This window comes from Erwinia sp. AK-PDG3-5 (genome assembly GCF_056821705.1).
On record NZ_CM165967.1, the window covers coordinates 4,525,929 to 4,641,271 of the forward strand.

Annotated in this window: 95 protein-coding genes, 9 tRNA genes, 3 rRNA genes, 1 pseudogene and 1 riboswitch (2 of these 109 cut by a window edge); of the genes and pseudogenes, 37 read left to right on the forward strand and 71 right to left on the reverse strand. The window is 55.1% G+C overall.

From position 1 onward, the window contains the following. From ubiB to udp, 5 genes are all read right to left on the reverse strand, one after another. On the reverse strand, positions 1-956 hold the 5' portion of the coding sequence (gene ubiB, locus AC1UKS_RS21130) for a ubiquinone biosynthesis regulatory protein kinase UbiB (RefSeq protein WP_265908460.1). The gene continues 682 nt to the left of window position 1, outside the view; only the first 956 of its 1,638 coding nucleotides appear in the window; its start codon is at positions 954-956; its stop codon lies off the left edge, out of view. Next, positions 953-1,558 carry a ubiquinone biosynthesis protein UbiJ gene (gene ubiJ, locus AC1UKS_RS21135; RefSeq protein WP_013200272.1) on the reverse strand — a complete coding sequence of 202 codons (606 nt, stop codon included), beginning with the start codon at positions 1,556-1,558 and terminating at the stop codon, positions 953-955. The genes ubiB and ubiJ overlap by 4 nt, the downstream gene beginning before the upstream one ends. Before the next feature lie 12 nt (positions 1,559-1,570). Then, on the reverse strand, positions 1,571-2,326 hold the full coding sequence (ubiE, locus tag AC1UKS_RS21140; RefSeq protein WP_013200271.1) for a bifunctional demethylmenaquinone methyltransferase/2-methoxy-6-polyprenyl-1,4-benzoquinol methylase UbiE: 756 nt from the start codon (positions 2,324-2,326) through the stop codon (positions 1,571-1,573). Between the two features lie 76 nt (positions 2,327-2,402). After that, entirely contained in the window at positions 2,403-3,938 is a 1,536-nt protein-coding gene (rmuC, locus tag AC1UKS_RS21145; RefSeq protein ID WP_482435134.1) for a DNA recombination protein RmuC, read from the reverse strand. A gap of 73 nt (positions 3,939-4,011) precedes the next feature. Continuing rightward, complete coding sequence (udp, locus tag AC1UKS_RS21150; protein ID WP_053142076.1) at positions 4,012-4,773, reverse strand: uridine phosphorylase; 762 nt, start codon at positions 4,771-4,773, stop codon at positions 4,012-4,014. A 288-nt stretch (positions 4,774-5,061) separates the two neighbouring features. Here udp and AC1UKS_RS21155 point away from each other — a divergent pair, with 288 nt between their 5' ends. Then, entirely contained in the window at positions 5,062-5,889 is an 828-nt protein-coding gene (locus tag AC1UKS_RS21155) for a dienelactone hydrolase family protein (RefSeq protein WP_053142074.1), read from the forward strand. A 50-nt stretch (positions 5,890-5,939) separates the two neighbouring features. On the opposite strand, the gene metE is transcribed toward AC1UKS_RS21155, so the two are convergent. After that, positions 5,940-8,216 (reverse strand): 5-methyltetrahydropteroyltriglutamate--homocysteine S-methyltransferase, encoded by a 2,277-nt coding sequence (gene metE / locus AC1UKS_RS21160; protein WP_482435135.1) that lies wholly within the window; start codon positions 8,214-8,216, stop codon positions 5,940-5,942. Positions 8,217-8,357: 141 nt separating this feature from the next. On the opposite strand from metE, the gene metR reads away from it, so the two are divergent. Then, positions 8,358-9,299, forward strand: a complete 942-nt coding sequence (gene metR / locus AC1UKS_RS21165; RefSeq protein ID WP_013200266.1) for an HTH-type transcriptional regulator MetR — start codon at positions 8,358-8,360, stop codon at positions 9,297-9,299. Between the two features lie 98 nt (positions 9,300-9,397). Continuing rightward, positions 9,398-9,880 (forward strand): YehS family protein, encoded by a 483-nt coding sequence (locus tag AC1UKS_RS21170; protein WP_013200265.1) that lies wholly within the window; start codon positions 9,398-9,400, stop codon positions 9,878-9,880. Positions 9,881-9,943: 63 nt separating this feature from the next. Here AC1UKS_RS21170 and AC1UKS_RS21175 read toward each other — a convergent pair whose 3' ends face one another. Further along, a complete protein-coding gene (locus AC1UKS_RS21175) occupies positions 9,944-10,798 on the reverse strand; it encodes a carboxylate/amino acid/amine transporter (RefSeq protein WP_013200264.1) in 855 nt (284 codons plus the stop codon). Positions 10,799-11,065: 267 nt separating this feature from the next. Here AC1UKS_RS21175 and glpT point away from each other — a divergent pair, with 267 nt between their 5' ends. Continuing rightward, positions 11,066-12,415: a glycerol-3-phosphate transporter gene (gene glpT, locus AC1UKS_RS21180; RefSeq protein ID WP_482435136.1), complete on the forward strand. Its 1,350-nt coding sequence runs from the start codon at positions 11,066-11,068 to the stop codon at positions 12,413-12,415. A gap of 37 nt (positions 12,416-12,452) precedes the next feature. Here the strand turns inward: glpT and yigL are convergent, their stop codons facing one another. Together yigL and pldB are read right to left on the reverse strand one after the other, a co-directional pair. Beyond that, positions 12,453-13,253: a sugar/pyridoxal phosphate phosphatase YigL gene (gene yigL, locus AC1UKS_RS21185; RefSeq protein ID WP_053142069.1), complete on the reverse strand. Its 801-nt coding sequence runs from the start codon at positions 13,251-13,253 to the stop codon at positions 12,453-12,455. Between the two features lie 74 nt (positions 13,254-13,327). After that, on the reverse strand, positions 13,328-14,320 hold the full coding sequence (gene pldB, locus AC1UKS_RS21190) for a lysophospholipase L2 (RefSeq protein ID WP_265908452.1): 993 nt from the start codon (positions 14,318-14,320) through the stop codon (positions 13,328-13,330). Positions 14,321-14,435: 115 nt separating this feature from the next. Here pldB and rhtB point away from each other — a divergent pair, with 115 nt between their 5' ends. Then, positions 14,436-15,059: a homoserine/homoserine lactone efflux protein gene (gene rhtB / locus AC1UKS_RS21195; RefSeq protein WP_482435137.1), complete on the forward strand. Its 624-nt coding sequence runs from the start codon at positions 14,436-14,438 to the stop codon at positions 15,057-15,059. Positions 15,060-15,105: 46 nt separating this feature from the next. On the opposite strand, the gene recQ is transcribed toward rhtB, so the two are convergent. Next, the gene (gene recQ, locus AC1UKS_RS21200) at positions 15,106-16,932 is read right to left on the reverse strand and encodes an ATP-dependent DNA helicase RecQ (protein ID WP_482435138.1); all 1,827 of its coding nucleotides are present in this window, start codon (positions 16,930-16,932) and stop codon (positions 15,106-15,108) included. Between the two features lie 54 nt (positions 16,933-16,986). Then, the gene (pldA, locus tag AC1UKS_RS21205) at positions 16,987-17,865 is read right to left on the reverse strand and encodes a phospholipase A (RefSeq protein WP_041691856.1); all 879 of its coding nucleotides are present in this window, start codon (positions 17,863-17,865) and stop codon (positions 16,987-16,989) included. Between the two features lie 171 nt (positions 17,866-18,036). Here pldA and AC1UKS_RS21210 point away from each other — a divergent pair, with 171 nt between their 5' ends. After that, the gene (locus AC1UKS_RS21210; protein ID WP_041692183.1) at positions 18,037-18,507 is read left to right on the forward strand and encodes a thioesterase family protein; all 471 of its coding nucleotides are present in this window, start codon (positions 18,037-18,039) and stop codon (positions 18,505-18,507) included. A gap of 65 nt (positions 18,508-18,572) precedes the next feature. Then, positions 18,573-19,475 (forward strand): EamA family transporter RarD, encoded by a 903-nt coding sequence (rarD, locus tag AC1UKS_RS21215; protein ID WP_106382070.1) that lies wholly within the window; start codon positions 18,573-18,575, stop codon positions 19,473-19,475. A 54-nt stretch (positions 19,476-19,529) separates the two neighbouring features. On the opposite strand, the gene corA is transcribed toward rarD, so the two are convergent. From corA to AC1UKS_RS21260, 9 genes and pseudogenes are all read right to left on the reverse strand, one after another. After that, entirely contained in the window at positions 19,530-20,483 is a 954-nt protein-coding gene (gene corA / locus AC1UKS_RS21220; RefSeq protein ID WP_106382071.1) for a magnesium/cobalt transporter CorA, read from the reverse strand. Positions 20,484-20,634: 151 nt separating this feature from the next. Further along, positions 20,635-20,691: a YsgD/CorL family protein gene (gene ysgD, locus AC1UKS_RS21225; RefSeq protein ID WP_371732180.1), complete on the reverse strand. Its 57-nt coding sequence runs from the start codon at positions 20,689-20,691 to the stop codon at positions 20,635-20,637. 157 nt (positions 20,692-20,848) lie between these two features. Further along, positions 20,849-23,011, reverse strand: coding sequence for a DNA helicase II (gene uvrD, locus AC1UKS_RS21230; protein WP_013200254.1), 2,163 nt, complete (start codon positions 23,009-23,011; stop codon positions 20,849-20,851). A 57-nt stretch (positions 23,012-23,068) separates the two neighbouring features. After that, complete coding sequence (gene yigB, locus AC1UKS_RS21235; RefSeq protein WP_482435139.1) at positions 23,069-23,785, reverse strand: 5-amino-6-(5-phospho-D-ribitylamino)uracil phosphatase YigB; 717 nt, start codon at positions 23,783-23,785, stop codon at positions 23,069-23,071. Then, complete coding sequence (gene xerC, locus AC1UKS_RS21240) at positions 23,785-24,693, reverse strand: tyrosine recombinase XerC (RefSeq protein ID WP_053142063.1); 909 nt, start codon at positions 24,691-24,693, stop codon at positions 23,785-23,787. Before xerC ends, yigB begins: the two co-directional genes overlap by 1 nt. Then, complete coding sequence (locus AC1UKS_RS21245; protein ID WP_265908446.1) at positions 24,690-25,397, reverse strand: DUF484 domain-containing protein; 708 nt, start codon at positions 25,395-25,397, stop codon at positions 24,690-24,692. The genes xerC and AC1UKS_RS21245 overlap by 4 nt, the downstream gene beginning before the upstream one ends. Then, entirely contained in the window at positions 25,394-26,218 is an 825-nt protein-coding gene (gene dapF, locus AC1UKS_RS21250) for a diaminopimelate epimerase (protein ID WP_482435140.1), read from the reverse strand. The genes AC1UKS_RS21245 and dapF overlap by 4 nt, the downstream gene beginning before the upstream one ends. Before the next feature lie 204 nt (positions 26,219-26,422). Next, positions 26,423-26,590: pseudogene (locus tag AC1UKS_RS21255) on the reverse strand (hypothetical protein); the annotation flags it as partial. Positions 26,591-26,602: 12 nt separating this feature from the next. Then, positions 26,603-29,158, reverse strand: coding sequence for a class I adenylate cyclase (locus AC1UKS_RS21260; protein WP_265908444.1), 2,556 nt, complete (start codon positions 29,156-29,158; stop codon positions 26,603-26,605). A gap of 286 nt (positions 29,159-29,444) precedes the next feature. Between AC1UKS_RS21260 and hemC the strand changes: the two genes are divergently transcribed. Genes hemC through hemY form a run of 4 tightly spaced genes read left to right on the forward strand, consistent with a single transcriptional unit; the run spans position 29,445 to position 33,470 of the window. Then, positions 29,445-30,386 carry a hydroxymethylbilane synthase gene (gene hemC / locus AC1UKS_RS21265; protein ID WP_482435141.1) on the forward strand — a complete coding sequence of 314 codons (942 nt, stop codon included), beginning with the start codon at positions 29,445-29,447 and terminating at the stop codon, positions 30,384-30,386. Then, the gene (hemD, locus tag AC1UKS_RS21270; protein WP_482435142.1) at positions 30,383-31,129 is read left to right on the forward strand and encodes a uroporphyrinogen-III synthase; all 747 of its coding nucleotides are present in this window, start codon (positions 30,383-30,385) and stop codon (positions 31,127-31,129) included. Before hemC ends, hemD begins: the two co-directional genes overlap by 4 nt. Positions 31,130-31,146: 17 nt before the next feature. After that, positions 31,147-32,277, forward strand: a complete 1,131-nt coding sequence (gene hemX / locus AC1UKS_RS21275) for a uroporphyrinogen-III C-methyltransferase (RefSeq protein ID WP_482435143.1) — start codon at positions 31,147-31,149, stop codon at positions 32,275-32,277. Between the two features lie 2 nt (positions 32,278-32,279). Next, positions 32,280-33,470 carry a protoheme IX biogenesis protein HemY gene (hemY, locus tag AC1UKS_RS21280; RefSeq protein ID WP_482435144.1) on the forward strand — a complete coding sequence of 397 codons (1,191 nt, stop codon included), beginning with the start codon at positions 32,280-32,282 and terminating at the stop codon, positions 33,468-33,470. Between the two features lie 578 nt (positions 33,471-34,048). On the opposite strand, the gene AC1UKS_RS21285 is transcribed toward hemY, so the two are convergent. The 17 genes from AC1UKS_RS21285 to trxA all read right to left on the reverse strand — a co-directional run bounded on the left by AC1UKS_RS21285 (position 34,049) and on the right by trxA (position 48,046). Then, positions 34,049-34,125, reverse strand: a tRNA-Pro gene (locus AC1UKS_RS21285). A gap of 90 nt (positions 34,126-34,215) precedes the next feature. Further along, positions 34,216-34,292, reverse strand: a tRNA-Pro gene (locus AC1UKS_RS21290). A 37-nt stretch (positions 34,293-34,329) separates the two neighbouring features. Beyond that, positions 34,330-34,416: transfer RNA gene (locus AC1UKS_RS21295), tRNA-Leu, on the reverse strand. 15 nt (positions 34,417-34,431) lie between these two features. Next, positions 34,432-34,507 (reverse strand) — tRNA-His (locus AC1UKS_RS21300). Positions 34,508-34,604: 97 nt separating this feature from the next. Next, positions 34,605-34,681, reverse strand: a tRNA-Arg gene (locus tag AC1UKS_RS21305). 180 nt (positions 34,682-34,861) lie between these two features. Next, positions 34,862-35,536, reverse strand: coding sequence for a lipopolysaccharide N-acetylmannosaminouronosyltransferase (gene wecG / locus AC1UKS_RS21310; protein ID WP_482437070.1), 675 nt, complete (start codon positions 35,534-35,536; stop codon positions 34,862-34,864). Between the two features lie 110 nt (positions 35,537-35,646). Next, on the reverse strand, positions 35,647-36,987 hold the full coding sequence (gene wzyE, locus AC1UKS_RS21315) for an ECA oligosaccharide polymerase (RefSeq protein WP_482435145.1): 1,341 nt from the start codon (positions 36,985-36,987) through the stop codon (positions 35,647-35,649). Beyond that, positions 36,984-38,054, reverse strand: coding sequence for a TDP-N-acetylfucosamine:lipid II N-acetylfucosaminyltransferase (locus AC1UKS_RS21320; protein WP_482435146.1), 1,071 nt, complete (start codon positions 38,052-38,054; stop codon positions 36,984-36,986). The genes wzyE and AC1UKS_RS21320 overlap by 4 nt, the downstream gene beginning before the upstream one ends. Continuing rightward, positions 38,051-39,301 (reverse strand): lipid III flippase WzxE, encoded by a 1,251-nt coding sequence (gene wzxE / locus AC1UKS_RS21325; protein WP_482435147.1) that lies wholly within the window; start codon positions 39,299-39,301, stop codon positions 38,051-38,053. Before wzxE ends, AC1UKS_RS21320 begins: the two co-directional genes overlap by 4 nt. A gap of 1 nt (position 39,302) precedes the next feature. Then, positions 39,303-40,433, reverse strand: a complete 1,131-nt coding sequence (gene rffA, locus AC1UKS_RS21330) for a dTDP-4-amino-4,6-dideoxygalactose transaminase (protein ID WP_053142042.1) — start codon at positions 40,431-40,433, stop codon at positions 39,303-39,305. A gap of 4 nt (positions 40,434-40,437) precedes the next feature. Continuing rightward, positions 40,438-41,157, reverse strand: coding sequence for a dTDP-4-amino-4,6-dideoxy-D-galactose acyltransferase (gene rffC / locus AC1UKS_RS21335; protein WP_482435148.1), 720 nt, complete (start codon positions 41,155-41,157; stop codon positions 40,438-40,440). Next, positions 41,154-42,416 (reverse strand): UDP-N-acetyl-D-mannosamine dehydrogenase, encoded by a 1,263-nt coding sequence (wecC, locus tag AC1UKS_RS21340; RefSeq protein WP_482435149.1) that lies wholly within the window; start codon positions 42,414-42,416, stop codon positions 41,154-41,156. The genes rffC and wecC overlap by 4 nt, the downstream gene beginning before the upstream one ends. Further along, positions 42,413-43,543: a non-hydrolyzing UDP-N-acetylglucosamine 2-epimerase gene (gene wecB, locus AC1UKS_RS21345; RefSeq protein WP_482435150.1), complete on the reverse strand. Its 1,131-nt coding sequence runs from the start codon at positions 43,541-43,543 to the stop codon at positions 42,413-42,415. Before wecB ends, wecC begins: the two co-directional genes overlap by 4 nt. A 48-nt stretch (positions 43,544-43,591) precedes the next feature. Beyond that, positions 43,592-44,617 (reverse strand): ECA polysaccharide chain length modulation protein, encoded by a 1,026-nt coding sequence (gene wzzE / locus AC1UKS_RS21350; RefSeq protein ID WP_053142031.1) that lies wholly within the window; start codon positions 44,615-44,617, stop codon positions 43,592-43,594. Positions 44,618-44,667: 50 nt separating this feature from the next. Next, positions 44,668-45,747, reverse strand: a complete 1,080-nt coding sequence (gene wecA / locus AC1UKS_RS21355; protein ID WP_106382082.1) for a UDP-N-acetylglucosamine--undecaprenyl-phosphate N-acetylglucosaminephosphotransferase — start codon at positions 45,745-45,747, stop codon at positions 44,668-44,670. A gap of 320 nt (positions 45,748-46,067) precedes the next feature. Continuing rightward, on the reverse strand, positions 46,068-47,327 hold the full coding sequence (gene rho, locus AC1UKS_RS21360; protein ID WP_013200233.1) for a transcription termination factor Rho: 1,260 nt from the start codon (positions 47,325-47,327) through the stop codon (positions 46,068-46,070). 386 nt (positions 47,328-47,713) lie between these two features. Continuing rightward, the gene (gene trxA, locus AC1UKS_RS21365) at positions 47,714-48,046 is read right to left on the reverse strand and encodes a thioredoxin TrxA (RefSeq protein ID WP_013200232.1); all 333 of its coding nucleotides are present in this window, start codon (positions 48,044-48,046) and stop codon (positions 47,714-47,716) included. Between the two features lie 117 nt (positions 48,047-48,163). Between trxA and rhlB the strand changes: the two genes are divergently transcribed. Both rhlB and gppA read left to right on the forward strand, forming a co-directional pair. Beyond that, positions 48,164-49,456, forward strand: coding sequence for an ATP-dependent RNA helicase RhlB (gene rhlB / locus AC1UKS_RS21370; RefSeq protein ID WP_265908427.1), 1,293 nt, complete (start codon positions 48,164-48,166; stop codon positions 49,454-49,456). A gap of 7 nt (positions 49,457-49,463) precedes the next feature. After that, complete coding sequence (gene gppA / locus AC1UKS_RS21375; RefSeq protein ID WP_482435151.1) at positions 49,464-50,948, forward strand: guanosine-5'-triphosphate,3'-diphosphate diphosphatase; 1,485 nt, start codon at positions 49,464-49,466, stop codon at positions 50,946-50,948. Between the two features lie 62 nt (positions 50,949-51,010). Here gppA and rep read toward each other — a convergent pair whose 3' ends face one another. Then, positions 51,011-53,032: a DNA helicase Rep gene (gene rep / locus AC1UKS_RS21380; RefSeq protein ID WP_482435153.1), complete on the reverse strand. Its 2,022-nt coding sequence runs from the start codon at positions 53,030-53,032 to the stop codon at positions 51,011-51,013. A gap of 89 nt (positions 53,033-53,121) precedes the next feature. On the opposite strand from rep, the gene ppiC reads away from it, so the two are divergent. Further along, on the forward strand, positions 53,122-53,403 hold the full coding sequence (gene ppiC, locus AC1UKS_RS21385; RefSeq protein WP_013200228.1) for a peptidylprolyl isomerase PpiC: 282 nt from the start codon (positions 53,122-53,124) through the stop codon (positions 53,401-53,403). Positions 53,404-53,487: 84 nt separating this feature from the next. Here the strand turns inward: ppiC and ilvC are convergent, their stop codons facing one another. Further along, positions 53,488-54,966, reverse strand: a complete 1,479-nt coding sequence (gene ilvC, locus AC1UKS_RS21390) for a ketol-acid reductoisomerase (protein WP_013200227.1) — start codon at positions 54,964-54,966, stop codon at positions 53,488-53,490. Positions 54,967-55,130: 164 nt separating this feature from the next. Between ilvC and ilvY the strand changes: the two genes are divergently transcribed. Then, complete coding sequence (gene ilvY, locus AC1UKS_RS21395; RefSeq protein ID WP_013200226.1) at positions 55,131-56,012, forward strand: HTH-type transcriptional activator IlvY; 882 nt, start codon at positions 55,131-55,133, stop codon at positions 56,010-56,012. Here the strand turns inward: ilvY and ilvA are convergent, their stop codons facing one another. From ilvA to ilvL, 6 genes are all read right to left on the reverse strand, one after another. Beyond that, complete coding sequence (ilvA, locus tag AC1UKS_RS21400) at positions 56,013-57,557, reverse strand: threonine ammonia-lyase, biosynthetic (RefSeq protein WP_482435154.1); 1,545 nt, start codon at positions 57,555-57,557, stop codon at positions 56,013-56,015. It abuts the gene before it with no gap. A 5-nt stretch (positions 57,558-57,562) separates the two neighbouring features. Continuing rightward, positions 57,563-59,413 carry a dihydroxy-acid dehydratase gene (gene ilvD, locus AC1UKS_RS21405; RefSeq protein WP_482435155.1) on the reverse strand — a complete coding sequence of 617 codons (1,851 nt, stop codon included), beginning with the start codon at positions 59,411-59,413 and terminating at the stop codon, positions 57,563-57,565. 63 nt (positions 59,414-59,476) lie between these two features. Next, the gene (locus AC1UKS_RS21410; protein WP_013200223.1) at positions 59,477-60,403 is read right to left on the reverse strand and encodes a branched-chain amino acid transaminase; all 927 of its coding nucleotides are present in this window, start codon (positions 60,401-60,403) and stop codon (positions 59,477-59,479) included. 19 nt (positions 60,404-60,422) lie between these two features. Further along, the gene (gene ilvM / locus AC1UKS_RS21415) at positions 60,423-60,680 is read right to left on the reverse strand and encodes an acetolactate synthase 2 small subunit (RefSeq protein WP_041691853.1); all 258 of its coding nucleotides are present in this window, start codon (positions 60,678-60,680) and stop codon (positions 60,423-60,425) included. Then, complete coding sequence (gene ilvG, locus AC1UKS_RS21420; protein ID WP_482435156.1) at positions 60,677-62,323, reverse strand: acetolactate synthase 2 catalytic subunit; 1,647 nt, start codon at positions 62,321-62,323, stop codon at positions 60,677-60,679. Before ilvG ends, ilvM begins: the two co-directional genes overlap by 4 nt. A gap of 140 nt (positions 62,324-62,463) precedes the next feature. Continuing rightward, entirely contained in the window at positions 62,464-62,562 is a 99-nt protein-coding gene (gene ilvL, locus AC1UKS_RS21425) for an ilv operon leader peptide (protein ID WP_071822090.1), read from the reverse strand. Positions 62,563-62,907: 345 nt separating this feature from the next. Here ilvL and AC1UKS_RS21430 point away from each other — a divergent pair, with 345 nt between their 5' ends. Beyond that, complete coding sequence (locus tag AC1UKS_RS21430) at positions 62,908-64,428, forward strand: YifB family Mg chelatase-like AAA ATPase (protein WP_482435157.1); 1,521 nt, start codon at positions 62,908-62,910, stop codon at positions 64,426-64,428. A gap of 25 nt (positions 64,429-64,453) precedes the next feature. Here AC1UKS_RS21430 and AC1UKS_RS21435 read toward each other — a convergent pair whose 3' ends face one another. Next, positions 64,454-64,792 carry a MaoP family protein gene (locus AC1UKS_RS21435; protein WP_013200220.1) on the reverse strand — a complete coding sequence of 113 codons (339 nt, stop codon included), beginning with the start codon at positions 64,790-64,792 and terminating at the stop codon, positions 64,454-64,456. Positions 64,793-64,913: 121 nt separating this feature from the next. Between AC1UKS_RS21435 and hdfR the strand changes: the two genes are divergently transcribed. After that, on the forward strand, positions 64,914-65,738 hold the full coding sequence (gene hdfR, locus AC1UKS_RS21440; protein ID WP_482435159.1) for an HTH-type transcriptional regulator HdfR: 825 nt from the start codon (positions 64,914-64,916) through the stop codon (positions 65,736-65,738). 142 nt (positions 65,739-65,880) lie between these two features. Here the strand turns inward: hdfR and AC1UKS_RS21445 are convergent. The 9 genes from AC1UKS_RS21445 to btuB form a co-directional block, all read right to left on the reverse strand. Further along, positions 65,881-65,956 (reverse strand) — tRNA-Trp (locus tag AC1UKS_RS21445). A gap of 7 nt (positions 65,957-65,963) precedes the next feature. Beyond that, positions 65,964-66,040, reverse strand: a tRNA-Asp gene (locus AC1UKS_RS21450). Between the two features lie 101 nt (positions 66,041-66,141). Further along, positions 66,142-66,257: ribosomal RNA gene (gene rrf, locus AC1UKS_RS21455) — 5S ribosomal RNA — on the reverse strand. Positions 66,258-66,485: 228 nt separating this feature from the next. Continuing rightward, positions 66,486-69,393 (reverse strand): 23S ribosomal RNA (locus AC1UKS_RS21460). A 200-nt stretch (positions 69,394-69,593) separates the two neighbouring features. Then, positions 69,594-69,669: transfer RNA gene (locus AC1UKS_RS21465), tRNA-Ala, on the reverse strand. Between the two features lie 171 nt (positions 69,670-69,840). Beyond that, positions 69,841-69,917, reverse strand: a tRNA-Ile gene (locus tag AC1UKS_RS21470). Between the two features lie 75 nt (positions 69,918-69,992). After that, positions 69,993-71,533, reverse strand: a 16S ribosomal RNA gene (locus AC1UKS_RS21475). Together the 16S, 23S and 5S rRNA genes with 4 tRNA genes alongside form the textbook arrangement of a ribosomal RNA operon. 374 nt (positions 71,534-71,907) lie before the next feature. After that, positions 71,908-72,759 (reverse strand): glutamate racemase, encoded by an 852-nt coding sequence (murI, locus tag AC1UKS_RS21480; RefSeq protein ID WP_265909345.1) that lies wholly within the window; start codon positions 72,757-72,759, stop codon positions 71,908-71,910. Next, positions 72,704-74,578: a TonB-dependent vitamin B12 receptor BtuB gene (gene btuB / locus AC1UKS_RS21485; RefSeq protein ID WP_482435161.1), complete on the reverse strand. Its 1,875-nt coding sequence runs from the start codon at positions 74,576-74,578 to the stop codon at positions 72,704-72,706. The genes murI and btuB overlap by 56 nt, the downstream gene beginning before the upstream one ends. Positions 74,579-74,650: 72 nt before the next feature. Next, positions 74,651-74,830, reverse strand: a riboswitch (cobalamin riboswitch). Positions 74,831-74,954: 124 nt separating this feature from the next. Between btuB and trmA the strand changes: the two genes are divergently transcribed. Next, positions 74,955-76,055 (forward strand): tRNA (uridine(54)-C5)-methyltransferase TrmA, encoded by a 1,101-nt coding sequence (gene trmA, locus AC1UKS_RS21490; protein WP_053145340.1) that lies wholly within the window; start codon positions 74,955-74,957, stop codon positions 76,053-76,055. A 27-nt stretch (positions 76,056-76,082) separates the two neighbouring features. Here the strand turns inward: trmA and AC1UKS_RS21495 are convergent, their stop codons facing one another. Further along, positions 76,083-76,439 carry a YijD family membrane protein gene (locus AC1UKS_RS21495; RefSeq protein ID WP_013200215.1) on the reverse strand — a complete coding sequence of 119 codons (357 nt, stop codon included), beginning with the start codon at positions 76,437-76,439 and terminating at the stop codon, positions 76,083-76,085. Between the two features lie 11 nt (positions 76,440-76,450). Further along, positions 76,451-77,092 (reverse strand): HTH-type transcriptional repressor FabR, encoded by a 642-nt coding sequence (fabR, locus tag AC1UKS_RS21500; protein WP_041692180.1) that lies wholly within the window; start codon positions 77,090-77,092, stop codon positions 76,451-76,453. 201 nt (positions 77,093-77,293) lie between these two features. Here fabR and sthA point away from each other — a divergent pair, with 201 nt between their 5' ends. Beyond that, on the forward strand, positions 77,294-78,694 hold the full coding sequence (gene sthA, locus AC1UKS_RS21505; protein ID WP_013200213.1) for a Si-specific NAD(P)(+) transhydrogenase: 1,401 nt from the start codon (positions 77,294-77,296) through the stop codon (positions 78,692-78,694). Here the strand turns inward: sthA and oxyR are convergent. Then, the gene (gene oxyR / locus AC1UKS_RS21510; protein ID WP_013200212.1) at positions 78,677-79,594 is read right to left on the reverse strand and encodes a DNA-binding transcriptional regulator OxyR; all 918 of its coding nucleotides are present in this window, start codon (positions 79,592-79,594) and stop codon (positions 78,677-78,679) included. The genes sthA and oxyR overlap by 18 nt on opposite strands. 135 nt (positions 79,595-79,729) lie before the next feature. Here oxyR and AC1UKS_RS21515 point away from each other — a divergent pair, with 135 nt between their 5' ends. Further along, complete coding sequence (locus AC1UKS_RS21515; protein ID WP_482435162.1) at positions 79,730-80,461, forward strand: redoxin family protein; 732 nt, start codon at positions 79,730-79,732, stop codon at positions 80,459-80,461. Positions 80,462-80,601: 140 nt separating this feature from the next. On the opposite strand, the gene argH is transcribed toward AC1UKS_RS21515, so the two are convergent. The 4 genes from argH to argC form a co-directional block, all read right to left on the reverse strand. Beyond that, positions 80,602-81,975 (reverse strand): argininosuccinate lyase, encoded by a 1,374-nt coding sequence (argH, locus tag AC1UKS_RS21520; RefSeq protein WP_482435163.1) that lies wholly within the window; start codon positions 81,973-81,975, stop codon positions 80,602-80,604. Positions 81,976-82,058: 83 nt separating this feature from the next. Next, positions 82,059-83,279, reverse strand: coding sequence for an argininosuccinate synthase (locus tag AC1UKS_RS21525; protein WP_482435164.1), 1,221 nt, complete (start codon positions 83,277-83,279; stop codon positions 82,059-82,061). Positions 83,280-83,305: 26 nt separating this feature from the next. Then, positions 83,306-84,082 carry an acetylglutamate kinase gene (gene argB, locus AC1UKS_RS21530; RefSeq protein WP_482435165.1) on the reverse strand — a complete coding sequence of 259 codons (777 nt, stop codon included), beginning with the start codon at positions 84,080-84,082 and terminating at the stop codon, positions 83,306-83,308. A gap of 15 nt (positions 84,083-84,097) precedes the next feature. After that, complete coding sequence (gene argC, locus AC1UKS_RS21535) at positions 84,098-85,102, reverse strand: N-acetyl-gamma-glutamyl-phosphate reductase (protein ID WP_482435166.1); 1,005 nt, start codon at positions 85,100-85,102, stop codon at positions 84,098-84,100. 180 nt (positions 85,103-85,282) lie between these two features. On the opposite strand from argC, the gene argE reads away from it, so the two are divergent. Next, positions 85,283-86,434: an acetylornithine deacetylase gene (argE, locus tag AC1UKS_RS21540; protein WP_053145335.1), complete on the forward strand. Its 1,152-nt coding sequence runs from the start codon at positions 85,283-85,285 to the stop codon at positions 86,432-86,434. A gap of 245 nt (positions 86,435-86,679) precedes the next feature. After that, positions 86,680-89,331: a phosphoenolpyruvate carboxylase gene (gene ppc / locus AC1UKS_RS21545; protein WP_482435167.1), complete on the forward strand. Its 2,652-nt coding sequence runs from the start codon at positions 86,680-86,682 to the stop codon at positions 89,329-89,331. Between the two features lie 100 nt (positions 89,332-89,431). On the opposite strand, the gene metF is transcribed toward ppc, so the two are convergent. The 3 genes from metF to metB all read right to left on the reverse strand — a co-directional run bounded on the left by metF (position 89,432) and on the right by metB (position 94,147). Beyond that, the gene (gene metF / locus AC1UKS_RS21550; RefSeq protein WP_482435168.1) at positions 89,432-90,331 is read right to left on the reverse strand and encodes a methylenetetrahydrofolate reductase; all 900 of its coding nucleotides are present in this window, start codon (positions 90,329-90,331) and stop codon (positions 89,432-89,434) included. A gap of 223 nt (positions 90,332-90,554) precedes the next feature. Next, positions 90,555-92,984 (reverse strand): bifunctional aspartate kinase/homoserine dehydrogenase II, encoded by a 2,430-nt coding sequence (locus tag AC1UKS_RS21555; RefSeq protein WP_482435169.1) that lies wholly within the window; start codon positions 92,982-92,984, stop codon positions 90,555-90,557. A gap of 2 nt (positions 92,985-92,986) precedes the next feature. Then, positions 92,987-94,147 carry a cystathionine gamma-synthase gene (metB, locus tag AC1UKS_RS21560; protein ID WP_265909353.1) on the reverse strand — a complete coding sequence of 387 codons (1,161 nt, stop codon included), beginning with the start codon at positions 94,145-94,147 and terminating at the stop codon, positions 92,987-92,989. 285 nt (positions 94,148-94,432) lie between these two features. Between metB and metJ the strand changes: the two genes are divergently transcribed. Further along, positions 94,433-94,750: a met regulon transcriptional regulator MetJ gene (metJ, locus tag AC1UKS_RS21565; RefSeq protein ID WP_013200201.1), complete on the forward strand. Its 318-nt coding sequence runs from the start codon at positions 94,433-94,435 to the stop codon at positions 94,748-94,750. A gap of 104 nt (positions 94,751-94,854) precedes the next feature. Here metJ and AC1UKS_RS21570 read toward each other — a convergent pair whose 3' ends face one another. Next, positions 94,855-95,856 carry an aldo/keto reductase gene (locus AC1UKS_RS21570; protein WP_482435170.1) on the reverse strand — a complete coding sequence of 334 codons (1,002 nt, stop codon included), beginning with the start codon at positions 95,854-95,856 and terminating at the stop codon, positions 94,855-94,857. A 99-nt stretch (positions 95,857-95,955) separates the two neighbouring features. On the opposite strand from AC1UKS_RS21570, the gene AC1UKS_RS21575 reads away from it, so the two are divergent. Beyond that, on the forward strand, positions 95,956-96,858 hold the full coding sequence (locus tag AC1UKS_RS21575; RefSeq protein ID WP_482435171.1) for a LysR family transcriptional regulator: 903 nt from the start codon (positions 95,956-95,958) through the stop codon (positions 96,856-96,858). Between the two features lie 81 nt (positions 96,859-96,939). On the opposite strand, the gene rpmE is transcribed toward AC1UKS_RS21575, so the two are convergent. Next, positions 96,940-97,155 carry a 50S ribosomal protein L31 gene (rpmE, locus tag AC1UKS_RS21580; protein WP_013200198.1) on the reverse strand — a complete coding sequence of 72 codons (216 nt, stop codon included), beginning with the start codon at positions 97,153-97,155 and terminating at the stop codon, positions 96,940-96,942. Between the two features lie 217 nt (positions 97,156-97,372). Here rpmE and priA point away from each other — a divergent pair, with 217 nt between their 5' ends. The 7 genes from priA (at position 97,373) to rraA (ending at position 105,521) form a co-directional block, all read left to right on the forward strand. Beyond that, positions 97,373-99,571: a primosomal protein N' gene (priA, locus tag AC1UKS_RS21585; protein ID WP_265909355.1), complete on the forward strand. Its 2,199-nt coding sequence runs from the start codon at positions 97,373-97,375 to the stop codon at positions 99,569-99,571. A gap of 225 nt (positions 99,572-99,796) precedes the next feature. Next, positions 99,797-100,801 (forward strand): DNA-binding transcriptional regulator CytR, encoded by a 1,005-nt coding sequence (gene cytR, locus AC1UKS_RS21590; protein WP_482435172.1) that lies wholly within the window; start codon positions 99,797-99,799, stop codon positions 100,799-100,801. Between the two features lie 168 nt (positions 100,802-100,969). Continuing rightward, a complete protein-coding gene (ftsN, locus tag AC1UKS_RS21595) occupies positions 100,970-101,878 on the forward strand; it encodes a cell division protein FtsN (protein ID WP_482435173.1) in 909 nt (302 codons plus the stop codon). A gap of 90 nt (positions 101,879-101,968) precedes the next feature. Next, the gene (gene hslV, locus AC1UKS_RS21600; protein WP_013200194.1) at positions 101,969-102,499 is read left to right on the forward strand and encodes an ATP-dependent protease subunit HslV; all 531 of its coding nucleotides are present in this window, start codon (positions 101,969-101,971) and stop codon (positions 102,497-102,499) included. An 11-nt stretch (positions 102,500-102,510) separates the two neighbouring features. Next, positions 102,511-103,842: an HslU--HslV peptidase ATPase subunit gene (gene hslU / locus AC1UKS_RS21605; protein WP_013200193.1), complete on the forward strand. Its 1,332-nt coding sequence runs from the start codon at positions 102,511-102,513 to the stop codon at positions 103,840-103,842. 157 nt (positions 103,843-103,999) lie between these two features. After that, positions 104,000-104,929, forward strand: coding sequence for a 1,4-dihydroxy-2-naphthoate polyprenyltransferase (locus AC1UKS_RS21610; RefSeq protein WP_265909358.1), 930 nt, complete (start codon positions 104,000-104,002; stop codon positions 104,927-104,929). Between the two features lie 106 nt (positions 104,930-105,035). Beyond that, a complete protein-coding gene (gene rraA, locus AC1UKS_RS21615; protein WP_013200191.1) occupies positions 105,036-105,521 on the forward strand; it encodes a ribonuclease E activity regulator RraA in 486 nt (161 codons plus the stop codon). A gap of 45 nt (positions 105,522-105,566) precedes the next feature. On the opposite strand, the gene zapB is transcribed toward rraA, so the two are convergent. Beyond that, positions 105,567-105,806 carry a cell division protein ZapB gene (gene zapB, locus AC1UKS_RS21620; RefSeq protein WP_013200190.1) on the reverse strand — a complete coding sequence of 80 codons (240 nt, stop codon included), beginning with the start codon at positions 105,804-105,806 and terminating at the stop codon, positions 105,567-105,569. A gap of 448 nt (positions 105,807-106,254) precedes the next feature. Between zapB and AC1UKS_RS21625 the strand changes: the two genes are divergently transcribed. The 3 genes from AC1UKS_RS21625 to glpX all read left to right on the forward strand — a co-directional run bounded on the left by AC1UKS_RS21625 (position 106,255) and on the right by glpX (position 109,761). After that, positions 106,255-107,103 (forward strand): MIP/aquaporin family protein, encoded by an 849-nt coding sequence (locus tag AC1UKS_RS21625; protein WP_482435174.1) that lies wholly within the window; start codon positions 106,255-106,257, stop codon positions 107,101-107,103. Between the two features lie 32 nt (positions 107,104-107,135). Then, on the forward strand, positions 107,136-108,650 hold the full coding sequence (gene glpK, locus AC1UKS_RS21630) for a glycerol kinase GlpK (protein ID WP_482435175.1): 1,515 nt from the start codon (positions 107,136-107,138) through the stop codon (positions 108,648-108,650). A 100-nt stretch (positions 108,651-108,750) separates the two neighbouring features. Beyond that, entirely contained in the window at positions 108,751-109,761 is a 1,011-nt protein-coding gene (glpX, locus tag AC1UKS_RS21635) for a class II fructose-bisphosphatase (protein WP_346600753.1), read from the forward strand. A gap of 90 nt (positions 109,762-109,851) precedes the next feature. Here the strand turns inward: glpX and emrD are convergent, their stop codons facing one another. Then, the gene (gene emrD, locus AC1UKS_RS21640) at positions 109,852-111,030 is read right to left on the reverse strand and encodes a multidrug efflux MFS transporter EmrD (protein WP_265909360.1); all 1,179 of its coding nucleotides are present in this window, start codon (positions 111,028-111,030) and stop codon (positions 109,852-109,854) included. A 305-nt stretch (positions 111,031-111,335) separates the two neighbouring features. Between emrD and fpr the strand changes: the two genes are divergently transcribed. Next, positions 111,336-112,082: a ferredoxin--NADP(+) reductase gene (gene fpr, locus AC1UKS_RS21645; protein WP_013200185.1), complete on the forward strand. Its 747-nt coding sequence runs from the start codon at positions 111,336-111,338 to the stop codon at positions 112,080-112,082. On the opposite strand, the gene AC1UKS_RS21650 is transcribed toward fpr, so the two are convergent. Further along, the gene (locus tag AC1UKS_RS21650) at positions 112,073-112,516 is read right to left on the reverse strand and encodes a DUF805 domain-containing protein (RefSeq protein WP_265909361.1); all 444 of its coding nucleotides are present in this window, start codon (positions 112,514-112,516) and stop codon (positions 112,073-112,075) included. The two genes, fpr and AC1UKS_RS21650, sit on opposite strands and share 10 nt — an antisense overlap. 90 nt (positions 112,517-112,606) lie before the next feature. Between AC1UKS_RS21650 and AC1UKS_RS21655 the strand changes: the two genes are divergently transcribed. Both AC1UKS_RS21655 and tpiA read left to right on the forward strand, forming a co-directional pair. After that, positions 112,607-113,200 carry a DUF1454 family protein gene (locus tag AC1UKS_RS21655; protein ID WP_013200183.1) on the forward strand — a complete coding sequence of 198 codons (594 nt, stop codon included), beginning with the start codon at positions 112,607-112,609 and terminating at the stop codon, positions 113,198-113,200. A 119-nt stretch (positions 113,201-113,319) separates the two neighbouring features. Then, on the forward strand, positions 113,320-114,087 hold the full coding sequence (gene tpiA / locus AC1UKS_RS21660) for a triose-phosphate isomerase (protein WP_482435176.1): 768 nt from the start codon (positions 113,320-113,322) through the stop codon (positions 114,085-114,087). Positions 114,088-114,130: 43 nt separating this feature from the next. Here the strand turns inward: tpiA and pdxR are convergent, their stop codons facing one another. Next, positions 114,131-115,343, reverse strand: the 3' portion of a protein-coding gene (pdxR, locus tag AC1UKS_RS21665; protein ID WP_482435177.1) for a MocR-like pyridoxine biosynthesis transcription factor PdxR. Its footprint extends 218 nt past the window's final position; the window shows 1,213 of its 1,431 coding nt (coding positions 219-1,431); the start codon falls outside the window, past its right edge; it ends in the stop codon at positions 114,131-114,133.

Here is a 115,343-nt window from a genome sequence, read left to right on the forward strand (position 1 = left end):
TCTTTATTTAGCGAGCCGACAATCCCGCAGTCGATGGCGATATATTGCGGGTCTTCAGGATGATCGTAGCTGACAAAAATATTGCCCGGATGCATATCCGCATGGAAGAAGCTGTCGCGGAACACCTGAGTAAAGAACACCTGCACGCCGCGCTCTGCCAGCAACTTCATGTTCACGCCATGCTTCTCCAGCGTCACCACGTCGGAAATCGGAATACCGTAGATTCGCTCCATTACCAGCATGGTTTCGCTGCCGTAGTCGGAGAAAATTTCCGGGACGTACAGCATTTTGCTTTTATCGAAGTTACGGCGAAGCTGGATGGCGTTAGCCCCTTCGCGCAACAGGTTCAGCTCATCAATCAGCGTTTTTTCGTAATCTGCGACCACTTCCTGCGGACGCAAGCGGCGGCCGTCGGGTAACAGGCGTGGAACCCAGCGCGCCATGCGGTTGATCAGCTTCATATCGGCTCTGATCACCGGCAGGATGTCCGGGCGAATCACTTTGATCACCACTTTCTGGCCGTTTTCTTTCAGCGTTGCCGTATGCACCTGGGCAATCGACGCTGACGCCAGAGGTTTGATCATAAAATCATCAAAGCGGGATTCAACCGGGCAGCCAAGAGACAGTTCGATCTGCTGCTTAGCCAGCACGCCGTCAAACGGCGCCACGCGGTCCTGCAGCATCGCCAGCTGATCGGCAATCTGCGGCGGAAACAGGTCGCGTCGCGTCGACATCATCTGACCAAACTTGATCCATACCGGACCCAGTTGCTCCAGTGCCAGGCGAATACGGTCGCCAAGCGGCAGGTTTTTATGCTTGTTGGGCAGCCAGAAAAAGCATTTACGCCACATGCGGATCGGCAATGCCAGACGGGTTTTGGGGATCAGTTCATCCAGACCGTAGGTGAGGAAAACCCGGATAATCAAATAGAGTCGGCGCAATTCTCCTGGCGTCATTTGCCCTCCAGCGTTGCAAGGCGGCTTTCAAGCGCGGAAAGATCACGCGATAGCGCATCAACTTCTTCAGCAAACCAGGCCGCTTCTAATCCGCCGGGTGCCAGCCGCCACTCTTCGGTCAGCGCCTGACCGAGATAGGCCTGCTTGCGTTCAGCATCACCACGTAACAGCTGGAAACCGCGACGGGCAAACTGGCTGATACCCTGCGCCACCACGTCCCCGGTCCAGGGCGCGAGGTATTCAGCGGGGTCCAGTTCGGCGAGATCGATAAGCGCAGAAAAGTGCTGCACAACCTGCAGGTCGCCGTCGACTTCCAGCTCGCCACTGCGGATCACGCTGGTGAGCTGCTGGCGATCGCGCAGCTTGCGCAAGGTGGCAATCTGCGTTTTTACCGTGCAGTCGGGCGTGTCATTCCACTCGCCCAACACATCAACCTGGTGCTCGCTGAAGATAAAGATCAGCGGCTGCTTCAGTTCAGCCAGCACGATGGCCAGGCTTTTGCCATTCAGGCGCTGACGTGCTGCTTTCAGGCCGCGATCGCGATAGAGGATCTGGTTAAGTGCCGTTTCCAGGCCCGCGGTTAACAGCGGCGTTAAAGTCATTCGCTTTCCTGTTTAGAACTTGAACCCACGGTGCAGTGCAACGATGCCACCGGTGAGATTGTGATACGTGGTGTTTTCAAAGCCCACGTCTTCCATCATCTGCTTGAGAGTGTCCTGATCCGGATGCATACGGATGGATTCGGCCAGATAGCGATAACTCCCGGAATCCTTCGCCACCAGCTCGCCGATGCGCGGCAGAATATGGAAAGAGTAAGCGTCATAGGCTTTGCTTAACGGTTCCAGCACCGGCTTGGAGAACTCCAGCACCAGTAAACGGCCACCCGGCTTCAGTACGCGGAACATGGACGCCAGCGCTTTCTCTTTCTCGGTGACGTTACGCAAGCCAAAGGCGATGGTAATGCAGTCGAAATAGTTATCCGGGAAAGGCAGTGCTTCAGCATTGGCCTGCACGTAGTTAACGTTGCCGATGATGCCGTTGTTGCGTAATTTCTCACGGCCCACTTTCAGCATCGAGCTGTTGATATCAGCCAGCACCACTTCGCCCGTCTCGCCCACCAGGCGTGAGAACTTCGCGGTCAGATCGCCGGTGCCGCCCGCCAGATCCAGCACGCGCTGCCCACGGCGGACGCCGCTGCAATCGATAGTGAAACGCTTCCAGACGCGGTGGATGCCGAACGACATTAAATCGTTCATCAGGTCATATTTGGCCGCAACGGAATGGAAAACATCTGCCACCATTTCTTCCTTGTCGCTTTTCGCTACGGTACGGAAGCCGAAATGAGTGGTGTCCTTTGATTCATCTGCCATTTGTTTTGCCTGCTCTGCAATCAATTATCTGCCAAGTGTACCAGAGTCCAGCAGGTCAGGCACGCAGCCTGGCGGCTTATTCATTGACTCTTAATGCGCCGTTATCCTGCCCGGAATCGCCATCTGGCTGGGCTTCATCGTCCTCCAGCTCAGCGAAATTTTCGGCCGTTTCCGGCATGGCCTGTTCAACAAGCCGCGGATTTATCGGCCGTTTCACCTCGATACCCAGCTGACGAAAGCTTTCGGTCTGGGCGATCATATTGCCCCGCCCTTCCGACAGTTTTTTCATTGCCTGACGGTAACTGTCCTGCGCTTTGTCCAGACTTTGGCCCATTGAGGACATATCATCGACAAACAGGCGCATTTTATCGTAGAGCTTCGCGGCACGATCGGCGATGCGTTGGGCATGGCGGCTCTGATGCTCGTAGCGCCAGAGATTGTTAATCGTCCGCAACGCCACCAGCAGGGTGGTTGGACTGACTAACATGATGTTCAGGTTGAGCGCTTCGTTGATCAGCTCCGGCTGGCGATCGATCGCCAGTAAAAAGGCCGGTTCAACCGGGATAAACATCAACACATAATCCAGGGAGCGTAAACCGGGCAATTGTTGGTAATCTTTTCGGCTCAGCTGACGTAAATGCCCACGAATGGCGGCAATATGCTCGCTGATTGCCGCTTCGCGCTGCGCCTCATCGTCACCGTTGAAGTAACGTTCGTAGGCCACCAGCGTCATTTTGGCATCGATAACCACATCTTTGCCCTGCGGCAGACGCACGATCACATCCGGCTGCATCCGTCCGTTCTGTTCTAACTGAATGGTGACCTGGGTTTCATACTCATGGCCTTCCCGCAGCCCGGAGGCTTCAAGCACGCGGCTCAAGACCACTTCACCCCAGTTACCCTGAGTCTTATTGTCGCCTTTTAGCGCTTTGGTCAGGTTGATCGCTTCCTGCGCCATTTGCGCGTTCAGCTGCTGCAGGTTGCGGATTTCATGCGAGAGAGTGTGACGTTCACGGGCTTCCTGGCCAAAGCCGTCCTGAACCTGGCGACGGAAGCCTTCCAGCTGTTCACGCAGGGGCGAAATCAGGCTGTTGAGGCTTTGCTTGTTTTGCTCATCGACGCGGCGTCCACTGTTTTCGAAAATCCGGTTGGCCAGGTTTTCAAATTGCGCGTTTAGCCGCTGCTCGCTGTTGACCAGCAGGCGCTGTTTCTCTTCAGCAGCCATGCGGGTTTCTTCAAGACGGATGGTGACTTCGCGCAGTTCGGCTTCCTGAGAACTGTTGATTTCCAGCTGGTTGCGTAATTCCCGCGTCAGCTGTTCAGTTTCATTGCGCCAGTGATCGAGGTGGTGAAGCTTTTCCTGGGCCGCAGACAGCGTCCCGTGTAGCTGGCGCAACTCAAGCTCATTCTGCCGTTGCGCCTGCTGACAGGTTTCGACCTGCTGCTGCAGCCGTTCACGCTCTTCGCGCAGCTGTTCAGCTGACTGCAGCAGCAATTGCCGTTCGGTTTCCTGCCGGGCTGAGACCTGCTGCCCGCGAAACCAGGCGATTGTCCAGCCTGCCAGCACACCGGCCAGCGCCAGACAAACGCCATAACTGATTGTTGCATCCACCTTTATTCTCCCGCATGGACTTATCTACGGGAAAAGGTAGAGGCCTACTGTATGAATGTCCAGATAAAAAGCGTCAGATTAGACGGCGCGCCGCATCTACCACAATACGTACCGCATCACTCTCGGTTCTTTTCATCGTTTCCGCATCAGGAATTTCCTGCTGAGTGCGGTTAACGATTACCCCAGCAACCATACCTGCACGTAGTCCCTGGCTGGCACACATGGTTAACAGCGTTGCCGACTCCATCTCATAGTTCAGCACGCCCATATCCTGCCATTCCTTCATCGAATTCTGGAAACGGCTGACGACGCGGCCGGAATAGGTGTCGTAACGCTCCTGGCCAGGATAGAAGGTATCGGAAGATGCGGTGATACCGATGTGGGTGGTTGCCCCTGCCGCTTTCGCCGCGTCAACCAGCGCCGTGGTGCAGGTAAAGTCAGCAACCGCCGGGAATTCCAGCGGGGCGAAGTGCAGGCTGGCGCCATCAAGACGCACTGAACCGGTGGTGACCAGCACATCGCCGACGTTAATCTCTGGCTGAATAGCGCCCGTGGTGCCGACGCGCAGGAAGGTGCGCACGCCCAATTGAGCCAGTTCTTCCACTGCAATAGACGTTGAAGGACCGCCGATGCCGGTGGAACAGACGATCACCGCCTTGCCATCCAGCTCTGCACGCCAGCTGGTAAATTCACGGTGTGAGGCCAGATGGACCGGGTTTTCCATCAATGCCGCAATTTTTTTCACCCGCTCAGGATCGCCCGGCACAATCGCCAAGGTCGCGCCCTGCAAATCCGCTTTTGTTAAACCCAAATGAAAAACGTCTGAGTGTGCCATTTCAAACTCCTGTAACGGGAAAGGGGGATAAGGATCAGGCGGTCACAATAATGCAAAGCTGCCGAAAATTATGTGAATCGCATCACTTCGTCCAATGAAAGTTACATTAAATCAACAACAAGAAGTGACATACATCACATTTAAACACTCTTGGCTTTCGGATTGCCACAACTTGCCCTCCCGGTCAGGTAATGGCAGTGTTAATGATGGGTAGTGAGCAACCCCCTGACCCAAACGTAATCCTGGCTATAGTTAGCTGATTGCGCTAATGCATGCATGGAGAGGACAATGAAAACCGACGAGAATACGACTCAAAAAATGAGCAATAATGGGTTCACTCCTGCGGTATCGCCTACCGCATCGACCACGATTATTACTGACAGTGACGCCATCCAGTCAGGTGAAACATCCATTCCTACTCAGGGCGAGAACATGCCCGCTTTTCACGCCAAACCGCGTCATGTTAGCGGCCCACTGCCGGTGATTCTGGTGGTTCAGGAGATTTTTGGCGTGCATGAACACATTCGCGATATCTGCCGTCGCCTGGCTGCCGAAGGCTATCTGGCGGTTGCGCCAGAGCTTTACTTCCGCCAGGGCGATCCTGCTGAATACGACGATATCCCGACGCTGTTTAAAGAATTAGTCAGCACCGTTCCGGATAATCAGGTGTTGGCCGATTTGGATCACGTTGCCAACTGGGCCTCCCGTCACGGCGGCGATATGCGCAATATGGGCATCACCGGCTTCTGCTGGGGCGGACGCATTACCTGGCTGTATGCCGCACACAATCCACAGCTGAAAGCCGCCGTGGCCTGGTATGGCAAAATGGTCGGTGAGAAGACGCTAAAGCAGCAGAAGCAGCCGGTTGATATCGCGGTGGATTTAACTGCGCCGGTGTTAGGCCTTTATGGCGGCAAAGACGACAGCATTCCGCAGGAGAGCGTGGAGACCATGCGCCAGGCGCTGCGTGCAGCGAACGCCAAATCGGAAATTATTGTTTATCCGGATGCAGGCCATGCGTTTAATGCCGATTACCGCCCAAGCTATCATGAAGAGTCGGCCAAAGATGGCTGGCAGCGCATGCTCGCCTGGTTCCGGCAGAATGGCGTGAAGTAATAACAAAAAGGGGCGCCAGGCGCCCCACATCACTTCCTTTTAAGCAGAAATCAGGCCGGTTTTTTGGTCTTGCGCAGGTTCTGGGCGGCTTGCACCATGTTCGCTAACGCCTGACGCGTTTCTGTCCAGCCGCGCGTTTTCAGACCACAATCCGGATTCACCCACAGACGCTCTGTCGGGATGCGCTTCGCCGCCTTCAGCAACAGTTCTTCCATCCATTCCACGCCTGGCACGTTTGGCGAATGAATGTCGTACACGCCAGGGCCGATCTCATTCGGGTAATCAAACTCTTCAAACGACTCCAGCAGTTCCATATCCGACCGTGAGGTTTCGATGGTGATCACATCCGCATCCAGCGCCGCAATTGAACCCATGATGTCGTTGAACTCGCAGTAACACATATGGGTATGGATCTGCGTATCATCCTTCGCCACGGCGGCGTTCAGGCGGAAGGCATCGACTGCCCATGCCAGGTAGGCCGCCCAATCGGACTGACGAAGCGGCAGACCTTCACGCAGGGCAGGCTCATCAATCTGAATGATCCCGATGCCGGCTTTTTCCAGGTCCTCCACCTCATCGCGCAGCGCCAGGGCAATCTGCTTAGCGATGGTTTCACGGCTCACGTCTTCACGCGGAAATGACCAGCAAAGGATGGTAACCGGCCCGGTCAGCATGCCTTTTACCGGTTTCTCCGTCAGGGACTGGGCGTATTTAGCCCACTCAACGGTGATCGCCGCCGGGCGGCTGACGTCGCCAATAATGACCGGTGGCTTGACGCAGCGTGAACCGTAGCTCTGCACCCAGCCATTTTGCGTGAAGGCAAAACCGTCGAGGTTCTCGCCAAAATACTCAACCATGTCGTTACGTTCGGCTTCGCCGTGCACCAGCACGTCCAGACCCAGACGTTCCTGCTCCGCAATGGCCTGTTTGATATGTTCGGCAATGCCGGTACGGTAGTGATTACTGTCCAGGCGGCCCTGTTTGAAGTCCAGGCGCAGGCCACGGATTTCGGTAGTTTGTGGGAACGAACCAATGGTGGTGGTGGGCCAGGCCGGCAGGTTAAAGCGCTTGCGCTGCGCGTCAGCACGTACGCTATAGCCATGATCGCGCTGGCTGTCTTTCGTGGTGATCGCCGCAAGACGTTTGCTGACTGCCGCATTATGCACCCGACCCGAATCACGACGGGCACGGATCGGCGCGCTCCAGGCTTCCAGTGACTGCGGGTTGTTGTTGTTCAGCGCGTTGCTCAGCAGTGACAGCTCAGCACACTTTTGCAGGGCGAAGGCGAACCAGCTTTTCACTTCGTCGTCCAGGCGGGTTTCGGTACTCAGGTCGATAGGGCTGTGCAGCAGCGAACAGGACGAACCGATCCACAGCTGTTTGCGCTGGGAAACCAGCGGTTGCAGGCGTTCGAACCAGCTGCTCAAGTCGGCTCGCCAGACGTTACGGCCATTGATAACGCCAACAGAGAGCAGCCAGTCGGCCGGGACTTTCGCGTTCAGCTCAGCGATATCGTCTTTCCCATGCACCAAATCAACATGCAGCCCCTGCACCGGCAGCGCACGGAGGGTATTGATGTTGGTGCCTGCGCTGTCAAAATAGGTGGTCAGCAGCAGTTTGGTGTTGCCCTGCAAGGCATCGTAAGCCGGTTTGAAGGCGTTCAGCCATTCCTGCGGCAGTTCCAGCACCAGCGCGGGTTCATCAATCTGTACCCATTCAATTCCGCGGGTAGCCAGCTCGCCCAGCACCTGCTGGTAGACCGGCAGAATATCTTTCAGCAGGCTCAGTCGGTCAAACTGTTCGCCTTTCACTTTACCCAACCACAGATAGGTTACCGGGCCAAGCAGCACCGGTTTAACGTTGTGGCCAAGAGCCAGCGCTTCATCGACTTCTTCCAGAATTTGTGTCCAGCTCAGTTTGAACTGCTGGCCCCGGGTGAACTCCGGCACCATGTAGTGGTAGTTGGTGTTGAACCACTTGGTCATTTCGGCAGCGGCAGCGGGCTCACCCGTGGGTGCCCGGCCACGACCAAGACGGAACAACGTATCCAGATCGACAGAGCCGTCTTTATTTTGGTGGCGGGCCGGCACGTTGCCCAACATCAGGCTGGTGGTCAGAACGTGATCGTACCAGGCGAAGTCACCCACCGGCACCCGATCAACGCCCGCCTGCTTCTGCTGCTGCCAGTGGCGGGCACGCAGTTCGCGGCCTACGGCCAGTAAATCTTCCTGAGTGCTGTTACCCGCCCAGTAGCTTTCCAGCGTTTTTTTCAGTTCGCGACGCAGACCGACGCGAGGGAATCCAAGTGTGTGGTTCAGAATGGTCATCAGTTCTTTCCTCAGTTGTTGCCCGCTGTCCTTGCAGATGCAATCAGGCTTTTAGACGTCCAGATGTTTACACATCTATAATCCGCAGGTACTGTAGTCACCACAAGCGCAAATTGTTCACTGTCGATGTGAAGGACTCTCATGATCGAACTCAAACACCTGCGGACGCTGCAGGCGCTGCGGACAACTGGTTCGCTGGCGGCCGCGGCGGCCCAGCTTCACCAAACGCAGTCGGCGTTATCTCATCAGTTCAGCGACCTGGAACAGCGTCTGGGCTTTCGGTTATTCGTGCGTAAAAGCCAGCCGCTGCGCTTTACGCCACAGGGCGAAATCCTGCTGCAGCTGGCGGAACAGGTGTTGCCGCAGATCCAGCAGGCGCTTCAGGCCTGTCACGAGCCTCATCAGACCACGTTGCGCATCGCCATTGAATGCCATAGCTGTATCCAGTGGCTGACGCCGGCGTTAAGTAATTTCCGCCAGAGCTGGCCTCAGGTGGTGATGGATTTCAAATCCGGCGTCACCTTCGACCCTCAGCCTGCCTTGCAGCAGGGCGAGCTGGATATCGTGCTGACCTCCGATATTCTGCCGCGCAGTGGCCTGTTCTATTCGCCGATGTTTGATTTTGAAGTGAGGTTAGTGCTGGCCCAGGATCACCCGCTGGCGAAAGTGGACCATATCTCGCCGGAAGATTTGGCGAATGAAGTGCTGATGATTTATCCGGTGCAGCGTCAGCGTCTGGATATCTGGCGACACTTCCTGCAACCGGCTGGCGTCAGCCCGGCGCTGAAAAGCGTCGATAACACCCTGCTGCTGATCCAGATGGTGTCGGCCGGAATGGGGATTGCGGCATTACCGCATTGGGTGGTGGAAAGCTTTGAACATCAGGGACTGGTGGTGACCAAAACGCTGGGTGATGGCCTGTGGAGTCGACTGTATGCCGCCGTGCGCGATGGTGAACAGCGTCAGCCGGTGACCGAAGCCTTTATCCGTTCTGCCCGCCAGCATGCCTGCGATCATCTGCCGCTGGTCAGAGACGCTTCTCAGCCCGGTGCCGCACTGCCCTCTCCGCTGACCCACTCCTGATTTACCTGCCAGCCTGAATCGCTGGTGGGTTTTCCTGTATCAACGGCCATTTGTCACTATAATGCGCACAACAGCCTTTGATCCCTGATGAGATTTTTATGACTAATAACGACGTTCTGCGCAGCGTGCGCTTCATGCTTAACCTGAGCGATGCGCAGGTTGTGGCAATTTTGGCGCTGGCAGAAACAGAAGTCACCGAAGCCGAAATTAACAGCTTCCTGAAGAAAGACGATGAAGACGGTTTCCGTGAATGCCCGGATGTGATTATGGGCTACTTCCTGAATGGCCTGATTTTCCAGCGCCGCGGCAAGAGTGAAGATGCACCAGAGCCGTCCATCGAGCGCAAGATGACCAATAACATCATGATGAAGAAGCTGCGCGTGGCGTTCGATCTGAAAACTACCGACATTCTCGACATTCTGAAGATGGCGGATTTTGCGGTGGGACAGTCTGAGATTGGGGCGATTTTCCGCAAGCCTGGCCACAAAAACTACCGCGAATGCGGTGATCAGATCCTGCGTAACTTCCTGAAAGGACTGACCATGAAAATCCGTCCTGCGGTTGTGCCAAAAGCCAAGTAAGACACAACGGGCAGCATCAGTCTGCCCGTTTTTCCTGCCCGTTATCCCTGCACGTTCCCCATGCTATCGGCCTTTCACTATCCAGTGTCGGTGCACCAGCAATGAAGCAAAAATCACCGCAGCACCAATAATAAAGCTCGGCCAGTGTGGCTGCTGCTGCCAGATCGCCAGGTTCACCAGCAGTCCGGCGGGCACATGCATATTGTTCATGATCCCCAACGTGCCGGCATCAACCTGCGTCGCACCGTAGTTCCACATAAAGTAACCCAGCCCAGACGCCACCACACCCAGCCAGATCAAAATGCCCCACTGCAGCGAAGTCGTCGGTAATTTTTGCGGATTCCCCCACATAAACCACGCCACAACGGCAATCATCGCCGCGCCCAGATAGAACCAGGAGAACGCGGTGTGCTGCGGCACCGGCCGGATTTCCTGCAGGCGCTTATACCCGACCATGCCAATGGCAAAGATGAGGTTCGCCAGCTGCACCAGCATCAGGCCGAACCAGAAATGATCGCTGACTTTGTCGTAGCGGATGATAGCCGCGCCACCCACCGCCAGCATCGCGCTAAGGGCATAGCCCCAGCGCACGCCGCGGCCGGTCAGCAAATCATAAACCAGCGTCACGTACAGCGGCGTCATCACCGTAAACAGCAGGAATTCCTGCACGCTAAGGTAGAGATAGGCCTGGAAACTGATCAGATACATGATACCGAGCTGCAATGCGCCCACCGCCATATACATCAGGATGGTCGAGGCCCGATAGCCACGCCAGCGCAAAAACGGCAGGAATACTACCGCCGCCAGCACAAGGCGCACTAACACCGAAAATACGCTATCGACCTGGCCCGCCAGGTATTCGCCAATCAGGCTAAAAGAAAATGCCCACAAAATTGTGGTGACAATCAGTAACGTCACAATGGAAGACTCTGCTGCGAAAAGTGCGCCCAGTGTAACGAAATGGCCGAAGTTGCAGGAAAGTATTTAGTTTACATCTGGCGGCTTTTCATCCTTTCACGCTGTCATAAAAATGTAACATTTATGTAAACCTTCACAGTCTCACCAGCAGAAAACCCCTATCCTGTGCGCGAAATGGAACATCCCTACGCCTTTTGACGGACGGATCGATGATGTGAGGCGTCCGTGGAGGTTAAAACAACAAAAACGCCGCCATTGGAGGCTTATATGTTAAGTATTTTCAAACCGGCAGCTCATCAGCCGCGCGTTGAAGCCAGCCAGCGAGATCCGCTCTACCGCAAACTACGCTTGCAAATCTTCCTGGGTATATTCTTCGGTTACGCCGCCTACTATCTGGTGCGTAAAAACTTCGCGCTGGCCATGCCATACCTGATTGAACAGGGATTCTCACGAGGCGATCTCGGCTTCGCGTTATCCGGTATTTCTATCGCTTACGGTTTTTCCAAATTCATTATGGGATCGGTCTCTGACCGCTCTAATCCCCGCTATTTCCTGCCAGCCGGTTTGATCCTGGCCGCTGCGGTGATGCTGTTTATGGGCTTTGTGCCCTGGGCAACGTCCAGCATCATGGTGATGTTTGTCCTGCTGTTTCTCTGCGGCTGGTTCCAGGGCATGGGCTGGCCACCGTGCGGGCGCACCATGGTTCACTGGTGGTCACAGAAAGAGCGTGGCGGCATTGTGTCGGTGTGGAACTGTGCGCATAACGTGGGCGGTGGCATTCCACCGTTACTGTTCCTGCTGGGCATGGCGTGGTTTAACGACTGGAAAGCAGCGCTTTATATGCCGGCGTTCGGTGCGATTCTGGTGGCCTTTTTTGCCTTTGCGCTGATGCGTGACACGCCACAATCCTGTGGTTTGCCGCCGATTGAAGAGTACAAGAACGACTATCCGGTGGATTACGATGAGAAGCATGAAGAGGAGCTCACCGCTAAGCAGATCTTTATGCAGTACGTTCTGCCGAACAAACTGCTGTGGTACATCGCGCTGGCGAACGTGTTCGTGTATCTGCTGCGTTACGGCATCCTCGACTGGTCACCGACCTACCTGAAAGAGGTTAAGCACTTCGCCCTGGATAAATCCTCCTGGGCGTATTTCTTCTACGAATACGCCGGGATCCCAGGGACGTTGCTGTGCGGCTGGATGTCAGACAAAGTCTTTAAGGGCAATCGCGGGGCGACCGGGGTGTTCTTTATGGTGCTGGTGACCATTGCCACGGTGATTTACTGGATGAATCCCGCAGGCAATCCGGGGATCGATATGGCCTGTATGACGGTCATCGGCTTCCTGATTTATGGCCCGGTGATGCTGATTGGCCTGCATGCCCTGGAACTGGCACCGAAAAAGGCGGCTGGGACGGCGGCAGGCTTCACCGGTTTGTTTGGCTATCTCGGCGGTTCGGTCGCGGCAAGCGCGATTGTCGGTTATACCGTGGATTACTTTGGCTGGGACGGCGGCTTTATCATCATGATTGGCGGCTGCGTGCTGGCGGTGATCTTCCTGCTGCTGACCATGCTCAGTGAAAACAAACATAAACAGCAGCTGAAGTCGGCAAAATAGCGTGAGACCGCCCCGGATGCGGGGCGGTTATTGCGGCTTAGACGTTGTACATCTTGCGCAAATAATGCGGCACCGCGTTATCGGCGTTGCTGCCAATCACTTCCAGTTCCGGCAGGAAATCCTTCAGGCGCTGGTGAGAGTTGCTCATGATGCAGCCTTTGCCCGCCATGCTCAGCATCTCTTTATCATTCATGCCGTCACCAAAGGAAATGCAGTCCTTCAGGCTGTAACCCAGCGATTGCGAGACGGCATCCAGCGCGTGGCCTTTAGAGACGCCACCCGCCATCACTTCCAGACAGGTCGGCAGCGAGAAACTGACGTTAACCCGATCGCCCCAGCGTGCGATCAGCGCTTCTTCCAGCGGGATCAGCAGTTCGGGCTTACCACAGGTAAAGAACACCTTGCTGATGCCATCGGTTGGCAGCGAACCCGGCTGATAGATCTGATAGTTGAAGTCTGACTCACGGAAAAAATCCATCTCTTCAGGGCGATTGCGGTTCAGGAACCACTCTTCATCGCGATAGACGTTGGTGAAGATGTCCTGATGGTCGTGGTGCATCGCAAACAACTCACTGGCAATGTCTTCATCCAGGTTATGGCTGAACACCAACTCGCCCGCGGTATTGTGCACGCGAGCGCCGTTGGAGGTGATCATGAACGCATCAATCCCAAGGCTGTCGCGCATCTGAGCGACATCGATATAGTGACGGCCGGTGGCGAAAATAAAGTTCACCCCTTTGCGGGTCAGCAGCGGCAGCGTTTCACGGGCAAAGGAGGAGAGACGGTGATCCGGAGACAACAAAGTGCCATCAAGATCGGAAGCAACGATAGGGTACATAAAACCTCTGGTTTGTCTGTTATCGGGCACGCTTTCTTGCCCGCTAATGAGAGTCATATCTGAGTCGTGCACAATTAGGGATGTCTGGAAAAAAACGCGACGATCGCATCCAGCGCTTCGGCACGCATGCTGTCTTTTTCAAACAAGATCTCATGACGCGCGCCGTCGATAACAAACGGTTTTCCCCCTTCACAGGGTTGCCCCGCCGTGGTCATGGCCTGACAGAATAAATCCTGGGCCCGGTTATCCACCACCTTGTCCGCACCGGCCTGCAGCAGCAGCAGCGGCGTGGTAATTTCTTTCGCTTTCTCTAAAATGCTTTGTCCGGCCAGTACGCCTTCTCGCACCCAATGGTAGGTTGGACCCCCTACCCGCAGGCCGGGGTCGTCAGCGTAAAAGCGCAGGTTGCGCCGATAACGTTCACGGCTGTGGGTCAGCGCATTGATACCAAACGGGCGTGCGCGCCATTTTCCGGTGCCCATCGCATAACCATCACGGAATGCCGGACGTTTCTCTGCCCAGTTCAGGATCTGGTTTGCCATCCACACGGGCATCGGCAGATAGATACCGAACATTGGCGACGCCAGCACCACCGCATCGAACGCTTTCGGCTGTCTGGCCAGCATCAGCGTCAGGATCGCGCCACCCATCGAGTGAGCAAGCGCATAACGATGACGGTAATTGCGGCTGGCAATTTCCTTTTGGTACAGCGTTTCCAGATCGTCGACATAGTGGTCGAAGGCTTCCACGTGCCCACGGTGCGAATCCTGCAGCAACCGGCCCGATCGGCCCTGCCCACGGTGGTCGATAATCACCACATCATAGCCGCAGTGGAACAGATCGTAGGCCAGCTCAGGGTATTTCACGTAGCTTTCGATGCGCCCCGGGCAGAGCAGAATAACGTTATCGTGTTTTGCAGCGCTGAAGCGGACGTAGCGGATCGCCACGTCTTCCACGCCGGTAAATTCACCCTCTTCCCGGCGCTTCCAGAAATCCAGCAGCGGGCCTGTAGCAAAAGCGGCAAACGCCTTTTCACGCGTTGGCCAGCCGTTTTTTCGACCTGTCATCGGCTTCAGCCCTCACTCCCTTCATCCGCTGCGAAAGACCTGACGTCATCCCGTAGCGCAACCGCAAACAATGACGTATTGTGTCACACTTTTATGCTATCAGGGAGCGTTACCCATGACCATCGAGTGGTGGCTGGCTTATCTTCTTACAACCAGCATCTTAAGTCTTTCCCCGGGTTCGGGTGCCATTAATACCATGAGCACCGGCATCAGCCATGGCTATCGTGGCGCGGTTGCCTCTATTTCTGGCCTGCAGTTCGGTCTGTCGCTGCACATTGTGCTGGTCGGCATTGGGCTGGGCGCGCTGTTCTCCCAATCGGTGTTGGCGTTTGAAATTCTGAAGTGGGCAGGTGCGGCCTATCTGGTCTGGCTGGGCATCCAGCAGTGGCGCTCTGGCGGCGGTATCGATCTGCAAGCCGTGGCGAAAGCCATGCCACGTCGCAAGCTGTTTAAGCGGGCAGTGCTGGTTAACCTGACCAATCCGAAGAGCATTGTTTTTCTGGCGGCGCTGTTCCCGCAGTTCATCATTCCGCATCAGCCGCAGGCGATTCAGTATCTGGTGCTGGGCGTAACGACCGTGGTGGTCGATATCATTGTGATGATTGGCTATGCCACATTAGCAACGCGCATCGCGGGCTGGATCAAAGGGCCAAAGCAGATGAAGTTGCTGAACAGAACCTTTGGCGGGATGTTTATGGCGGTGGGTGCGTTGCTGGCCTCTGCCCGACGCATTGCCTAATGTGCGAAGTGAAAAGGCCGGGCAGTTAGCCCGGCCTCTGATTGCCTTACTCTTCGTCGCCGTCGACGTGATCTCTAATCATCACCATAAACGGTTTACCAAATCGCTCCAGCTTCTTCTGCCCTACCCCGTTGACGCCCAGCATCTCTGATGCGGTGATCGGCATCTGCTCGGCCATTTCAATCAGCGAGGCATCGTTGAACACCACATACGGCGGGACGTTGTTTTCGTCGGCAATCGCTTTGCGTAATTTTCGCAGCTTGGCGAACAGCTTGCGATCGTAATTGCCGCCGTAAGATTTCTGGCTGCTGCTGCGGGTTTTGACCGTTACCAGCCTTGGCACCGCCAGCATCAGTGAGGCTTCGCCCCTGAGGACCGGCCGGGCCGCTTCCGTAAGCTGTAAGGCAGAGTGCATCGCAATGTTTTGCGTCACCAGCCCGAGATGGATCAGCTGACGCAGCACGCTCACCCAGTGTTCATGGCTCTGATCTTTACCAATGCCGTAAATCGGCAATTTGTCGTGCTGCATATCGCGGATACGCTGATTGTTCGCGCCTCTCAGCACTTCAACAATGTAGCCCATACCGAAACGCTGCCCAACGCGATAAATACCGGATAACGCTTTCTGCGCTTCCACCAGGCCATCATACCGGCGTGGCGGATCGAGGCAGATATCGCAGTTGTCGCAAGGCTGTTGACGACCTTCGCCAAAGTAATTTAGTAGCACCAGTCGACGGCAGGTCTGCGCTTCCGCAAAGGCACCCATGGCATTCAGCTTATGTCGCTCAATGTCCTGCAACGGACCAGGCGCTTTTTCATCAAGGCAGCGGCGCAGCCAGGCCATATCGGCCGGATCGTAGAGCATCAGCGCTTCGGCAGGCAGGCCATCGCGCCCGGCGCGTCCGGTTTCCTGATAATAGGACTCGATGTTGCGTGGGATATCAAAGTGCACCACAAAGCGTACGTTGGGCTTGTTGATGCCCATGCCGAACGCCACCGTGGCGACAACGATTTGCAGGTCATCGCGTTGGAATGCTTCCTGAACCTGCGCGCGATGGGCATTGTCCATCCCGGCGTGATAGGCGCCGACGCTCAGCCCACGGCTTTGCAACCTGGCAGCGGTGTCTTCCACCTTCGCCCGACTGTTACAGTAAATGATGCCGCACTTGCCCCGTTGATCCTGCACGTAGCGGAGCAACTGCTCGGTGGGTTTGAATTTTTCGACCAGCGTGTAGCGGATATTCGGGCGGTCGAAGCTGCTGATTTGGATCAGCGGATCGTCCAGCTGAAGCAGACGCGCAATATCATTGCGGGTGGTTTCATCCGCCGTGGCCGTCAGGGCCATCACCGGCACATCAGGCAGGCGCTGGCGCAGCTGGCCCAGGGCGCCATATTCAGGACGGAAATCATGGCCCCACTGGGAAATACAGTGCGCTTCATCGACCGCCAGCATGGCTGGATTCCAGTGCAGCAGATTGTCGAGGAAGTTATCCATCATCAGGCGTTCAGGCGCAATATACAGCAGCCGCACTTTACCCGTACGGCAACCGGCCATCACATCCTGCTGCTCTTCACGGGTCTGGGTGGAGTTGAGGCAAGCGGCCGAAACGCCGTTAGCCAGCAGCTGATCCACCTGATCTTTCATCAGCGAGATCAGCGGAGAGACCACCAGCGTCAGGCCTTCTCTTACCAGCGCAGGGATTTGATAGCAGAGCGACTTACCGCCGCCGGTCGGCATAATGACCAGGCAGTCACGCCCGTTCAGTGAGGCCTGAATGATCGATTGTTGTCCTGGGCGAAAGTGCTGGTAGCCGAAGGTCTCTTGCAGTACCTGTTCCGCCAGCGCTTCCTGATTGATAACTGCCGTTGACACGTCTTCCCCAAATCTGATGAGGGGTGAGCGGCGTCAGCCACTCACCCAAAAACATTAAAACAGGTCGTTCAACATCACGCCCACACCCACGCGCGTCTGGCGGTGATTGTAGTCAATCAGTGATTCACCATAGCCGCTGAACACCTGAGTGTAGAAGCGAACGTGATTGGTCATCGGGTAGCTCCAGCCCATTTCCGCGCCGCCATAACCGCTGTTCCAGTTATAGTTGCTCTTCACGCTGAAAATGCTCTCGCCCCACTGATAGCCAACGGTCAGGCGATAATACCCCATGTACTTAGTGATATCCGGGTTATCATCATTATTTTCATTTTCTGGAAGGCGGTACCAGGGTTTAGCTTCGACCATCCAGTTGCCGTTTTGCGCCATCAAACGCGCATAGACACGGTTCCAGCTTCGCGACGTCGGTTCTGAGCGTCCGTTGGACTGGTGGTTCAGACCGGTTTCGATATCTCGCAGCGTCCAGCCGGCAAAGGTGTAATCCGTTGCCCATCCCACGAAGATCTGTGGCTGGTAGTCAGTTTCACGAAACGGTGAAGACGCACCGCGGTTTGAAAGCTGCCACCAGTTGCTTTGCGTATAAGACGCGGCCAGCACTGAGTTATCACCCAAAATGCCACGCCACAGCGGAAACGCCAGGCTAAGCTGGAATTTCACTTCGTCATGCTTGGCTTTATTGCCCCAGTTATAGGTCTGGATCGCATCTTTATTGATGTTGCTGGTGTCGGTATACAGAACATAGTTACTTTCGTATGGGAACAGAACGAAAGGGTTGTCATGCTTTTCCAACAGGTTAGCAATGATACTGCCAGGCACGGCAGGCTTGTCATGGACCTCAGTGACCGTGGCCTCTTGTGCCAGAACTAACGTGGGAAACAGGAAGGCTGCAACCAGCAATCCTCTCAGCATCGGCATAATGTTCTCCAGAGCGAATAAAGGGATAAGTGGATAAAAAGCACGCCATTCTACACAGAAAGCGAGTGTGGCATTAGCGCTGTTTTTGTAAAGTGGAAACCTGACCCGCCTGAGCCTAATATGGCCAGCTGCTTCCCATTAAAATGACATTGCCGCAAAGGAATTCTCATGATGTCTGCAGTCCCTCTGACTCAGGATGCCGCGCGCCGCCTGATCGGTGACATTTTTGTTTATCATATGCCATTTAATCAGGCGCTGGGCCTGCATTTAGACCGGCTGGAACCCGATTACGCCGAGCTGAGCTTCGCCAATCAGACCCAGCTGGTGGGCAATGTGGCGCAGAAGATTTTGCACGGTGGCGTGATCGCGTCAGTGCTGGACGTGGCGGCCGGTCTGGTCTGCGTCAGCAGCGCGCTGACGCGTCAGGAGAGTATTACCGAAGAGGAGCTGCGTCAGCGATTATCGCGTATGGGCACCATCGATCTGCGGGTCGATTATCTCCGTCCGGGTCGTGGAGAGCGGTTTATTGCCACCAGCAGCCTGTTGCGGGGCGGCAATAAGGTCTCGGTCGCGCGCGTTGAGCTGCATAACGACACGGGCCTGTATATTGCCAGCGCTACGGCCACCTACCTGACGGGCTAACGCGCTCAGCTTGCTATTATGCCTTACCCTACACCCCTACATTCGACCTGATGGAGCCTGTTTTCATGGATGCGCAACACACCCGCCAGGGGATCTTTTTTGCCCTCGGTGCCTATTTTATCTGGGGTATTGCCCCAGCCTATTTCAAACTTCTGCAACAGGTCGCGCCGGGCGAAATCATGACGCACCGGGTGATTTGGTCATTCTTCTTTATGCTGTTGCTGGTCAGTCTCAGTCGGAACTGGGCCAAAGTGAAGCTGATCCTGCAGCAGCCGAAAAAGGTGCTGATGCTGGCGGTCTCGGCCACGGTTATCTGTGCAAACTGGCTGATTTTTATCTGGGCGGTGAATAATCAGCATATCCTGGAGGCCAGCCTGGGGTACTTTATCAATCCGCTGCTGAACGTGGTGGTGGGCATGGTATTCCTGAAAGAACGCTTTCGTCGCCTGCAGTGGCTGGCGGTGGCGCTGGCCGCCTGTGGTGTGCTCATTCAGCTGTGGAAGTTTGGTTCGGTGCCGATCATTGCTATCGGTCTGGCGGTCACCTTTTCCGCCTATGGCCTGATCCGCAAAAAGATTGGTGTGGATGCCCAGACCGGCATGTTGGTCGAAACCAGCTGGCTGCTGCCGGTGGCGGCTATTTACCTGTTTGGCATTGCTGATTCCAGCACCAGCCACCTGAGCCAGAATCCACTGACGCTGAATCTGTTGCTGGTGGCCGCCGGGATCGTCACCACCATTCCGCTGATGCTGTTTACTGCTGCCTGCAGCAGGCTGCGCCTGTCGACCGTTGGTTTCTTCCAGTATCTGGGCCCGACGCTGATGTTCCTGCTGGCCGTGGTGTTTTATGGTGAGCAGATGACGCCTGATAAAGTGGTGACCTTCAGCTTTATCTGGGCCGCGTTGGCACTGTTTATTCTGGATGCGGTGTGGACGCTGAAGCGGAGCAGGCAGCCAGGTCTGGCCTGAGTATTGAGACAAAAAACCCCGCTTTCGCGGGGTTTTCGTTTTTTGTAGCCGGGGTTAAAGCCAGTTTTTACGTTTGAAGTAGGCGTAAGGTGCAAGCCCCGCCAGGATCATCAGCGTGATTGCGCCTGGGTAACCAAAGCTCCATTTCAGCTCGGGCATAAACTCGAAGTTCATCCCGTAGCTAGACGCCACCAGCGTTGGCGGCAGGAACACCACTGAGACCACCGAGAAGATCTTGATGATGCGGTTCTGTTCGATATTGATAAAGCCCATCGCCGCCTGCATCAGGAAGTTAACCTTCTGGAACAGCGATTCGTTATGCGGCAGCAGCGATTCGATATCTCGCAGGATTTCACGCGCCTGCTCCAGCTGATTGCCCGGCAAACGCGCCTTTCGCACCAGGAAGTTCAGCGCGCGCTGGGTATCCATCAGGCACAAACGCACCTTCCAGCCGATATCTTCCAGCTCGGCCAGCGTCGACAGCGCACCATCGAATTCATCGCCCTGCTGACCTTCCATAATCACGCGGCTGAGCTTTTCCAGATCGCTGTAGATGTTTTCGATCTCATCCGCCAGCTGTTCAATTTTGGTCTCGAACAGATCCAGCAACAGCTCGTAGGCATTCCCGTCGATCAGGATCTGGTTACGGGCACGCATCCTGTAGAGACGAAAAGCAGGCAGTTCGCGCTCGCGCAGCGTGTACAAACGCCCTTCACGAATGGTGAAGGCCACGGTGGAGTTACCGGCGTGGTCATCCGCATCTTCATAGAAGAAAAAGGAGTGGATATGCAGGCCGTCTTCATCTTCAAAGAAACGTGCTGAGGCTTCGATGTCTTCCAATTCAGGGCGGGTGGCCAGGCTCTGGCCCAGCTCGTTCTGGACACGGTCACGCTCATTTTCTTCCGGCTCGATCAGGTCGACCCAAACGGAGCTGGATAACTCGTCGTTCGGCTCTTCCAGCTCAAGGCGGGTTAAGCGGCTTTTATCCAGTTTAAATGCGCTCAGCATAGCTGTACTCCCAATTCACAGTATCAGAATGGGACAATACGCTTGTACACAGGAAACGAGAGCGTTTCGGTCAGCAACAGCATCTGACTCAGAGCGACGGAAATGCGAGGTCGCCAACAACCGCGAAGGCTATCAGCAGAAGAGGATAGCCTTAGGAGTTGTACCTGGATTGCAGGTCAATGAGCCAGTAGGTACTGGGTGTGTCCAAGGCGAATGTCCTCTTAGGGTAATGGTGCGCGCATGTTACGCTGTGCTGAAAATGGCGTCAACAACCGTACCAGCATAAATACGCAACAAATATTGACAAGTGTTAACCGGGCAGGAGAGGGGGACGGGGCGACGAAAATCTCACCCCGTAACCGGGATTAAACCGCTTCGAGCTTCGCGTAGGCAGCAACCAGCCATTTGATGCCCTGGCCCTGAAATGCCACCTGAAGACGGCTGTGTTCACCGCTGCCTTCCAGATTGACGATAGTGCCTTCGCCGAACTTGGCATGCCGCACCCGCTGGCCCAGCGCAAAGCCGCTGTCATTCTGTGCCAGCGGCGTGCCCATACGCTGATGGTTAACCGGCCGACTGACGCTGGCGCGCAGGCGAACTTCCTCGATACATTCCACCGGCAGCTCGCCGATAAAACGGGAAGGACGGTGATTCACCTCTTTGCCATACAGGCGGCGGGTTTCAGCGTAGGTCAGGGTGAGTTTTTGCATCGCTCGCGTTACGCCGACATACGCCAGGCGGCGTTCCTCTTCCAGCCGGCCGCCCTCTTCCAGCGACATCTGGCTGGGGAACATGCCCTCTTCCATCCCGACGATAAACACCTGAATAAATTCCAGACCTTTGGCGGCGTGCATGGTCATCAGTTGCACCGCATCCTGCCATTTGTCGGCCTGACCTTCGCCCGCTTCCAGCGCAGCATGTGACAGGAATGCCTGCAAGGGCATCAGGTCTTCATCTTCGTCCTGATAGCTGTACTGCCGGGTGGCGTTGACCAGCTCCTCAAGGTTTTCGATACGTGCCTGGCCCTTCTCGCCCTTCTCCTGGTCGTACATCAACCACAGGCCGGAATCTTTAATCACCCGGTCGGTCTGCACGTGAAGAGGCATTTCACTGGTTTCCTGCGCCAGCGAATCCACCAGTTCGGTGAAGCGCTGCAGAGCGGAAGCGGCGCGCCCCGCCAGCGCTTTTTCCTGCAACAGCGCGCGGGTACTCTGCCACAAGGTCAGCTGACGTTCGCGGGCGGTCTGACGCACAACGTCCAGCGTGCGATCGCCGATGCCGCGGGTTGGCGTGTTCACCACACGTTCAAATGCCGCATCGTCGTTGCGGTTGGAGATCATTCGCAGATACGCCAGCGCATCTTTGATTTCCTGACGCTCGAAGAAACGCTGACCGCCATAAATGCGGTAAGGCATGCTGGTTTGCAGTAAGGCTTCTTCCAGCACGCGCGACTGGGCGTTGCTGCGATACAGGATGGCGCAGTCTTTCAGCGCCCCGCCGTTTTCCATCCACACCTTAATGCGGTTGACCACAAAGCGGGCTTCATCCAGCTCGTTAAAGGCGCAGTAAATCGAAATCGGTTCGCCATCTTTGCCATCGGTCCACAGCTCTTTACCCAGACGGCCATTGTTATTGGCGATCAGCGTGTTAGCGGCTTTCAGGATGTTATTGGTCGAGCGATAGTTCTGCTCAAGACGAACCGTTTCGGCCCCTTTAAAGTCGGTCAGGAAACGCTGAATGTTTTCGACCTGCGCACCACGCCAGCCATAAATGGACTGATCGTCGTCGCCAACAATGATCACCTTGCCGGTGTCACCTGCCAGCATACGGATCCAGGCGTACTGAATGTTGTTGGTATCCTGGAACTCATCCACCAGCACGTTGGTAAAGCGCTCGCGATAGTGGTTGAGGATATGCGGTTTGTTGAGCCACAGCTCGTGAGCACGCAGCAGCAGTTCGGCAAAATCCACCAGCCCGGCGCGATCGCAGGCTTCCTGATAGGCCTGGTAAATGCGTAACCAGGTTTGCTCAACCGGATTGCCGTAACTTTCGATATGTTTCGGGCGCAGCCCTTCGTCTTTCTTGCCGTTGATGTACCACATCGCCTGACGCGCGGGCCACTGCTTGTCATCCAGATTCATCGCTTTGATCAGGCGCTTCAACAGCCTCAGCTGATCTTCACTGTCCAGAATCTGAAAATCCTGTGGCAGATTGGCGTCCAGGTGGTGCGCACGCAGCAAACGGTGCGCCAGGCCATGGAAAGTCCCAATCCACATCCCGCCCTGACTGGTGCCGATCAGCTGCTCTATGCGATGACGCATCTCTGCCGCCGCTTTGTTGGTGAAGGTCACCGCCATGATCGAATAAGGTGAGCAGTTTTCAACGGCCATCAGCCAGGCAATACGATGAACCAGCACGCGTGTCTTGCCGCTGCCAGCACCTGCCAGCACCAGCAAGTTGCTGCGCGGCGCGGCAACGGCGTCACGTTGTTTGTCATTCAAGCTGTCTAGCAGGTCAGAAACGTCCATAGGCACCGTCAGGAAAGGGGGAGCGCCACGCGCTCCACTGGATATTTAACCAGTCTATTATATCAGCGCAGTCAGCGATGCCAACTGCGAAATTTCCAGCGTGGGAAGCAGGCGGGAATCTGCGATATGCATCAGGTTGCCTTCGCGCAGATTGATCCAGCAGGCCTGCATACCGCAACGCACGGAACCCGCAACGTCAGTCGTCAGGTCATCGCCCACATGCAGTATGCTCTCCAGCGGCAGATTCAGCTTCTCAGCCGCCACGTGATACATATCGTCATACGGCTTGGCGCGGCCATCCGGACCGGCACGCAGGATAAACTGGAAGTACTTGTCCAGACCAAACAGATGCGGCTCGGCGTTACCGTTGGTGATCGCCACCAGCGGGATCTTTTTCGCCAGCGTGGTCAGCGTCTGATGGGTCTCTTCCGGCACGTCGATTTTGCTGCGCCAGTGCGCGAAGTGCGCCATCACTGCGCGTGAGCCTTCATCGGATTCGCGCGGCGTCAGGCCGGCATTCAGCATTGCCAGTTCCACCGCGCGGCGTCGCCATTCGCTAACATCGTGGTAAATGTCTGGCTCCTGCTCGCGCAGGGCGTCACGCAGCTGCTGATACTGCTCAACGCTGAAATGATTTAAGGCCGGATGGTAAGACTGCAGGAAAGCGTGCGACTCTTCAGTGGTACGCACGATCACCGGATAGTTGTCGTATAGCGTGTCATCCAGATCAAAGGTCATCGCGGCAATCGGTCGCAGCGGTCGGTAGAAGTGCATCAGGATTTTCCTCGTTTGGCACGGGGATGGGCGGCATCGTAAACCGACGCCAGGTGTTGGAAGTCGAGATGGGTATAAATCTGGGTGGTGCTGAGGTTGGCATGACCCAGTAACTCCTGCACCGCGCGCAAATCACCGCTGGACTCCAGCATATGGGTAGCAAAAGAGTGGCGCAATTTATGCGGGTGAATATGGCTGGAAACGCCCTGCTTCACGCCCCACTCAGCGAAGCGTTTTTGCACGTTGCGGGCGGACATGCGTTTACCGTATTTCGACAGGAAAACCGCCTGGTCTTCGGGTGCAAACAGTTCGCGCATTTCCAGCCAGTGTTCCATCCATTGCACGGCGGTACGGCCAATCGGCAAGCGTCGCTCCTTGCTGCCTTTACCCACCACCCAGACTTCGCCCGAAGCTAAGTCCAGATGGCCGGTATCGATGCCCACCAGCTCTGACAGACGCAATCCGGCACCGTACATAATTTCGAGCATGGCGCGGTCGCGCACCGCCAGCGGATCGTTCAGATCGATATCCAGCAGCTGGCTGACTTCATCCACATCGATATTCTTCGGCAGATGGCGCGGCGCGCGCGGCGTGGCCACGCCTTTTGCCGGATTGGCTTTCAGCACGCCCTGGCTGATTTGCCAGTCGAGGAAGCTGCGAAGTGCGGACAGACGTAAGGCCAGGCTGGCCGGTTTCAGGCCGCCGCGACGGCTGCGGGCCGCCAGCGAACGCACCTGCGCCGCATCCAGCTTGTCCCAGGCCGTTAGCTTCATCTCGGTGAGCAAAGCAAGGCAGGCGGCAAGCTGGCGTTGGTAATTGATTTGAGTCAGCGGACTGAGCTGGCGCTCGACCTTCAGGTAGCGCAGGAATCCCTCTACGGCGGGTTGTAGAGGCGAGTCACTGCTCATGCGCGTTCGACCCAGCGCGTCAGCAGGTCAGGTAGCATCAGAGAGAGGTGCTGTAACAGCACGGTTCCCATGCCTGACTGATAATGCTGCGTATCACGGCTGCTGAAAACCAGCACGCCCAGATCGCCCTGTTCGCCCATCAGCGACATCGCCACCGAGCCAATTGCTTTGGCCTGAGGCAGTAACAACAGCAGCTCAGGGCCATTCAGGCTGCCCAGATAATGCTGCTGTTTACCCAGTCGCTGGATGCGGACGGATTCAAAGGCGTGGCGGGAAAGCGCGAGCTGAGTGAAATCAGAAGGGGCGCCAATCCGCCATTTCTCGCTGAACAGACGGACGTTTGCGCCTGCCAGCCCCAGCTCTCTGGCCCAGCGATGCAGGCGATTAAGCATATCGTGCAGGCTGTCTGCGGCGGCAAGGCGGGCCTGCAGGGATAACAGGCGGTCAAACAGCTGCTGATTCGCGCTGGCTTGCTCCATCAGCAGGGTGATCTCTTCTTCTAACTGGGTGATATGGTTGCGCTGGCGAGCCAGCTGCCACTCCACCAACGAGACCGTGCCGCGCACCGGATGGGGCACCAGCATCTGCTCAACCTGACGGGCATTACGGATAAAGAAGTCCGGATTTTGCAGCAGGAACTCGCTGACCGCTCGATCGTCCAGCAGCAATTCGCTGGTCGCCTGTTGTTCTCCGACATTTTTCATAAATGAATAAATCCGTCATAAACGTGAGTGGCTGGACCGGTCATATACAGCGGATGTCCCGGGCCTTTCCAGGCAATGTTTAAGCTGCCGCCAGGCAGATCGACGCGTACTTTTTCAGCCAGCAGCGCCTGCTGAATGCCAACGGCAACCGCCGCACAGGCTCCGCTACCGCAGGCCTGGGTTTCACCCGCGCCACGCTCATACACGCGCAGGCGGATGTGTTCACGGCTGACCACTTCCATAAAGCCGACGTTAACGCGCTCAGGGAAGCGATCGTGACTTTCCAGCACCGGGCCCAGGCTTTCGACCGCGGCGGTTTTCACGCTGTCCACTTGCAGCACGCAGTGAGGATTACCCATCGACACCACGCCACACATGATGGTCTGCTCGGCAACGCGCATCAGGTAGAGGTTCTCGGCTTTATTGGCGCGGAACGGCACCTGTTGCGGATCGAAGTTGGGCTCACCCATGTTGACGCAAACCATCTCATCCTGCGTGACGCTAAGCACCATACGACCGGTTTGCGTGCTGACGCGAATATCATTCTTGTTGGTCAGCCCTTTCAACCGCACGAAGCGGGCAAAACAGCGCGCGCCATTGCCGCACTGGGCAACTTCGCTGCCATCAGCGTTGAAAATACGGTAATGGAAATCGAGATCGGGATCGTACGGTGGCTCGACGATCAGCAGCTGATCGAAACCGATCCCCAGATGACGATCCGCCAGACGCCGGATCAATTCTGGAGAAAAATAGACGTTTTGCGTCACGGCATCGACCACCATAAAGTCATTGCCCAGACCGTGCATTTTGGAGAACTGCATTTTTGGCTCCAACGAGTGCGTCATAGTTTACTGAGCCGTTTGCGTTTCCGGTTCGGTGGTCGAAGGCTGGCTCTGCGTCCCATTCTGAGCTGGCGTCGTGACAGCGCGCTGATCCGTGGCGGTCGCGGTTGTCTTTTTGGTGCTCTCAGTGGTTTGCTGCTTTGGCTTTTCCTGCGGCGGGAAGTACAAAGGTCCTTTCAGTCCGCACCCTGTCAGGCTGGCTACAGCCAGCACCAGCGCCATCCGGCAAATCATTTTGTTCATGCTTATTCTGCTCGTTATCAGGGCCTGTTTGTTGTCTATCATCGCAGGTGAAGTGCTAAAAGCAACAGGAAAAGCTGATTCGATGTCACAGTCAGTGGCGGAAAGCATCCCGCCATGACATCAATGCATTTGATAGCGTTGGGCGTAGTCGCCGTTCGGATCGTTATCCGAGACGGTGGCACAAAGTTGGGCCAGCGTCTGGCTGCGGAAAGGGATGACCTGGAAACGGTCGTCAACATTCACAATCTGGTAGAACTGCGGCAGATTGAAGTTGATAAAGCTCGAGCCGTAGGTAAAGCGATCGTGTGAAGAGGAGTAGAAGCGGCTCACGTCGCGCACCAGATCCTCTTTACTGCCTTCACAATGGTGATATATCTCTACCCGGTTGGTTTCATCCAGAATGTAGATATTAAAGCCGAAATCGTCTTTGGTATCTTCGAAGAAGAACTGGATGATCCCTTCGCTGGCATAGCCATTTACGACGGCAGGCAGGCGCGTCTGATCGGTTTCCACCTTGATCGACAGGCCATGTAATTTGTTGTTGGAGATAGCGCCATAGAATTCGACGGCGTTTTCCAGCTTCTGCACCGACACGCTCAGCCGTTCAAAGAACAGTCCCCAGGTCTGGCCCGCCACGCGTACCGCTTTAAAACGCCCGGGTTCCAGACGAGTACTGGACAGGCGCAGCTCGATGCATTCCGACACCAGCTGCTGAACGCGGGTACGAATTAATCCGCGCAAATGCTGGCTGTAGCAGAACACTTCGACCGAGTCTGGCGGCGCGGCATCCTGGTGCATTTTGCCAAGGATGGTTTTCAATCCTTCGATCATCGCCTGCTCGCCATTAAAGTGCAGCGTGCGCACTTCATTCCACGAGTTGCGATATAGCAGATCGATGCTGCCAATCAGGCACTGCTGCTGCTGACCAAAGCTGAAGACGTCCAGCTTACGGAAGTCAAAATGCACTACCTGATTACGGAAAGCGGCGGTCGGGTCATATTCGAGGTTAACGATAATGGCCAGATGGCGGATTTCACAGGGACTGTAGAGCGCTTTCGGCGTCGGTGATGGCACCCGTAACGGGAAGTGGTGCGACACGTCAGCGACCAGCTCCTGTAATCTGGCGAGGTCACAGATTTCATTGCCTTTGATGTGCAGGCGGGTTTTGCTGGTCAGCAGGCCGTTAAACCAGGCCCAGGCCACCAGCTTGTTCAGATAACGGTTATATTCCAGCGGCTGATGGCTGATGATCGATTGCATATCCGGCGACTGATTATACAAATACCAGCCCGCGCGGTTGGCACGGCCATGCGGCACATGAATAAAGGTCAGATGCGATTCAGAAAGATCCGGCGAAATCTGCGGGTTAACCAGCGTCACTTTGCCCGGCAGCGCTTCAAAAGCCGCGTACAGTTTACGGGTCAACACCCCGATATCCTGCGGACTGGCGCTAACGCTCAGGTTGTTGCGACGAGCGAAGCGGATCAGGTTGCGATAACTCTGCATCATCGCATCCAGCAGTTCGTTGTGGGCTTCACGCACTCGTTCAATTTTCCAGTCGGCGCGGCTGTCCAGCATCGTGATGCGATCCGCATCCCAACCCCATTCCGTCACCAGCTGATTAAGAATTTCGCGCCGCCAGCCAGACTTACCATTATCAACCGACAGCTTCTCGCAAACTTTCAGATAGAAGCAGCGGCGAACCAGATCCAGACGGGCATGATCGTCAATGCTGGTGAGGTAATGCGTCACTCTCTCCAGCATCATGCAGTAAGGGTCGAGACCGTAAGAGACGATTTCCCCGTCGTGCAGGCGCTGCTTGATGTCCATCGCCAGCAGCTGAGTACTCGGGTATTCCCACGAGTAGGCTTCCAGCAACAGAGTTTTCAACACCGCTTTATACGGAGAATCGATACTTTTATACAGCTGCCACAGGCTGGCACCGAAATACTCTTCGGCAGACAACGTGTCCAGGCCGCCCAAATCAAGCCACTCGTTCGGAGTTAACACGCCCTTTTGATAGAGTGACATGACGTAATCGTCGTAATGCTCTTCCTCTTCTCCCGGCACCATATTCCACAGAATACGCTTACCTGCCAGGCGCACTGCGGTGCGGTAGAACTCATCCAGCAGCAGGATATGCTGCGTAGAGCCGCAATCTTCCCCGCCGAGGCTGCCGCTCTCGTTATGGCGAAAACGGTTTTCATCAATCAGGAAGAAGCTCACTTCAACACCCATCGACGCACACCATTTCTGCAGGCGGGTACATTTCTTTTGCAGCGCCAGGCGCTCTTCATTATCCAGCCATGACTGGTGGCAGACCCAGATATCCAGGTCGGAGGTGAGGTTTTGACCAACAGAAGAGGTGCTGCCCATCGAATACACGCCGGTGATCGGCAGTTCGCCGCGTGGCGGAATGGCAGCGAATGATCCAGATTTACCTTCTAAATCATTGAGATAATCAATTTGGCTTTCATCAGGCGTGTAAAAGCTGATGCCATGTGGAACGTTACCTTCGAGGTAACCCGGCATCAGCGGATGATGATAATGTAATAAGGTTGGCAGCAGACTGTAGACCTGTTGGAACGAAGGTCCCATAGCAGCCAGCGCACGATCTACGCGCAGCTGGTTGATAGCATCCAGTCTCTGTTTCAGTGTCTCTATGTAGAGGTACAAGACGTCTCGCCTGATTATCCCAGTGCTTACAAAAACCCTGTTTCCGAAATCCGCCGCTTGATTTAAAAATAGTCGGGCGAATTATTGCTGGAAACGTGATCAATCTAACACCTGGCAGATTGACCGTAAAGAAAGTTGCGCTACACAACAGTTTAGCACGTTTTACGTTCTGCCTGGTTTTAGATGCCGTGATCCGTCCGCTGGTGGCCGTTTGACAGCGTGGAAACTGACAGCATTCCCGTATCAATGATAGGATAATCAATGAGCGATCAAAACGGTAAGAAGCATGTTAGACAAAATTTTAAGAATTGCCACCAGGCAAAGTCCGCTTGCACTTTGGCAGGCACATTATGTTCAGCAGCGTCTGATGGCTTGCCATCCGGGGCTTCGGGTCGAACTCGTCCCGATGGTGACCAAGGGTGATGTGATCCTCGACACGCCGCTGGCTAAGGTCGGCGGCAAGGGATTATTCGTCAAAGAACTGGAGCAGGCGATGCTCGAAGACCGCGCAGATATTGCCGTTCACTCGATGAAAGATGTGCCAATCGCCTTCCCTGAAGGGCTGGGACTGGTCACAATCTGCGAGCGTGAAGATCCGCTCGACGCCTTCGTTTCTAATCAATACGACTCGGTTGATGCCCTGCCGCAGGGCGCGGTCGTGGGAACATCAAGCCTGCGTCGTCAATGTCAGCTTAGCGCCCGTCGGCCAGATTTGATCATCCGATCGCTGCGCGGTAACGTCGGCACGCGTCTGGGTAAGCTCGATGCGGGTGACTATGACGCGATCATTCTTGCCGTGGCCGGGCTGAAACGCCTGGGCCTTGGCGAGCGCATCCGCTACGCCATGCCGGCGGAAGAATCCTTGCCGGCCGTTGGCCAGGGCGCGGTTGGCATTGAATGCCGCCTGGATGATGCGCAGGCTATCGCGCTGCTGTCAGCCTTAAATGATGACGACACCGCCATCCGCGTGAAAGCGGAGCGGGCGATGAACACCCGTCTGGAAGGTGGCTGCCAGGTGCCAATCGGCAGCTTTGCGCTGCTGCAGGGTGATGAACTCTGGCTGCGTGGGCTGGTCGGTTCCCCAGACGGCACCGCGATGATCCGTGGCGAACGCCGTGGACCAAGGGCCGATGCGGAAAAAATGGGCATCTCGCTGGCCGAAGAGCTGCTGAATAATGGCGCTCGCGAGATCCTTGCCGAGGTTTATCAGGGAAATCCTCCCGCATGACCATCCTGGTCACCCGTCCATCACCGGCCGCCGACGAGCTGGTAAGCCGTTTACGCACGCAAGGACGGGCGGCCTGGGCGATGCCGCTAATTGAATTCACGCCTGGCGTTGATCTCGACAGCCTGCCCGGTCACCTCGCCACCCTGCGGCCGGATGACCTGGTTTTTATTCTGTCGCAGCAGGCCATTCATTATGCGCAGCCTGCTCTTGCGCGCGCGAAGGCATCATGGCCCGCCAGCTTGAACTATTATGCTATTGGCCGGACAACGGCTTTGGCCCTGCATGCGGCAAGCGGACTGGATGTTGTCTGGCCGCACGAGCGTGAAACCAGCGAAATATTGATTCAGCTCCCGGCCTTGCAGCAGGTTGCGGGCAAGCGCGCGCTGATCCTCAGGGGCAACGGCGGGCGGGAACTGCTGGCAGAGACCTTGCAAGCGCGCGGCGCTACTGTACAGTTTGTTGAATGCTATCAACGTTGTGCGAAGATTTACCAGGGTGCAATAGAAGGTCGGCGCTGGCGCGATCGTCAGATTGATACGCTGGTGGTGACCAGTGGCGAAATGCTGCAACAGCTTTATTCGCTGTTCCCCGAGATTGATCGTGAGGAATGGCTTCTGCACTGTCGACTGGTTGTCGTCAGTGATCGTTTGGCTACCCGCGCCAGGGAACTGGGCTGGCGAGAAATACGGGTAGCCGATGGTGCCGATAACGACGCGTTGCTGCGAGCGTTACAACAAACTTAAATATGGGATGTGCCACAATGACGGAACAAAAAAATTCCTCCGCCATGGTTGAAGAAACCACCCCAGCGGGTGAGACCACTACAGCAGAACAAAAACCACCCCGCAAGCCGAAGAATACCGGCACGGCGTTGGGCGTTCTGGCTATAGCGATCGCGCTGGCGATAGGCGTTGGACTTTATATAAATGGTAAACACCAGGCTCAACAGCAGGCTGCGGCTAATCAGACGCTGGCTAATCAACTCTCTGACCTGCAGCAGCAGGCCGCCAGCGACAAGCAGACGCTGGTGCAGCAACTGGCGACGCAAAGCAGCGCGTTAGACACTGCCCATCAACAGCAAACGGCGATGAGCCAGCAGCTGGATGAGCTGAAACAGAAAGTCGCGACCATTTCCGGCAATGATGCGCATACCTGGCTGCTGGCTCAGGCCGACTATTTGGTGAAACTGGCGGGCCGCAAGTTGTGGAGCGATCAGGATGTCACCACCGCGGCTGCACTGCTTAAAAGCGCCGATCAGAGTCTGGCCGATATGAATGACCCGAGCCTGATTGATGTGCGTCGCGCCTTGACCCAGGACATCAGCAGTCTTTCGGCGGTTAGCCAGGTGGACTACGATGGCATCATCCTCAAACTGAATCAGCTTTCCAATGGCGTTGATAATCTGCGTCTTGCCGACAATGATTCCGACGGCAGCCCAATGGATCAGGACAGCGGCGAGCTCTCTTCTTCCCTGCGCGAGTGGCGTCAGAATCTGGTGAAAAGCTGGCACAACTTTATGGATGATTTCATCACCATCCGTCGTCGCGATACCACTGCCGAACCGCTGCTGGCCCCGAATCAGGATGTCTATCTGCGTGAAAACATCCGTTCACGCCTGCTGATTGCGGCGCAGGCCGTGCCACGTCATCAGGATCAAATCTATAAGCAATCCATCGACACGGTGTCGACCTGGGTTCGCGCCTGGTTTGATACTAACGATCCGGCCACGAAGGCGTTTCTCAGCCAGCTGGACGACCTGAGCCAGCAAAGCGTCTCAATGGACGTTCCGGATGCACTGCAAAGCCAGCCGATGCTGGATAAACTGATGCAAACGCGCGTGCGCAACCTGCTGGCACAGCCAAGTGCCGGGCAACAGCAGCAGGGAGAATAAGCATGCTTAAAGTCCTGATACTGTTTCTCCTGCTGATTGCTGGTGTGGTACTCGGTCCAATGCTGGCCGGCCACCAGGGTTATGTGCTGATCCAGACCGATAACTGGAATATCGAAACCAGCGTCACCGGCCTGGCCATCATCCTGATCCTGTCACTGATCGTCATCCTGGTCGTGGAATGGGTGTTACGTCGCCTGTTACGTACCGGCGTCAGAACCCGTGGCTGGTTTAAAGGCCGTAAGCGTAACCGAGCGCGTAAGCAAACCAATGCTGCGCTGGTTAAGCTGGCTGAAGGGGATTATCGCCAGGTTGAAAAACTGCTGTCACGCAATGCTGACCATGCAGAACAGCCTGTGGTGAACTACCTGCTGGCAGCCGAAGCCGCTCAGCAACGTGGTGACGAAATTCGTTCCAACCAGCACCTTGAGCGTGCCGCCGAACTGGCGGGCAGCGATCAGCTGCCGGTAGAGATCACCCGCGTGCGTATTCAACTGGCGCGTAACGAAGATCACGCCGCGCGTCATGGTATTGATCGACTGCTGGAAGTGGCTCCGCGCCATCCTGAAGTGCTGCGTCTGGCTGAGCAGGCTTACGTGCGGACCGGTGCCTGGAGCGCCCTGCTGGATATCCTGCCAGCGATGGAGAAATCCCAGGTGTCGGATGAAGCGCATCGTCTTGCGCTGCAACAGGAAGCCTGGCTGGGCTTAATGAACCAGGCAATGGCCGATCAGGGTAGCGATGGATTGAAACGCTGGTGGCAGGATCAGAGCCGTAAAACGCGTAATGAGACGGCCCTGCAGGTTGCCATGGCGGATCATCTGATCGTCTGTGATGACCACGAAACGGCGCAGCAAATCGTGCTGGATGGCCTCAAGAAGGCCTATGACGAACGTTTAATCCTGCTGATGCCACGCCTGAAGACCGGCAATCCGGAACAGCTTGAGAAAGCGCTCCGCCAGCAGATCAAACAGCACGGCGCCACGCCCTTGCTGCACAGCACGTTGGGTCAGCTGCTGATGAAGCACGGCGAGTGGGAGCAGGCAGCCGAGGCCTTCAGAGAAGCGCTTAAGCAGCGTCCTGATGCCTTTGATTACGCCTGGCTGGCTGACACGCTGGATCGTCAGCATAAGCCAGAAGAAGCGGCACAGATGCGGCGTGACGGGTTGCTGCTGACCCTGAAGAACGCACCCTAACTCTGCGTCCTCCAGATAACCGGGCCTTGTGCCCGGTTTTTTTATGCCTGATTTCTGGCAGACAGACAAAAAAAAACACCTGCCAAACTGGCAGGTGTAAAGATCAGGTCGGTAAGACAATTTGGCTGGTACCTGACTCAACGTATTGTCCCTGGACTCCAGTAAGGCCGAAGCGAGACTGGCGGATGGACAACAGGTACCGTAAAGGGCTCTGCATCATTCCGGGTTTATGAAGCGTTAACAATCATAAGGAGTGAAATGAGCATCTACAGTGGTGATATTGCAGGAGGCGTGCCAGCTTTACCGACACCGCTGACAAATATATTAATTCGTTGATAATTAACTACTTAATTTACATCACTGTGAGTCAAACACCGTTCTGGCCGTTGGCAATTAACGACAAACGGTTGTACGGGCGTCGTGGATTAACGACAGCGTAAATGAAGTTGAGTAAATGCGTTAATAAACAAAGAATTAGCTGTCTCTTAACGGAGACAAAAAACGGGAAGAAACGACAGGGCTGCGGATAGCGAATGGCGGAAAGCAAAAAACCCCGCCAAAGCGGGGTTTTTCTAAATTGGTCGGCGAGAGAGGATTCGAACCTCCGACCCACTGGTCCCAAACCAGTTGCGCTACCAAGCTGCGCTACTCGCCGAATACTGCTGGCACTTCATTACTGCTTTTTACTGCTGCTAAGATCCGTGGACCTTAAGCAAAAAAACCTGCCTCGGCAAGTCTTTGAAAGTGGTCGGCGAGAGAGGATTCGAACCTCCGACCCACTGGTCCCAAACCAGTTGCGCTACCAAGCTGCGCTACTCGCCGAATACTGCTTACTGCTTCACAATACTGCTGATTTTGTTGGTGCGAAGGGAGGGACTTGAACCCTCACGTCCGTAAGAACACTAACACCTGAAGCTAGCGCGTCTACCAATTCCGCCACCATCGCGTACCGGACAAAATCTGGGGTGGCTAATGGGACTCGAACCCACGACAACTGGAATCACAATCCAGGGCTCTACCAACTGAGCTATAGCCACCACATCTACTGCTGTACTACCGAACTTCTTACTGCATTTACTGCTTACTGCCTAACGCGGTAAAACTACCACCGCAGCTCTTGCTGCACTAAATTAATGGTGCGCCCGACAGGATTCGAACCTGAGACCTCTGCCTCCGGAGGGCAGCGCTCTATCCAGCTGAGCTACGGGCGCTTAGCGCCGTTGCGGATGGGCATACTACGTATTTGAGCCGATCCTGTCCAGTGCTTTTTATCACTAAATATCTTGTTTGATTACGCTTTGTGCGTTCTGTCTAAATGGCGAACGTTTTCCCACGATTTACGGGTTAAAACGTTCAGCTTTAAGCCAACCGCCCGCAAAAAAATCTTAAAATTACAGATCGCCACGCCAGTGATAGTTCAGATATTTCAGCAGTCTGAGCTGTCTGCGCAGACGCGATGGCTGCATAATCAGCCTGTAAAGCCACTCCAGGCCCATTTTCTGCCAGATCTTAGGCGCACGCTTCACATGACCGGTAAAGACGTCGTAGGTGCCACCCACGCCCATATACAGGGCTTCTGGCCAGACGGCCTTGCAGTCGCGCATCAGAATTTCCTGTCGCGGCGATCCCATCGCCACGGTAACAATCCTCGCGCCGCTCGCGGCAATTCGGGCAAACAAGGCTTCGCGGTCTGCCGGCGCAAAATAGCCGTCCTGCGAACCGACAATGTTCACATTCCATTGACGACGCAGCTTATCTTCCGTTTGTGCCAGCACCTGAGGCTTACCGCCAATCAGAAACACCGGCGTGCCTTCGCGTCCGGCACGTTCCATTAATCCTTCCCACAAATCGGCACCGGCAATGCGGGAAACCTCCGCCTGCGGATATTTTTTGCGTATTGACCGCACGATGCTGATGCCATCGGCGTACTTAAATTCCGCCTCGTCGATCAGCTGGCGGATCGCCGGCTGGCTTTCGGCGGTCAGGACTTTCTCCGCATTAATCGCCACCAGCGTGCCGGTCTTGAGGTTTTTTCCCAGATAGAGATAGTCAAGAAACGCAGCCATATCGCGAAAACCGAGCAGCGTGAAGCCGCGGATCTGGTATAGCGGTACTGAATCCACAATCGGTTCCTTCAGGTCAAATGCAACAAATCGGGCCCGCAGGCCTGAGAAAATTAGTCATGTAGGGCCACCGGCATTTTACGAGGGCGGATCAGACCTGCTGCATCAAACAGCCAGAACAGCAGTTTCGCCATCACCACCGCCACCACAAAGATCAGGCAGAAGAACACCACTCGCGAAGCGAAAGAGTCCAGCCCTTCACGTGCCAGCACAATCATATTAAACACCGCACCAAAGCAGAAACTTTGTAGGATCGCAGCCTTGTAGCGGTTGGTTTCCTGCTGTCCCTTTTGATAGAGCCAGTCGAACCATTTAATGATCATCCCCACGGCTACCGCGCCCGGCGGGATAAACCATGCGCCCCCCATCACCACCAGAGAGCCAATCAGCGTCGGCGAAATTGCCAGCCCGGAATGGTTATCCAACACCTCCCAGGTGAAATAATTTCCGCTGTTTAACACGATGGAGGGACGGTCGGGCCACAACCAGCTGGGGATAAACACGTAAAAATCACGAACAATCGGTGCCAGTCCCTGGAAATCAATTTTGTCGTAATTTTGCAGCAGCAGGCCGAGGTTTTCCCATGGAGAGAAGGTGTCCCTCGTCAGATAAAGAAAGGTATAGAACGCTTCAGAGCCACTGACATCGAGGTTATAGCGGCGCAGCGCCAGCCAGAACATCCCAACCACGGAGAACACACCCGCCATCGCCAGCATCCACAAGGAGATCCAGCCGCGAATAATCCCGATAAACAGGAACAGCGCAAAAGCGATGATGATATTTGCCCGCGTCCCACCTACTACGGCATAGGTCAGTAAACCAAAGGCGACGGTCGCCACCAGGAAAAATAACCAGTTACGGAATCCGGGTTTGAGGAAATAGACCACCAGCATCGCCGGGATAAAGAAGTAGAAAAAGCGCTTCAGCGCGACGCCTGATACGTCGGCAGAAAAGATCTGGCTGTAACTGTGCAGCTTAAAAAGCAGGAAGCCGTTGTGCAGGAAGAATACTGCCACCGTGCCCAGCGCTATCGCCGCCAGAATGCCCCAGGTTAAATGCGCTTCGACCCGGTTGATGGTGAAAAACTGCCGGCTGGGTTGGGACGAGGTTGGCCGCAGGCGCGTTTTATAGCTGACATAGTAAATGGCATAAAACCCGGTAGCGGAAAGCAGCGCCTCGAGTAGAAATTCAGGGGGAACCACCTCAACGTTGAAGCCGAACACCAACATGCAGGTCAGCGGAAAGCCGAAGTAAAATGTCAGCAAAAATAGCAGCGAAAAGAAGACGTTAAAGTTGAACTTTACCCGTCGAAATTCCTTCCAGGTCAGCGTCAGGATCAGCCCCAGCGACAGCAGCCAGACCACCAGCAGACCAGCAAATTGCATCAGCGTCATGCCTTCTCTCCTTCAGCCTTCGCCAGCGCCTTTTTCCAGCCTTCGAGATAAGCAGGCTCAAAAAAGGCAATCGCGGGTTTATCCAACAGGGTCATTTGCCGTTTTGCTTCGCCAACCACCTGCGCATCCAGCGAATCGCCGGCAAACAGCACGGGCACCTGTTGCTCGGTCAAATCCTGCCAGAATGGGTTTTTACGGTTAACCACAAACGGCACGTTGGCCTGAATCAGCAAGCATAATGTGCCAATACCCTGCTGACGTTCAAAAATAAAATACCCCAGGTCGCAGTGCGAGATCAGCTGTAAATAAGTGGCGAACTCGAGCTTTTCCGTGAGGATCTGTAACCTTTCCGGCGCAAAAAGTGCCAGCCCGGCTTCACGCACGCGCTGAATGTAGGCGTCATTGTGTTCCGGGTAGCCCATCGGGACCACCACATTAACCTGGCGACCAAACTGCTGATGGATCTCCTGCAGCGCCTGAATATGGCGATTACTTTCATCGCCAGAATTTCCTACCAGCAAGGTCATCTCTGGCTGCGGCTCGGCGGCAGGCAACACCACCTGAGCCATTCGGGTCGGAAAATAGAGCAGTGACGCTGGGACATCGGGATAGCGTTGCTGGAAATAATTCATGTCGCCACGCGTGGCAAAAACCTGACCGACCCGTTTTTGCGCCAGGCGCCGCAGGAAGTAGAACAGGCGAAATTTGAGGCCAGCAGCCTGTTCGTAGAGATCTGCGCCCCAGATATGCCAGTAAACCTGCGCCGGTTTAATCTTACCGAACAGGATCGCCAGCCACAGCGTGGGATTGAACTGTCCGTGGAAAAAGAAATGGGTTTGTCTGTCTGCCTGTGCAAGGGCGACGACCGCATCGGCAATGGTGCGTTTGTTGGCAAACCAGCGGATTGCCAGCCGGCTGTAATCCGCGGCGGCGGGCTCCCCAACCACCCAAAACTGACGAGGTTCCGCACGCGGCACGGCGTCGGCCACGCTGTCGTTAAAAAAGCGCAGCACGGTTTGATTATGGTGTGAAATGGCAGAGCCGAGAACGTGAATCAATGTTGTCATACTTTTCTACGATAAAGAAAAAAGGTGCCTGCGCAGAGCGCAAAATAGACCATATACGTCGCCATATAGGCTTGAGCCGCGCCGGTGGCCCCGTGCAGCGGGATCAGCCAGCGCGCGAACAGCGTCAGCAGAATGAACTGGCTGATCTCGGTCAGGGCATAAAAACGCAGTGAGGCTTTGGCGATCACCAGATAACCAAAAACGTAGGAGCCTACTTTAAAGACATCGCCGGTCAGCTGCCAGATAAAGAGATCCCGCATGCCGGTAAACTGACTGGAGAACAGCAGCCAGATAGCCACGTCCCGCAACAGCCATACCATCAGGCTGACACCGATCACCGCGGGCAGTACAAAACTCAGCGAGCGCAGGATTTCCCGCGAGATCTCTTTTTTGCTGGTCAGACGCGACAGCGTTGGCAGCAAATAGACGCTGAATGAGGCGGTGATAAATTGCAGATAGGCATCTGAAATGCTGGTCACCCCTTGCCACAGACCTACCTGCTCCCAGCCGTTTTGCTCGGCCAGCAGATTTCGCATCATGATCCATGCCACCGGCAAGGTGATGGCGGTCATCAGCGCCATCAGGGTGAACTTACTCAGATTGCGGGCAATCGCGCCATCCCAGCAAGGTTTGAAAAATCGCATCGGCAGATGATCACGCTTTGCCAGCAACAGCGCCGCAGGCACCACCACCAGCGCTGGAACCATCGCCATGCCCACCAGCGCCCCGCTATAGCCGCCAATCCAGTAACAGACAAACCAGGCCATCACGCCAATCAGGCTGCCCAGGATCAGCGCCAGCGCATTGCCCTTCGCATCGCGGAAGCCTTTCACTACTGCCAGCGCCAAATTGGCCCAGGCAATGCCTGCCTGCAGGAAGGCGACGATACGCACCACGTTCTGGTAATCACTGTGGCCAAATAAGCCGACGCTAATCGGTCCGGCAAACAGCAAAAATACGATGGCCAGGAGAGTGGAGAAGCCCAGCACCATCGCCGAGGCGGTGCCCGTTACCGCCTGAAGTTGCGCTGGGTTTTGCTGATATTCGGCAACGTATTTGGTCACACCGTTAAAAATACCCGCTCCGGCCAGCACGCCAAGCACGGTAATCAGCTGACGGAAGTTGCCTGCCTGACCAACGCCTGACGGGCCAAATGACACCGCCAGCATTTTGACCACCAGCAGACCGGCCGCAATTTTTACCAGCGTGGACGCTGCCGTCCACACCGACGCTTTAGCCAGCGACATATCAGGAAAAATAGCTCAGCAGGGAGTTAATCACCGTCTGCTGATTATTATCAGTGAGGTTATAAAACAGCGGCAGACGCAGCAGTCGTTCACTCTCGGACTGGGTGTAGCGATCTTCGCCGTGGAAGCGGCCAAAGCGCTGACCGGCAGGTGAAGAGTGCAGCGGAATATAGTGGAAGACGGCCAGGATTTCGGCTTCCTTCAGCCAGTTAATCAGCGCCGTGCGGTCATCAATATCATGCAGCTTGATGTAAAACATGTGCGCGTTATGCTGACAGGTCGACGGGATGGTGGGCAGGGTAATCCGGCCACTGGCCGCAATCGGCTGCAGCGCGCTGTAGTAGTTCTGCCACAAGCGCAGGCGCTGCGCGTTAATCGCCGACGCGGCTTCCAGTTGGGCCCACAGATAAGCCGCCTGCAAATCGGCCATCAGGTAGCTGGAACCAATATCGCGCCAGGTATACTTATCCACTTGCCCTCGGAAAAACTGGCTGCGATTCGTGCCCTTCTCTCTGATGATTTCAGCACGCTCAACCAAAGCCGGATCGTTAATTAACGTCGCGCCGCCTTCACCGCCAGCCGTGTAATTCTTGGTTTCGTGGAAGCTGAAGCAGCCGATATGACCAATTGTCCCCAGCGCTTTGCCTTTCCAGGTGGACATCACGCCCTGTGCAGCGTCTTCAATCACAAACAGATGATGTTTGGCTGCCAGCGCCATAATAACGTCCATATCACAGGAGACGCCGGCGTAATGAACCGGAACAATGGCTTTGGTTTTGTCGGTGATCGCCGCTTCAATCAGCGTCTCATCCATGTTCAGCGTATCCGGGCGGATATCGACGAACACGATAGTCGCGCCGCGCAGCACAAAGGCGTTAGCCGTTGAGACGAAGGTATAGCTTGGCATGATCACTTCATCGCCAGGCTGGATATCGATCAGAATCGCGGCCATTTCCAGAGAGGCCGTGCAGGATGGGGTCAGCAGCACTTTTTTGCTGCCGAACTTATTTTCCATCCACTGCTGGCAGCGTCGGGTAAATCCACCGTCGCCGCACAGCTTGCCGCTTCCCATCGCTGATTTCATGTAGTCGAGTTCGGTTCCCACGATCGGTGGTGCGTTAAATGGGATCATAATGTTACCTGTAGAGCCAGTAAGCGGTGCGTTCTATAACACCCCCACAGCGATGATAGAGTCTGAGCGCGGGTACATTGCCCAGTTGAGTTGCCACATGCAGACGAGTCAGGCGTCGCGCGCGACACCAGTCGGACGCCGCTTCGATCATGCGCTGTCCCACACCTAATCCCTGGGCTTCCGGTAACGTCGCCAGCAGCCCGATGCGCGCACTGCCATCCGACAGTTCACGAAGGGAGATAAACCCCTGCAGATCGCCCTGCTCATTGATAGCAAGCAGGCATTGATGATCAAAGGTGCCAAGCACTGCGTTTTCAATCCACTGAGCATAGAAACGGCCGCTGTCACCGGGCTGATACCAGGGCGCACGGAAGCGACTTTGCGCAAACGCGCCGCTTGCCGCTTCGCGTAAGGCAGGAATATGCTCTTTTCTGGCAATGCGGATCCCTTCAGGGCGGCTTGCTGAGGCAATGCCCAGCACAAAGTCGGCCTCCCCTTCCACCAGCTTAAAACCCAGCGCGCTGAGCGCGTCCAGCTCGGCGGTCTGCTGCGACAGCACCTTGGCCTGAACGAGATCGTAACCAGCAAGCAGCGCGTCAGTTAATGGCGACCCATTCGCCTCAAAAGAGAGCAAGCCACTGTTCACGCCAAAGAAGGTATTTTCCCAACTCAACGGGTTGAGGGCTACCGATGGCATAAGCGCAGGCTGGCTGCTGGCACTCATTGCCAGACTCCTTTGGTATCCACGCTCTGATGAGCGTGGATTTGTGTCGCATCCATCGCTTTGAACTGCGCGTGATCGACCAGCATCACCAGCACGTCAGCCTGTTTCAGGGCGTGACTCAGCCCAACCAGTTCAGCTTTACCGGCCAGTTTCTCCGGCAGCTGGTGAATGTTCGGTTCCACCACTAACGTAGTGCCGGAATGCCAGTCCGCGATCATTTCAGCCACGTGCATCGCCGGGCTTTCACGCAGATCGTCAATATCCGGTTTAAACGCCAGGCCAAAGCAGGCAATCGTCAGCTCACTGGCGCGCTTGTCGCTGGTGGTCAGACTCTCGGCTAAAGCCTTTTTAACCTGCTCAAGGACCCACAGCGGTTTGCTGTCATTCACTTCACGCGCGGTGCGGATCAATCGCGCCTGTACCGGGTTTTGCGCCACAATAAACCAGGGATCGACGGCGATGCAGTGGCCGCCAACGCCAGGGCCGGGCTGCAGGATATTCACCCGCGGATGGCGGTTCGCCAGGCTAATCAGTTCCCAGACGTTGATCCCCTGATCGGCACAAATCAACGACAGCTCGTTAGCAAAGGCGATATTGACGTCCCGGAAGCTGTTTTCAGTCAGCTTACACATCTCGGCAGTGCGGGAGTTGGTGACCACGCACTCACCTTCAAGAAAAATATTGTACAGGTCACTGGCAAGCTGCGAGCAGGCTGGCGTCATCCCGCCAATCACCCGATCGTTTTTGAACAGTTCGACCATCACCTTGCCCGGCAGAACACGCTCAGGACAATAGGCAATATGCACATCGGCAGCTTCACCAACCTGTTGCGGGAAGCTCAGGTCTTCACGTGCTGTCGCCAGCCAGGCCGCCATTTGCTCGGTAGCACCCACCGGTGAGGTCGATTCGAGGATCACTAAGTCCCCTTTCTTCAACACCGGCGCGATGGATTCAGCGGCCGCTTTTACCCAGCTGAGATCGGGCTGATGATCGTCTTTAAAAGGTGTTGGGACAGCAATCAGAAAGGCATCGGCCTCTTCAGGTTGGGTTGCCGCGCGCAGGTAACCTTGTTCAACGGCGGTCTTCACAACCCGGTCGAGGTCTGGTTCAACGATGTGGATCTCACCGCGATTGATGGTCTCAACAGCGTGCGCATTGATGTCGATGCCAATGACCTTCTTCTGCCGTGAGGCAAATGCCGCTGCGGTTGGCAGGCCAATGTAGCCCAGGCCGATAATGGAAATGGTATTGAAAATCATAACGTAACCCGATTATTTTTTAGTGCCTGCACAATACGTTCGCAGGCCAGGCCGTCACCATAAGGGTTATGGGCACGGCTCATGGATTGATAAGCGTCTTCATCCGTCAGCAGGCGCGTGGCCTCACCGACTATCTTCTGTACGTCTGTGCCCACCAGCTTGACCGTTCCCGCCGCAACCGCTTCTGGCCGCTCAGTGGTTTCGCGCATCACCAGCACCGGTTTACCCAATGACGGCGCTTCTTCCTGAATGCCGCCAGAATCCGTCAGGATTAGCCAGGAACGCACCATCAGCCAGACAAAAGGCAGGTACTCCTGAGGTTCAATCAGGAAGATATTGTCGATGCCGCTCAGGATACGGTTTACCGGCTCGCTGACGTTGGGATTCAGGTGAACAGGATAAACAATCTGAACATCAGGATGCAGGCGGGCAATTTCAGCCAGCGCGCTACAAATGCGTTCAAAACCGCCACCAAAACTTTCGCGTCGGTGGCCAGTGACCAGAATCATTTTTTTGTCTGAATCAAGGAACGGATAGCGCGAAGCCAGGCCTTCCCGTAGTCCTGCATCACCCAAAACCCGATCTCTTACCCAGAACAGCGCATCAATCACCGAGTTGCCGGTGACGAACATCCGGTCACTGCGCAGGTTTTCTTTCAGCAGGTTCTGACGGGCATTTTCCGTCGGGGTGAAATGCCAGGTGGCAAGGTGACCGGTCAGCGTGCGGTTAGCTTCTTCCGGCCACGGAGAATAGAGGTCGCCGGTGCGCAGACCGGCCTCAACGTGGCCAACTGGGATGCGGTGATAGAATGCCGCCAGGCTGGCAGCAAAGGTCGTGGTGGTATCGCCATGGACCAGCACCACATCCGGTTTGAATTCAGCGAAAACGGCCTTTAATCCTTCCAGAATCCGGCTGGTGATTTCAGTCAGTCCCTGACCCGGACTCATGATATTCAGATCATAATCCGGAACGATGGCGAACAGTTGCAGCACCTGATCCAGCATCTCACGATGCTGTGCGGTGACGCACAGGCGAGCGTCAATCTCGCTTTCCTGCGCCAGCGCATGGACCAGCGGCGCCATTTTTATCGCTTCAGGGCGCGTGCCAAAAACTGTTAATACTTTCACAGTGACTCTCTTTCGTTCATCTGTCTGATAACAACAGGCCAGCCGCGGTTAGCGCGGTCGGCGTGCCAGTGCAATCCCTGCCCCAATTAGGGCACCCACAGCGCCCCACATAATCATCAAAAACAGGCGACGAGGGCTGTCGCGTTTCACTGGCTCCTCCGGTGTACGCAGATAGCGGTAAGTCTGGAAAGTAGTTACCAATGTTGGGCCGACATTCAGCGTCGACAACATGGCTTTGTTTTGATCATAGTCCAGATCGTAACCCGGTCCGGTCGCCTGCAGATTTTCCAGCCTGGCCTGCAGCAGCGGGCGACCTAACAGGAACAGTTCAGAATCGGGCAGCTGTTCGGAAGGGGTATCCGTTTTGGCCTGTTCAAAACCTTGCTGTTGGGCAATTTTCAACGCCTGCTGAACACTGTTCACCTGACGATCGTAGATCGCTTTTGCGACGGCTTCCTGCCTTTTAACCTGTGCTTTCATCTGGATGGTTCTGGCTGCCCAGGCACCGGTCAGCTCTTCATTCAGGTGCGTGGCCGCACGCTGGCTGGCGAAAGCCACATACTGGCGTAACAGCGTATTGGCATCTTTCGACGTCTCAGCGACCAGACGCACGGAATCATTGAGGTTTTTAGCGGCATCCGCCGGCTGATACTGAATGTTGGCAATCAGCTCGTCTAACAATACTGCGTCATCACGGGTGTTGCCGTGCTGCCGCTGCTTGTAATAGTCCGTTTGCAGCCAGAATTCGCGACGGGTGTCATAGGCAGACAGTTGCATCACAAACTCCTGGTAGGCCTCAGCCATCACCGAAGGAGGGGTATCCGCAGACTGACTGGCGCGCAGATCCAGATTATTCAGGAATTGCTGTTGCGAATAGTAGCTGCTCAGCATATTGACCGTCGGACGATCGGTAACCGCAGTGGTACTCCATTGCGGCGTCACCAACAGCGACCAAATCCAGGCAAGCAGGACAAACACCAGCGCCACGCCCGCAATCCATTTTTTACCCTGCCATAAGGTGCAGCAAAGCCCGCGAATATCCAGCTCGTTATGGGTAACGTCAGGATGCGTCATACTTCATATTCCTTGTTATCAGGGTCAGCTTTTCAGAGGTAATAAGCGCTTTACTGTGTCTGCCGTAAGCGTCTTTTGAAGCGTTTGATCATTCTGGCCACCCGCCATGCCCGCTTGATGCAGTAGCCGTAAAGCATAAAAGCCAGCAGGAACAGCACCAGCATCGCCCAGTCAGGGATAAAACTCAGCGACTCGCCCAGCACGCCCACCGCAGCCAGCAACGCTGCCGCCAGCGTAATCAGGAAACACGCCTGCCTGGAGGTGAACCCGGCGCGCATAATCAGGTGGTGAATATGCTGCCGATCGGCGGAAAACGGGCTCATCCCTTTACTCAGGCGGCGGTACATAATAGCAACCATGTCCATCAACGGGATAGCAATCAGCCAGAGCGCGGTGACCGGGGTGATAGGGTGATACTGGCCCTGTGTCGCCTCGAGCAGGATCCAGATGATGGTGAAACCAATCAGCGTACTTCCCGCATCGCCCATAAACACTTTATAGCGGCGACCAAACACGCCCAGGTTCAGCAAGATATAGGGCACGATGGCAACAATCATGATGAAGCACCACATCGCCAGGCTCTGCTGACCATCCAGTAACAGGATGATACCCATCGCGAGGAAAGTGACGCAGGACAGCCCACCCAACAGTCCGTCTATGCCATCCACCATATTAAAGGCGTTGATCGCTGCCCAGACGGCAAACAGGGTAAGGACATAACCAAAGGGGCCAACAATCAGTTCCCAGGGACCAAAGATGTATCCCAGGCTGAGCAAGTAAAGCTTGCCCATACTCATCATCAGCACGGCAACAATGGCCTGGACGATAGCACGAATTTTGACGCTGATATCCCAACGGTCGTCGAGTGCACCGATCAGGACCAACATGCCAGCGCAGCAAAGATAGAGCAGAGCGTGGGGAATATAGAAATTGGTGATGGCAAAGCCAAAGCAGGTCCCGGCAAAAACAGAGATGCCACCCACCAGAGGAACCACACCCTGGTGGCGCTTACGGTAGTTAGGTTTGTCTACCAGACCAACCTTTTTAGCTGCTTTACGGGCAAAAAAGAGGAAAACCATCGAAAAGACAAATATTAAAGCAAGCTCAGTACTCATATTGAGTAAATTCACATTAACCAGCTCTCTGCAAAGAATCTCGCAGTGTTATAAGCATTTTATGTGCCATTAACATCCGTTTAATTCTGATTTCTGTTGTGCGTGATGAGCATAAAACGGCTTAAAGTCCCTTTTTTGCTAACCGCACCTTTTGGTTTAATTCTCCAGTTGCTGAATATCGTATAGCCCATAAACGAAAAACGCCACGTCTGAGCGTGGCGTTCCCCGAGTTTTCTTATTTTTTCGCTGTCGCGAACAGCCCGATCCACACGAAAAGGCCAGAAAGAGCAGGTTCAGCCTGGCTGAACCTGAACGTTACAGCCCGATGAGTCGCCTTAAGAGCGTTTCATCATGTCGAAGAACTCATCGTTGGTTTTGGTCATTGCCAACTTGTTGATGAGGAACTCCATCGCGTCAATTTCACCCATTGGATGGATGATTTTACGCAGGATCCACATCTTCTGCAGTTCTTCGGAGCTGGTAAGCAGCTCTTCTTTACGCGTACCGGAACGGTTGTAATCGATAGCAGGGAACACACGCTTCTCAGCGATTTTACGCGCCAGATGCAGTTCCATGTTGCCTGTACCTTTAAATTCTTCGTAGATCACTTCGTCCATCTTCGAACCGGTATCAACCAGTGCGGTGGCGATGATTGTCAGGCTTCCGCCCTCTTCTACGTTACGTGCAGCACCGAAGAAACGCTTTGGACGGTGCAGGGCGTTAGCATCAACACCACCGGTCAGGACTTTACCTGAAGCAGGAACAACGGTGTTGTAGGCACGCGCCAGACGGGTAATGGAGTCCAGCAGGATGATCACGTCTTTCTTGTGCTCAACCAGGCGCTTGGCCTTCTCGATAACCATTTCGGCAACCTGCACGTGGCGGGATGCTGGCTCATCGAAGGTAGATGCAATTACTTCGCCTTTCACCAGACGCTGCATCTCGGTCACTTCTTCCGGACGCTCGTCAATCAGCAGTACCATCAGTACGCAGTCTGGGTGGTTGTAAGCGATGCTGGTGGCGATGTTCTGCAGCAGCATGGTTTTACCGGCTTTCGGTGGTGCAACGATCAGACCACGCTGACCACGACCAATTGGCGAGGCCAGGTCCAGTACACGAGCGGTCAAATCCTCGGTCGAGCCGTTACCACGTTCCATGCGCAGACGAGAGTTTGCGTGCAGCGGGGTTAAGTTTTCGAACAGGATTTTGTTGCGGGCGTTTTCAGGTTTGTCGTAGTTAACTTCATTAACTTTCAGCAGGGCGAAATAACGCTCACCTTCTTTCGGCGGGCGGATCTTGCCGGAAATGGTGTCACCAGTGCGGAGGTTGAAGCGGCGGATTTGGCTAGGGGAAACGTAGATATCATCAGGACCGGCGAGGTAGGAACTGTCCCCAGAACGGAGGAATCCAAAGCCATCCTGCAAAATTTCCAGTACGCCGTCGCCGAAGATGTCTTCGCCGCTTTTTGCATGCTGCTTCAGGATGGAGAAGATAATGTCCTGTTTGCGCATACGAGCCTGGTTTTCAAGCCCCATGTTTTCGCCGAGTGTAATCAGGTCAGAAACCGGCGTATTTTTTAATTCGGTAAGATTCATAATGGTGGGTTCTTAAACTCGGGGTAAATCTCGGAATGATTGTCGTAAGTGGTATGGCGAAAAATCCATGCCTGTTAATGGCACTCTTGTCAGGATCCGCTCGATGATCACGTGCAGGAAAACGCAAATCTGAGACGAGGAGACGGTAAGGACAAGACGCCGGAAATTCTGATGATGCTAACCGTCAGATTGCTGAATGCCCGCAAGGAGATGATGATTAGGCGTTCAACAAGGAATAAATCTAAGATTCAAACTACAGGTAAGTTCGTAGTGCAGTAAAAACAACTTAGCACGACTGATGTGAAACGTCTAGCAGCTGACTAAAAATATGCCGGGCGCCTGACTGAGGGCGAAAAACCCCCTCAGACCAGGCGCCGGACAGGCTATTAGCCCAGGTTCGCGTTAAGGAACTCTTTGAGCTGGCCTTTAGAAAGGGCACCAACTTTGGTCGCCGCGACTTCGCCGTTTTTGAACAGCAGCAAAGTAGGAATACCACGAATACCGTATTTAGGCGCGGTGCCCGGGTTGTCGTCGATATTCAGTTTCGCGATTGTCAGCTTGCCGTCGTACTCTTCGGCGACTTCATCAAGGATTGGGGCGATCATTTTACAAGGACCACACCACTCTGCCCAGAAGTCGACCAGCGTCAAACCTTCTGCTTTTAATACGTCGGAATCGAAGCTGTCGTCGGTCAGGTGAACAATTTTATCGCTGCTCATGTCTTACTCCAAAAGATTATGCCTGGCTGGTTGGCGTAAAATCTGCCAACTTAGGTTGACTTTATTTCACCGGATACGCTTTCGTAAAGCAATAGTAAGCTGATATTCTACCACACTATGAGCAAAACACACTTAACCGAACAGAAGTTTTCCGACTTCGCCCTGCACCCTCAGGTGATTGAAGCCCTTGAAACTAAAGGCTTTCATAACTGCACGCCGATTCAGGCGCTGGCATTGCCTTTCACGCTCTCAGGGCGTGATGTAGCGGGACAGGCGCAAACCGGTACCGGAAAAACGATGGCGTTCCTGACGTCAACGTTCCATCATCTTCTTTCTAACCCTGCGCCAGAAGGCCGTCAGGTGAATCAGCCACGTGCGCTGATCCTGGCCCCTACGCGCGAATTAGCCGTACAGATCCATGCCGATGCTGAACCGCTGACGCAGGCAACCGGTCTCAAGCTTGGGCTTGCTTATGGCGGTGACGGCTACGATAAGCAGCTGAAAGTGCTGGAAAGCGGTGTCGATATTTTAATCGGTACCACTGGCCGACTGATTGACTATACCAAGCAAAATCACGTAAACCTCGGCGCCATTCAGGTGGTTGTGCTTGATGAAGCGGATCGCATGTTCGATCTCGGCTTTATTAAAGATATTCGCTGGCTGTTCCGCCGGATGCCTGCGGCAAATCAGCGTTTGAACATGCTGTTCTCCGCGACCCTCTCCTTCCGCGTTCGCGAACTGGCGTTCGAAAACATGAACAACGCGGAATACGTGGAAGTGGAACCCGAGCAGAAAACCGGCCACCGCATCAAAGAAGAACTTTTCTATCCTTCTAATGAAGAGAAGATGCGCCTGCTGCAAACCTTGCTGGAAGAAGAGTGGCCAGATCGTGCCATCATCTTCGCAAACACCAAGCACCGTTGTGAAGATATCTGGGGCCACCTGGCAGCAGATGGACACCGTGTTGGGCTGTTGACCGGCGATGTGGCTCAGAAGAAACGTCTGCGTATTCTGGATGACTTCACTAAAGGTGACGTTGATATCCTGGTCGCCACCGACGTTGCCGCGCGTGGCCTGCATATCCCTGCGGTAACTCACGTGTTCAACTATGACCTGCCGGATGACCGTGAAGACTACGTGCACCGTATTGGTCGTACCGGACGCGCTGGCGCCAATGGACATTCCATCAGCCTGGCGTGTGAAGAGTACGCACTGAATCTCCCTGCTATCGAAGAGTATATTGGCCACAGCATTACCGTGAGCCGCTATAACAGTGATGCGTTGATGACTGAACTGCCGCCACCGAAGCGTTTAACACGTCATCGTTCTGGCAATGGTCCACGTCGTGGCGGCAACAACAATCGCCGCAGCAGTGCACCACGCAACAATAACCGTAAACGTTCAGGTTAAAACAGCCATGCTGAGCGCGTCATCACTTTATGCTGCTATCGATCTGGGATCGAACAGTTTTCATATGTTGGTGGTGCGCGAGGTGGCTGGAAATATCCAGACCGTAGCGCGCATCAAGCGCAAAGTGCGTCTGGCCGCCGGCCTCGATAGCGAAAACCATCTTTCCGATGAAGCGATGGAGCGCGGCTGGCAGTGTCTGCGGCTGTTCTCAGAGCAGTTGCAGGACATTCCTGGTGAGCAAATTCGTGTCGTCGCCACCGCCACGCTGCGGCTGGCGTCGAATGCCGGCACCTTCCTGCAAACCGCCCAACACATTCTTGGCTGCCCGGTGAATGTCATCAGCGGCGAGGAAGAAGCACGCCTGATATATCAGGGCGTTGCGCATACCACAGGCGGATCCGATAAGCGCCTGGTGGTGGACATTGGCGGCGGCAGTACGGAGTTGGTGACCGGAAGCGGTTCGCAAACCACCTCCCTTTTCAGCCTGTCGATGGGATGTGTCACCTGGCTTGAGCGCTATTTTGGCGATCGTCATCTGGCGAAAGCCAATTTTGAACAGGCAGAACTTGCCGCTCGTGCCATGATCCGCCCGATTGCTGCTGAGCTACGTGAGCACGGCTGGCAGGTTTGTGTGGGGGCTTCTGGCACCGTACAGGCGTTGCAGGAAATTATGATGGCACAGGGCATGGATGAACGCATCACCCTGAGCAAGCTGCAGCAGTTGAAGCAGCGGGCGATTCAGTGCGGCAAGCTGGAAGAGCTGGAGATCGAAGGGCTGACGCTGGAGCGCGCGCTGGTGTTCCCAAGCGGTCTGTCGATTCTGATCGCTATTTTCACCGAGCTGAATATCCACAGCATGACGCTGGCGGGCGGTGCACTGCGTGAAGGCCTGGTCTATGGCATGCTTCATTTGCCGATCGATCGTGATATTCGCAGCCGCACGCTGCAAAATATTCAGCGTCGTTTCACTATTGATGCCGAGCAAGCCGACCGCGTGCGCAATCTGGCAGAAAGTTTCGCCCGCCAGGTCAGCCACAGCTGGAAACTGGACGATCGATGTCGGGAGCTGCTGGACAGTGCCTGCCTGATGCACGAAATCGGTCTGAGCGTCGATTTCAAACAGGCTCCGCAACACGCTGCCTATCTGATCCGCCATCTCGACCTTCCCGGCTTTACTCCCGCACAGAAAAAACTGCTGGCAACCTTGCTACAAAATCAGGTCAACAGTATCGATCTGGCGGTATTAAGCCAGCAAAATGCCATCCCTCCGCGAATGGCTGAACGACTCTGTCGTTTGCTGCGTCTGGCGATCATTTTCTCCAGCCGTCGACGTGACGATACGCTACCCGCCGTTCGGCTTCATGCCGATGACGATGCGTTGCATGTGACGCTGCCCGCAGGCTGGCTGGAAGCGCATCCGCTTCGTGCAGAGCTGCTGGAGCAAGAATGCCACTGGCAGAGCTATGTTCACTGGCCGCTGACCATCGGCTGACAGACAGGCAGTAAAAAGGGGCGGATTTAGCCCCTTTTTCATTTTTTAACCGTTCAGTGAACCTACTTCCCTTTCGCCTTATCGAGCATCGCCTTCAGGTTGGCGACGCGGCTTTGTCCGGTCTGCATCCGCTCTTCGGCGCTGACCACTTTGCGCTCGGTTTCCCATTTCAAATCATCCTGTGGCAGCTCCATCAGGAAGCGGCTCGGTTCAGGTCGGATGGTTTCGCCATATTGCCGACGTTCGCGGCATAAGGTGAAGGTCAGCTCTTTGCGGGCGCGGGTGATGCCCACGTAGGCCAGCCGACGCTCTTCTTCAACGTTGTTCTCATCAATGCTGCTTTGATGTGGCAACAGCCCTTCTTCCATCCCGACCAGGTAGACGTAGGGGAATTCCAGGCCTTTCGACGCATGTAGCGTCATGAGCTGAACCTGATCCATATCTTCCTCGCTTTCGCCGCGCTCCATCATATCGCGCAGCGTAAACCGGGTGACAACCTGCGTCAGCGTCATCGCCTCATCGATATCGCTGCCCTCCAGCATTTCTGTCATCCACTGGAACAGCGTATTGACGTTTTTCATCCGCATTTCGGCCGCTTTTGGGCTGGCAGAGGTTTCAAACAGCCAGCTCTCATAATCGATACCGCGGATCAGATCGCGAACGGCGGCGACCGGCTCACGTTCTGCCAGCTGTGCGACTTCCTTCAGCCAGAACGTGAAGCGCTGTAGCGACTCCAGCCCACGTCCTGACAACGTCTGCTCAAGCCCCATATCGAAGCTGGCGGTAAACAAACTCTTGTTGCGCTGCATCGCCCACTCGCCCAGCTTCTGCAACGTCGCCGAGCCAATTTCACGCCGGGGCGTATTCACAATGCGCATAAATGCGCTGTCATCATTGGGATTGGTCAGCACGCGCAGATAGGCCAGCAGATCCTTGATCTCCGGTCGGGAGAAGAAAGAGGTTCCTCCGGAGATGCGGTAAGGAATGCGGTTCTGCATCAGCATTTTTTCGAACACCCGCGACTGATGGTTGCCACGATAGAGGATCGCGTAATCCTTGTACTGGGTCTTATTGATAAAGTGATGGGCAATCAGTTCACCAATTGTCCGCTCCGCCTCATGATCTTCATTGTTGGCGGTAACGACTTTCAGCTCTGCGCCATAACCCAGTTCGGAGAAAAGGCGTTTCTCAAACACATGCGGATTGTTGGCGATCAGAATATTGGCGGCTTTCAGGATGCGCTCGGTGGAGCGGTAATTCTGCTCCAGCTTGATTACCTGCAACGCCGGGAAATCCTCGTTAAGCAGCACCAGGTTTTGCGGCCGCGCGCCGCGCCAGGAGTAGATCGACTGATCGTCATCGCCTACCACGGTAAAACGCGCGCGTGCGCCCACCAGCAGCTTCACCAGTTCATACTGGCTGGTGTTGGTATCCTGATATTCATCCACCAGCAGGTAACGGATGCGTTGTTGCCAGCGCTCCAGCACTTCCTGATTGCGCTGGAAAAGCAGGGTCGGCAGCAAAATCAAATCATCAAAGTCGAGCACGTTGCAGGACTTCAGATGTTTGTCGTACAGGCCATAACAGTGGGCGAATAGCTTATCCCGCTCTGACACGGCACCCGCCGCCGCCCGGGAAGGATCCATCAGATCGTTCTTCCAGTTGGAGATCGTGGAGATCAGCTGTTGCAGTAAGGTCTTGTCATTTTCCAACCACTCTTCGGTCAGATCCTTCAGCAAAGCCAGCTGATCCTGATCGTCAAATAGCGAAAAGTTCGACTTCATACCCAACGCGGCATACTCGCGCTTGATAATCTCCAGCCCCAGGGTGTGGAAGGTGGAAATCATCAGCCCACGCGCTTCTTTGCGCCCGAGCGTTTGCGCCACACGCTCTTTCATCTCGCGCGAGGCCTTGTTGGTAAAGGTTACCGCGGCAATATGGCGCGCCTGATAGCCGCATTCACGGATCAGATGGGCGATTTTATTGGTGATCACGCGTGTTTTGCCCGACCCCGCACCCGCCAGCACCAGGCAGGGCCCGGTAACAAATTCGACGGCATGTTGTTGGCCAGGATTCAGACGCATAGGAAAGTCGCTCGATGAAAAGACAGAAGGAAAGAGAAATTCAGCGTGGTAGTATAGCCAGCAGCATCCATACGACTCAAGGTACGATCATGGCAAAAACCGCAGCAGCACTCCATATCCTTGTTAAGGAAGAAAAACTGGCTCAGGATATTCTGGCTGAGCTGGAAAAAGGCGCAGACTTTGAAAAGCTGGCCAAGAAGCATTCCACCTGCCCATCTGGCAAAAAAGGCGGCCATTTAGGCGAGTTCAAACAGGGCGCAATGGTGCCGGCTTTTGATAAAGTGGTGTTCTCCTGCCCACTTATCGTGCCTTATGGTCCTCTGCATACCCAGTTCGGTTATCACATCATAAAGGTGTTGTACCGCAACTGATTGCCGGGTGACAGACGAAAAAAAAGAGCGGATTCCGCTCTTTTTTTGCTTTCGGGCCAGTGAAACCAGCCCGTCAGTCAGGCATTAACCGGCAACGGCAATACGCTTCATATCAGTCATGTAGCCACGCAGTTTGCTACCAACTGCTTCGATTGGATGGTGACGAATGGCTTCGTTAACATCACGCAGCTGAGCGTTGTCGATGGCGGTAGAGGTCGCCTGTGATTTACCCAAATCGCCGGCCTGCAGGGTAGTCATAAACTCTTTCAACAGCGGAACTGCCGCGTAAGAGAACAGGTAGTTACCGTATTCAGCCGTGTCAGAGATCACCACGTTCATTTCATACAGACGCTTACGTGCGATGGTGTTGGCGATCAACGGCAGCTCGTGCAGAGATTCGTAGTAAGCTGACTCTTCGATAATGCCGGCATCAACCATGGTTTCAAATGCCAGCTCAACGCCTGCTTTGACCATCGCGATCATCACCACGCCTTCATCAAAGTAAGTCTGCTCTGCAATTTTACCTTCGAACTGTGAAGCCGTTTCGAAGGCCGTTTTGCCGGTCTCTTCACGCCAGCCCAGCAGTTTCTTATCGTCATTCGCCCAGTCAGCCATCATGCCGGAAGAGAATTCACCGGAGATGATGTCATCCATGTGCTTCTGGAACAGTGGCGCCATGATGGTTTTCAGCTGTTCTGACAGCGCGTAAGCACGCACTTTCGCTGGGTTAGACAGACGATCCATCATCAGCGTGATGCCGCCCTGCTTCAGCGCTTCGGTCACGGTTTCCCAACCGAACTGAATCAGTTTCTCGGCATAGGCCGGATCGGTCCCTTCTGCCACCAGCTTGTCGAAGCACAGCAGTGAACCCGCCTGCAGCATACCGCACAGAATTGTCTGCTCGCCCATCAGGTCAGATTTCACTTCAGCAACGAAGGAAGATTCCAGAACACCGGCACGGTGACCGCCTGTTGCAGCGGCCCAGGCTTTAGCAATCGCCATGCCTTCGCCTTTCGGATCGTTTTCCGGGTGAACCGCAATCAGCGTTGGAACACCGAAGCCACGCTTGTACTCTTCACGGACTTCAGTGCCCGGACATTTCGGCGCAACCATCACTACAGTAATGTCTTTACGAACCTGCTCGCCCACTTCAACGATGTTGAAGCCGTGTGAGTAACCCAGCGCCGCGCCATCTTTCATCAGCGGCTGAACAGCCTGAACAACAGAGGTGTGCTGCTTGTCTGGCGTCAGGTTAACCACCAGGTCGGCCTGCGGGATCAGCTCTTCGTAGGTTCCCACTTTGAAGCCGTTTTCAGTCGCTTTACGCCATGAAGCACGCTTCTCAGCAATCGCTTCTGCACGCAGGGCGTAAGCAATATCCAGACCGGAGTCACGCATGTTCAGACCCTGGTTCAGGCCCTGAGCACCACAACCAACGATGACGACTTTTTTGCCTTTCAGGTAGCTTGCTTCATCAGCAAATTCTTCACGGGACATGAAGCGGCATTTACCTAATTGCGCCAACTGATTGCGCAGGTTCAAAGTGTTGAAATAGTTAGCCATGGAAACTCCGTATAGGGTTGTTTGGGTCTTTTAATAAGAAGGGAGCGCCTTTCGCGCTTACCCTGTATAAACCTTATCATATGACAGGAAATGCATTGCTTAAATTGATATATTAACAACGTGACATTGCAAAAACTGCAACGTGAAATTGAGGCCTGAATTATATGGACTTACGCGATCTGAAACTGTTCCTTCATCTGGCCGAAAGCCGCCATTTTGGCCGCAGCGCAAGGGCGATGCACGTCAGTCCTTCCACCTTATCCCGACAAATTCAGCGGCTGGAAGAAGACCTCGGCCAGGCTTTGTTTCTACGGGATAACCGTACGGTCACCCTGACCGATGCGGGTGAGCAGTTGCGCCAGTTCGCCCAGCATACGCTGTTGCAGTATCAACATCTGCTGCATTCCATTGGGCAGAATGGACCATCACTCAGCGGTGAGCTGCGCCTTTTTTGTTCCGTGACCGCAGCGTACAGCCACTTGCCACCGATTCTGGATCGCTTCCGTGCTGAACATCCGCTGGTAGAAATTAAGCTGACAACCGGGGATGCCGCAGACGCGGTGGAGAAAGTGCAGAGCACAGAGGCTGATATTGCCATTGCAGGACGGCCGGAAACGCTGCCGGCCAGTATTGGTTTTACGCCGATTGGGCTGATCCCGCTGGTGTTGATTGCCCCGGCGTTGCCTTGCCCGGTCCGGACTCAGGCCACAGAACCTGAGCCGGACTGGTCGGAGATCCCGTTCATTTTGCCCGATCAGGGGCCTGCCCGGCAGCGCATTGATTTATGGTTCCGCCGCCGTCGCATTCCTAATCCGTTGATTTACGCCACGGTGGCGGGTCACGAAGCGATTGTGTCGATGGTTGCGCTAGGCTGTGGCATTGCTTTGCTGCCGGATGTGGTGCTGGAGAACAGCCCGGAATCCGTACGGAATCGTATTCTTGAGTTGGATAATGTGGAGATGGTCGCACCGTTCGAACTGGGCGTTTGCGTACAAAAAAAGCGGCTCAATGAGCCGCTTATCGATGCGTTTTGGGCACTGATGTAACTAGCCTGCGAGGAAGAAGCTGAAGGCCGGGTTATTACTTTCATCATGAAAATCATAGCCCAGCTCGGCGAGATGCTCTTCAAACTGCGGCTCATTGTCGCTGAGCTCAAAACCTGCCAGCACCCGACCATAGTCGGTGCCGTGGCTGCGGTAATGGAACAACGAAATATTCCAGTGTGTGCCCAGCGTTTGCAGGAAGCGCAGTAATGCGCCCGGCGCTTCAGGGAACTCAAAGCTGAACAGTCGCTCGCGCAGAGGTTTTGACGGGCGTCCGCCAACCATATAACGCACGTGCAGTTTGGCCATTTCATCGTCGGACAGATCGACAACGTTGTAGCCCCCCTCTTGCAAAAGGTGCAGGATTTCGCTGCGCTCTTCAAGCCCACGCGTCAGCCGCACGCCAACAAAAATGCAGGCGTTATCGGCATTCGCATAGCGATAGTTAAACTCGGTAACCGAACGGCCGCCAAGCAGTTGGCAAAACTTCAGGAAGCTGCCTTTCTGCTCAGGAATGGTGACCGCCAGCAATGCCTCCCGCTGTTCACCCAACTCACAACGCTCCGAGACATACCGCAGGCCATGGAAGTTGACGTTTGCGCCAGAGAGCACGTGTGCCAGACGTTCACCTTTGATCTGGTGCTGTTGGATATACTTCTTCATGCCGGCCAGTGCCAGCGCCCCGGAAGGCTCGGCAACGGCGCGGACATCCTCAAATAAATCTTTCATCGCCGCACATATTGCATCGCTGTCGACGGTGATGATGTCGTCGAGATACTCCTGGCACAGACGGAAGGTTTCATTCCCGATGCGTTTGACCGCCACACCTTCAGCAAAGCCCCCAACCCGAGCCAGATCGACAGGATGACCCGCGTCGAGCGCCGCCTTCAGACAAGCCGAATCTTCTGCTTCCACCGCGATCACTTTGATTTGCGGCATGAGCTGTTTAATCAGCACGGCAACACCCGCCGCCAGACCGCCGCCGCCAACGGGCACGAACACGCGGTCAAGATGCGCATCCTGCTGAAGCAGCTCCATCGCCAGCGTACCCTGTCCGGCGATCACCATCGGGTGATCGAACGGCGGCACAAAGGTGTAGCCCTTCTGCTCCGCCAGTTCGATGGCCTTGGCTTTCGCTTCATCAAAGTTGGCACCAAACAGGTAAGCCTCACCGCCAAACGCCCGCACCGCATCCACTTTGATATCCGCGGTAGTCACTGGCATCACAATCAGGGAAGCAATCCCTAACTTTGATGCCGATAACGCCACGCCCTGAGCATGATTGCCGGCGGATGCGGTAATCACCCCGCGCGCTTTCTGCTCTTCATTCAACGTTGCGATCATCGCGTAAGCCCCGCGCAGCTTGAAGCTGTGCACCGGCTGACGATCTTCACGCTTGACCAAAATGGTGTTGCCCAGACGGGAAGAGATCTTCTCCATCTTCTGCAACGGGGTCACCTGCGCCACTTCGTATACCGGCGAGCGGAGAACCGCCCGCAGATACTCCGCGCCGCATGGCTCGTCGGGTAACGGTTGAGACTCAGCCATCGTTGTTAGCCTCCCAGCTTGCTCTTGTCACGCACAGCGCCTTTGTCCGCACTGGTTGCCAGTAAGGCATAAGCGCGCAGGGCATAGGAAACTTCACGCACACGACCATGTGGCGTGTAGGCCTCGCTACCGCGGGCTTCTTCTTCTTCGCGACGGGCATGCAGCACGTTATCTGGCACATCAACCTTGATGCCGCGATTAGGAATATCGATATCAATGATGTCGCCATCTCTCACCAGCGCAATGGTTCCGCCGCTGGCCGCTTCTGGTGAAGCATGGCCGATCGACAGCCCGGAAGTACCGCCGGAGAAGCGTCCATCGGTGATCAGCGCACAGCTTTTGCCGAGGCCCATCGATTTCAGATAGGTGGTCGGGTAAAGCATTTCCTGCATGCCCGGTCCGCCTTTAGGTCCTTCGTAACGGATTACAACCACATCACCGGCAACCACTTTGCCGCCCAGGATCGCCGCAACGGCATCATCCTGGCTTTCGTAGACTTTGGCCGGACCACGGAAGGTGTGGCTCTCTTTTTCCACGCCCGCAGTTTTAACGATGCAACCATCTTCAGCGAGGTTACCGTACAGCACGGCCAGACCACCATCCTGACTGAAGGCGAATTCACGTGTACGAATACAGCCTTCTTTGCGATCGTCATCCAGCGTTTCCCAACGGCAGTCCTGAGAGAACGCCTGAGTGGTGCGGATACCGGCCGGGCCAGCACGGAACATCTTCTTCACGTCTTCATCTTTGGTCAGCATGATGTCGTACTGATCCAGCGTTTCCTGCAGGGTCAGACCCAGCACGTTACGGACGCTTTGATCCATCAGGCCGGCACGGCTTAATTCGCCGAGGATACCGAATACGCCACCTGCGCGGTGCACGTCTTCCATATGGTATTTCGGGGTGCTCGGCGCCACTTTACACAGGTGTGGCACTTTGCGTGACAGACGGTCAATATCTGACATATTGAAGTCGATATCACCCTCCAGCGCAGCGGCCAGCAGGTGCAGAACGGTATTGGTGGAACCACCCATGGCGATATCCAACGTCATGGCGTTCTCGAAAGCCGCTTTATTGGCGATGTTACGCGGCAGCGCGCTTTCATCATCCTGCCGATACCAGCGTTTGGTCAGTTCAACAATGCGCTTACCGGCATTCAGGAACAGGTCTTTACGGTCGGCGTGAGTCGCCAGCAGTGAACCGTTACCCGGTTGGGAAAGGCCCAGCGCTTCGGTCAGGCAGTTCATTGAGTTGGCGGTAAACATACCGGAACAGGATCCACAGGTCGGGCACGCGGAGCGTTCGATCTGCTCGCTGTCGGCATCGCTGACGTTCGGGTTTGCGCCCTGGATCATCGCATCGACCAGATCCAGCTTGATGATTTTGTCAGAGAGCTTGGTTTTACCGGCTTCCATCGGGCCGCCAGAAACGAAGATCACGGGGATATTCAAACGCAGGGAAGCCATCAGCATCCCCGGGGTGATTTTGTCGCAGTTGGAGATACAGACCATCGCATCGGCACAGTGCGCATTCACCATATACTCGACCGAGTCTGCAATCAATTCACGCGACGGCAGAGAGTACAGCATGCCGCCATGCCCCATTGCGATCCCATCATCCACCGCAATAGTGTTGAACTCTTTTGCCACGCCGCCGGATGCTTCAATCTGCTCAGCGACGAGTTTCCCCATGTCGCGCAGGTGAACGTGGCCCGGTACGAACTGGGTAAAGGAGTTAACTACCGCAATGATTGGCTTACCGAAATCGTCGTCGGTCATTCCAGTGGCGCGCCAGAGGGCACGGGCACCGGCCATATTGCGGCCATGTGTGGTGGTAGCGGAACGTAACTTAGGCATGCTCATACTCCAAAATCAGATAGTGCGCGGGCGTCATATGACGCCCGCTCAGGTATTTTTTTATTATGGGTTAACCGAATCCAGCCAGCCCCATTTGTCTTCTGTTTCGCCAGTGAACAGGCCGAAGAAGGCGGACTGAATGCGGGCAGTAACCGGACCGCGTTTGCCTTCACCTACCTGGATACCGTCTACGCTGCGAACCGGTGTGATTTCAGCAGCCGTACCTGACATGAAGACTTCGTCGGCCAGATACAGAGATTCACGTGACAGCACCTGCTCACGGACTTCGATACCCATGTCTTTAGCCAGCTTGATGATCGCATCACGCGTAATGCCCGGCAGCGCTGAAGAGGTGAATGGCGGGGTAAACAGAATGCCCTCTTTCACTTCGAACAGGTTCTCACCCGCACCTTCAGAGATGTAGCCCTGAGTATCCAGAGCGATGCCTTCCTGATAGCCGTGGCGGCGAGCTTCGCTGCCTACCAGCAGTGAGGACAGGTAGTTACCGCCCGCTTTAGCAGCAGTTGGGATGGTGTTGGGCGCCACACGGTTCCAGGAGGACACCATGGCATCAATACCCTGTTCCAGCGCTTCAGGACCCAGGTACGCGCCCCAAGGGAACGCGGCAATGATCACATCGGTGCTGAAGCCTTCTGGCGGGTTAACACCCAGACCCACGTCGCCAACGAAGACCAGCGGACGGATATAAGCGCTTTTCAGTTTGTTGACGCGCAGAACTTCGCGGCACGCTTCCATCAGTTCATCAACGCTCTGGCTGACCGGGAAACGATAGATTTTTGCAGAGTCGTGCAGGCGCTGCATATGTTCACGATGGCGGAAGACTACCGGGCCTTTGTGCGAGTCGTAGCAGCGGACGCCTTCAAACACAGACGTACCGTAGTGCAGTGCGTGGGACATCACGCTGACCTTCGCGTCTTCCCACTTAACCATCTCGCCATTGAACCAGATAAAGTCAGCTTTCTTCGTCATTCTTATTTTCCTTTCGCGCTCAGGCGCGGATCTGTTGTGTTGTCTGTTGTTGGATCTGGACGCACGCGACATCCATCAGCTTGCTTAATTGTGTTGACAGTAAATCGACTGAGCGCTGGCTGGCAACGGTCATTTCAATATTAATGTTGTCGGTATTATTACTGGAAGCCATATTCATCGCACACACCTGGAAACCACGGTGTCTGACAACCCGCAATATCCGCTCCAGTATTTCGGGTCTGAAGCGGGCTTCGATAGACAATTGATGCTGCATCATGAGGTTTTCTCCATCATATTTTCGTTGCTGGCACCAGGCGGTACCAAAGGCCAGACGTTTTCATGCTCGTCGATGGCGACGTGGAGCATGTATGGCCCTTCACTGTGCAGCAAAGCGTCTAATGCGGCGTCGACCTGGTCTTTCCGGGTAATGCGCTGGCCAGGGATATCAAACGCGCTGGCCAGGGTCAGGAAGTCTGGATTGTCGGACAAATTGGTTTCGCTGTAGCGCTCGGAGAAAAACAGTTGCTGCCACTGGCGAACCATGCCCAAACGCTGGTTATCCATCAGCACGATTTTCACCGGCAGCTGCTTACGTTTAATGGTGCCGAGCTCCTGCACGTTCATCATGAATGAACCATCGCCGGAAACGCAGATAACGGTATCGTCCGGGCGGGCAACCTGCGCACCGACGGCGGCTGGCAGGCCAAAGCCCATCGTACCCAGCCCGCTGGAGGTGATGAAGTTCTCCGGGCGGTTGAAAAGCATATGCTGTGCGGCCCACATCTGATGCTGGCCCACGTCAGTGGTGACGATAGCGCTGGCGGGTTTACGATCGGACAACTGCTTCAGGAACAATGGGGCAAAGATAGCTTCACCTGGATGATCGTAACGCCAGCCGTTTTCCGCTTTCATCGCGATGACGTGCTCGCGCCAGGTGCTGATGTCTGCCGGATGATATAAGTCTGGCAGCATTTTATTCAGGTCACCGCGCAATGCCACATGGGCCTGACGCAGTTTATTCAATTCAGCCGGGTCAATGTCCATATGGATCACGCTGGCATGCGGAGCGAAGGTGTTTAACTTGCCCGTCACACGGTCATCAAAGCGCGCACCGACGGCAATCAACACATCACACTGTTGCACTGCGTAGTTAGCGGCTTTGGTGCCATGCATACCTAACATGCCCAGGTAGCATGGGTCTTCGGCATCGGGCGTACCCAACCCTTTAAGCGTAGCAACAGTTGGAATGCCGGTCTCTTTAACAAAAGCGCGCAGTGCCGCAACGGCGCCGGCCATGCCAACACCGCCGCCCACATAGAGGATTGGCTTCTTCGCCTGCGCCAGCATGGCTCTTGCCAGCTGCAATTCCTGATGAGGATGCTCGGTCTCGGCTTCGACCGGCAACAGGTGAGCCGTTAACTCGCCACTCGCCAGCTGAATATCTTTAGGAATGTCGATCAGTACCGGGCCAGGACGACCAGACTGCGCGATAGCGAAAGCTTCAGCCATCACTTCTGGCAGTTCTTCCAGTGATTCCACCAGGAAGCTGTGTTTGGTGCAGGACAGGGACATTCCCAGCACGTCAATTTCCTGAAACGCATCAGTACCGATAAAGGCAGAGGAAACCTGACCGGTGATTGCTACAACTGGAACAGAATCCATCATCGCATCAGCCAGGCCGGTGATAAGGTTCGTTGCACCCGGGCCGGAAGTGGCGATGCACACGCCGACTTTGCCAGTAGAACGGGCGTAGCCGATAGCGGCCATTGCTGCGCCCTGCTCATGGCGACAGAGTAGGTGTTCGACGCCACCGTCATAGAGCGCATCATAGACGGGCATAATCGCCCCACCCGGATAGCCGAAAACTGTCTCGACACCGTGCGCACGCAACGCCTGAACCACCCACTGAGCACCATTCATAGTTATTTCCCCGCCTCTGGCTGGGAACAACAGCATTTTATTCTACTGTTCATAATCTGTTCCTCTGTCATTGATAACCTGCCAAAAAAAAACCCCCGGACCTTTCGGTGCGGGGGTTCTTTCGAAATCAGGCTTGATTTTTAAGCCTTTCTTTCTCCGAGCGTAGCCCCGCACGGCGTGATAATAATCACGACGACGTTAATAATGACTAGGCTGACGACTCGTAGAAGGGCTTTCATTTGTATTCGATAATTTCGCTTGTTCGAAGTAATGCCTACAGAGTTATCACAGTTAGCGAGTCAAACTCAACTTTTTTCATCATTTTATTTTATGCTGCGCGCTGCAATATTCAAAAAAGCGATGGTTATTCAGGGAATAAGCCAGATCCTGAAAATTATTCATTACGCACCCTGCGCAATGACTACAGGTGAAAAAAACAGCGTTCAGATTACGAGCCCTGTCGAGCGGAAGTAATAAAATCTGTCTTCAGGACGATATTTTTTGCGAGCCCGCCCGGTTTAGGAGCCGTTGGCACTCGAAAGTGTTCCGCTGAAAAGTAAGACTGCGATAAACAAGGAGTGTCTATGTCGCTATCTCTTGCCTATACCCGAGCCGCTATTGGTATCGAGGCACCATTGGTGTTGGTTGAAGTCCATCTCAGTAATGGCCTGCCCGCGCTTTCCCTGGTGGGTCTGCCTGAAACGACGGTAAAGGAAGCCCGCGATCGGGTACGCAGTGCCATCATCAACTGTGGCTTTACCTTTCCCGCTAAACGCATCACCGTCAATCTTGCGCCAGCCGATCTTCCCAAAGAAGGGGGAAGATACGATCTTCCTATTGCAATAGCGATTCTGGCGGCCTCAGAGCAGATTCCTGCGGAGAAGTTGGGGCAATATGAATTCCTGGGAGAGTTAGCTTTAACAGGTGCTCTCCGTGGCGTACAGGGCGCCATTCCCGCAGCGCTGGCAGCCACTCAGGCACAGCGCCAGCTGATCTTGTCCAGCGATAACCTTGAAGAGGTCGGCATGATCCACGAGGCGAAAAGCTTGCTGAGCGGTCACCTGCTCAACGTTTGCCATTTTCTGGCCGGCCACACAACGCTTGAAGAGGCACGATGTGAGTTACCTGAGGTAGGCTGGCAAGGAGGAGACCTCAGTGACATCGTGGGTCAGCAACTGGCGAAGCGGGCACTGGAAATTTGTGCCGCCGGTGGGCATAACCTGTTACTGATTGGGCCACCCGGCACAGGGAAGACCATGCTTGCCACCAGGCTAATCGGGTTGATGCCATCATTAAGCGATGAGGAGGCCCTGGAGAGCGCCGCCATCGCCAGCCTGGTCAGCACAGGTATCCTGCATCAACAATGGCGACAGCGCCCATTCCGGGCCCCTCATCACACGTCATCACGCTATGCGCTGGTCGGTGGCGGTTCACTGCCAAAACCCGGCGAGATTTCGCTGGCACACAACGGCATTCTGTTTCTGGATGAGCTGCCAGAGTTTGATCGAAAAACGCTGGATGCGCTGAGAGAACCGCTGGAGTCTGGTGAGATTTGTATTTCACGCGCGCGGGCGAAAGTGACCTACCCGGCGCGCTTTCAGTTAATAGCCGCAATGAACCCCAGCCCGACAGGTCATTATCACGGTACCCATAATCGCAGCACGCCCCAGCAGACGCTTCGCTACCTCAACAAACTGTCCGGACCGTTCCTCGATCGCTTCGATCTTTCGCTTGAAGTCCCTCTGCTTCCACCCGGCACACTGAGCAGGCAAAACGCGAACAGTGAAAGCAGTACCACTATTCGACTGAGGGTGATTGCGGCCCGACAACGCCAGCTTGATCGTGCCGGAAAGGTTAATGCCCTGATTCAGCCCAAAGAAATTAAGCGCGATTGCCGGATAACACAGCAGGATGCGCAGTGGCTGGAAGAGGTATTGAATCAGTTAGGTCTGTCAGTTCGCGCCTGGCAGCGTATTCTGAAGGTTGCCCGGACGATTGCAGATTTAGGTAAGAAGGAGAGTATTCAGCGAGAGCACCTGCACGAGGCGCTAAGTTATCGGGGGATCGACAGGTTACTTAGCCATCTACAGAAAAGTCTGGAATGAAAAAGGGGCCGAAGCCCCTTTTATCTTAATCGTCGCTATCCGTGTAATCTTCCACACCTTCCATCTGTGGCTTACCGCCAGACAGGGTGTGGAAACGTTTAGGACGCTTAATCCGGCTCATGTACTTGGACCAGACGCGCTCTGCTTCAGTCTGTGGCTCACGGATGCCGCGGCACACCTCAACAAACAGACGCTCTTCTTCCGTTGCAGGCTCACGTTTTACCAGATCCAACTCGTTAAAAGCGTAACCATAACGCTCAAGAAGTTGGGCTTCTTTGATGGTGAAATCACCATGACGGGAGAATCCACGCGGATAGTGTTTGTTGTCAAAAAAACGATTAGTTGTTGCGAAGCTTTCCGCCATTCTACACGCTCCTAACTCTTCTATGGCCGTGCTATTTATGGCGCGGAGTATTAGATACGCTTGACAGAGTGTAAAACAAAACATTTAAATCATAACGACAAATGTTTTTTAGGAGATGGATGTGGATACGGAATTACTGAAGACCTTTCTTGAAGTGAGCAGAACTCGCCACTTTGGACGTGCCGCTGAAGCGCTCTATCTCACACAATCGGCCGTGAGTTTTCGCATCAGGCAGCTTGAAAATCAGCTGGGGGTGAATCTTTTTACCCGCCACCGCAATAACATACGGCTGACTTCGGCTGGTGAGCGCCTGTTGCCTTACGCCGAAAGTTTGATGAGCACATGGATGATGGCCAAGAAGGAAGTCTCGCACACCCAGCAGCATCATGAGCTGTCGATTGGGGCCAGTGCGTCGTTATGGGAGGCTTACCTCACGCCCTGGCTGCAGACACTGTATGAGAACCGTGAAAGCCTTCACCTCGAAGCGCGTGTCGCTCAGCGTCATCTGCTGGTGAAGCAATTGCATGAGCGTCAGTTGGATCTGCTGATCACCACTGAGGCACCGAAAATGGATGAGCTTACCAGCCAGCAAATTGGGCATATCTCATTAACCCTGTATCGTTCACGAAAAACGGACAAACGAGATAAATATGACTATATCAAGCTGGAATGGGGCGCTGATTTTCACCAACATGAGAGCTATCTTGCCGGTGCAGATGACGTCCCTGTGTTAACGACCACCTCGGCCCATTTAACCCGGCAGCTGCTGCACACCACGGGAGCCTGCTCATTCCTGCCGGACATCTGGCAAAGTGAATACCCGGATCTGGTGGTGATCCCGGACACGCCAGTGGCCGTCAGACCGCTTTATGCCGTGTGGTTACAGAACAGCGATCAACAAACGCATATTCGTCAGTTGATTAAATTTCCGGTTAATACGCAGTAATTCGGGCATGAAAAGCGAACAGAATGGTCAGTTTACTGGCCATTTTTTTCATCTGAAGAGAGGGGACTGGAGGAATTTGCAGCAGAAATTGCTTTATTACAGGCAAAAAAAATCCTTTGCCGAAGCAAAGGATCATTTTTAATGGCAGGGGCGGAGAGACTCGAACTCCCAACACCCGGTTTTGGAGACCGGTGCTCTACCAATTGAACTACGCCCCTAAAAGGGTGGCGGAACGGACGGGGCTCGAACCCGCGACCCCCTGCGTGACAGGCAGGTATTCTAACCAACTGAACTACCGCTCCACCGATTCTGTACTGACTTCAGAATGTTGCTTCTGATATCAGGTGTTTCGCCCTTTCCGTGTCACTGGAAAGGTCATGACCATAAAATGGTCTAAATTGATGCCTGGCAGTTCCCTACTCTCGCATGGGGAGACCCCACACTACCATCGGCGCTACGGCGTTTCACTTCTGAGTTCGGCATGGGGTCAGGTGGGACCACCGCGCTAAAGCCGCCAGGCAAATTCTGTGCTCTGTCCTGTGTATTTCGCTCCGTGGCCGCGTTGGCCGCGCTTGTAAACTCAGTCACATACCTCAGTATGCTCCTTCCTTCACGGCACTTGCCGCCTTACCACAAAGCAAAATCCCACGGACCGGGGTCCGCAGAACAGATAATTCTTTATCCGGTTCAAGCTGAAAATATCTGTTTGTGTCTCTCAGACGCTCACCAGAACGCTTCTGGTGTTGTAAGGTTAAGCCTCACGGGTCATTAGTACCGGTTAGCTCAACGCATCGCTGCGCTTACACACCCGGCCTATCAACGTCGTAGTCTTCAACGTCCCTTCAGGGGCCTTAAAGGCCCAGGGAAGATTCATCTCGAGGCAAGTTTCGCGCTTAGATGCTTTCAGCGCTTATCTTTTCCGCACTTAGCTACCGGGCAATGCCATTGGCATGACAACCCGAACACCAGTGGTGCGTTCACTCCGGTCCTCTCGTACTAGGAGCAACCCCTCTCAATCTTCCAGCGCCCACGGCAGATAGGGACCGAACTGTCTCACGACGTTCTAAACCCAGCTCGCGTACCACTTTAAACGGCGAACAGCCGTACCCTTGGGACCTACTTCAGCCCCAGGATGTGATGAGCCGACATCGAGGTGCCAAACACCGCCGTCGATATGAACTCTTGGGCGGTATCAGCCTGTTATCCCCGGAGTACCTTTTATCCGTTGAGCGATGGCCCTTCCATTCAGAACCACCGGATCACTATGACCTGCTTTCGCACCTGCTCGAGCCGTCACTCTCGCAGTCAAGCTAGCTTATGCCATTGCACTAACCTCACGATGTCCGACCGTGATTAGCTAACCTTCGTGCTCCTCCGTTACTCTTTAGGAGGAGACCGCCCCAGTCAAACTACCCACCAGACACTGTCCCCACGCCGGATCACGGCGCCAGGTTAGAACATCAAACGTTAAAGGGTGGTATTTCAAGGTTGGCTCCACGCAGACTGGCGTCCACGCTTCAAAGCCTCCCACCTATCCTACACATCAAGGTTCAATATTCAGTGTCAAGCTATAGTAAAGGTTCACGGGGTCTTTCCGTCTTGCCGCGGGTACACTGCATCTTCACAGCGAGTTCAATTTCACTGAGTCTCGGGTGGAGACAGCCTGGCCATCATTACGCCATTCGTGCAGGTCGGAACTTACCCGACAAGGAATTTCGCTACCTTAGGACCGTTATAGTTACGGCCGCCGTTTACCGGGGCTTCGATCAAGAGCTTCTCCTTGCGGATAACCCCATCAATTAACCTTCCGGCACCGGGCAGGCGTCACACCGTATACGTCCACTTTCGTGTTTGCACAGTGCTGTGTTTTTAATAAACAGTTGCAGCCAGCTGGTATCTTCGACTGGCTTCAGCTCCGGGAGCAAGTCCCTTCACCTACGCGCCAGCGTGCCTTCTCCCGAAGTTACGGCACCATTTTGCCTAGTTCCTTCACCCGAGTTCTCTCAAGCGCCTTGGTATTCTCTACCTGACCACCTGTGTCGGTTTGGGGTACGATTCCGTGTTACCTGATGCTTAGAGGCTTTTCCTGGAAGCAGGGCATTTGTTACTTCAGCACCGTAGTGCCTCGTCATCACACCTCAGCGTTAATAAGAGTCCGGATTTACCTAAACTCTCCGCCTACATGCTTAAACCGGGACAACCGTCGCCCGGCTAACATAGCCTTCTCCGTCCCCCCTTCGCAGTAACACCGAGTACAGGAATATTAACCTGTTTCCCATCGACTACGCCTTTCGGCCTCGCCTTAGGGGTCGACTCACCCTGCCCCGATTAACGTTGGACAGGAACCCTTGGTCTTCCGGCGAGCGGGCTTTTCACCCGCTTTATCGTTACTTATGTCAGCATTCGCACTTCTGATACCTCCAGCAGCCTTCACAGGCCACCTTCGACGGCTTACAGAACGCTCCCCTACCCAACAACGCCTAAGCGTCGCTGCCGCAGCTTCGGTGCATGGTTTAGCCCCGTTACATCTTCCGCGCAGGCCGACTCGACCAGTGAGCTATTACGCTTTCTTTAAATGATGGCTGCTTCTAAGCCAACATCCTGGCTGTCTGTGCCTTCCCACATCGTTTCCCACTTAACCATGACTTTGGGACCTTAGCTGGCGGTCTGGGTTGTTTCCCTCTTCACGACGGACGTTAGCACCCGCCGTGTGTCTCCCGTGATAACATTCTTCGGTATTCGCAGTTTGCATCGGGTTGGTAAGCCGGGATGGCCCCCTAGCCGAAACAGTGCTCTACCCCCGAAGATGAGTTCACGAGGCGCTACCTAAATAGCTTTCGGGGAGAACCAGCTATCTCCCGGTTTGATTGGCCTTTCACCCCCAGCCACAAGTCATCCGCTAATTTTTCAACATTAGTCGGTTCGGTCCTCCAGTTAGTGTTACCCAACCTTCAACCTGCCCATGGCTAGATCACCGGGTTTCGGGTCTATACCCTGCAACTTAACGCCCAGTTAAGACTCGGTTTCCCTTCGGCTCCCCTATACGGTTAACCTTGCTACAGAATATAAGTCGCTGACCCATTATACAAAAGGTACGCAGTCACACCACGAAGGTGCTCCCACTGCTTGTACGTACACGGTTTCAGGTTCTGTTTCACTCCCCTCGCCGGGGTTCTTTTCGCCTTTCCCTCACGGTACTGGTTCACTATCGGTCAGTCAGGAGTATTTAGCCTTGGAGGATGGTCCCCCCATATTCAGACAGGATGTCACGTGTCCCGCCCTACTCATCGAACTCACAGCAAGTGCATTTTTGTGTACGGGAGTATCACCCTGTACCCTGCGACTTTCCAGACGCTTCCACTAATGCACAAGCTGATTCAGGTTCTGGGCTGTTCCCCGTTCGCTCGCCGCTACTGGGGGAATCTCGGTTGATTTCTTTTCCTCTGGGTACTTAGATGTTTCAGTTCCCCAGGTTCGCCTTGCAACACTATGTATTCATGTTGCAATGATGCACCAAGGTGCACCGGGTTTCCCCATTCGGGTATCGTCGGTTATTGCGGTTCATATCACCTTACCGACGCTTATCGCAGATTAGCACGCCCTTCATCGCCTCTGACTGCCTAGGCATCCACCGTGTACGCTTAGTCACTTAACCTCACAACCCACAAGCGTCCCGAAAGACACTGCTGTTGTAAGCATTTGAGAGACTCGAACATATCGTTGATTTCATTCTTATTACGGAGAATGAAAACGACATGTCGTTTCAATTTTCAGCTTGTTCCGGATTGTTAAAGAGCATAATACTTCGCAGCACACCGTTGCCGGTACGCTCTGAAGTATTGTCAGAAAACTGCATGGTGGAGCTAAGCGGGATCGAACCGCTGACCTCCTGCGTGCAAGGCAGGCGCTCTCCCAGCTGAGCTATAGCCCCATACAGTTACTGCAGAGACCATCTACTACCACTTACGTTCTTTTCTTTCGAAGAGGACGTTGAGGACACTACTCTTTGGGAGAAATGTAATTTTTACTCAGGCAAGGCATGCGGAAGGGAAGTTTACTTAAGGTAAACGACCGCGCGCATAACGCAGCATGAGTGAAAATTTGGTAGGCCTGAGTGGACTTGAACCACCGACCTCACCCTTATCAGGGGTGCGCTCTAACCACCTGAGCTACAAGCCTGTAGAGGTTTTTTCTGCTCGTTACTTTTCTATCAGACAATCTGTTGTGGACACTACGCGGGAAGGTATCTTCAGGTAAGGAGGTGATCCAACCGCAGGTTCCCCTACGGTTACCTTGTTACGACTTCACCCCAGTCATGAATCACAAAGTGGTAAGCGCCCTCCCGAAGGTTAAGCTACCTACTTCTTTTGCAACCCACTCCCATGGTGTGACGGGCGGTGTGTACAAGGCCCGGGAACGTATTCACCGTAGCATTCTGATCTACGATTACTAGCGATTCCGACTTCACGGAGTCGAGTTGCAGACTCCGATCCGGACTACGACGCACTTTGTGAGGTCCGCTTGCTCTCGCGAGTTCGCTTCTCTTTGTATGCGCCATTGTAGCACGTGTGTAGCCCTGGCCGTAAGGGCCATGATGACTTGACGTCATCCCCACCTTCCTCCGGTTTGTCACCGGCAGTCTCCTTTGAGTTCCCGACATTACTCGCTGGCAACAAAGGATAAGGGTTGCGCTCGTTGCGGGACTTAACCCAACATTTCACAACACGAGCTGACGACAGCCATGCAGCACCTGTCTCACGGTTCCCGAAGGCACTAAGGCATCTCTGCCGAATTCCGTGGATGTCAAGGCCAGGTAAGGTTCTTCGCGTTGCATCGAATTAAACCACATGCTCCACCGCTTGTGCGGGCCCCCGTCAATTCATTTGAGTTTTAACCTTGCGGCCGTACTCCCCAGGCGGTCGACTTAACGCGTTAGCTCCGGAAGCCACGCCTCAAGGGCACAACCTCCAAGTCGACATCGTTTACGGCGTGGACTACCAGGGTATCTAATCCTGTTTGCTCCCCACGCTTTCGCACCTGAGCGTCAGTCTTTGTCCAGGGGGCCGCCTTCGCCACCGGTATTCCTCCAGATCTCTACGCATTTCACCGCTACACCTGGAATTCTACCCCCCTCTACAAGACTCTAGCCTGCCAGTTTCAAATGCAGTTCCCAGGTTAAGCCCGGGGATTTCACATCTGACTTGACAGACCGCCTGCGTGCGCTTTACGCCCAGTAATTCCGATTAACGCTTGCACCCTCCGTATTACCGCGGCTGCTGGCACGGAGTTAGCCGGTGCTTCTTCTGCGGGTAACGTCAATCGACAGGGTTATTAACCCTGTCGCCTTCCTCCCCGCTGAAAGTACTTTACAACCCGAAGGCCTTCTTCATACACGCGGCATGGCTGCATCAGGCTTGCGCCCATTGTGCAATATTCCCCACTGCTGCCTCCCGTAGGAGTCTGGACCGTGTCTCAGTTCCAGTGTGGCTGGTCATCCTCTCAGACCAGCTAGGGATCGTCGCCTAGGTGAGCCATTACCCCACCTACTAGCTAATCCCATCTGGGCACATCCGATGGTGTGAGGCCCGAAGGTCCCCCACTTTGGTCCGAAGACGTTATGCGGTATTAGCTACCGTTTCCAGTAGTTATCCCCCTCCATCAGGCAGTTTCCCAGACATTACTCACCCGTCCGCCACTCGTCACCCAAGAGCAAGCTCTCTGTGCTACCGTTCGACTTGCATGTGTTAGGCCTGCCGCCAGCGTTCAATCTGAGCCATGATCAAACTCTTCAATTAAAAGTTCGATTTGCTGAAACAAGTTCAGCGATGCTCAAGTGTAAAACGTCATAATGAATTTCATTATGTGTTCACTCTTAAGGCTTGATATTTTTTGCGCCTTGCGACGCTGATATCAATCCTGCGAGTGCCCACACAGATTGTCTGATAAATTGTTAAAGAGCAGTGCCACATAATCTCGTGTGGCGCGGGGTGCAGATATTACGCTTTCCCGCTGAAGAGTCAAGGAATTTTCTCACTTTTCTCTTCCTGACCCGGCAACCTGTAAGTCGTTGTTCCGTGTCAGTGGAGGCGCAGTATAGGGATTTTCTGGAGACTGACAAGTGCTAAATGCAAAAAACTTTTCAACCGATTATTTTTCACTCATAAACCAGCTAAAGCGCCAGTTTTTCGAGCTTTTCGAAGCCGTAACGCTTCAAAACGGGCATTAATTGTACTGCCTGCTCGGTGATGTCCATGCAGAAAGCGATATTGCTGTCGTCAGAAAAAGCCGCCGGGGATTCATTTTCTAATAACCAGGCCGTACGACGCGCTATCGCCGCACCTGAATCCACTAAACGCGTCCCTTCCGGTAAGACTTGTTGTAACTCCTCATTTAATAGAGGGAAGTGGGTACAGCCCAACACCACGGTATCTGGCGGTTCTTTCATTCGCAGCCACGGCTGCAGAATACGGCGTACCTCTTCAAGCGGAACGGGTTTGCCCTGAAGCTTCGCTTCAGCCAGCTCAACCAGCTCGGCCGATCCCAACATTTCCGTTTTGCATTCACTGGCAAAACGCGCCACCAGCTCGTGAGTATAAGGACGCTTTACCGTCCCCCGCGTCGCCAGTAACCCGACGATGCCATTACGGGTCAAACGGGCAGCAGGTTTAATCGCGGGCACGACGCCAACAACAGGGAAGTCAAAACGGGCACGAAGTGCCGGGAGGGTAACGGTACTGGCAGAGTTACAGGCTATCACCACTAACGCCAGCGGGTAGCGACGGGTGACAGCCTCTACGATATCGACAACGCGATGAACGATGAACTCTTCTGACTTTTCACCATAAGGAAAAGCCACGTTATCGAAGGCATAAAGGTAGTGGAGATCCGGCATCAGCTGCCGGAGCTCTTCATAGACTGAAAGCCCACCGACGCCAGAGTCAAAAACCAGCACGGTGGGACGCTCTTTAGAAGGTGTAACTGCCGCTGAGGTAATACTCCCTTCCTGGAGTTTGATAGCCATAAACTGTCTCGTAATCTTTATCGAACAGGTTGGCTATTCTACCACGAACGGTCAGCTGAGACGTGAGCGGATACGAAACGGCGAGATCCCACAGGCTAACGCCACCCAGTTTGACGGTGCGGGTGGTATAAGAGGTATTGAAGTCCTTATCGTAACGCTCGCCCAGGTATTGATAGCTGAGTGACCAGTCAAAATCATAAACCGTGTAATCCAGCTGGTACTTAACCTGCTGCCTGGCACGGCGAACAAGGATTTCGTTAGTATTGCCGTCACGCGGATCAACATAATCATAAGATACGGTATGGCTCAGTGGGCCGGTATCGAATGACGCGGTCGCCTCTACACCTTTAATAGTGGCCTTGGCGATATTGTAATAACGGTAAGTGGTTGGATCGCTATCAATCAGATTATCAATGTCGTTGCGATAACCCGACAGGCGCCAGTTAACCGGACCGGTCAGCCCCTCGAAGCCTCCTTCCCACTGCTTGCTTTTTTCCGGGTCCAGATCGCGGTTACCATAGACTCCACTGTATAACTGGCTGAGGTTTGGCGCCTTAAAGGCGGTACCGTAAGAGGCGAAGACGCTGTAGCCATCAACAAACTCCCACGCGGCACTGGTTTGCCAGGTGTTATGCCAGCCGAAGGTATTGTTGTCATCGCCACGGACTGCCCCTTCCAGCGTGACGCTGCCCAGCTTTTGTTGTGCCGTGGCATACAGGCCCGTGTTACGTTGTTCCTGCCCTTCAGTAACAGTGCTGGTGTTCGGTTCTGACGTTTGCTTCTGCCAGTCCACGCCGGCGCTGACGGTGCCGTAACCGACAGCAACGGTGTTGCCCCATTGCAGGTTGTACTGCTCAACATCATCCAGCGTCGCCGGATCGGCATAACGGCCCAGACGCGGATCGTAATTGTAATCCTTGGTATGGCTGTAGCTGGCAATCAGCTGAGTAGAATAGATGTCACGATTAAAGCGCAGCCCGGTATCCCACGTCTGGCTGTAAAGCTGACGGGTATCAACCAGTGCGCCGGGAACGTCGTAACTGAGGCTGCTATCGTACGCGGTGCGGTTGTCATAACCATAGCCACGCACAAAACCGCTCAGCTCGTCCGTAAACTGTTGTTCTACCGAGCCGTAGAGGGATTTACTCATAAATCCATCACGATCTTTCTGTGCCGGGTCCCCGTAGACATCAGGATAGTTGGCGACCACGTCATAACCTTTGGTATAGGTATAGTTACCTGCCAGGGTCACCCGGGTATTCGGCCCAAGCATCTGCTGGGTGGAACCGTCATAAGACTGATAGCCATTCGAGCCGACGCCGGCGGTCAGCGTCGTACCTGGCTTGCTGCGACCGGTAATAATATTAACCACACCACCAATCGCATCTGAGCCGTATACGGCAGAACGCGCGCCACGGACGTATTCAATACGCTGGACAAGTGAAATAGGGATCTGGCTGAGGTCGGAAGAGCCGCTGATACCGGCCTGGTTCAGACGGATACCATCAATCAGGATCAACACATGACTGGAGTTGGTGCCACGAATAAACAGCGAGCTCTGCTGGCCCAGCCCGCCGTTTTGCGCGATATCAACACCGGGCAGACGACGCATCACATCCGCGACGCTTTTAGACTGCCAACGGTCAATTTCTTCCCGGGTGACAACCGTAGTCGGCGCTAATACCGAGGAGACAGGCTGCGCAAAACGATTCGCCGTGGTGACCAGCGTATTATCCGCATCATGCGCAAAGCCATTTTGCGCCCAGAGGGAAATCGCCGTTGCGCTAAAAGCCAACAGTGGGGTTTTATTAATTATCATTTTTGACAAAGCATCCATAAATTCATGCAGGATGCCGCAGGCCTGCGACCGATAGCACGCGATGGTCACAGGAATTGCGACGTAATACCGGCAGGTCTTCGGGCTCGGAATCATAAATGGCGAAGACTTCCCATCCGAAGACAGTGTCTGAATTACGTTCGCCAAGACATTCCCTACCGCTGCGCGTCAGCTCCAGCTTGGTACTGGATTCCCTTTTAACTGTTTGAAAGGCCGGAAATCGCATCTTATGTTCAACAATGAGAGAAGTCCAGATATCCAGACATCCAAAACCCAGCGAAACTGCACAATACTGGACATTGAGTGCCAGATGCCTACAATCGCCCGGCAATAAAAGCCCTTCAACCCAGGAAAACGCATGACGCCCGAACAGCTGCCCATTGAACACTATGATGCCCAACTTGAGGAAAAGGTTACCCGTCTGCAGACGTTGATGACCCCGTTTGCGGCTCCGGAAGTTGACGTATTTCGTTCACCGGTCAGCCATTACCGTATGCGCGCGGAGTTTCGTCTCTGGCACGAAGGGGATGACCTGTATCACATCATCTTTGATCAACAGACCCGCGAGCGGATTCGGGTTGACAGTTTCCCGGCGGCCAGCCAGTTAATCAATGCGCTGATGCCACGCCTGATTGACGCCGTTCGCGATAACAAAACGCTGCGCCACAAGCTTTTCCAGGTAGATTATCTGTCCACGCTGAGCAACCAGATCGTGGTTTCGATGCTGTATCATCGTGCTCTGACCGAAGAGTGGCAGCAGGAAGCGGAAGCCCTGCGGGATGCGCTGCGGGCAGAAGGTTTTGACGTACAGCTGATTGGTCGCGCCACCAAGACCAAAATCTGCCTGGATCGCGATTACGTTGATGAGTGCTTACCAGTTGCCGGAAAAGACATTATCTATCGTCAGGTCGAAAACAGCTTCACCCAGCCGAATGCGGCGATGAATATTCAGATGCTGGAGTGGGCGCTGGAGGTCACCAAAGATTCTTCCGGGGATTTACTGGAGCTGTATTGCGGTAACGGCAATTTCTCGCTGGCGCTGGCCCGCAACTTTAACCGCGTGCTGGCCACTGAAATCGCGAAACCGTCGGTGGCTTCGGCTCAGTACAATATTGCGGTGAACAATATTGATAACGTGCAGATCATCCGCATGTCAGCGGAAGAGTTTACCGAAGCAATGAAAGGGAAGCGCCAGTTCAGGCGTCTGGAAGGCATCGATCTGCAGAGCTATCAGTGCGAGACGATTTTCGTCGATCCGCCGCGCAGTGGGCTGGATGCCGATACGGTGAAAATGGTGCAGGCTTACCCGCGCATCCTTTATATCTCCTGCAACCCACAAACGCTGTGCGAAAACCTGGCCACGCTGTCAGAAACGCACACGGTTGAGAAGCTGGCGCTGTTCGATCAGTTCCCGTATACGCACCATATGGAGTGCGGCGTTCTGCTGACCCGACGCTGAGCATTTGGGCGACCTCAGTCGCCCATTTTACTCCTGGCTTTTGCGCGTACGCAGCTTAAGTCCAATCCAGAACACCAGCGCTACCATCAGGATGGTCGGAATAAAGTTAGAGCCGATTTCCGGATATTCAGCGCGTACAATGGCACTGTAAAGCAGGATACCAAGCAGGAAAAAAGCGGCGGCCAGGGAAGGCATGCCATCCGGCATTGAGCGATTAAGATAGCGTTGATGCAGGCACCAGGCCGCCAGGCCAAGCGCGATAAGCGGAAAAATTGAGAACGGCACAAGGGAACTGAATAACACCGAAAACGTCCCGTTGATCGACAAACCGGTAAGAAATGCCAGCAACAGCGTACCTCTGTCACGGCCAGGCGCTAAACTCATGTCACTTTCCTTTAGTCATGGGATTCCAGCGTTACCGCCAGCCTCTCCTGTTCACGACGATACCAGTAATAAGCCCCTTTCGAAATCATCCGCAGCTGCAACACCAGCCGTTCTTCCAGCTGACGACGCTGATCGATATCGATATCCAGCGCTTCCGCACCGGCGTTAAACACGATAATGACCATGGCTTCCGCCTGAGCTTCGGTGAAGCTGCGCGGCATGCGGTTTTCAATCTCAAGGTAATCCGCCAGCTCGGCGATAAAATGCTGAATTTCCCGGGCCACCGCAGCACGAAATGCCGCCGAGGTACCTGAACGTTCCCGCAGCAACAGGCGGAATGCGTTGGGATTGTTGCCAATAAACTCCATAAATGTGGAGACGGAGGTGCGAATGACGCTGCCCCCTTTGGCGATGCGTTGACGCGCCTGGCGCATCAACTGGCGTAGCATCAGACCACTTTCATCGACCATGGTTAGCCCTAACTCATCTACATCACGAAAATGACGGTAGAATGACGTCGGTGCGATCCCCGCTTCCCTGGCGACTTCTCTCAGACTCAGGCTGGCAAAACTCCGCTCGGCACTTAGTTGACTAAATGCCGCTTCAATCAGCGAACGTCTTGTCCGTTCTTTCTGCTGTGCTCTGACGCCCATGGTAGTCATGTTTGTGCCTGTTTTACTTAGCTGATCGGCACTATAACAAAAATTTCAGCGTACAGTGGCATCTAGTTTGTGAGCGCCTGTTAACCCCACGCTTTGACAAATGATGGCAAAAAAGTCGGTTAGAATTGGGAAGTCGTCATCGGGATGTTAGAATCTCGTTGAAAAATTGTATAAAAAATAGGACGTATTGGTATGCAACAGTCTTATGATTACGACGCCATTGTGATTGGTTCAGGTCCTGGCGGTGAGGGAGCCGCGATGGGCCTGCTGAAACAGGGTGCCCGCATCGCCGTTATCGAGCGCTATCACAACATCGGTGGCGGCTGTACGCATTGGGGAACCATTCCATCCAAAGCACTGCGTCACGCAGTCAGCCGTATTATCGAGTTCAACCAGAACCCGCTTTACAGCGATCAGACCCGTCTGTTGCGCTCCTCGTTTGCCGACATCCTTAACCACACTGAAAACGTGATTAGCCAGCAAACCCGTATGCGCCAGGGATTCTATGAACGTAACCGCTGCGAACTGTATCAGGGCGATGCACGCTTTATCGATGCCAACACCATTGAAATTGCGTCCCACGACGGTAGCCTGGAGCGCCTGACGGCAGAGAAATTTGTCATCGCCTGCGGTTCACGCCCTTACCATCCTGCAGACGTCGACTTTACCCATCCTCGGGTTTACGACAGCGACTCCATTCTTAACCTGCACCATGAACCCGGCCACGTCATTATTTATGGCGCTGGGGTGATTGGCTGTGAGTACGCCTCAATCTTCCGTGGCCTGAACGTGAAGGTCGATTTGATTAACACCCGCGACCATCTGCTGGCGTTCCTCGATCAGGAAATTTCGGATTCGCTTTCCTACCACTTCTGGAACAGCGGCGTGGTTATTCGCCACAACGAAGAGTTCGAGAAGATTGAAGGCGTCAGTGACGGAGTGATTATGCACCTGAAGTCAGGCAAGAAAGTGAAAGCTGACTGCCTGCTTTACGCCAACGGACGTACCGGTAACACCGATTCGCTGTCGCTGGAAAATGTCGGTCTGGAAGCGGATGGCCGTGGATTGCTGAAAGTGAACAGCATGTATCAGACCGCCCAACCGCATATTTACGCGGTGGGTGATGTGATTGGCTACCCAAGTCTGGCCTCTGCGGCTTACGATCAGGGCCGTATTGCGGCACAAGCGCTGATTAAAGGCGAAGCCAATGCCCACCTGATTGAAGACATCCCTACCGGGATTTATACCATCCCTGAGATCAGCTCTGTCGGCAAAACGGAACAGCAGCTGACGGCGATGAAGGTGCCATACGAAGTCGGTCGTGCGCAATTTAAGCATCTGGCGCGTGCGCAGATTGTCGGGATGAATGTCGGGAGCCTGAAAATTCTCTTCCACCGCGAAACCAAAGAGATCCTCGGCATCCACTGCTTCGGTGAGCGTGCTGCGGAGATCATTCACATCGGCCAGGCCATCATGGAACAGAAGAACGGCGGCAACACGATCGAGTACTTCGTGAATACCACCTTCAACTATCCCACCATGGCCGAAGCCTACCGCGTGGCGGCATTAAACGGTTTAAACCGCCTGTTTTAACGCCGGGCCCATATAGTTTTGCATATGGACTTTGATTGCCTCTGCCAGCTGCTCATAGCGGCCGCGCAGTGGCGATCCCGGGCGATAAACCAGCGCGATAGTACGCTGCGGGACAGGTTTGTAGCACGGCAGATAGCAAACCCCGTCGCGCACGCGTTCTTTCGGTACGGCTAACGCAGGTAACAGCGTAATGCCGCTGCCTGCTGCCACCATATTGCGCAACGTCTCCAGACTGGTCGCACGGAAGTGGGTATCTTCATCTGCGCCTGCCTGGAAGCAGAATCCCATCGCCTGATCGCGTAAGCAGTGCCCGTCTTCCAGCATCAACAGCTTTTCACCGGCCAAATCGGACATCGGTACACGATCGCGATCGCGCCATGGGTGATCCTGATAAATCGCCAGCTTCATCGGCTCGTCAAACAACGGCACTTCAATAAAGGCTTCTGACTCTTTCACCAGCGCCAGAATGGCACAATCCAGCTTCCCGCTATCCAGCTGAGCCAGCAACTGCTGGGTCTGCGCTTCGTGCAGGTACATTTCCAACTTAGGGAAGGTTTTGTGCAGGTTGGGGACGATCTGCGGCAACAAATACGGCCCGACAGTCGGTATCAGCCCGATATGCATTGGCCCGGACATCTCTTCGCCTTGCTGGCTGGCCATCTCCTTTAGCACTTTCACTTCACGTAAAACCGTACGCGCCTGATCGACCAGCAACAGTCCAGCCTGGGTAAACAGCACCTTACGACTGGTTCGCTCGAGTAACATCACGCCAAGCTCATCTTCGAGCTTGCGGATCTGGCCGCTCAGGGTGGGTTGGCTGACATGGCAGGAATCTGCTGCACGTCGAAAATGACGATGTTCGGCCAACGCTACCAGGTATTCAAGATCACGAATATTCATTTTATCCTCCGGGCCACGATAGTCCGTGGCGATAGATAGGATAGCAATCAACGATTATCCCTATCAAGCGCAGATGGCAATAATGTCCCCCGTTCGCGAGATAAATCAATTTTTAAGAAATTACAGAGGGTATTTATGTTTGCTAGTCAGGAAGGTAAGTCAGTCCCGCAGGTCACTTTTCATACTCGTCAGGGCGATAACTGGGTAGATATTACGACTGATGAGCTTTTCAAAGATAAAACCGTCATTCTGTTTTCGCTGCCGGGTGCCTTTACCCCAACCTGCTCTTCCAGCCATTTACCACGTTACAACGAACTGTCTGACGTCTTTAAAAAGCACGGCGTTGATAGCATTCTCTGTGTGTCGGTAAACGACACCTTTGTGATGAATGCCTGGAAAGCCGATCAGCACGCCTCGAACATTACGTTTATTCCCGATGGTAACGGTGATTTTACCCGTGGCATGGAGATGCTGGTTGAGAAAGCCGACCTCGGCTTTGGCCCACGTTCATGGCGTTACTCCATGCTGGTGCGCAACGGCGTGGTAGAAAAAATGTTTGTTGAACCCAACAAGCCGGGCGACCCGTTTGAAGTGTCTGATGCTGACACCATGCTGCGCTATCTGGCACCGGAGTTTAAGGTGCAGGAGTCCGTCTCGCTGTTCACCAAGCCAGGCTGTTCATTCTGCGCTAAGGCCAAGCAGATGCTGCAGGATCGCGGTATTCAGTACGAGGAAATTGTGCTGGGCCAGGACGCGACAACCGTCAGCCTTCGCGCCGTAACGGGCCGTGCAACGGTGCCACAGGTGTTTATCGGTGGACGCCACATTGGTGGCAGTGACGATCTGGAAAAGTTTTTTGTAGCCTGAGAACCTGAGCAGAACGGGTGATGCCTGCATGACCCGTTCTCTTATGTGCCGAGAACGTATAATAAAGTCGAATCTTATTTGGCGGACCATGGGTCCGCCTTTTTTCGTGGGAGGGAAAACGCTTCCCGCTCGGGCGCACCTTAAATCAGACGATTTTTCGCATCAGTAATTGCCAGCGACACCTGATGAGGAGAAACACCGCCCTTGGCATTACGCTTGTCCAGGCAGGATTGCAGTGACAGGAACGGATAGACATCTTCGGCAATCACGCTGCTGTAAGCCTGCAACTCCGTCAGCTTAAGTGCTTCCAGCGCCACGCCTTTCGCAATCGCCGCCACCACCACTTCACCGACAACATGGTGAGCTTCACGGAACGGCACGCCTTTGCTGACCAGATAATCCGCCAGTTCGGTTGAGTTAGCGTAACCCTGTTCTGCCGCTTCCTGGCAACGTGGACGTTTCACCTGAATACCATCCAGCACCAGCGCCGCCATATGCAGGCAGTCTGACCAGGTGTCCAACGCGTCGAACAGGCCTTCTTTGTCTTCCTGCATGTCTTTATTGTAAGCCAGCGGCAGACCTTTCAGGGTCATCATCATGCCGGTCAGCGCGCCCTGTACACGGCCACATTTGCCACGGATCAGTTCCAGTGCATCCGGGTTTTTCTTCTGAGGCATCAGGGAAGAACCGGAAGTCACGCGGTCGGATAGCTCTACAAAGCCCGCTTCACCGGTGTTAAAGAAGATCAGGTCTTCTGCGAAACGCGACAGATGCACCATGCCGATTGAGGCATTGGACAGCAGTTCCAGCACGTGATCGCGGTCAGACACCGTGTCCAGACTGTTACGGGTGGCGGAGGCAAAGCCCAACCAGCCGGCCAGCTGCTCACGATCGATTTCGTATGCGGTTCCGGCTAATGCGCCACAGCCTAACGGGCTGACATCCAGGCGCTTCAGCGTATCCTGCAGTCGGCTTTCATCGCGCGCCAGCATTTCCACATACGCCAGGCACCAGTGCGCAAAGGTCACCGGCTGAGCGCGTTGCAGGTGGGTGTAACCCGGCATCACCGCATCCTGGTTTGCTTCCGCAGTGGCCACCAGCGCCTGCTGCAACTGGCGGGAAGCGATCAGCAATTCGCTGACCTGCGCTTTACACCACAATTTCAGATCGGTCGCCACCTGGTCATTACGGCTGCGTCCGGTATGGAGCTTTTTGCCCAGTGCGCCGACCTTCTCGATCAGGCGTCCCTCAACATAGCTGTGAATATCTTCTGCATCGCTTTCAAGGATTTGCTGCGGATTAGCACGTACCTCTTCCAGCAATACCGTCAGCGCGCTTTCCAGCTGCTGCTGCTCTTCTGCTGTCAGAACATTGACCGTCACCAGCGCTTTGGACCAGGCAACGGATCCGACAATATCCTGCTCTGCCAGACGATAGTCGAAGCGCAGCGAGTCATTAAACTGTTTGAAACGTTGATCTGCTGCCTGAGTAAACCGTCCACCCCAAAGTGCCATGTCAGTGCTCCATTAATTCGTTTGGTGAGAGTAAATTTTAGCGAGGCGCCAGAGAGGATCTCCCTGGCGCGATTGGCCTGAACTCAGGCCTTGTTCTTTTCGTTCAGCGCACGGATGCGAGAAGAAAGGGAGAACAGACGGATGAAGCCACCCGCGTGACGATGATCGTACACTTCATCTTCGCCGAAGGTCGCGAACTCTTCAGAATAGAGGCTGTTAGCCGATTTCTTCTGCGTTGCCGTCACGGTGCCTTTGTACAGCTGCAGCACCACTTCGCCGTTCACGTCTTCAGCCAGTGACTCAGCCGCCGCCTGGATGGATTTGCGCAGTGGCGCGAACCAGCGACCGTCGTAAACCACATACGACATCTCATGGCCCAACTGCTCACGCCACTTGAAGCTGTCACGGTCCAGAACCAGCTGCTCTACGGCGCGCAGTGCGTTCACCATGATGGTGCCGCCTGGGGTTTCATAGCAGCCGCGGGATTTAATGCCGACCAGACGGTTTTCCACGATGTCGATACGGCCAACGCCGTGTTTAGCACCGATTACGTTCAGCGCGTCCAGACACTGGAACGGGCTCATCGCTTTACCGTTAATCGCAACAACGCGGCCTTTCTCAACAGTCACAGTCACCTGCTCCGGCTGATCTGGCGCTTCCAGCGGATCGACGGTCCACACCCAGCAATCTTTATTCGGTGCATTCCATGGGCTTTCCAGCACGCCGCCTTCGGTAGAGATATGCCAGGCGTTTTCATCACGGCTGTAGATCTTTTCCAGAGAGGCGGTGGTTGGGATGTTGCGCTCTTTCAGGTAGTCCAGCAGGGCTTCACGGGAACGCAGGTTCCACTCACGCCATGGCGCAACCACTTTCAGCTGTGGTGCCAGCGCGGTATAGGTGGTTTCAAAACGCACCTGGTCGTTACCCTTACCGGTCGCTCCGTGGCACAACGCATCGGCACCCACTTTCAACGCCAGCTCAACCTGCGCTTTAGCGATGATTGGACGCGCCATTGAGGTGCCCAGCAGATAGGTGCCTTCATACAAGGCACCGGTCTGCAGCACGGGGTAAACGTATTCGCTGATGAACTCTTCACGCAGATCGACGACGTGACATTCGGACGCGCCTGACTGCAGCGCTTTCTGCTCAACGCCTTCAAGATCGCCACGCTCCTGACCGATATCAGCCACAAATGCGACCACTTCACAGCCGCCGTAGTTCTCTTTCAGCCATGGAATGATGGCGGAGGTATCCAGACCACCGGAGTAAGCCAGAACGATTTTTTTGATGCTCTTGTCTTGCATTGTCTTTTCCTTGAATCCGTTTCTGATTAAGCGAGGATCCGGGTGCCAATTGACACGCCGTTAAATAGGATCGGCAGCTGCTCAGCATGACGCCAGCTGGCGATATCCACTGGACGGCCCAGCGTGCGGGCAGCGTCCAGGGCTGCATTGACTTTGACAATCATACCGTCAGTGATCACGCCTTCAGCAATCAACTTCTCAGCTTTGGCGGCGGTCATCTCTTCGATACGCTGTCCCTTGCCGTCGAGGATGCCACTGACATCCGACAGCAGGATTAAATCGGCACCCAGGGTGGCCGCCAATGCGGTCGCAGCCTGGTCGGCGTTGACGTTCATTAACTTACCATCCTGAGTGATGCCGATGGAACTGATCACTGGCAGGAAACCGGCGGTCAGCAGAGTATTAATTAACACCGGCGAACCTGGCGTGGCCAGACCCACGTGGCCGAGTTCTTCGTCGAAGGCTTCCACGTTAACGCTGCTGCCGTCGCCCAGGCAGAGGCCAACCGCCTCAATACCGTGCTTTTTCGACCAGGCCAGCAGGGTTTTGTTTGCGGTTCCCGCCAGCGCGCCGGTAATAATGTCGATCTGATCCGCAGGCGTGACGCGCAGGCCATTTTTCTTTTTCACCGGCAGCGAGAGCTTGCTCATCAGCTCATCCACCAGGCAGCCACCGCCGTGCACAATCAGCAGTGGACGTTGATGCTCAGCCCGGTAGGCCACCAGCGCGCCAAACAGGCGCTCCAGCGCCTCTTCGCTATCCAGCAGTACGCCACCGAGTTTAATAATCAAAGGAGTCGTCATAATCTTCTTCACCGATTAAATAAGTGACTGCGTTTCCGGGAAGCCGAAACGAATATTCAGGCATTGCACTGCCTGTGAGGAAGCGCCTTTTAACAGGTTATCTTCTGCCGATACCACAATCAGGTGTTCACCCTTCACCGCAAAGCCGATGTCGCAGAATGGCAGACCAACAACACCCTTAATGGACGGCACGCCTTGGTCGTAAACACGCACCAGTGGCTTATCGTGATAGGCATTATGGAACGCTTCTGCCACGTCGTCGGCGGTCACACCTGCTTTTAACCGGCAGGTGGTGGTGGCCAGAATACCGCGCGGGAAGTTGCCCAGATGCGGGGTGAAGATCACCGGCACACCGAGGTGCGCTTCGATTTCTGGGTGATGACGATGGGTGAAAATACCGTACGGCTGCAGGCTGACTTCACAGAAGCTGGTGCCGACCGCCGCTTTGCGCCCTGCTCCGCTCACGCCGCTGGTGGCGTTGATCACTGGCCATTGCGCATCGTTCAGCAGGCCCGCTTCGACCAGCGGCTTTAAGGCCAGCTGGGCAGCGGTAGGATAGCAACCCGGCACCGCAATCAGCTGCGCTTCTTTAATGTTGTCATGCTGCCACTCGGCGAGACCATATACCGCTTTTTCCAGCCAGTCCTGATGCTGATGCGGGAAGCCGTAGTAGTCTGTGAAGAAGCTTTGATCGTTCACGCGGAAAGCAGCGGAGAGATCGAATACCACACAACCCGCGGCGAGGAACTCTGGCGCAAGGTCATGGCTGACTTCGTGAGCGGTCGCCAGAAAAACGACGTCCACTTTATCGGCATACTGCGAGGCGCTGCTCAGAGGCTGCAGCGGCATATCGAGGATGCCTTTCAGCTGCGGATGAAGATCGGAAAGTAATTTTCCTGCGTCCGGGCTTTGCGCTGAAACCGCCAAAGCGGTTATGTTCACCTGTGGATGACGATTCAGGTAGGTCGCAAGCTCTACGCCAGCATAACCACTGGCACCAACAATCAGCGTATTCAACATCAGACTGACACCTTTTTCTGGTCTCAAATTTCCGGGCTGCAGCGAATTTTCGCTGTCTTCCCACGCAAGCGGCGCTGGACGATGGAGTAATTTGTGGTTTCCATCCGCACGCCGTTAATGTATTTTTATTCACTATTAATGCATGAATATGACACTATCCTAACTCAAGGAATGGCAACAGTGAAGACAAAATTACCCCCTTTTATCGAGTTATACCGTGAGTTGATTGCCACACCGTCGATCAGCGCAACCGATATTGCCATCGATCAGAGTAATGAAACTTTAATCAATTTGCTGGCAGGCTGGTTCCGTGACCTTGGCTTCAGCGTTGAAGTGCAACCGGTGCCCGGCACGCGCCACAAATTCAATATGCTGGCCAGAACCGGAAACGGCGCGGGCGGCCTGCTGCTCGCCGGTCATACCGATACCGTTCCGTTCGACGATGGCCGCTGGACGCGCGATCCGTTCACCCTGACCGAGCATGACAACAAGCTGTACGGTCTGGGCACCGCCGACATGAAAGGCTTCTTTGCCTTTATTTTAGATACGCTGCGTGATGTTGACGTGACCAAACTGGAAAAGCCGCTCTACATCCTCGCCACCGCCGATGAAGAAACCACCATGGCCGGTGCGCAGTATTTCTCTGAAAACACCACCATCCGCCCGGACTGCGCGATTATTGGTGAGCCCACCTCACTGAAACCGGTGCGTGCTCATAAGGGTCATTTATCTCAGTCGATCCGCATTCAGGGCCAGTCGGGTCACTCAAGCGATCCGGCGCGTGGCGTCAATGCGATTGAGCTGATGCATGAGTCTATTACTCACCTGATGGGCCTGCGTAATACGCTGAAAGAGCGCTATCACCACGATGGCTTTGCCATCCCGTATCCGACCATGAACTTTGGCTATATCAACGGCGGCGATGCGCCAAACCGTATTTGTGCCTGCTGCGAGATGTATATGGATATTCGTCCGTTGCCGGGCCTGTCACTGCAGGATCTGGAAGGTTTGCTGAATGATGCGCTAGCCCCGGTGAGTGAACGCTGGCCAGGCCGGGTGACGATTGGCGAATTGCATCCACCCATCCCGGGCTACGAATGTCCGCGCAACCATCAGCTGGTGCAGGTAGTGGAAAAATTACTGGGAACCGAAACCGAAGTGGTGAACTACTGTACCGAAGCGCCGTTCATTCAGACGCTGTGCCCAACGCTGGTTTTGGGCCCGGGATCGATCGATCAGGCGCACCAGCCGGACGAATATATCGACACCGCATTTATTAAACCCACCCGCGAATTGATCGCTCAGGTTGTGCAGCATTTTTGCCATCACTAAATCACATTTGGGGCAATTCACTGCTGAAACAGCGTGTTGCCCCTGATTTGTTCCGTCTTTCATGATAAGAATAACTTATCTCACTTGCCTGTAATTAAATTTCATAAATTACCGACATTTAGCCGCTGTAGCCGCCAGATTTAAGTCATTTGACGAATGGTAACGAACGTGGCTAGATAAAAGGCAAAGTTATGCCGGCAACGGTGAAATAAAGTGACAAAAACAAGAAGGGTGTCAGGGGTCATATGAACGAACAATATTCCGCAATGCGAAGTAATGTCAGTATGCTCGGCAAACTGCTCGGGGATACGATTAAGGATGCACTTGGAGAGAACATCCTGGAGCGGGTAGAAACCATCCGCAAACTCTCGAAGTCATCACGTGCGGGAAATGACGCCCACCGTAAAGAATTGCTGTCAACGCTGCAAAACCTGTCGAATGATGAGCTGCTGCCTGTTGCACGCGCCTTCAGCCAGTTTTTGAATCTGACTAACGTTGCCGAGCAGTACCATACGATTTCCCCGAAGGGTGAAGGGGCCAATCACCCGGAAATGCTGACCAAAGTGTTTGATCGCCTGAAGCAGCAACCTCATCTGACCGAAACCTCGATCCGTGGAGCCATCGAATCACTGTCACTGGAACTGGTGCTGACTGCCCACCCGACGGAGATCACCCGTCGCACCTTGATCCACAAACTGGTTGAAGTGAACAGCTGCCTGAAGCAGCTCGATCATAACGATCTTTCTGATTACGACCGATCGCAGATTATGCGCCGCCTGCGCCAGCTGGTTGCTCAGGCCTGGCATACCGATGAAATCCGTAAATACCGCCCTTCCCCGGTTGATGAAGCCAAATGGGGCTTCGCCGTGGTCGAAAACAGCCTGTGGGAAGGCGTGCCTAACTTCCTGCGCGAACTGAATGAGCAGGTTGAAGCCTCGTTCGGCGTCAAGCTGCCGGTGGATTTCGTGCCGATCAAGTTCACTTCGTGGATGGGCGGCGACCGCGACGGCAACCCGAACGTCACCGCCGATATCACCCGCCATGTGCTGCAGCTCAGCCGCTGGAAAGCGACCGACCTGTTCCTGCGTGATATCGCCGTGCTGGTGTCAGAGCTGTCGATGTCTGAATGTACGCCAGAAGTGCGTGAGCTGTGTGGTAACCCGGAAGCACTGGAACCTTACCGCGAGATAATGAAAAACCTGCGTGGTCAGCTGATGAGCACCCAGGCCTACCTGGAACGTCGTCTGAAGGGCGAACGTCTGCCGCGCCCGGCTGACCTGTTGATCTCCAACGACCAGTTGTGGGATCCGCTGTACACCTGTTATCAGTCCCTGCAGGCCTGCGGCATGGGCATCATTGCCAATGGCCAGCTGCTGGATACGCTGCGCCGCGTGAAGTGCTTCGGCGTGCCTTTGGTGCGCATTGATATCCGTCAGGAAAGCACCCGCCACACTGAAGCCATTGCCGAAATCACCCGCTTCCTCGGTCTGGGCGATTATGAAAGCTGGTCAGAAGCCGACAAACAGGCGTTCCTGATCCGGGAACTGAATTCAAAACGTCCGCTGCTACCGCGCAACTGGGAGCCAAGTGCCGATACGCGTGAGGTGCTTGAAACCTGCCGCGTCGCCGCTGAAGTGCCGAAAGGTTCGATTGCCGCTTACGTTATCTCGATGGCCAAAGTGCCGTCCGACGTGCTGGCGGTACATTTGCTGCTGAAAGAAGCCGGTATCCCGTTCACCATGCCGGTAGCACCGCTGTTTGAAACGCTGGATGACCTGAACAATGCCAATGACGTGATGAGCCAGCTGCTCAACATCGACTGGTATCGCGGCATCATTCAGGGCAAGCAGATGGTAATGATTGGCTACTCTGACTCGGCGAAAGATGCCGGCGTGATGGCCGCAAGCTGGGCGCAGTACGAAGCGCAGGATGCATTAATCAAAACCTGTGAGAAAGCCGGCATCGCCCTGACGTTGTTCCATGGACGCGGTGGCTCTATCGGCCGTGGCGGCGCACCTGCCCATGCGGCATTGCTGTCCCAGCCTCCGGGCAGCCTGAAAGGTGGCCTGCGCGTGACCGAACAGGGCGAGATGATCCGCTTTAAATACGGTCTGCCAGAAGTCACTATCAGCAGCCTGTCGCTGTATACCGGTGCCATTCTGGAAGCCAACCTGTTGCCGCCGCCGGAGCCAAAGAAAGCGTGGTGCCGCATTATGGACCAACTGTCTGCGGACTCTTGCGAGATGTATCGTGGCTACGTGCGTGAAAACAAAGATTTCGTGCCTTACTTCCGCTCGGCAACGCCGGAGCAGGAGCTGGGCAAGTTGCCTCTGGGTTCCCGTCCAGCCAAACGCCGTGCAAGCGGTGGCGTTGAGTCGTTGCGTGCGATTCCGTGGATCTTTGCCTGGACGCAGAACCGCCTGATGCTGCCCGCCTGGCTGGGTGCCGGTGCCGCGCTGCAAAAAGCGATGGAAGCCGGTAATCAGGATGAGCTGGAAACCATGTGTCGCGACTGGCCGTTCTTCTCAACCCGCGTCGGCATGCTGGAGATGGTGTTTTCGAAAGCTGACCTGTGGCTGGCCGAATATTACGATCAGCGCCTGGTCGAACCGTCGTTGTGGCCGCTGGGCAAACAGCTGCGCGATCAGCTGGACTCAGACATCAAAGCCATCCTGACTATCGCCAACGATGCGCACCTGATGGCCGATCAGCCATGGATTGCCGAATCGATTGCCTTGCGTAACGTCTACACCGATCCGCTCAACGTTCTGCAGGCAGAACTGCTCCACCGTTCACGTCAGCAGGAAGCGAAAGGCGAACCGGTCGATCCGCACGTAGAGCAAGCGCTGATGGTCACCATTGCTGGCGTGGCTGCCGGCATGCGTAACACCGGCTAAGCCGCAGTCGGGAGGCTCAGGCCTCCCGCAATTTCTGCAGCGGGCAACGCCCATAAAAAAAGACGCCCACGGGCGTCTTTTTTTCTTTATTGCATCCGTTTCAGACGACGTCACCGCGCGGGCGAACGCCCAGCGTGTGGCAGATAGCGTAGCTCAGCTCTGCGCGATTCAAGGTGTAGAAATGGAAATCCTTCACCCCTTCACGGCTGAGGATCTTCACCATATCCATGGCGACGTTGGCGCCAACCATTTTGCGCGTTTCAGGATCGTCGTCCAGCCCTTCAAACATGCTGGTCATCCAGCCCGGCACGCGCACGTTAGTCATGGTGGCAAAACGCTGCAGCTGCTTAAAGTTTGAAACCGGCAGAATGCCCGGGACGATTTCCACATCAATACCGGCGGTCACGCAGCGATCGCGGAAACGCAGATAGCTTTCCACGTCGAAGAAGAACTGGGTGATGGCACGGTTGGCACCGGCATCGACCTTACGCTTAAGGTTGATCAGGTCAGCCTGCGCGCTTTTCGCTTCCGGATGGACTTCCGGATAGGCGGCAACAGAGATATCAAAATCCCCAACGTCTTTCAGCAGGCCGACCAGATCGGCACCGTACATTTCCGGCTTACCGCTGCCCGGTGGCAGGTCACCCCGCAACGCCACGATATGGCGAATACCGTTGTTCCAGTAATCCTGGGCGATGGTGCGCAGCTCGTCGCGAGTGGCATCCACACAGGTCAGATGCGGTGCCGCTTCCAGCCCGGTGCGATCCTTAATGCCTTTGATAATGCTGTGGGTACGGTCACGTTCGCCGGAGTTGGCGCCGTAGGTCACCGACACAAATTTAGGTTTCAGGCTGCTAAGACGATCGATAGAGTTCCACAGAGTTTGTTCCATTTCACTGGTACGCGGCGGGAAAAATTCAAAAGAGACGTTAATTTGCCCGTTCAGTTCGGCCAGATTCTGGTTCAGCGCGTCGCGCTGATTGGCGTGGAAAAAACTCATACCTGCTTACCTCATCGATCGCTGCAATAGAATAAAAACCCCTCACCGAACATCCATACGTTTAGACGTCCAGACATTCAAAATGAACGAAATCGCTTATTCAGTCAACAGATAGTTGGTCAACATGCGTGACAAATTCTCACTAAAGTTGAACAGACTTCATGATGGCAGGAAAATTTTGAGGAAAATCAGGGGCCAGCGGATACCGGCCCCGAAGACAGGATTACAGCAGTTGTGCCAGACGGTTCAGGTCAGACTGAATGGCACCGGCGGTCACATCACGGCCAGCACCCGGCCCACGGATAACCAGCGGATTATCACGATACCAACGGCTTTCAATCGCGAAGACGTTATCGCACGGCAGCAGCGAAGCCAGCGGATGCTCGCTGCGCACCGCTTCCACGCCCACGCGCGCTTTGCCATTGGCATCGAAGCGCGCCACGTAACGCAGCAACAGCCCCATTTCCTGAGCGGCTTCAAAACGCTGCTGCATCTGGTCGTTCAACGCCTCACCATTTTCGAAGAAGTGATCGACCGACTCGCCCTTACAGCTGTCCGGCACCAGCGATTCAACGCGAACCTGATCCGGTTCGATGTCATAACCCGCTTCGCGCGCCAGGATCACCAGCTTACGCATCACGTCCTGACCGGAGAGATCCACTCGCGGATCGGGCTCGGTCAGCCCCTGCTGCCAGGCTTGATCCACCAGCTCGGTAAAAGGCACCGTGCCGTCATACTGTAAGAACAGCCACGAGAGCGTGCCGGAGAAAATGCCGCTGAGTGACAGAATGCTGTCGCCGCTTTCACGCAGATCGCGCACCGTATGGTTCACCGGTAAGCCCGCGCCGACGGTGGCGTTGTACAACCACTGGCTGCCGGTCTTGGCGAACGCATCGCGGATCTGGCGATAACGATCGGTCGTTGACGCGCCCGCCACTTTATTGGCGCTAACCACATGGAAGCCGTAGCTGGCGAAATCCAGATACTGATCGGCCAGCGTTTCGCTGGCGGTGACATCCAGCACCACCAAATCATCATACGGGTGGGCACGCATCCACAGGAACAGCGACTCTTCATCCTGCTCGACCGCTTCATCTTCGAAGAAAGCCATCGCGCGGGAGGCGTCCAGTCCGTCATAGTTCAGCAGGCTGCGGCAGCTGTCCACCACGCCAGCCAGCAGGAATTCGAAGCCGGTGCGGGCAGAAAGGATTTCCTGCTCACGTCCGAACAACTCCAGCCAGCGGGAACCGATATTGCCTTTGCCAAACAGCACCAGGCCTATACGCTTTTCCGCACGGAACAGCGAGTGGTGCAGACCTCTGATCAGGCTTTCGGTCGGGCCAACACGCAACACCGCGACCAGACTGATTCCGTCTTCAGACTGCCAGATAAATTCTACCGGCTGATCTTTCAACTGCTGCCAGAAGCGGTGGCTGTGCAGCGGGTTACGGCAGACGCCCGCACCGACCATCGCCACCAGCGCCATGCCTTCACGCAGCTGAATGCGGCCAGGGATGCCCGCATCCTGAAGCAGATCCAGCGCGCTGCTGACCACTTCAGAGGTGTAGCAAAGCTGAATAAGATTGCGGTCGGGATGGACACCGGTGGCCAGCGGACGCAGCTGTGCGCGCTTCAACAGGTGATCGATCTCTTTATGCTGAGAGGCAAAGTCGTGCTGCGAAGGCACATGGAACTCAATCAGACAGACGTCATCATGGCTGGTGACAATCCTTGCGCCCGTCCCGGAAGCCAGCACGCGCTCAATGCGGGTTGAACCCTGCTCAGGCTGATAGCTGCAACGCAGTTGCAGATCGATATCACTGCCGGAGACGGGTTGCAAAGTACGGGTGTGCAGAACCGGCGCGGCAAGGCGCGCAAGCTCACTGGCTTCATCCAGACGAAGCAGTGGCAACAGGCAGGCATCCTTCACCTTGCGCGGATCGGCACTGTAGACGCCCGCCACGTCGCTCCAGATGGTGACGCGGGACACGCCCGCCAGCGCACCAATTTGCGTGGCTGAATAGTCACTGCCGTTGCGACCGAGCAGCACCGTTTCACCCGCTTCATTGCGGCAGATAAAGCCGGTGACCACCAGACGACGGTTGGGATGCTGGATCATCAACTGCTGTAGCAGCGGCCAGGATTTCCCTTCGTCCACTTCCGGCTGCGCAGCACGCTCAGCACAGAGGAATTCACGCGCGTCCAGCCAGCTGGACGCGATATCTTTCAGTGTCAGCACCGCAGCCATCAGCCTGGCGGACCAGATTTCGCCGTGTCCCACCACTTCGGCATAGACTGCATCAGTGATGTTGCCGTCCAGCAGCGCAGCGAGTTTTTCCAGATCGTGAATAAACTCGGCAATCATGCCGTCTGCCTGAGCAGGTGGCAGCAAGCTGGCAATCAGCTCGCTCTGATAGCGACGCAGCGCCTGCTGCACCTGGTGAGCCGATAACCGATCGCTCTGGCTTAACTTCAGCCAGCTGATCAACTGGTTGGTCGTGCTCCCCGCAGCGGAGACCACCATGATATCGCCGGGATGGCTGTATTCCGCCATGATCCCCGCCACACGCAGGTAACATTTGGCGTCCGCAAGACTGCTTCCACCAAATTTATGCAACTGACGCGTACCTGCTGCCACTGCTGACTGACTCATACTTACCTCTCGGCCGCTATCCGGAATGCATTATCCAGATCGGCGATTAAATCTTCGTGGTCTTCAATTCCAACTGACACGCGCAACAGCGTCTCAGAAATACCTGCGGCGGCACGGGCTTCGGCCGACATGCCTGCGTGGGTCATGGTTGCGGTGTGAGAAATCAGGCTCTCCACGCCACCCAGCGACTCTGCCAGCGTGAACAGTTCCAGCGCTTTCAGGAAACGGCGTAAGGTCTGCTCATCGCCATCCAGCTCGAAACTGAGCATCGCGCCAAAGCCTTTTTGCTGACGAACGGCAAACTGGTGGCCCGCGTTTTCCGGCAGGGAAGGATGATACAACTTTTTGACCAGCGGTTGTTGCTTCAGGTAATCAACGATGGCTAACGCATTGCGTTGTGCCGCCGCCATACGTGGTGCCAGCGTGCGCATGCCGCGCAGCAGCAGATAGCTGTCGAACGCGCTGCCGGTGGCGCCGATATTGTTTGCCCACCACGCCAGTTCGGTCACCAGCGCCGGGTCTTTCGCGATCACCGCGCCCGCTACCACATCAGAGTGGCCGTTCAGGTATTTGGTGCACGAGTGCAGCACCACGTCAGCGCCGAGCGCCAGCGGGTTCTGCAAGGCCGGGCTGAGGAAGGTATTGTCCACCACGGTAATGGCACCGGCTTCCGCAGACGCTTTGCAGATGGCGGCGATATCCACCACGCGCAGCAGCGGATTGCTTGGGCTTTCGATCAGCACCAGCTTCGGCTTTTCGGACAGAGCCGCGTTCAGCGCCGCTTCATCGCCCTGATCGACAAACTTCACGCGGTACGCACCGCGCTTGCTCAGGCTGTCGAACAGGCGATAGCTGCCGCCGTAGCAGTCGTGCGGGGCCACCAGCAGATCGCCAGGCTTCAGGAATACCGTGCACACCAGGTTAATGGCTGACATCCCGGTATTGGTCATCACCGCACCGGCACCGCCTTCCAGCTCGGCCAGCGCACGCTGAACCACATCGCGCGTCGGGTTGCCACGGCGAGAGTAGTCATGGGCGCGAGGCTCATTGAAATCGGTAAAGTTATAGGTGCTGGAAAGGTGGATCGGCGGGACAACGCAGCCATATTGCTCGTCATCATTCAAACCGCTGCGTACTGCGATGGTTGCCTGTTTACGCGTCATGGTGCAAATATTCCTGACTGGATAATAAAGAAGAGCCCTAGCATAACAGCGCAAAGATGGACGTCAATACATCTGGACATCTAAATGTCTTTGCGTATAGATTGAGCAAACCGACAATAACCGTTAAGATTATGACGCTATAGCCGACAGAAAGTTGAGCCAATGCAGTGTGATGGTCACTAACTTCGGGCATAATTAGCCGAATTTCGGTATATACCCAACGCTCACAGGCAGGCATGCCGGGAAATAAGGGTAATTTCAATTTAATGATGACTAAGGTAACCCATGGCTGAATGGAACGGCGAATATATCAGCCCGTACGCTGAGCACGGCAAGAAAAGCGAACAGGTTAAAAAAATCACGGTATCCATTCCGTTGAAAGTATTGAAAATTTTGACCGATGAGCGGACACGCCGTCAGGTTAATAACTTGCGTCATGCCACTAACAGCGAACTGCTTTGCGAAGCGTTTCTGCATGCTTTCACCGGCCAGCCTTTGCCAGATGATGTTGATCTGCGTAAAGAACGCAGCGATGAGATCCCGGAAGAAGCCAAAGCGATCATGCGTGAGATGGGCGTCGATCCCGATACCTGGGAATACTAGGCCCGCCTCAAGGCATAAAAAAATCCGTGAATGGATAGCATTCGCGGATTTTTTTTGCCCGTGATTTATCGGTTCACCGCCTGAGGGGATCGCCTTTACGGCATTCAATCACGCTCAACCAGCCCAAATTCACCGGCGTTATAACGTTCTCCCGCGATATTGCCATCGCTGAATAAGCGGTCAAGATGGCTGACATCGCCAGTCGCCAGCGCAATCTCGGTGGCTTTGCAGTTATCTTCCAGGTTGGCGATTTTACTTGCGCCAGGGATTGGTACGATGTTCTGCCCTTTCGCCAGCACCCAGGCCAGCGCGATCTGGGCGGACGTCGCGCCATAACCTGATGCCATCTCCGCCAACTGGGCGAGCAGCTTCTTGTTTTGCGCCAGGGCATCGGGCTGGAAACGCGGCAGCGTTCTGCGATAGTCGAAGGCATCAAGCGTGTCAGGATCGGGCAACTTGCCGGTCAGGAAGCCGCGTCCAAGCGGACTGTACGGTACGAAACCGATGTTCAGCTGCTGACAGGTGGCCAAAACGCCCTGTTCAACATCCCGGCTCCACAACGAGTATTCGCTCTGTAAGGCGGTGACCGGATAAACAGCCTGCGCTCTTCTCAACGTCTCGCTGGAGACTTCGGACAGGCCGATATGCTGGATTTTACCTTCGCGCACCAGATCTGCCAGCGTGCCCATCACCGCTTCAATCGGCACCGCAGGATCGGGACGGTGCTGATAAAACAGGTCCAGCGTCTCAACGTTGAGCCTTTTTAACGACGCTTCCGCCACGGCGCGGATATTCGCCGGTTGGCTGTTAACGCCTTTAATCCGTTCCCACCCCTCCCCCTGGTCAGTGATGTTAAAGCCGAATTTCGTTGCGACCTTAATCCGTCCCTGATACCCCTTCAGGGCCTCTGCCAGCAGTTCCTCGTTATTGAAAGGCCCGTAAACTTCGGCCGTATCGAGAAAATCCACCCCCAGATCGAACGCACGGTGGAGGGTGTTGATCGCCTGCTGGCGATCGTTGTGACCGTAAGCGAAAGTCATCCCCATGCAGCCGAGGCCGATGGCCGAGACCTCAAAACCCTGACTGCCTAATGTTCTGCGCTTCATTTTCTTCTCCGGTAATTGGCGACAGAACCGTTATACTTTGCTCAGATTTATTCAACAATTGATGCCTTTTAAGCAGATTAGTGAAAAATAATCACGAATATGAAAACACGCGCCACGCTGCAGGAATTAGAGATTTTCACCGCCATCGCCCGCCATCTTAACTTTGGCAAAGCGGCGAAGGAGCGAAACGTCACGCCCTCGACGCTCAGTCACACCATGACTAATCTGGAACAGCGCATCGGCGTTCGCTTGCTGAATCGCACCACGCGCAGCGTTTCACTCACTGAAGCCGGGAAAGCATTTTTACTGCGCATTGAACCGGCGATGCTGGATCTGTCGCTAGCGGTGGATGAACTGAATCACTGGCGGGTCGATCCGCGCGGCACGCTGCGGCTGAATATGCCGCGCAGCGCCGAAGCCCTGTACCTGCAGTCATTGCTGCTGCCCTTTCGCCAGCAGTATCCCGATATCGCGCTGGAGGTCACCACCAACGACAGTCTGGTGAACATTGTCGAAGGGGGATTTGATGCCGGCGTTCGTTTTGGCGAGGCCATCCCGCAGGATATGGTGGCGATCCCTTTTGGCAGAAAACTGCGGGGATCGGTGATCGCCAGCCCGGCCTTTATCGCACTGCATGGCGTCCCTGAGCATCCTCAGGAGTTAATCAACTTCCCCTGTATTCAGCGGCGTTTTCCCAGCGGGATGAATTACAAATGGGAATTTAGTGACGCAGGTAAGCCACTGGCGGTTGCCTTGCAGGGCAGCCTGACGCTGGACAATGATTTTGTGCTGGCAGACGCGGCGAGCGCAGGGGCTGGATTCGCCTTCGTATTTAAAGATCTGGTGCAAAACCGGCTGGATAACGGTGAACTGGTAGAAGTGCTGGCGGATTTTGCCGCCCCGCCTGAAAGCTTCTGGCTGTACTATCCATGCAGGAAATACACCTCAACGCCGCTGCGCTGTTTTATTGCGTGGCTACAGGCGTTTAACCGTCAGCCCTGAGCGGAATGACAGGCATAAAAAAACCCAGCCGTAGCTGGGTTTTCATCACTTGCGAAACGGAAACCGTTTCTTTCAGGCAACTTACTTGCTGCTGCCAGGCATAGTGAAACGCTTGTTGAAGCGGTCAACACGACCACCGCTAGCAACGTCACGCTGCTTACCGGTGTAGAACGGGTGGCAGTTACCACACACGTCCAGGTTCAGGTCGTGACCCACGGTTGAGCGGGTTTTGATTTCGTTACCGCAAGAACATTTAGCAGTAACTTCAGCGTAATTAGGGTGAATACCTTTTTTCATGGGAAACCTCAGTTAAGGCCGTGTCGCTCTCCCGTGCCAGGATTATTCCTGCACCGGCACCACACGCGGATTAATAATAACAGGTGTTTTGATACCAATAATGCCGTATCAACGGCGGCAAACTATACAGAAAGGTAACGTCTGCTGCAATCGAATCCGCACATTACGGAAGACACAGTGTACACTATCTCGCTCATAATTTCATCCGGATGATTTCATGCCCGTTGTTCAGGTCGCGCTACCCGTCCCGCTTGCCCGCAATTTTGACTATGCGTTACCCGCTCATCTGCCGTTACCGGTAGCCGGCGCGCGCGTCAGCGTGCCTTTTGGCAAGCGCAAGGCGATTGGCGTAGTGGTCGGCACGTCTGAAACCAGCGATTTCCCGCTGGATCAGCTTAAGGCCGTGCATGAAGTGTTGGACGAGGCGTCACTCTACCCGCCGTCGCTGTGGCGCATTCTGCTGTGGGCCGCCGATTATTATCACTATCCGCTGGGCGAAGTGCTGTTTCACGCCATGCCGGTGCTGCTGCGACAGGGTAAACCCGCGCAGGAAGCGCCGATCTATCAATGGTTCCTCAGCGAATCAGGGAAAGAAACGGCGCCGGAAAGCCTGAAGCGCGCACCGAAGCAGCAGCAGGCGCTCGCCGCCCTGCGTCAGCGCCCGCTCTATCGCCATGAAGTCAGCCAGCACGATATTACCGACGCCACGCTGCAGGCGCTGCGGGCGAAAGGCTTGTGCGATCTGCGCGCGCAGCCACGGGCTCAGCAGGACTGGCGCACCGACTATGCGGTGAAAGGTGAGCGATTAAGGTTGAATACCGAACAGGCCACCGCCGTGGGCGCGATCCGCAGCGAAGACGATCATTTTGCCGCCTGGCTGCTGGCCGGGATCACCGGTTCCGGCAAAACCGAAGTCTATCTGAGCGTGCTGGAGAATGTGCTGGCGAACGGCGGTCAGGCGCTGGTACTGGTGCCTGAAATTGGGCTGACGCCGCAAACCATCGCCCGCTTTCGGGAAAGATTTAACGCACCGGTCGATGTGCTGCACTCCGCCCTGAACGACGGCGAACGCCTGGCCGTCTGGCTGCGCGCCCGTCAGGGTGAAACGGCGATTGTTATCGGCACGCGTTCCGCGCTGTTCACGCCCTTCGCACGGCTTGGGGTGATCATTATTGATGAAGAGCACGACAGCTCTTATAAGCAGCAGGAAGGCTGGCGTTATCAGGCTCGCGATCTGGCCGTGTTCCGCGCACGACAGGAAGATATTCCGATTGTGATGGGCACCGCAACGCCCGCGCTGGAAACGCTGCACAACGTGCAGATGGGCAAATACCGCCAGCTGAATCTCAGCAAACGTGCCGGTAACGCCCGTCAGGCGACGCAACAGCTGATCGACCTGAAAGGGGTGAAATTACAGGGCGGACTGTCGCCGATGCTGATCAAAAAAATCAGTCAGCACCTTAAAGCGGACAATCAGGTGCTGTTGTTCCTGAACCGTCGCGGTTTCTCTCCCGCTATGCTGTGCCATGAATGCGGCTGGATTGCCGAGTGTCAGCGTTGCGATCGCTACTACACGCTGCACCAGCATCATCGCCAGCTGCGCTGCCACCATTGCGACAGCCAGCGTCCGGTGCCCCATCAGTGCCCGCAGTGCGGATCGACCAACCTGGTGCCGGTCGGGCTGGGAACCGAGCAGCTTGAACACAATCTCAGCGAGCAGTTCCCTGACGTTCCGCTGTCGCGTATCGATCGTGATACCACCAGCCGCAAAGGGGCGCTGGAACAGCATCTGGCGGATGTGCATCGGGGCGGCGCGCGCATTCTGGTCGGCACGCAGATGCTGGCCAAAGGTCACCACTTCCCGGATGTGACGCTGGTGTCGTTGCTGGATGTGGATGGCGCGCTGTTTTCCGCCGACTTCCGTTCAGCCGAGCGCTTCGCCCAGCTTTACACTCAGGTGGCCGGACGCGCAGGCCGTGCGGGTAAGCAAGGAGAAGTGATGCTGCAGACGCACCATCCTGAGCACCCGCTGCTGCAAACCTTGCTGCATCAGGGCTACGATGCCTTTGCCCAACAGGCGCTGGTCGAGCGCAAAACCGTGTTCCTGCCGCCGTTTACCAGCCATGCGCTGTTCCGCTCCGAAGATCATGATAATCAGCAGTCTGCGCTGTTCTTACAGCAGCTGCGTAATTTGCTGGAAGCCAGCCCGTTGAAAGATGAGGCGTTTTGGGTGATGGGGCCGGTTCCGGCACTGCAACCTAAGCGCGGTGGCCGCTTCCGTTGGCAGTTGCTGTTACAGCATCCGTCACGCGCCGTATTACAGCGGTTAATTAAAAATTCATTGCCGCTGATTGGCACCTTGCCGCAGGCGCGAAAAGTGAAATGGACGCTGGATGTGGATCCTACAGAAGGCTAAATCGTCTTACGGGTGCGAGTAACGTCGAAAAAAGTCGCACAAGTCACAATTTTTATGCAAATTAAGTAACAGCCTGTCGCCGCATCTGATAAACATGAGTGTCTGGCCTACAAGAAGACCTCTCGTGGCTACGTATAATTAGAACCGTCCCCAAGTGTCAGGTCAGCTCAGGCTGGCGTGAGGAGAAAAGCGTTGGAGCACAATCAAGAGACAACAGGCGCGACCATGAAGGACGTGGCTGAAGAAGCAGGCGTGTCAACGGCGACCGTTTCGCGCGCCCTGATGAACCCGGAAAAGGTCTCTGCTGCCACGCGCAAAAAAGTCGAAAAAGCGGTGCTTGCCGTTGGTTACTCCCCTCACGCGATGGCCCGCAGTGCCAAACGCAGCGAATCCCGCACGATCCTGGTGATCGTGCCTGACATCTGCGATCCCTTCTTCAGTGAGATGATCCGCGGCATTGAAGTGGTCGCGGCCGATCAGGGTTATCTGGTCCTGATCGGCGACTGCGCTCATCAGAACAAGCAGGAAAAATCCTTTCTCAACCTGGTGATGACCCGTCAAATTGATGGCATGGTGCTGTTGGGATCACAGGTGCCTTTCGACACCGGGATAGAAGAGCAGCGCAATCTTCCGCCGATGGTGATGGCCAATGAATTTGCGCCTGAGCTTGAGCTGCCGACCGTGCATATCGATAACCTGACCGCGGCCTTCGAAGCGGTTAATCATTTGCTAAAACTCGGCCACAGTCGCATTGCCTGTATTGCCGGGCCGCAGGATATGCCGCTGTGCCAGTATCGTCTGCAGGGCTACATCCAGGCGTTACGCCGTAATGGCCTGGCGGTCGATCCGCACTACATTGTGCGCGGTGACTTTACTTTCGATGCCGGTTCGCGGGCGATGAAACATTTGATGACGCTGCCAAAGCCGCCGGACGCGCTGTTTTGCCACAGTGACATCATGGCGCTAGGCGCGATGTCTCAGGCCAAAATCATGGGATTACGCGTGCCTCAGGATTTATCGCTGATTGGCTTCGATGACATCGAACTGTCCCGTTACAGTGACCCGCAACTGACTACGGTTGCCCAGCCGAGGTTTAATATCGGTCGGGAAGCGATGCTGCTGTTACTCGAACAGCTGCAGGGTAAAACCGTTAACAGCGGTTCCCGCCTGTTAGACTTTGAACTGAAAATTCGCGGCAGTACCGCACCCTCCCTGCGGGAAAAAGTCTGAAAAGCTGACTATTTCCGCCTGCATGGACGCAAAAACAAGATTCAGTGGATTCTTACAGGGATCCCCGCTGGTCAAACTTCCGGCCCTTAAGTAACATGACGGGCTGATAGCCGGGCGCGTCAGCTTTGGTCCGGCCTCACCTTTCATTGAATATTAGCGGAACGATTAGTGGCACAAAAAGATTACGTAGGCCGCGGGCGTTCGACAGGGACGCGTCGCAAGAAGACCAACAGTCGCACTAAAAAGCGCAGTGGTGGTGGTTCAGGAGTTTCAAAAATTATGGTTGTGCTTGCCGTTGCCGTGCTGGTGACGTTCGTCGGCGGACTGTGGTTTATTGCCCATCATAAAAAAGAAGAGACGCCGGAAATCCCCGCGCACAAAGCCGTGGGTAACGGCCTTCCGCCTAAACCGGAAGAGCGCTGGCGTTATATCAAAGAGCTGGAAAACCGTCAGATTACCGTTCCCTCACCTGTTGAACCGTCATCAGGTGGCGAAGTGCAATCCAAGACCCAGCTCACCGACGAACAGCGCCAGCTGCTGGAGCAGATGCAGTCTGATATGCGCCAACAGCCAACGCAGCTGAATGAAGTACCGTGGAACGAACAAACCCCGGCACAGCGTCAGCAAACGTTGCAGCGTCAACAGCAGCAGAGCCAGTTACAGCAGCAGTCACGGATGCCGCAGCAGCAACAGCAGCAGGCGCCTCGTCAGGCACCCGTTGCGCCGGTAACCCGGGCAACGCCGGCAGTGCGTGAACCGGTTAAGCCGCAGCAGGCTGCGCCAGCGCAGGCACCGGCACAAACCGCTCAGCAGCCGAAAACGGAGAGCAAACCGAAAGAGGCCGAGAAGTCTCAGCACTGGATGGTGCAGTGTGGTTCGTTCAAAGGGACCGACCAGGCAGAGTCGATTCGTGCACAGCTGGCCTTCGAAGGATTTGAAAGCCGAATCACGACCGGCGGTGGCTGGAATCGCGTAGTGATCGGCCCGTACAACAGCCGTTCTTCGGCTGACAGCACGCTGAAACGTCTGCGCGGATCTGGCCATTCAAATTGTATTCCTCTCGCCTCCGGGGGTTGAAACCCCTTAAAGCCGCCCCATATCTGGTTGCATCAATGCCCCGCAGGTGAACTGCGGGGACATCTTCTGACTGCAACAAGGGGTCTGCCCGTGACAACAATTGTAAGTGTACGACGCAACGGCCAGGTAGTAATTGGCGGTGATGGCCAGGCTACCCTCGGCAACACCGTAATGAAAGGCAACGTCAAAAAAGTGCGTCGTCTCTATAACGACAAAGTCATTGCCGGTTTTGCTGGTGGGACCGCAGATGCCTTTACGCTATTTGAACTCTTCGAACGTAAGCTGGAAATGCATCAGGGCCACCTGGTGAAAGCGGCCGTTGAGTTAGCGAAAGACTGGCGTACCGACCGTATGCTGCGCAAGCTTGAAGCGCTGCTGGCGGTAGCCGATGAAAATGCCTCCCTGATTATTACCGGTAATGGCGACGTCATTCAGCCGGAAAACGATTTAATTGCCATTGGTTCTGGTGGTCCTTACGCGCAGGCTGCTGCCCGTGCGCTGTTGGAAAACACTGAAATCGGCGCACGTGACATCGTTGAAAAAGCGCTGGGTATTGCAGGCGACATCTGCATCTATACCAACCACAACCTCACCATCGAAGCATTACCGTCTAAAGCGTAAGGATCCCAACTATGTCCGAAATGACTCCGCGCGAGATCGTCAGCGAACTGAACAGATTTATCATTGGCCAGGATAATGCCAAGCGCGCCGTGGCGATCGCCTTGCGTAACCGCTGGCGTCGTATGCAGCTCGACGAAGAGCTGCGCCACGAAGTGACGCCAAAAAACATTCTGATGATCGGCCCGACCGGTGTGGGTAAAACAGAAATTGCCCGCCGCCTGGCAAAACTCGCCAACGCGCCGTTTATCAAAGTCGAAGCGACCAAATTCACCGAAGTGGGTTATGTCGGTAAAGAAGTGGATTCCATCATCCGCGACCTGACCGATTCTGCCCTGAAGATGGTGCGTTCTCAGGCGATTGAAAAAAATCGTTACCGCGCTGAAGAGATGGCGGAAGAACGCATTCTGGACGTGCTGATCCCACCGGCCAAGAACAACTGGGGCCAGTCTGAAGCGGAAGCCGCACCGTCTGCAGCCCGTCAGTCTTTCCGCAAAAAACTGCGTGAAGGCCAGTTGAACGACAAAGAGATTGAGATCGATCTGGCCTCTTCATCGATGGGCGTTGAAATCATGTCGCCTCCGGGCATGGAAGAGATGACCAATCAGCTGCAGTCGATGTTCCAGAACCTCGGTAACCAGAAGCAGAAGCCGCGTAAGCTGAAAATTCAGGAAGCGATGAAGCTGCTGATTGAAGAAGAAGCCGCCAAACTGGTCAATCCGGAAGAGCTGAAGCAGGAAGCGATCGACGCGGTTGAGCAGCACGGTATCGTCTTTATCGATGAAATCGACAAAGTTTGTAAGCGTGGCGAAAGCTCCGGCCCGGACGTTTCCCGCGAAGGCGTACAGCGCGACCTGTTGCCACTGGTAGAAGGCTGCACCGTGTCAACCAAGCACGGCATGGTGAAAACAGACCACATTCTGTTTATCGCGTCGGGTGCGTTCCAGGTTGCCAGCCCGTCAGACCTGATCCCGGAACTGCAGGGTCGTCTGCCAATCCGCGTTGAGCTGCAGGCACTGACCACCCATGATTTCGAGCGCATTCTGACCGAGCCGAGTGCCTCCGTGACCGTGCAGTACAAGGCGCTGATGAAAACCGAAGGCGTGGATATTCACTTCACCGAAGACGGCATCAGCAAGATTGCCGCCGCTGCGTGGCAGGTGAATGAAACCGCCGAGAACATCGGCGCGCGCCGTCTGCATACGGTGCTGGAACGTCTGATGGAAGATATCTCCTATGACGCCAGCGACCTGAATGGTCAGTCGTTCACCATTGATGCCGAGTATGTCGGTAAGCATCTGGACGAGCTGGTCGCAGACGAAGATTTGAGCCGCTTTATTCTGTAATCGCCCGGCGAAAATCGACACATCAGGAGGCTTCGGCCTCCTTTTTTATTGCCTGAAATCCCTTCCCGACGGTTGCATCCTTGACGTGGAATAACTCTCCGCCCCGTCGCAGACGCTACCATAGCGCCACGTCTTCCCTCAGCCAGGACCTGCCGCTATGACGGATAATCTGCACCCGATGACCGCACTCTCTTCTTCCCGCGCCTGGCTGGAAAGCCTGCGTTTGCGCACGCTGCCGCTGGCCTGTGCCTCGGTGATGACCGGTTCCGCGCTGGCCTGGTGGCAAGGACATTTTAATGTGGGCACCGCCGTGCTGGCACTGCTCACCACCGCACTGCTGCAAATTCTGTCCAACCTGGCGAATGACTATGGTGATGCCCTGAAAGGTAGCGACACGCCCGCCCGCATCGGGCCACTGCGGGGCATGCAAAAAGGGGCGATTAGTCAGAAGCAGATGCGCAGTGCCCTGATCCTCACCGTGGCCATGACGGTGATATCCGGCGTCGCACTGGTGATCCGCGCCTGTCAGTCGGTAAACGATTTTTTGGGCTTTATTGCGCTGGGCGCGGTGGCGATCGTCGCCGCCATCGCCTACACCGTCGGCAAGAAACCCTATGGCTATTTAGGGTTGGGCGATGCGTCGGTATTAATTTTCTTCGGCTGGCTTGGGGTAATGGGCAGCTACTATCTTCAGGCCCATCAACTCTCCCTGTTACTGCTGTTACCCGCCACAGCCTGTGGGTTGATGGCGGTCGCGGTGCTTAACGTCAACAACATGCGCGATATTGAAAGCGATCGGCAGCATGGCAAGTTTACCCTGGCGGTGCGCTTAGGGGCGAGTGGCGCCAGGCGCTATCACCAGCTGATCCTCACCGCGGCCGTGCTCTGTTGCGCGGGTTTTGCCCTGCTCACTTCGTTGAATCTCGCCGGCTGGTTATTCCTGCTATCCGCACCGTTGCTGTTCAGACAGGCCCGCTACATTACGCAGCAGCCTTCCGCCGTCGCCATGCGCCCTATGCTGGCGAAAACCGTTAAATCCGCCTTGTTGCTCAACCTGCTTTTCTCACTCGGGCTGGTCCTCAATTAACTGCGATGTGTTTGACTCATCGCAACTTTTAACAATTGATGATTTTGCCAACAGCGGCGAGAAAGCGATATACTTAGGGTTCCTGTGGCAAACAGACGAAACCCTTATGAAATATGATACTTCTGAACTCTGCGACATCTATCACGAAGATGTGAACGTCGTTGAACCGCTCTTTTCAAACTTCGGTGGCCGTACGTCGTTTGGCGGGCAAATCATCACGGTAAAATGTTTCGAGGACAACGGGCTGTTGTACGATCTGCTGGAGGAAAACGGGCGAGGTCGTGTGCTGCTGGTTGATGGCGGCGGTTCGGTGCGTCGTGCGCTGATTGATGCGGCGCTGGCCAGACTGGCACTGCAGAACGAATGGGAAGGCATTGTGGTGTACGGTTCCGTTCGTCAGGTTGACGATCTGGAAGAGCTGGATATTGGCATTCAGGCGATTGCTGCCATTCCGGTCGGTGCTGCGGGTGAAGGCATTGGCGAGAGCGATATTCGCGTCAACTTCGGTGGCGTCACTTTCTTCTCCGGCGACCATCTTTACGCCGACAACACCGGCATTATCCTTTCCGAAGATCCGCTCGATATCGAATAAAAAAAACGGGTGCCACTGGCACCCGTTTCTCTGCTGACCGTTAAATCAGACTTCTTCCATTTTTCCCAACAGGGCGCGCAAACGCTCCTGCCAGACAAGCTGCTCTTCTTTCAGGTGCTGGTTCTCACGCACCACTGATTCGCTATTCCCTGCAGCCTGCTGAACCTGCTGATTCAGGTTGTTGTTCTGCTCTTTCAGCTCTTCAATTTCCATCTGTAACAGGGTGATGGTATCAATCGCCTGTTGTACTTTCGCTTCCAGTTTCTCGAACACTTCAAATGACATTGTAAAAGACCTCTCCAAATCGCCAGGCGTTGATGTTGCCAGCCGCAGATCATGAGGGGATAAGCCGGGATTCCACGGATAACAACGCTTCCCCGATTGTAAGTAGACCCGCGCCCCAAGTCCAGTAGCGAACCCGCACAGGGTGCAGACTGTAACAATTTTCAGCATAGACCTGGAATCTGCAACATTACCCGCAGTATTTGCGGGGCTAATGTTAACGATTTGGGATAAAAATCATCAAATGGAAAATTGAAATGTTGTTTCAGGAAAGCAAAAAGACGCGAAAACGCTCATTTTTATGACACAGCACACAACTTTTGATTTCGCTATTTCTCGTTTATGCTCGTTAACGATAAATTTACATCAGCCCTACATAAGATTTGGGCGGCTCAGGGAGTGAGAAAAAAACGAAGTACAACATTAAACCTCGCCTTCAGGAAATGTCATCATGAGTCAGACAGCAACAAGCACGCTCAAAGGGCAGTGCATCGCCGAATTCCTTGGTGTCGCCACCATTATCTTCTTTGGTGCCGGCTGTGTCGCCGCCTTGAAACTGGCTGGTGCAAGTTTTGGTCAGTGGGAAATCAGTATCATCTGGGGGATTGCCGTTGCGATGGCCATCTATCTCAGCGCCGCTATCTCCGGCGCGCATCTGAATCCTGCAGTGACCATTGCACTCTGTCTTTTCGCCAATTTCGAACGCCGTAAAGTTGTGCCGTACATTCTGGCACAAATCGCCGGTGCCTTCTGCTCCGCCGCCCTGGTTTACGGTCTCTACTACAATCTGTTCTTTGATTACGAACAATCGCATCAGATGGTGCGTGGCAGTATTGAGAGCCTCGATCTGGCCGGGATTTTCTCCACCTATCCAAACCCGCACATTGGCGTTGGTCAGGCCTTCCTGGTTGAAGCGGTGATCACTGCAGTGATGATGGGCCTGATTATGGCGCTGACCGATGACGGTAACGGCCTGCCTCGCGGTCCGATGGCTCCGCTGCTGATTGGCCTGCTGATTGCGGTAATCGGTGGCTCAATGGGTCCTCTGACCGGCTTTGCACTGAACCCGGCGCGTGATTTCGGACCGAAACTCTTTGCCTGGCTTGCGGGTTGGGGTAACGTCGCCTTTACCGGTGGCCGTGATATCCCGTATTTCCTCGTGCCAATCTTTGGACCGATTGTGGGCGCCAGCCTGGGCGCAGTTGGCTATCGCTATCTGATTGCCCGTAACCTGCCTGGCGCAGCTGTAGTAAAGAAAGACGAGAAGACGATAGCGCGTGCTGAGCAGCGTAAAGCGTAAGTGCTAACCCTTTACACCATCAGGAATGAATTATGACCACAGAAAAAAAATACATTGTCGCGCTCGATCAGGGGACGACCAGCTCTCGTGCCGTGATCCTGGATCATGACTCCAACATCGTTGCCGTCTCCCAGCGCGAATTTCAGCAAATTTATCCTAAGCCCGGCTGGGTTGAGCATGACCCGATGGATATCTGGGCTTCCCAAAGCTCCACGCTGGTAGAAGTGCTGGCGCACGCCGATATTCGTTCAGACGAGATTGCCGCGATCGGTATCACCAACCAGCGTGAGACCACCATTGTCTGGGACAAAGAAACCGGCAAGCCGATCTACAACGCTATCGTCTGGCAGGATCCGCGCACCGCTGACTACTGTGCAAAACTGAAAAAAGAAGGGCTGGAAGAGTATATCCAGCACACTACCGGCCTGGTGATTAACCCTTACTTCTCCGGTACCAAGGTGAAGTGGATCCTCGACCACGTGGAAGGCTCACGCGATCGTGCGAAACGTGGCGAGCTGCTGTTTGGTACGGTTGACTCCTGGCTGGTGTGGAAAATGACGCAGGGACGGGTACACATCACCGATTACACCAACGCCTCGCGTACCATGATGTTTAACATCCACAAGCTGGAGTGGGATCAGCGCATGCTGGATATCCTTGATATCCCGCGTGAAATGCTGCCAGAAGTGAAGTCATCTTCTGAAGTGTACGGTCAGACCAACATCGGTGGTAAAGGCGGTACGCGTATTCCAATCGCCGGTATCGCCGGTGACCAGCAGGCGGCGCTGTACGGCCAGATGTGTGTTCAACCGGGTATGGCAAAAAATACCTACGGCACCGGCTGCTTTATGTTGATGAACACCGGTACTGAAGCGGTGACCTCAACCAACGGCCTGTTGACCACTATCGCCTGTGGCCCACGCGGTGAAGTGAACTACGCACTGGAAGGCGCGGTATTTATCGGCGGTGCCTCTATCCAGTGGCTGCGCGATGAGATGAAACTGATCGGCGATGCAACCGACTCCGAGTACTTTGCGACTAAAGTGAAGGACAGCAACGGCGTTTATATGGTCCCTGCCTTTACCGGCCTGGGTGCGCCATACTGGGACCCGTATGCCCGTGGCGCGATCTTCGGCCTGACGCGCGGTGCGAATGCTAACCACATCATCCGTGCCACGCTGGAGTCGATTGCTTATCAGACGCGTGACGTGCTGGAAGCGATGCAGATCGATGCCAATACCCGCCTGCAGTCTCTGCGTGTGGATGGGGGTGCGGTTGCCAACAACTTCCTGATGCAGTTCCAGTCCGACATTCTGGGAACGCGTGTTGAGCGCCCTGAAGTGCTGGAAGTGACCGCATTAGGTTCAGCGTACCTGGCTGGCCTGGCCGTCGGTTTCTGGTCTGATCTGGATGAAGTGCGTGAAAAAGCGGTGATTGAGCGTGAGTTCCGCCCAAGCATCGAAACCACCCAGCGTAACTACCTCTATGCCGGCTGGAAAAAAGCCGTTTCTCGCGCTCAGGCGTGGGAAGATCAGGACGACTCGTAAGTCTGAAAATTGCCCGTGGCCTCCCGGCTACGGGCTTTTCCCCCCTCCCTCTTTCCCCGCTGTGATAAACTTTCCGCCTCAACATTTCCCGAGGCCAATCATGAAACGAGAACTCGCCATTGAATTTTCACGCGTAACGGAAGCCGCTGCTCTGGCAGGCTACAAGTGGCTGGGACGCGGTGACAAAAACGCCGCAGACGGCGCTGCCGTCCACGCCATGCGCATCATGCTGAACAAAGTGAACATTGACGGCCAGATCGTCATTGGCGAGGGCGAGATTGATGAAGCCCCGATGTTATATATCGGCGAGAAGGTCGGCAGCGGCGAGGGTGATGCGGTAGATATCGCCGTCGATCCGATTGAAGGCACCCGCATGACCGCGATGGGCCAGCCTAATGCGCTGGCGGTGCTGGCGGTTGGCGACAAGGGCACCTTCCTGAATGCGCCCGATATGTATATGGAAAAACTGATCGTCGGGCCCGGTGCGAAAGGCGCAATCGATCTGGCTTTGCCACTCGAAGAGAATCTGAAGCGCGTCGCTGAGGCGCTGCACAAGCCGCTGTCTGAACTGACCGTCACCATTCTGGCGAAGCCCCGCCACGATGCCGTGATTGCCCAGCTACAGCAGCTTGGCGTGCGGATTTTTGCCATTCCCGATGGCGATGTTGCTGCATCGATCCTGACCTGTATGCCAGACAGTGAAGTGGATGTGATGTACGGCATCGGCGGCGCACCTGAAGGCGTGATTTCGGCGGCGGTGATCCGGGCGATGGATGGCGATATGCAAGGCCGCCTGCTGGCGCGTCATGATGTCAAAGGCGACACGCCGGAGAACCGCGCGCTCGGCGAGCAGGAGCTGAAACGCTGTCAGGAAATGGGCATCGAAGCCGGCAAGGTTTTACGTCTGGACGAGATGGCGCGTAACGATAACGTGATTTTCTCGGCAACCGGCATCACCAGCGGCGACCTGCTGAAGGGCATCACCCGCAACGGCAATATCGCGACCACTGAAACGCTGCTGGTTCGCGGCAAATCCCGCACCATTCGCCGTATTCAGTCGATTCACTACCTCGATCGCAAAGATGAAAACCTCCATCCATTTATTCTGTAACGCCTGAGTTATCCGGTTCTGCGGACAAATAAAAACGGCCCCGGTAGCAGTGTTGCTGGCTGGGCCGTTTTTTATGGGCGGCGGTCGCGATTAAACCGCCATCGGCTCCGGACGGCGGGAAAGCGGCAGCCAGCACAGCAGGATCAGCAGCGCCATCGCCGACATCAGCATACCCAGGCTGAACTGCCCGGTCTGCGGCAACAGGGCGGAAAGCCATGCAGCCAGACCCGATCCCAGATTCTGCAATCCTCCCAACAACGCCCCCGCGGTCCCCGCCATATAAGGCCAGGGTTCCATCGCACCGGTTGTTGCCAACGGAAACAGCATCCCGGCCCCAAAGAAGAACACCGCCGCCGGGACGATCAGCGTCCAGATGGTCATCACCCCAAACCAGCCGGGGATCCACATCAGCGCCCCGGCCAGCAGGCAGCTGTTCACTGACCACCACATCAACTGTGGGAAAGGCCGGTTATCGCGCCCGGCAAACCAGGCACCAAAAAAGGCCGCCGGGATTGGCAGTATAAACAGCAGGCTGACGGTCAGACTGTTCAGGCCCAGTACGCCGCCCATCAACACGCCACAGCTGGCCTCAAACACCGCGATGCCGCCCAACGCTCCCATCAGCATAATCAGGTAGCGAATAAAGGTGCCATCGGCCAGCAGCGGGCGATAGCGCGAGAATAACCGCCGTTTCTCAACCGGTGCGGGACGCGTTTCCGGTAACCAGCGCAGCATCGCCGCGCCCACGCAGAAACACAGCAGCAGCAGGAAAGCAAAACAGGCCTGCCAGCCGAACAGATGCGTCAGCAGCGCGCCAATCACCGGTGCCACCAGCGGGCTGACCAGGATACCCATATTCAGCAGGCTGTTTGCCAGCCTTAACGTGCTGCCGGCATACAGATCGCGCGGCATGGTACGGGCCATCACGCCCGCCACGCCGGTGCCCAGTCCCTGAATCGCGCTGCCGAGCACCAGCAGATCGAAGGTGGCCGCATTGAGTGCCACCAGAGTACCCACGCAGAAAATCGCCAGACCGGCGAGGATCACCGGGCGGCGGCCGATATTGTCGGACAACGGCCCATACAACAGCTGGGAGCCGCCATAAGTTATCAGGTATGCCGCCATCACCCGTTGTACCGCGCCATCCCGGACGTTAAACGCCTCGGCAATGGTCGCCATCGCCGGGACATAGATGGTCTGCGCCATTTGACCGACAGCCACCAGCGCAATCAGCATCAGCAACAGATGCCCGTTTTCAATTTTTCTCATTTCGTTCAGCACATTTATCGGCGTTATTCACTTAATTCAGCAATAAGGCCAGCAGGAGGGAGTGTTATGCCGGGGAAAATATCAGGATTCGATGACAAAGCGAGAGGCAGGCTAAAAATGGTTGCGCATCAACTGTCAGAGAAAGCAGGCAGCAGCGTAAATCTATCTGTACGTTATAGTGTTTACAGGTGCGGACAATTTGTCGATACGAGCTTTGTCACCGACTGACACTGGAAAATCAGCCGCTGAGTGGAGAAGATACCGCTACGCCACCTTGCCCTTACCCCCGAATAAAGGAGTTATTTATGGCCGAATGGGTTAACGCCAGCATCAAACAGGTGAACGATTTTACCGACAGTTTATTCAGTCTGATCGTCACTGCCCCCATCGACCCGTTTACTGCCGGTCAGTTTGCCAAGCTGGCGCTGGAAATTGACGGAGAGCGCGTGCAGCGGGCTTACTCCTTTGTTAATGCCCCGAGCGATAACAATCTGGAGTTCTATCTGGTCACCGTGCCGGAAGGCAAACTCAGCCCGCGCCTGCATGCCCTGAAGCCAGGTGACGAAGTGATGATCACTAAAGAATCGGCCGGATTTTTTGTGGTGGATGAAGTCCCGGAATGCAAAACGCTGTGGATGCTGGCAACCGGCACCGCCATCGGTCCCTACCTGTCGATTTTGCAGGAAGGCAAAGGCCTGGCGCGCTTTGAGAATATCGTGCTGGTTCATGCCGCCCGCTATGCCCAGGATCTGAGCTACCTGCCGCTGATGCAGCAGCTGCAGCAGCGTTATAACGGTCAGTTACGCATCCAGACCGTGGTCAGCCGCGAAGAGATTACCGGTTCACTGACCGGCCGCGTCCCGGCGCTGATTGAGAGTGGTGAGCTGGAATCCGCCGTTGGCCTGCCAATGAATGCTGAAGACAGCCACGTCATGCTGTGCGGCAATCCGCAAATGGTCAGAGACACCCAACAGCTGTTGAAAGAGACCCGCGAGATGCGCAAGCACCTGAAACGTAAACCCGGCCATATGACCGCCGAGCATTACTGGTAATCAGGTGCCCTGCGACGTAAATAGTTCACCGGGCTGGCCGCTTTACCAAAGCGGTTCTCGCCCGGCGTGCCGCTAAAGGTGCCGAGTTCCAGCATCATGGTCACCAGAATCAGGGTTGGAATAAAGCATCCCAACGCCCACTGCCAGTTGGCCGGTAACATATCCCAGTCACGCGCCAGTAATACCCACGCAACCACCAACAGCAGCGCCCAGTAGCCGGTTTTATTGCGATCGTGCAGGCGTTTCACCACCACCGCACCGGTCGGCCATAGCAGACAAACCACGCAAAAAGCCGCAGTTTGTGTCGACATAAATCCCCGGTCGGCCAGCCAGAACAGCACCACCATCAGTGCCAGCCACAGCGTCAGCCAGACCCACAGATCCCGGCGTCCTATTCGGCCCCGCCAGGAAAAACACCACGCTTGTAAGGTCATTTTTATCCCCCAGAACAGCGTCAGGCTTTGACTTTGCCGGTCATTGTCCGTTCTAATCTTGAGCTGAATTTATTGGTTAGGGCTGATGGTATGAATAAAGCGATTTTTTTGGGCATCACGTTACTGCTAACGCTTACGGCGGCCAGAGCAGACGACGCCCCTGTTGCGCAGGATCGTACTGAACACCTGCCTGCCGCGCCTTATCTTCAGGCGGGATCGCCCACCTTTGATATGACTATCGGCCAGTTTCGCGAAAAGTATAATGCTATCTACCCAACGTTACAGATTGCTGAATATCGCGCCATCGACAACCGCGGGGACAAAAGTAATTTGACCCGCGCCGCCAGCAAGATCAATGAAAATCTGTACGCGTCGACCGCCCTTGAACAAGGGACCGGTAAGATCAAAACGTTACAGATAACCTGGCTACCGGTGCCCGGTCCGGATCAGAAGGAAGCGCAGGATAAAGCCCGTGCGTATATGGCCGCCATGGAGCGTTTTTTCGAGCCGACGCTTAACGAAGCGCAAAGCCTGAAACGGCTGGATGATGTGCTGAGCAAAGGGAAAGGATCGCGCTATTACACTCAGGATGAGGGCGCGGTGCGCTACATCGTGGCGGACAATGGCGACAAGGGTCTGACCTTCGCCATCGAGCCGATCAAACTCGCGCTGGCCACCAACTGACCGTCCGCAAAGATGACGAAAAGCAAAGCCTTTCGTGTTTTTGATCTCTATACTGTCTGGCAGACAACGCTGCCAAGGCAGGGTAATTTAACAGCATCGCGCTAAGCGTGGAGGATATAATGCGACATCCGTTAGTAATGGGTAACTGGAAACTGAACGGCAGCAAGCATATGGTCAACGAACTGATTGCCGGCCTGCGTTCAGAGCTGAGCAATGTTGACGGCTGCGGCGTAGCCATTGCCCCTCCGGTGATGTATCTGGATCTGGCGAAACACGCTATTTCTGGCAGCCATATCGCCCTTGGCGCGCAGAATGTGGGTGTGAACCTGTCGGGTGCGTTTACCGGTGAAATTTCTGCCGACATGCTGAAAGACGTTGGCGCGAAATACATCATTATCGGCCACTCTGAGCGTCGTACTTACCATAAAGAGAGCGACGAGTTCGTGGCTGAGCAGTTTGCCGTGCTGAAAGCAGCCGGTCTGATCCCTGTGCTGTGCATCGGTGAAACCGAAGCAGAAAACGAAGCGGGCAAAACCGAAGAAGTCTGCGCACGTCAGATCGATGCGGTGCTGAACACTCAGGGCGCGGACGCGTTCAACGGTGTGGTTATTGCTTACGAGCCAGTATGGGCGATCGGTACCGGTAAATCGGCGACTCCAGCTCAGGCCCAGGCGGTTCACAAATTCATTCGTGGCCATATTGCCAAAAAAGATGAAGCCGTTGCCGCTCAGGTTATCATTCAGTACGGCGGTTCTGTAAACGACAAGAACGCCGCTGAACTGTTTGCTCAGCCGGACATCGACGGTGCGCTGGTTGGCGGCGCATCACTGAAAGCAGATGCTTTCGCGGTGATCGTTAAAGCAGCTGCAGCAGCGAAAAACGCCTGATGCTCTGCCTCCTGCGCTGGTCACAGCGCAGGAAATTTCCCCTTCAGCCACACTGCTCGACCAACATTTTTAACCTCAGCGCACTGCCTTCAAATCCCCCTTTCGGCATATTGGTCACGCTAAGCACTAAGCCATAACGACGCCGTTCTGCACACTGATACCAGACGGAAAGCGCCGTTGGCGCCATGCCCCAGGCAAGCGCTTCGCGCGCGATCACGCTGTCCCGCGTGCCAGCCGGCAATTCAATGACCACGCCGAGTGCCGCCCGGGTCACCGACGGGAAATGCGGTCGCAAAGCCTGCAACATATTCTCCAGCCGCTCCGCGTACAGCCGTTTCATGCGCCGTAAATGCCGCATAAAATGCCCTTCCCGTAAAAATTCAGCCACCGCATTGTGCAAAACAAAGGAGGAGGCTGGAGACAGTAAAGCCGTGACGTCGCCAAAGCGGCTCGCCAGCCTTTCCGGCACCACCAGATAGCCTAAACGCAGTGAAGGGCTAAGGTTCTTACTGAAGGTGCCAATATGCAGCACGCGCTCGCTGTCCAGCGAAGCCATTGCCGGCGCCGCCCGGCCATCAAGCTGAAGTTCACCCAGATAGTCATCTTCGACAATCAGGCCATCGGTTTGCTGCGCCCACTGAATCAGCTCGCTCCTGCGCGCCAGAGAAAGCGTCATGCCCAGCGGCGCCTGCTGGCCTGGCGTCACCAGAGCGATACGCGCGTCAGGCGCCAGCCGTTTGCCTTGGTCCACCCGTATCCCTTCGCTGTCCACCGAAATGCCCACCGGCGTCACGCCGGCCATCTCCAGCGCTTTGCGCGCCAGCAGGTAACCGGGATCTTCCATCCACGCCTGCTGGTCCCGCAGACCGAGGGTCAGGCAAATCAGCCCGAGCGCGCCCGCATAGCCGTTGGTGATCAGGACTTGCGACGCCTGGCAACGAATGCCCCGCGTCATCGCCAGATAGCTGACCAGCTGTTCCCGCAGCATTACGCTGCCTCGGGGATCGGGATAGCTCACCGGCCGCGTCGCCATCTCGCGGGCGTGGCGAGTCAGAATGCGCGACCAGACTTTAGCGGGAAACGCATCATCCGCCGGTACGCCCATCTGGAAGGTGAGCGGCGGTAAATCGAAGTCGTGAATAATGTCGAACAATGGCGACATTACTTTTTGCCGGGTACCGGCTTTCGCAGTAGCCGGCAGCTGTGCCGCGACAAAGGTGCCCGCCGCGCCCTTCGCCACCAGCAACTGGCTGTCG

Excerpts from the sequence above, each read along its gene's own strand:
- glpK (WP_482435175.1), top strand. The coding sequence starts at position 107,136 with ATGACCACAGAAAAAAAATACATTGTCGCGCTCGATCAGGGGACGACC.
- rhtB (WP_482435137.1), top strand. The coding sequence starts at position 14,436 with ATGACCATCGAGTGGTGGCTGGCTTATCTTCTTACAACCAGCATCTTA.
- ilvG (WP_482435156.1), bottom strand. The coding sequence starts at position 62,323 with ATGAATGGTGCTCAGTGGGTGGTTCAGGCGTTGCGTGCGCACGGTGTC.
- trmA (WP_053145340.1), top strand. The coding sequence starts at position 74,955 with ATGACGCCCGAACAGCTGCCCATTGAACACTATGATGCCCAACTTGAG.
- AC1UKS_RS21410 (WP_013200223.1), bottom strand. The coding sequence starts at position 60,403 with ATGACGAAGAAAGCTGACTTTATCTGGTTCAATGGCGAGATGGTTAAG.
- yigL (WP_053142069.1), bottom strand. The coding sequence starts at position 13,253 with ATGTACCCTATCGTTGCTTCCGATCTTGATGGCACTTTGTTGTCTCCG.
- udp (WP_053142076.1), bottom strand. The coding sequence starts at position 4,773 with ATGGCACACTCAGACGTTTTTCATTTGGGTTTAACAAAAGCGGATTTG.
- rho (WP_013200233.1), bottom strand. The coding sequence starts at position 47,327 with ATGAATCTTACCGAATTAAAAAATACGCCGGTTTCTGACCTGATTACA.
- rarD (WP_106382070.1), top strand. The coding sequence starts at position 18,573 with ATGGATGCGCAACACACCCGCCAGGGGATCTTTTTTGCCCTCGGTGCC.
- ilvA (WP_482435154.1), bottom strand. The coding sequence starts at position 57,557 with ATGGCTGAGTCTCAACCGTTACCCGACGAGCCATGCGGCGCGGAGTAT.
- AC1UKS_RS21525 (WP_482435164.1), bottom strand. The coding sequence starts at position 83,279 with ATGCAAGACAAGAGCATCAAAAAAATCGTTCTGGCTTACTCCGGTGGT.
- metE (WP_482435135.1), bottom strand. The coding sequence starts at position 8,216 with ATGACCATTCTGAACCACACACTTGGATTCCCTCGCGTCGGTCTGCGT.
- wzzE (WP_053142031.1), bottom strand. The coding sequence starts at position 44,617 with ATGACGCATCCTGACGTTACCCATAACGAGCTGGATATTCGCGGGCTT.
- AC1UKS_RS21155 (WP_053142074.1), top strand. The coding sequence starts at position 5,062 with ATGAAAACCGACGAGAATACGACTCAAAAAATGAGCAATAATGGGTTC.
- AC1UKS_RS21245 (WP_265908446.1), bottom strand. The coding sequence starts at position 25,397 with ATGAAAAATGTCGGAGAACAACAGGCGACCAGCGAATTGCTGCTGGAC.
- xerC (WP_053142063.1), bottom strand. The coding sequence starts at position 24,693 with ATGAGCAGTGACTCGCCTCTACAACCCGCCGTAGAGGGATTCCTGCGC.
- ubiE (WP_013200271.1), bottom strand. The coding sequence starts at position 2,326 with ATGGCAGATGAATCAAAGGACACCACTCATTTCGGCTTCCGTACCGTA.
- ppc (WP_482435167.1), top strand. The coding sequence starts at position 86,680 with ATGAACGAACAATATTCCGCAATGCGAAGTAATGTCAGTATGCTCGGC.
- wecG (WP_482437070.1), bottom strand. The coding sequence starts at position 35,536 with ATGGCTGCGTTTCTTGACTATCTCTATCTGGGAAAAAACCTCAAGACC.
- rffA (WP_053142042.1), bottom strand. The coding sequence starts at position 40,433 with ATGATCCCATTTAACGCACCACCGATCGTGGGAACCGAACTCGACTAC.
- AC1UKS_RS21210 (WP_041692183.1), top strand. The coding sequence starts at position 18,037 with ATGTCTGCAGTCCCTCTGACTCAGGATGCCGCGCGCCGCCTGATCGGT.
- ilvD (WP_482435155.1), bottom strand. The coding sequence starts at position 59,413 with ATGCCTAAGTTACGTTCCGCTACCACCACACATGGCCGCAATATGGCC.
- AC1UKS_RS21570 (WP_482435170.1), bottom strand. The coding sequence starts at position 95,856 with ATGAAGCGCAGAACATTAGGCAGTCAGGGTTTTGAGGTCTCGGCCATC.
- sthA (WP_013200213.1), top strand. The coding sequence starts at position 77,294 with ATGCAACAGTCTTATGATTACGACGCCATTGTGATTGGTTCAGGTCCT.
- hslU (WP_013200193.1), top strand. The coding sequence starts at position 102,511 with ATGTCCGAAATGACTCCGCGCGAGATCGTCAGCGAACTGAACAGATTT.
- gppA (WP_482435151.1), top strand. The coding sequence starts at position 49,464 with ATGCTGAGCGCGTCATCACTTTATGCTGCTATCGATCTGGGATCGAAC.
- dapF (WP_482435140.1), bottom strand. The coding sequence starts at position 26,218 with ATGCAGTTCTCCAAAATGCACGGTCTGGGCAATGACTTTATGGTGGTC.
- yigB (WP_482435139.1), bottom strand. The coding sequence starts at position 23,785 with ATGCACTTCTACCGACCGCTGCGACCGATTGCCGCGATGACCTTTGAT.
- tpiA (WP_482435176.1), top strand. The coding sequence starts at position 113,320 with ATGCGACATCCGTTAGTAATGGGTAACTGGAAACTGAACGGCAGCAAG.
- fpr (WP_013200185.1), top strand. The coding sequence starts at position 111,336 with ATGGCCGAATGGGTTAACGCCAGCATCAAACAGGTGAACGATTTTACC.
- btuB (WP_482435161.1), bottom strand. The coding sequence starts at position 74,578 with ATGATAATTAATAAAACCCCACTGTTGGCTTTTAGCGCAACGGCGATT.
- AC1UKS_RS21515 (WP_482435162.1), top strand. The coding sequence starts at position 79,730 with ATGTTTGCTAGTCAGGAAGGTAAGTCAGTCCCGCAGGTCACTTTTCAT.
- wzyE (WP_482435145.1), bottom strand. The coding sequence starts at position 36,987 with ATGACGCTGATGCAATTTGCTGGTCTGCTGGTGGTCTGGCTGCTGTCG.
- oxyR (WP_013200212.1), bottom strand. The coding sequence starts at position 79,594 with ATGAATATTCGTGATCTTGAATACCTGGTAGCGTTGGCCGAACATCGT.
- ubiJ (WP_013200272.1), bottom strand. The coding sequence starts at position 1,558 with ATGACTTTAACGCCGCTGTTAACCGCGGGCCTGGAAACGGCACTTAAC.
- metR (WP_013200266.1), top strand. The coding sequence starts at position 8,358 with ATGATCGAACTCAAACACCTGCGGACGCTGCAGGCGCTGCGGACAACT.
- AC1UKS_RS21625 (WP_482435174.1), top strand. The coding sequence starts at position 106,255 with ATGAGTCAGACAGCAACAAGCACGCTCAAAGGGCAGTGCATCGCCGAA.
- ppiC (WP_013200228.1), top strand. The coding sequence starts at position 53,122 with ATGGCAAAAACCGCAGCAGCACTCCATATCCTTGTTAAGGAAGAAAAA.
- trxA (WP_013200232.1), bottom strand. The coding sequence starts at position 48,046 with ATGAGCAGCGATAAAATTGTTCACCTGACCGACGACAGCTTCGATTCC.
- AC1UKS_RS21495 (WP_013200215.1), bottom strand. The coding sequence starts at position 76,439 with ATGAGTTTAGCGCCTGGCCGTGACAGAGGTACGCTGTTGCTGGCATTT.
- AC1UKS_RS21430 (WP_482435157.1), top strand. The coding sequence starts at position 62,908 with ATGTCGCTATCTCTTGCCTATACCCGAGCCGCTATTGGTATCGAGGCA.
- hemY (WP_482435144.1), top strand. The coding sequence starts at position 32,280 with ATGCTTAAAGTCCTGATACTGTTTCTCCTGCTGATTGCTGGTGTGGTA.
- pldA (WP_041691856.1), bottom strand. The coding sequence starts at position 17,865 with ATGCCGATGCTGAGAGGATTGCTGGTTGCAGCCTTCCTGTTTCCCACG.
- glpT (WP_482435136.1), top strand. The coding sequence starts at position 11,066 with ATGTTAAGTATTTTCAAACCGGCAGCTCATCAGCCGCGCGTTGAAGCC.
- AC1UKS_RS21650 (WP_265909361.1), bottom strand. The coding sequence starts at position 112,516 with ATGACCTTACAAGCGTGGTGTTTTTCCTGGCGGGGCCGAATAGGACGC.
- AC1UKS_RS21575 (WP_482435171.1), top strand. The coding sequence starts at position 95,956 with ATGAAAACACGCGCCACGCTGCAGGAATTAGAGATTTTCACCGCCATC.
- rpmE (WP_013200198.1), bottom strand. The coding sequence starts at position 97,155 with ATGAAAAAAGGTATTCACCCTAATTACGCTGAAGTTACTGCTAAATGT.
- metF (WP_482435168.1), bottom strand. The coding sequence starts at position 90,331 with ATGAGTTTTTTCCACGCCAATCAGCGCGACGCGCTGAACCAGAATCTG.
- rraA (WP_013200191.1), top strand. The coding sequence starts at position 105,036 with ATGAAATATGATACTTCTGAACTCTGCGACATCTATCACGAAGATGTG.
- AC1UKS_RS21170 (WP_013200265.1), top strand. The coding sequence starts at position 9,398 with ATGACTAATAACGACGTTCTGCGCAGCGTGCGCTTCATGCTTAACCTG.
- hemD (WP_482435142.1), top strand. The coding sequence starts at position 30,383 with ATGACCATCCTGGTCACCCGTCCATCACCGGCCGCCGACGAGCTGGTA.
- argC (WP_482435166.1), bottom strand. The coding sequence starts at position 85,102 with ATGTTGAATACGCTGATTGTTGGTGCCAGTGGTTATGCTGGCGTAGAG.
- pldB (WP_265908452.1), bottom strand. The coding sequence starts at position 14,320 with ATGACAGGTCGAAAAAACGGCTGGCCAACGCGTGAAAAGGCGTTTGCC.
- emrD (WP_265909360.1), bottom strand. The coding sequence starts at position 111,030 with ATGAGAAAAATTGAAAACGGGCATCTGTTGCTGATGCTGATTGCGCTG.
- fabR (WP_041692180.1), bottom strand. The coding sequence starts at position 77,092 with ATGGGCGTCAGAGCACAGCAGAAAGAACGGACAAGACGTTCGCTGATT.
- AC1UKS_RS21320 (WP_482435146.1), bottom strand. The coding sequence starts at position 38,054 with ATGACAACATTGATTCACGTTCTCGGCTCTGCCATTTCACACCATAAT.
- murI (WP_265909345.1), bottom strand. The coding sequence starts at position 72,759 with ATGGCTATCAAACTCCAGGAAGGGAGTATTACCTCAGCGGCAGTTACA.
- AC1UKS_RS21435 (WP_013200220.1), bottom strand. The coding sequence starts at position 64,792 with ATGGCGGAAAGCTTCGCAACAACTAATCGTTTTTTTGACAACAAACAC.
- ilvM (WP_041691853.1), bottom strand. The coding sequence starts at position 60,680 with ATGATGCAGCATCAATTGTCTATCGAAGCCCGCTTCAGACCCGAAATA.
- AC1UKS_RS21655 (WP_013200183.1), top strand. The coding sequence starts at position 112,607 with ATGAATAAAGCGATTTTTTTGGGCATCACGTTACTGCTAACGCTTACG.
- ilvY (WP_013200226.1), top strand. The coding sequence starts at position 55,131 with ATGGACTTACGCGATCTGAAACTGTTCCTTCATCTGGCCGAAAGCCGC.
- argB (WP_482435165.1), bottom strand. The coding sequence starts at position 84,082 with ATGACGACTCCTTTGATTATTAAACTCGGTGGCGTACTGCTGGATAGC.
- zapB (WP_013200190.1), bottom strand. The coding sequence starts at position 105,806 with ATGTCATTTGAAGTGTTCGAGAAACTGGAAGCGAAAGTACAACAGGCG.
- ilvL (WP_071822090.1), bottom strand. The coding sequence starts at position 62,562 with ATGAAAGCCCTTCTACGAGTCGTCAGCCTAGTCATTATTAACGTCGTC.
- rep (WP_482435153.1), bottom strand. The coding sequence starts at position 53,032 with ATGCGTCTGAATCCTGGCCAACAACATGCCGTCGAATTTGTTACCGGG.
- cytR (WP_482435172.1), top strand. The coding sequence starts at position 99,797 with ATGAAGGACGTGGCTGAAGAAGCAGGCGTGTCAACGGCGACCGTTTCG.
- metB (WP_265909353.1), bottom strand. The coding sequence starts at position 94,147 with ATGACGCGTAAACAGGCAACCATCGCAGTACGCAGCGGTTTGAATGAT.
- uvrD (WP_013200254.1), bottom strand. The coding sequence starts at position 23,011 with ATGGACGTTTCTGACCTGCTAGACAGCTTGAATGACAAACAACGTGAC.
- priA (WP_265909355.1), top strand. The coding sequence starts at position 97,373 with ATGCCCGTTGTTCAGGTCGCGCTACCCGTCCCGCTTGCCCGCAATTTT.
- argH (WP_482435163.1), bottom strand. The coding sequence starts at position 81,975 with ATGGCACTTTGGGGTGGACGGTTTACTCAGGCAGCAGATCAACGTTTC.
- wecC (WP_482435149.1), bottom strand. The coding sequence starts at position 42,416 with ATGATTTTCAATACCATTTCCATTATCGGCCTGGGCTACATTGGCCTG.
- corA (WP_106382071.1), bottom strand. The coding sequence starts at position 20,483 with ATGCTGAGCGCATTTAAACTGGATAAAAGCCGCTTAACCCGCCTTGAG.
- rffC (WP_482435148.1), bottom strand. The coding sequence starts at position 41,157 with ATGAGTGCCAGCAGCCAGCCTGCGCTTATGCCATCGGTAGCCCTCAAC.
- rhlB (WP_265908427.1), top strand. The coding sequence starts at position 48,164 with ATGAGCAAAACACACTTAACCGAACAGAAGTTTTCCGACTTCGCCCTG.
- wzxE (WP_482435147.1), bottom strand. The coding sequence starts at position 39,301 with ATGTCGCTGGCTAAAGCGTCGGTGTGGACGGCAGCGTCCACGCTGGTA.
- hemX (WP_482435143.1), top strand. The coding sequence starts at position 31,147 with ATGACGGAACAAAAAAATTCCTCCGCCATGGTTGAAGAAACCACCCCA.
- AC1UKS_RS21555 (WP_482435169.1), bottom strand. The coding sequence starts at position 92,984 with ATGAGTCAGTCAGCAGTGGCAGCAGGTACGCGTCAGTTGCATAAATTT.
- ilvC (WP_013200227.1), bottom strand. The coding sequence starts at position 54,966 with ATGGCTAACTATTTCAACACTTTGAACCTGCGCAATCAGTTGGCGCAA.
- hemC (WP_482435141.1), top strand. The coding sequence starts at position 29,445 with ATGTTAGACAAAATTTTAAGAATTGCCACCAGGCAAAGTCCGCTTGCA.
- metJ (WP_013200201.1), top strand. The coding sequence starts at position 94,433 with ATGGCTGAATGGAACGGCGAATATATCAGCCCGTACGCTGAGCACGGC.
- AC1UKS_RS21610 (WP_265909358.1), top strand. The coding sequence starts at position 104,000 with ATGACGGATAATCTGCACCCGATGACCGCACTCTCTTCTTCCCGCGCC.
- glpX (WP_346600753.1), top strand. The coding sequence starts at position 108,751 with ATGAAACGAGAACTCGCCATTGAATTTTCACGCGTAACGGAAGCCGCT.